Annotated in this window: 120 protein-coding genes (1 of these 120 running past the window's edge); 87 read left to right on the plus strand and 33 right to left on the minus strand. The window is 40.5% G+C overall.

What is annotated here, in order from left to right; translation table 11 throughout:
- The 29 genes from H0U71_05280 to rplQ all read left to right on the plus strand — a co-directional run.
- Positions 1 to 140, plus strand: a 140-nt coding sequence (locus H0U71_05280; protein MBA2654458.1) for an elongation factor Tu, incomplete at its 5' end; no start/stop codon positions are given.
- Positions 141 to 147: 7 nt separating this feature from the next.
- Complete coding sequence (gene rpsJ, locus H0U71_05285) at positions 148 to 459, plus strand: 30S ribosomal protein S10 (GenBank protein MBA2654459.1); 312 nt, start codon at positions 148 to 150, stop codon at positions 457 to 459.
- Positions 460 to 546: 87 nt separating this feature from the next.
- Positions 547 to 1,200: a 50S ribosomal protein L3 gene (gene rplC / locus H0U71_05290; protein MBA2654460.1), complete on the plus strand. Its 654-nt coding sequence runs from the start codon at positions 547 to 549 to the stop codon at positions 1,198 to 1,200.
- Positions 1,200 to 1,817 carry a 50S ribosomal protein L4 gene (gene rplD, locus H0U71_05295; GenBank protein MBA2654461.1) on the plus strand — a complete coding sequence of 206 codons (618 nt, stop codon included), beginning with the start codon at positions 1,200 to 1,202 and terminating at the stop codon, positions 1,815 to 1,817. Before rplC ends, rplD begins: the two co-directional genes overlap by 1 nt.
- Positions 1,814 to 2,110 (plus strand): 50S ribosomal protein L23, encoded by a 297-nt coding sequence (gene rplW / locus H0U71_05300; protein MBA2654462.1) that lies wholly within the window; start codon positions 1,814 to 1,816, stop codon positions 2,108 to 2,110. Before rplD ends, rplW begins: the two co-directional genes overlap by 4 nt.
- Positions 2,111 to 2,121: 11 nt before the next feature.
- Positions 2,122 to 2,946, plus strand: a complete 825-nt coding sequence (gene rplB, locus H0U71_05305) for a 50S ribosomal protein L2 (GenBank protein MBA2654463.1) — start codon at positions 2,122 to 2,124, stop codon at positions 2,944 to 2,946.
- 17 nt (positions 2,947 to 2,963) lie between these two features.
- Positions 2,964 to 3,251, plus strand: coding sequence for a 30S ribosomal protein S19 (gene rpsS / locus H0U71_05310; protein ID MBA2654464.1), 288 nt, complete (start codon positions 2,964 to 2,966; stop codon positions 3,249 to 3,251).
- 3 nt (positions 3,252 to 3,254) lie between these two features.
- Positions 3,255 to 3,590, plus strand: coding sequence for a 50S ribosomal protein L22 (gene rplV, locus H0U71_05315; GenBank protein MBA2654465.1), 336 nt, complete (start codon positions 3,255 to 3,257; stop codon positions 3,588 to 3,590).
- A gap of 14 nt (positions 3,591 to 3,604) precedes the next feature.
- Positions 3,605 to 4,273: a 30S ribosomal protein S3 gene (gene rpsC, locus H0U71_05320; protein ID MBA2654466.1), complete on the plus strand. Its 669-nt coding sequence runs from the start codon at positions 3,605 to 3,607 to the stop codon at positions 4,271 to 4,273.
- Between the two features lie 72 nt (positions 4,274 to 4,345).
- Positions 4,346 to 4,759, plus strand: coding sequence for a 50S ribosomal protein L16 (gene rplP / locus H0U71_05325; protein MBA2654467.1), 414 nt, complete (start codon positions 4,346 to 4,348; stop codon positions 4,757 to 4,759).
- Positions 4,759 to 4,950: a 50S ribosomal protein L29 gene (gene rpmC / locus H0U71_05330; GenBank protein MBA2654468.1), complete on the plus strand. Its 192-nt coding sequence runs from the start codon at positions 4,759 to 4,761 to the stop codon at positions 4,948 to 4,950. Before rplP ends, rpmC begins: the two co-directional genes overlap by 1 nt.
- Complete coding sequence (gene rpsQ, locus H0U71_05335) at positions 4,950 to 5,216, plus strand: 30S ribosomal protein S17 (protein ID MBA2654469.1); 267 nt, start codon at positions 4,950 to 4,952, stop codon at positions 5,214 to 5,216. The genes rpmC and rpsQ overlap by 1 nt, the downstream gene beginning before the upstream one ends.
- A gap of 96 nt (positions 5,217 to 5,312) precedes the next feature.
- The gene (rplN, locus tag H0U71_05340; protein ID MBA2654470.1) at positions 5,313 to 5,678 is read left to right on the plus strand and encodes a 50S ribosomal protein L14; all 366 of its coding nucleotides are present in this window, start codon (positions 5,313 to 5,315) and stop codon (positions 5,676 to 5,678) included.
- A gap of 19 nt (positions 5,679 to 5,697) precedes the next feature.
- Positions 5,698 to 6,012, plus strand: a complete 315-nt coding sequence (rplX, locus tag H0U71_05345) for a 50S ribosomal protein L24 (protein MBA2654471.1) — start codon at positions 5,698 to 5,700, stop codon at positions 6,010 to 6,012.
- A gap of 15 nt (positions 6,013 to 6,027) precedes the next feature.
- Complete coding sequence (rplE, locus tag H0U71_05350) at positions 6,028 to 6,564, plus strand: 50S ribosomal protein L5 (protein ID MBA2654472.1); 537 nt, start codon at positions 6,028 to 6,030, stop codon at positions 6,562 to 6,564.
- Between the two features lie 8 nt (positions 6,565 to 6,572).
- On the plus strand, positions 6,573 to 6,878 hold the full coding sequence (rpsN, locus tag H0U71_05355) for a 30S ribosomal protein S14 (protein MBA2654473.1): 306 nt from the start codon (positions 6,573 to 6,575) through the stop codon (positions 6,876 to 6,878).
- 93 nt (positions 6,879 to 6,971) lie between these two features.
- On the plus strand, positions 6,972 to 7,367 hold the full coding sequence (gene rpsH / locus H0U71_05360; GenBank protein ID MBA2654474.1) for a 30S ribosomal protein S8: 396 nt from the start codon (positions 6,972 to 6,974) through the stop codon (positions 7,365 to 7,367).
- A gap of 9 nt (positions 7,368 to 7,376) precedes the next feature.
- On the plus strand, positions 7,377 to 7,910 hold the full coding sequence (gene rplF, locus H0U71_05365) for a 50S ribosomal protein L6 (GenBank protein ID MBA2654475.1): 534 nt from the start codon (positions 7,377 to 7,379) through the stop codon (positions 7,908 to 7,910).
- The gene (gene rplR / locus H0U71_05370; protein MBA2654476.1) at positions 7,910 to 8,260 is read left to right on the plus strand and encodes a 50S ribosomal protein L18; all 351 of its coding nucleotides are present in this window, start codon (positions 7,910 to 7,912) and stop codon (positions 8,258 to 8,260) included. Before rplF ends, rplR begins: the two co-directional genes overlap by 1 nt.
- A 13-nt stretch (positions 8,261 to 8,273) precedes the next feature.
- Positions 8,274 to 8,777, plus strand: a complete 504-nt coding sequence (rpsE, locus tag H0U71_05375) for a 30S ribosomal protein S5 (protein ID MBA2654477.1) — start codon at positions 8,274 to 8,276, stop codon at positions 8,775 to 8,777.
- A gap of 3 nt (positions 8,778 to 8,780) precedes the next feature.
- Complete coding sequence (gene rpmD, locus H0U71_05380) at positions 8,781 to 8,969, plus strand: 50S ribosomal protein L30 (protein ID MBA2654478.1); 189 nt, start codon at positions 8,781 to 8,783, stop codon at positions 8,967 to 8,969.
- 2 nt (positions 8,970 to 8,971) lie between these two features.
- Positions 8,972 to 9,406, plus strand: coding sequence for a 50S ribosomal protein L15 (gene rplO, locus H0U71_05385; protein MBA2654479.1), 435 nt, complete (start codon positions 8,972 to 8,974; stop codon positions 9,404 to 9,406).
- Positions 9,406 to 10,734 (plus strand): preprotein translocase subunit SecY, encoded by a 1,329-nt coding sequence (gene secY / locus H0U71_05390; GenBank protein ID MBA2654480.1) that lies wholly within the window; start codon positions 9,406 to 9,408, stop codon positions 10,732 to 10,734. Before rplO ends, secY begins: the two co-directional genes overlap by 1 nt.
- Before the next feature lie 41 nt (positions 10,735 to 10,775).
- Complete coding sequence (rpmJ, locus tag H0U71_05395) at positions 10,776 to 10,889, plus strand: 50S ribosomal protein L36 (protein MBA2654481.1); 114 nt, start codon at positions 10,776 to 10,778, stop codon at positions 10,887 to 10,889.
- 122 nt (positions 10,890 to 11,011) lie between these two features.
- Positions 11,012 to 11,368, plus strand: a complete 357-nt coding sequence (rpsM, locus tag H0U71_05400; protein MBA2654482.1) for a 30S ribosomal protein S13 — start codon at positions 11,012 to 11,014, stop codon at positions 11,366 to 11,368.
- 23 nt (positions 11,369 to 11,391) lie between these two features.
- Entirely contained in the window at positions 11,392 to 11,769 is a 378-nt protein-coding gene (gene rpsK, locus H0U71_05405) for a 30S ribosomal protein S11 (protein ID MBA2654483.1), read from the plus strand.
- A 13-nt stretch (positions 11,770 to 11,782) separates the two neighbouring features.
- Entirely contained in the window at positions 11,783 to 12,403 is a 621-nt protein-coding gene (rpsD, locus tag H0U71_05410) for a 30S ribosomal protein S4 (protein ID MBA2654484.1), read from the plus strand.
- Between the two features lie 10 nt (positions 12,404 to 12,413).
- Positions 12,414 to 13,400: a DNA-directed RNA polymerase subunit alpha gene (gene rpoA / locus H0U71_05415; GenBank protein ID MBA2654485.1), complete on the plus strand. Its 987-nt coding sequence runs from the start codon at positions 12,414 to 12,416 to the stop codon at positions 13,398 to 13,400.
- Positions 13,401 to 13,408: 8 nt separating this feature from the next.
- A complete protein-coding gene (rplQ, locus tag H0U71_05420; GenBank protein MBA2654486.1) occupies positions 13,409 to 13,774 on the plus strand; it encodes a 50S ribosomal protein L17 in 366 nt (121 codons plus the stop codon).
- Between the two features lie 321 nt (positions 13,775 to 14,095).
- Here rplQ and H0U71_05425 read toward each other — a convergent pair whose 3' ends face one another.
- The 3 genes from H0U71_05425 to H0U71_05435 all read right to left on the minus strand — a co-directional run bounded on the left by H0U71_05425 (position 14,096) and on the right by H0U71_05435 (position 16,372).
- On the minus strand, positions 14,096 to 14,455 hold the full coding sequence (locus H0U71_05425) for a cupin domain-containing protein (GenBank protein MBA2654487.1): 360 nt from the start codon (positions 14,453 to 14,455) through the stop codon (positions 14,096 to 14,098).
- Positions 14,456 to 14,560: 105 nt separating this feature from the next.
- Positions 14,561 to 15,025 carry a single-stranded DNA-binding protein gene (gene ssb, locus H0U71_05430; GenBank protein ID MBA2654488.1) on the minus strand — a complete coding sequence of 155 codons (465 nt, stop codon included), beginning with the start codon at positions 15,023 to 15,025 and terminating at the stop codon, positions 14,561 to 14,563.
- Positions 15,026 to 15,199: 174 nt separating this feature from the next.
- On the minus strand, positions 15,200 to 16,372 hold the full coding sequence (locus H0U71_05435; protein ID MBA2654489.1) for an MFS transporter: 1,173 nt from the start codon (positions 16,370 to 16,372) through the stop codon (positions 15,200 to 15,202).
- Between the two features lie 184 nt (positions 16,373 to 16,556).
- Here H0U71_05435 and uvrA point away from each other — a divergent pair, with 184 nt between their 5' ends.
- A complete protein-coding gene (gene uvrA / locus H0U71_05440; GenBank protein ID MBA2654490.1) occupies positions 16,557 to 19,406 on the plus strand; it encodes an excinuclease ABC subunit UvrA in 2,850 nt (949 codons plus the stop codon).
- Positions 19,387 to 20,607 (plus strand): tyrosine transporter, encoded by a 1,221-nt coding sequence (locus H0U71_05445; GenBank protein MBA2654491.1) that lies wholly within the window; start codon positions 19,387 to 19,389, stop codon positions 20,605 to 20,607. The genes uvrA and H0U71_05445 overlap by 20 nt, the downstream gene beginning before the upstream one ends.
- Before the next feature lie 6 nt (positions 20,608 to 20,613).
- Here the strand turns inward: H0U71_05445 and H0U71_05450 are convergent, their stop codons facing one another.
- Positions 20,614 to 21,153: a peptide deformylase gene (locus tag H0U71_05450; protein ID MBA2654492.1), complete on the minus strand. Its 540-nt coding sequence runs from the start codon at positions 21,151 to 21,153 to the stop codon at positions 20,614 to 20,616.
- Between the two features lie 6 nt (positions 21,154 to 21,159).
- Positions 21,160 to 22,752, minus strand: a complete 1,593-nt coding sequence (locus H0U71_05455; GenBank protein ID MBA2654493.1) for a peptide chain release factor 3 — start codon at positions 22,750 to 22,752, stop codon at positions 21,160 to 21,162.
- Between the two features lie 223 nt (positions 22,753 to 22,975).
- Between H0U71_05455 and hemE the strand changes: the two genes are divergently transcribed.
- Genes hemE through H0U71_05475 form a run of 4 tightly spaced genes read left to right on the plus strand, consistent with a single transcriptional unit; the run spans position 22,976 to position 27,215 of the window.
- On the plus strand, positions 22,976 to 24,046 hold the full coding sequence (hemE, locus tag H0U71_05460; protein MBA2654494.1) for a uroporphyrinogen decarboxylase: 1,071 nt from the start codon (positions 22,976 to 22,978) through the stop codon (positions 24,044 to 24,046).
- 10 nt (positions 24,047 to 24,056) lie between these two features.
- A complete protein-coding gene (locus H0U71_05465) occupies positions 24,057 to 25,460 on the plus strand; it encodes a fused MFS/spermidine synthase (GenBank protein MBA2654495.1) in 1,404 nt (467 codons plus the stop codon).
- Positions 25,460 to 26,611, plus strand: coding sequence for an FAD-dependent oxidoreductase (locus tag H0U71_05470; GenBank protein MBA2654496.1), 1,152 nt, complete (start codon positions 25,460 to 25,462; stop codon positions 26,609 to 26,611). The genes H0U71_05465 and H0U71_05470 overlap by 1 nt, the downstream gene beginning before the upstream one ends.
- Positions 26,612 to 26,618: 7 nt before the next feature.
- Entirely contained in the window at positions 26,619 to 27,215 is a 597-nt protein-coding gene (locus H0U71_05475; protein ID MBA2654497.1) for an NAAT family transporter, read from the plus strand.
- 223 nt (positions 27,216 to 27,438) lie between these two features.
- Here H0U71_05475 and rocD read toward each other — a convergent pair whose 3' ends face one another.
- Entirely contained in the window at positions 27,439 to 28,650 is a 1,212-nt protein-coding gene (gene rocD / locus H0U71_05480) for an ornithine--oxo-acid transaminase (protein ID MBA2654498.1), read from the minus strand.
- Positions 28,631 to 29,536, minus strand: coding sequence for an arginase (locus H0U71_05485; GenBank protein MBA2654499.1), 906 nt, complete (start codon positions 29,534 to 29,536; stop codon positions 28,631 to 28,633). The genes rocD and H0U71_05485 overlap by 20 nt, the downstream gene beginning before the upstream one ends.
- Before the next feature lie 109 nt (positions 29,537 to 29,645).
- Between H0U71_05485 and pcnB the strand changes: the two genes are divergently transcribed.
- From pcnB to H0U71_05505, 4 genes are read left to right on the plus strand one after another with little or no spacing between them, the layout of a single operon-like run.
- Positions 29,646 to 31,016 carry a polynucleotide adenylyltransferase PcnB gene (gene pcnB / locus H0U71_05490; GenBank protein ID MBA2654500.1) on the plus strand — a complete coding sequence of 457 codons (1,371 nt, stop codon included), beginning with the start codon at positions 29,646 to 29,648 and terminating at the stop codon, positions 31,014 to 31,016.
- Entirely contained in the window at positions 30,985 to 31,485 is a 501-nt protein-coding gene (folK, locus tag H0U71_05495) for a 2-amino-4-hydroxy-6-hydroxymethyldihydropteridine diphosphokinase (protein ID MBA2654501.1), read from the plus strand. The genes pcnB and folK overlap by 32 nt, the downstream gene beginning before the upstream one ends.
- Complete coding sequence (coaD, locus tag H0U71_05500) at positions 31,478 to 31,966, plus strand: pantetheine-phosphate adenylyltransferase (GenBank protein MBA2654502.1); 489 nt, start codon at positions 31,478 to 31,480, stop codon at positions 31,964 to 31,966. Before folK ends, coaD begins: the two co-directional genes overlap by 8 nt.
- Positions 31,966 to 32,220, plus strand: coding sequence for a YfhL family 4Fe-4S dicluster ferredoxin (locus tag H0U71_05505; protein MBA2654503.1), 255 nt, complete (start codon positions 31,966 to 31,968; stop codon positions 32,218 to 32,220). The genes coaD and H0U71_05505 overlap by 1 nt, the downstream gene beginning before the upstream one ends.
- Positions 32,221 to 32,286: 66 nt before the next feature.
- On the opposite strand, the gene mutM is transcribed toward H0U71_05505, so the two are convergent.
- On the minus strand, positions 32,287 to 33,102 hold the full coding sequence (gene mutM, locus H0U71_05510; GenBank protein ID MBA2654504.1) for a bifunctional DNA-formamidopyrimidine glycosylase/DNA-(apurinic or apyrimidinic site) lyase: 816 nt from the start codon (positions 33,100 to 33,102) through the stop codon (positions 32,287 to 32,289).
- Between the two features lie 87 nt (positions 33,103 to 33,189).
- Here mutM and H0U71_05515 point away from each other — a divergent pair, with 87 nt between their 5' ends.
- Positions 33,190 to 34,374, plus strand: coding sequence for a fatty acid desaturase (locus H0U71_05515; protein MBA2654505.1), 1,185 nt, complete (start codon positions 33,190 to 33,192; stop codon positions 34,372 to 34,374).
- A 58-nt stretch (positions 34,375 to 34,432) separates the two neighbouring features.
- Here H0U71_05515 and rpmG read toward each other — a convergent pair whose 3' ends face one another.
- From rpmG to radC, 3 genes are all read right to left on the minus strand, one after another.
- Positions 34,433 to 34,618: a 50S ribosomal protein L33 gene (gene rpmG, locus H0U71_05520; protein MBA2654506.1), complete on the minus strand. Its 186-nt coding sequence runs from the start codon at positions 34,616 to 34,618 to the stop codon at positions 34,433 to 34,435.
- An 11-nt stretch (positions 34,619 to 34,629) separates the two neighbouring features.
- On the minus strand, positions 34,630 to 34,857 hold the full coding sequence (rpmB, locus tag H0U71_05525; GenBank protein ID MBA2654507.1) for a 50S ribosomal protein L28: 228 nt from the start codon (positions 34,855 to 34,857) through the stop codon (positions 34,630 to 34,632).
- A 114-nt stretch (positions 34,858 to 34,971) separates the two neighbouring features.
- Positions 34,972 to 35,646 (minus strand): DNA repair protein RadC, encoded by a 675-nt coding sequence (radC, locus tag H0U71_05530; protein ID MBA2654508.1) that lies wholly within the window; start codon positions 35,644 to 35,646, stop codon positions 34,972 to 34,974.
- A 153-nt stretch (positions 35,647 to 35,799) separates the two neighbouring features.
- On the opposite strand from radC, the gene dut reads away from it, so the two are divergent.
- The 3 genes from dut to xth are packed head-to-tail and all read left to right on the plus strand — an operon-like array spanning position 35,800 to position 38,466.
- Positions 35,800 to 36,258: a dUTP diphosphatase gene (gene dut, locus H0U71_05535; protein MBA2654509.1), complete on the plus strand. Its 459-nt coding sequence runs from the start codon at positions 35,800 to 35,802 to the stop codon at positions 36,256 to 36,258.
- 11 nt (positions 36,259 to 36,269) lie between these two features.
- Positions 36,270 to 37,664 carry a phosphomannomutase/phosphoglucomutase gene (locus tag H0U71_05540; GenBank protein ID MBA2654510.1) on the plus strand — a complete coding sequence of 465 codons (1,395 nt, stop codon included), beginning with the start codon at positions 36,270 to 36,272 and terminating at the stop codon, positions 37,662 to 37,664.
- 28 nt (positions 37,665 to 37,692) lie between these two features.
- Positions 37,693 to 38,466 carry an exodeoxyribonuclease III gene (gene xth / locus H0U71_05545; protein ID MBA2654511.1) on the plus strand — a complete coding sequence of 258 codons (774 nt, stop codon included), beginning with the start codon at positions 37,693 to 37,695 and terminating at the stop codon, positions 38,464 to 38,466.
- On the opposite strand, the gene deoC is transcribed toward xth, so the two are convergent.
- Together deoC and rph are read right to left on the minus strand one after the other, a co-directional pair.
- Positions 38,463 to 39,248: a deoxyribose-phosphate aldolase gene (deoC, locus tag H0U71_05550; GenBank protein ID MBA2654512.1), complete on the minus strand. Its 786-nt coding sequence runs from the start codon at positions 39,246 to 39,248 to the stop codon at positions 38,463 to 38,465. The two genes, xth and deoC, sit on opposite strands and share 4 nt — an antisense overlap.
- 14 nt (positions 39,249 to 39,262) lie before the next feature.
- Positions 39,263 to 39,979 (minus strand): ribonuclease PH, encoded by a 717-nt coding sequence (gene rph / locus H0U71_05555; GenBank protein MBA2654513.1) that lies wholly within the window; start codon positions 39,977 to 39,979, stop codon positions 39,263 to 39,265.
- A gap of 195 nt (positions 39,980 to 40,174) precedes the next feature.
- On the opposite strand from rph, the gene H0U71_05560 reads away from it, so the two are divergent.
- The 17 genes from H0U71_05560 to H0U71_05640 all read left to right on the plus strand — a co-directional run bounded on the left by H0U71_05560 (position 40,175) and on the right by H0U71_05640 (position 57,539).
- Positions 40,175 to 41,044: a YicC family protein gene (locus H0U71_05560; protein MBA2654514.1), complete on the plus strand. Its 870-nt coding sequence runs from the start codon at positions 40,175 to 40,177 to the stop codon at positions 41,042 to 41,044.
- Between the two features lie 19 nt (positions 41,045 to 41,063).
- Positions 41,064 to 41,678: a guanylate kinase gene (gene gmk / locus H0U71_05565; protein ID MBA2654515.1), complete on the plus strand. Its 615-nt coding sequence runs from the start codon at positions 41,064 to 41,066 to the stop codon at positions 41,676 to 41,678.
- A 39-nt stretch (positions 41,679 to 41,717) separates the two neighbouring features.
- Positions 41,718 to 41,927: a DNA-directed RNA polymerase subunit omega gene (gene rpoZ, locus H0U71_05570; GenBank protein MBA2654516.1), complete on the plus strand. Its 210-nt coding sequence runs from the start codon at positions 41,718 to 41,720 to the stop codon at positions 41,925 to 41,927.
- 88 nt (positions 41,928 to 42,015) lie between these two features.
- Positions 42,016 to 44,145, plus strand: coding sequence for a bifunctional GTP diphosphokinase/guanosine-3',5'-bis pyrophosphate 3'-pyrophosphohydrolase (spoT, locus tag H0U71_05575; GenBank protein MBA2654517.1), 2,130 nt, complete (start codon positions 42,016 to 42,018; stop codon positions 44,143 to 44,145).
- Positions 44,146 to 44,165: 20 nt separating this feature from the next.
- Complete coding sequence (locus tag H0U71_05580) at positions 44,166 to 44,549, plus strand: RidA family protein (protein ID MBA2654518.1); 384 nt, start codon at positions 44,166 to 44,168, stop codon at positions 44,547 to 44,549.
- Positions 44,545 to 46,641, plus strand: a complete 2,097-nt coding sequence (recG, locus tag H0U71_05585; GenBank protein MBA2654519.1) for an ATP-dependent DNA helicase RecG — start codon at positions 44,545 to 44,547, stop codon at positions 46,639 to 46,641. The genes H0U71_05580 and recG overlap by 5 nt, the downstream gene beginning before the upstream one ends.
- 129 nt (positions 46,642 to 46,770) lie before the next feature.
- Positions 46,771 to 48,498 carry a hypothetical protein gene (locus H0U71_05590; GenBank protein ID MBA2654520.1) on the plus strand — a complete coding sequence of 576 codons (1,728 nt, stop codon included), beginning with the start codon at positions 46,771 to 46,773 and terminating at the stop codon, positions 48,496 to 48,498.
- Positions 48,491 to 49,561 carry a hypothetical protein gene (locus H0U71_05595; protein MBA2654521.1) on the plus strand — a complete coding sequence of 357 codons (1,071 nt, stop codon included), beginning with the start codon at positions 48,491 to 48,493 and terminating at the stop codon, positions 49,559 to 49,561. The genes H0U71_05590 and H0U71_05595 overlap by 8 nt, the downstream gene beginning before the upstream one ends.
- A gap of 123 nt (positions 49,562 to 49,684) precedes the next feature.
- Entirely contained in the window at positions 49,685 to 50,266 is a 582-nt protein-coding gene (locus H0U71_05600; protein ID MBA2654522.1) for an outer membrane beta-barrel protein, read from the plus strand.
- 171 nt (positions 50,267 to 50,437) lie between these two features.
- A complete protein-coding gene (locus tag H0U71_05605) occupies positions 50,438 to 50,656 on the plus strand; it encodes a zinc-finger domain-containing protein (GenBank protein ID MBA2654523.1) in 219 nt (72 codons plus the stop codon).
- On the plus strand, positions 50,625 to 51,725 hold the full coding sequence (waaF, locus tag H0U71_05610; protein MBA2654524.1) for a lipopolysaccharide heptosyltransferase II: 1,101 nt from the start codon (positions 50,625 to 50,627) through the stop codon (positions 51,723 to 51,725). Before H0U71_05605 ends, waaF begins: the two co-directional genes overlap by 32 nt.
- Positions 51,703 to 52,725, plus strand: a complete 1,023-nt coding sequence (gene waaC, locus H0U71_05615) for a lipopolysaccharide heptosyltransferase I (GenBank protein ID MBA2654525.1) — start codon at positions 51,703 to 51,705, stop codon at positions 52,723 to 52,725. The genes waaF and waaC overlap by 23 nt, the downstream gene beginning before the upstream one ends.
- Positions 52,692 to 53,546, plus strand: a complete 855-nt coding sequence (locus tag H0U71_05620; protein MBA2654526.1) for a glycosyltransferase family 2 protein — start codon at positions 52,692 to 52,694, stop codon at positions 53,544 to 53,546. Before waaC ends, H0U71_05620 begins: the two co-directional genes overlap by 34 nt.
- A gap of 1 nt (position 53,547) precedes the next feature.
- Entirely contained in the window at positions 53,548 to 54,771 is a 1,224-nt protein-coding gene (locus H0U71_05625) for an O-antigen ligase family protein (GenBank protein ID MBA2654527.1), read from the plus strand.
- Positions 54,762 to 55,838, plus strand: a complete 1,077-nt coding sequence (locus H0U71_05630) for a glycosyltransferase family 4 protein (GenBank protein ID MBA2654528.1) — start codon at positions 54,762 to 54,764, stop codon at positions 55,836 to 55,838. The genes H0U71_05625 and H0U71_05630 overlap by 10 nt, the downstream gene beginning before the upstream one ends.
- A complete protein-coding gene (locus H0U71_05635; GenBank protein MBA2654529.1) occupies positions 55,835 to 56,770 on the plus strand; it encodes a hypothetical protein in 936 nt (311 codons plus the stop codon). Before H0U71_05630 ends, H0U71_05635 begins: the two co-directional genes overlap by 4 nt.
- Positions 56,760 to 57,539 carry a hypothetical protein gene (locus tag H0U71_05640; GenBank protein MBA2654530.1) on the plus strand — a complete coding sequence of 260 codons (780 nt, stop codon included), beginning with the start codon at positions 56,760 to 56,762 and terminating at the stop codon, positions 57,537 to 57,539. Before H0U71_05635 ends, H0U71_05640 begins: the two co-directional genes overlap by 11 nt.
- Here the strand turns inward: H0U71_05640 and H0U71_05645 are convergent.
- Positions 57,507 to 58,283: a glycosyltransferase family 2 protein gene (locus H0U71_05645; GenBank protein MBA2654531.1), complete on the minus strand. Its 777-nt coding sequence runs from the start codon at positions 58,281 to 58,283 to the stop codon at positions 57,507 to 57,509. The genes H0U71_05640 and H0U71_05645 overlap by 33 nt on opposite strands.
- Before the next feature lie 64 nt (positions 58,284 to 58,347).
- On the opposite strand from H0U71_05645, the gene hldE reads away from it, so the two are divergent.
- Both hldE and rfaD read left to right on the plus strand, forming a co-directional pair.
- The gene (gene hldE, locus H0U71_05650; protein MBA2654532.1) at positions 58,348 to 59,778 is read left to right on the plus strand and encodes a bifunctional D-glycero-beta-D-manno-heptose-7-phosphate kinase/D-glycero-beta-D-manno-heptose 1-phosphate adenylyltransferase HldE; all 1,431 of its coding nucleotides are present in this window, start codon (positions 58,348 to 58,350) and stop codon (positions 59,776 to 59,778) included.
- Positions 59,772 to 60,713 carry an ADP-glyceromanno-heptose 6-epimerase gene (gene rfaD, locus H0U71_05655; protein MBA2654533.1) on the plus strand — a complete coding sequence of 314 codons (942 nt, stop codon included), beginning with the start codon at positions 59,772 to 59,774 and terminating at the stop codon, positions 60,711 to 60,713. The genes hldE and rfaD overlap by 7 nt, the downstream gene beginning before the upstream one ends.
- Positions 60,714 to 60,716: 3 nt before the next feature.
- On the opposite strand, the gene H0U71_05660 is transcribed toward rfaD, so the two are convergent.
- The 3 genes from H0U71_05660 to H0U71_05670 are packed head-to-tail and all read right to left on the minus strand — an operon-like array spanning position 60,717 to position 62,748.
- Positions 60,717 to 61,904, minus strand: a complete 1,188-nt coding sequence (locus H0U71_05660; GenBank protein ID MBA2654534.1) for a hypothetical protein — start codon at positions 61,902 to 61,904, stop codon at positions 60,717 to 60,719.
- 15 nt (positions 61,905 to 61,919) lie between these two features.
- Entirely contained in the window at positions 61,920 to 62,303 is a 384-nt protein-coding gene (locus H0U71_05665) for a hypothetical protein (GenBank protein ID MBA2654535.1), read from the minus strand.
- A complete protein-coding gene (locus tag H0U71_05670) occupies positions 62,296 to 62,748 on the minus strand; it encodes a phosphoesterase (GenBank protein MBA2654536.1) in 453 nt (150 codons plus the stop codon). The genes H0U71_05665 and H0U71_05670 overlap by 8 nt, the downstream gene beginning before the upstream one ends.
- A 118-nt stretch (positions 62,749 to 62,866) precedes the next feature.
- Between H0U71_05670 and H0U71_05675 the strand changes: the two genes are divergently transcribed.
- On the plus strand, positions 62,867 to 63,313 hold the full coding sequence (locus H0U71_05675; GenBank protein MBA2654537.1) for a hypothetical protein: 447 nt from the start codon (positions 62,867 to 62,869) through the stop codon (positions 63,311 to 63,313).
- Entirely contained in the window at positions 63,310 to 65,727 is a 2,418-nt protein-coding gene (locus tag H0U71_05680) for a DotA/TraY family protein (GenBank protein MBA2654538.1), read from the plus strand. Before H0U71_05675 ends, H0U71_05680 begins: the two co-directional genes overlap by 4 nt.
- 73 nt (positions 65,728 to 65,800) lie before the next feature.
- Here H0U71_05680 and H0U71_05685 read toward each other — a convergent pair whose 3' ends face one another.
- From H0U71_05685 to dotD, 4 genes are read right to left on the minus strand one after another with little or no spacing between them, the layout of a single operon-like run.
- The gene (locus H0U71_05685) at positions 65,801 to 67,087 is read right to left on the minus strand and encodes a hypothetical protein (GenBank protein ID MBA2654539.1); all 1,287 of its coding nucleotides are present in this window, start codon (positions 67,085 to 67,087) and stop codon (positions 65,801 to 65,803) included.
- 59 nt (positions 67,088 to 67,146) lie between these two features.
- A complete protein-coding gene (gene dotB / locus H0U71_05690; GenBank protein ID MBA2654540.1) occupies positions 67,147 to 68,301 on the minus strand; it encodes a Dot/Icm type IV secretion system ATPase DotB in 1,155 nt (384 codons plus the stop codon).
- A gap of 8 nt (positions 68,302 to 68,309) precedes the next feature.
- Positions 68,310 to 69,176: a type IV secretory system conjugative DNA transfer family protein gene (locus tag H0U71_05695; protein MBA2654541.1), complete on the minus strand. Its 867-nt coding sequence runs from the start codon at positions 69,174 to 69,176 to the stop codon at positions 68,310 to 68,312.
- Between the two features lie 4 nt (positions 69,177 to 69,180).
- A complete protein-coding gene (dotD, locus tag H0U71_05700) occupies positions 69,181 to 69,681 on the minus strand; it encodes a type IVB secretion system lipoprotein DotD (GenBank protein ID MBA2654542.1) in 501 nt (166 codons plus the stop codon).
- Between the two features lie 160 nt (positions 69,682 to 69,841).
- Between dotD and H0U71_05705 the strand changes: the two genes are divergently transcribed.
- The 6 genes from H0U71_05705 to H0U71_05730 all read left to right on the plus strand — a co-directional run bounded on the left by H0U71_05705 (position 69,842) and on the right by H0U71_05730 (position 75,091).
- Positions 69,842 to 70,093: a phosphoesterase gene (locus H0U71_05705; protein ID MBA2654543.1), complete on the plus strand. Its 252-nt coding sequence runs from the start codon at positions 69,842 to 69,844 to the stop codon at positions 70,091 to 70,093.
- Position 70,094: 1 nt separating this feature from the next.
- Entirely contained in the window at positions 70,095 to 70,433 is a 339-nt protein-coding gene (locus H0U71_05710; protein MBA2654544.1) for a type IV secretion protein IcmS, read from the plus strand.
- A 202-nt stretch (positions 70,434 to 70,635) separates the two neighbouring features.
- Positions 70,636 to 70,917, plus strand: coding sequence for a hypothetical protein (locus H0U71_05715; protein ID MBA2654545.1), 282 nt, complete (start codon positions 70,636 to 70,638; stop codon positions 70,915 to 70,917).
- A 19-nt stretch (positions 70,918 to 70,936) separates the two neighbouring features.
- Positions 70,937 to 71,518 carry a Dot/Icm secretion system protein IcmQ gene (gene icmQ, locus H0U71_05720; protein MBA2654546.1) on the plus strand — a complete coding sequence of 194 codons (582 nt, stop codon included), beginning with the start codon at positions 70,937 to 70,939 and terminating at the stop codon, positions 71,516 to 71,518.
- A gap of 61 nt (positions 71,519 to 71,579) precedes the next feature.
- On the plus strand, positions 71,580 to 72,728 hold the full coding sequence (gene icmP / locus H0U71_05725) for a type IVB secretion system coupling complex protein DotM/IcmP (GenBank protein MBA2654547.1): 1,149 nt from the start codon (positions 71,580 to 71,582) through the stop codon (positions 72,726 to 72,728).
- A complete protein-coding gene (locus H0U71_05730; protein MBA2654548.1) occupies positions 72,728 to 75,091 on the plus strand; it encodes a TraM recognition domain-containing protein in 2,364 nt (787 codons plus the stop codon). The genes icmP and H0U71_05730 overlap by 1 nt, the downstream gene beginning before the upstream one ends.
- A gap of 21 nt (positions 75,092 to 75,112) precedes the next feature.
- Here H0U71_05730 and H0U71_05735 read toward each other — a convergent pair whose 3' ends face one another.
- The gene (locus tag H0U71_05735) at positions 75,113 to 76,426 is read right to left on the minus strand and encodes a cytochrome P450 (protein MBA2654549.1); all 1,314 of its coding nucleotides are present in this window, start codon (positions 76,424 to 76,426) and stop codon (positions 75,113 to 75,115) included.
- 197 nt (positions 76,427 to 76,623) lie between these two features.
- Between H0U71_05735 and H0U71_05740 the strand changes: the two genes are divergently transcribed.
- From H0U71_05740 to H0U71_05780, 9 genes are all read left to right on the plus strand, one after another.
- Positions 76,624 to 77,241, plus strand: a complete 618-nt coding sequence (locus H0U71_05740) for an OmpA family protein (GenBank protein MBA2654550.1) — start codon at positions 76,624 to 76,626, stop codon at positions 77,239 to 77,241.
- A 100-nt stretch (positions 77,242 to 77,341) separates the two neighbouring features.
- Positions 77,342 to 77,998, plus strand: a complete 657-nt coding sequence (locus H0U71_05745) for a type IVB secretion system apparatus protein IcmL/DotI (protein ID MBA2654551.1) — start codon at positions 77,342 to 77,344, stop codon at positions 77,996 to 77,998.
- Between the two features lie 24 nt (positions 77,999 to 78,022).
- Positions 78,023 to 79,141: a type IV secretion protein IcmK gene (locus H0U71_05750; protein MBA2654552.1), complete on the plus strand. Its 1,119-nt coding sequence runs from the start codon at positions 78,023 to 78,025 to the stop codon at positions 79,139 to 79,141.
- Positions 79,142 to 79,143: 2 nt separating this feature from the next.
- On the plus strand, positions 79,144 to 81,576 hold the full coding sequence (locus H0U71_05755) for a hypothetical protein (protein ID MBA2654553.1): 2,433 nt from the start codon (positions 79,144 to 79,146) through the stop codon (positions 81,574 to 81,576).
- Positions 81,577 to 81,730: 154 nt separating this feature from the next.
- Entirely contained in the window at positions 81,731 to 82,468 is a 738-nt protein-coding gene (locus tag H0U71_05760) for a hypothetical protein (protein ID MBA2654554.1), read from the plus strand.
- Positions 82,469 to 82,478: 10 nt separating this feature from the next.
- Positions 82,479 to 83,066, plus strand: coding sequence for a hypothetical protein (locus H0U71_05765; GenBank protein ID MBA2654555.1), 588 nt, complete (start codon positions 82,479 to 82,481; stop codon positions 83,064 to 83,066).
- 83 nt (positions 83,067 to 83,149) lie between these two features.
- Entirely contained in the window at positions 83,150 to 83,569 is a 420-nt protein-coding gene (locus tag H0U71_05770) for a type IV secretion protein IcmD (GenBank protein MBA2654556.1), read from the plus strand.
- 18 nt (positions 83,570 to 83,587) lie between these two features.
- Positions 83,588 to 84,205, plus strand: coding sequence for an HNH endonuclease (locus H0U71_05775; protein MBA2654557.1), 618 nt, complete (start codon positions 83,588 to 83,590; stop codon positions 84,203 to 84,205).
- 35 nt (positions 84,206 to 84,240) lie between these two features.
- Positions 84,241 to 87,261 carry a type IV secretion protein IcmB gene (locus tag H0U71_05780; GenBank protein MBA2654558.1) on the plus strand — a complete coding sequence of 1,007 codons (3,021 nt, stop codon included), beginning with the start codon at positions 84,241 to 84,243 and terminating at the stop codon, positions 87,259 to 87,261.
- Between the two features lie 32 nt (positions 87,262 to 87,293).
- On the opposite strand, the gene H0U71_05785 is transcribed toward H0U71_05780, so the two are convergent.
- The 6 genes from H0U71_05785 to fis all read right to left on the minus strand — a co-directional run bounded on the left by H0U71_05785 (position 87,294) and on the right by fis (position 96,709).
- Positions 87,294 to 89,069: a hypothetical protein gene (locus H0U71_05785; GenBank protein MBA2654559.1), complete on the minus strand. Its 1,776-nt coding sequence runs from the start codon at positions 89,067 to 89,069 to the stop codon at positions 87,294 to 87,296.
- Between the two features lie 194 nt (positions 89,070 to 89,263).
- Entirely contained in the window at positions 89,264 to 92,548 is a 3,285-nt protein-coding gene (gene tssM, locus H0U71_05790) for a type VI secretion system membrane subunit TssM (protein ID MBA2654560.1), read from the minus strand.
- Between the two features lie 22 nt (positions 92,549 to 92,570).
- Positions 92,571 to 93,482, minus strand: a complete 912-nt coding sequence (locus H0U71_05795) for a DotU family type IV/VI secretion system protein (protein ID MBA2654561.1) — start codon at positions 93,480 to 93,482, stop codon at positions 92,571 to 92,573.
- A 7-nt stretch (positions 93,483 to 93,489) separates the two neighbouring features.
- Complete coding sequence (purD, locus tag H0U71_05800) at positions 93,490 to 94,776, minus strand: phosphoribosylamine--glycine ligase (GenBank protein MBA2654562.1); 1,287 nt, start codon at positions 94,774 to 94,776, stop codon at positions 93,490 to 93,492.
- A gap of 74 nt (positions 94,777 to 94,850) precedes the next feature.
- Positions 94,851 to 96,419: a bifunctional phosphoribosylaminoimidazolecarboxamide formyltransferase/IMP cyclohydrolase gene (purH, locus tag H0U71_05805; protein MBA2654563.1), complete on the minus strand. Its 1,569-nt coding sequence runs from the start codon at positions 96,417 to 96,419 to the stop codon at positions 94,851 to 94,853.
- Entirely contained in the window at positions 96,419 to 96,709 is a 291-nt protein-coding gene (gene fis, locus H0U71_05810) for a DNA-binding transcriptional regulator Fis (GenBank protein ID MBA2654564.1), read from the minus strand. Before fis ends, purH begins: the two co-directional genes overlap by 1 nt.
- Before the next feature lie 117 nt (positions 96,710 to 96,826).
- On the opposite strand from fis, the gene H0U71_05815 reads away from it, so the two are divergent.
- Positions 96,827 to 97,849: a lysine-2,3-aminomutase-like protein gene (locus tag H0U71_05815; protein ID MBA2654565.1), complete on the plus strand. Its 1,023-nt coding sequence runs from the start codon at positions 96,827 to 96,829 to the stop codon at positions 97,847 to 97,849.
- A gap of 1 nt (position 97,850) precedes the next feature.
- Here H0U71_05815 and prmA read toward each other — a convergent pair whose 3' ends face one another.
- Genes prmA through aroQ form a run of 4 tightly spaced genes read right to left on the minus strand, consistent with a single transcriptional unit; the run spans position 97,851 to position 100,987 of the window.
- Positions 97,851 to 98,723, minus strand: a complete 873-nt coding sequence (gene prmA, locus H0U71_05820; GenBank protein ID MBA2654566.1) for a 50S ribosomal protein L11 methyltransferase — start codon at positions 98,721 to 98,723, stop codon at positions 97,851 to 97,853.
- Positions 98,724 to 100,070, minus strand: a complete 1,347-nt coding sequence (gene accC, locus H0U71_05825) for an acetyl-CoA carboxylase biotin carboxylase subunit (protein MBA2654567.1) — start codon at positions 100,068 to 100,070, stop codon at positions 98,724 to 98,726. It lies immediately after the preceding gene.
- A gap of 4 nt (positions 100,071 to 100,074) precedes the next feature.
- Positions 100,075 to 100,524, minus strand: a complete 450-nt coding sequence (locus H0U71_05830; protein MBA2654568.1) for an acetyl-CoA carboxylase biotin carboxyl carrier protein — start codon at positions 100,522 to 100,524, stop codon at positions 100,075 to 100,077.
- Between the two features lie 4 nt (positions 100,525 to 100,528).
- Positions 100,529 to 100,987 (minus strand): type II 3-dehydroquinate dehydratase, encoded by a 459-nt coding sequence (gene aroQ / locus H0U71_05835; GenBank protein MBA2654569.1) that lies wholly within the window; start codon positions 100,985 to 100,987, stop codon positions 100,529 to 100,531.
- A 194-nt stretch (positions 100,988 to 101,181) separates the two neighbouring features.
- On the opposite strand from aroQ, the gene H0U71_05840 reads away from it, so the two are divergent.
- Positions 101,182 to 102,186: a polyprenyl synthetase family protein gene (locus H0U71_05840; protein ID MBA2654570.1), complete on the plus strand. Its 1,005-nt coding sequence runs from the start codon at positions 101,182 to 101,184 to the stop codon at positions 102,184 to 102,186.
- A 131-nt stretch (positions 102,187 to 102,317) separates the two neighbouring features.
- Entirely contained in the window at positions 102,318 to 105,602 is a 3,285-nt protein-coding gene (locus H0U71_05845) for an ankyrin repeat domain-containing protein (GenBank protein ID MBA2654571.1), read from the plus strand.
- On the opposite strand, the gene H0U71_05850 is transcribed toward H0U71_05845, so the two are convergent.
- The gene (locus H0U71_05850; GenBank protein ID MBA2654572.1) at positions 105,586 to 107,805 is read right to left on the minus strand and encodes an F-box protein; all 2,220 of its coding nucleotides are present in this window, start codon (positions 107,803 to 107,805) and stop codon (positions 105,586 to 105,588) included. The genes H0U71_05845 and H0U71_05850 overlap by 17 nt on opposite strands.
- 231 nt (positions 107,806 to 108,036) lie before the next feature.
- Here H0U71_05850 and H0U71_05855 point away from each other — a divergent pair, with 231 nt between their 5' ends.
- The 5 genes from H0U71_05855 to H0U71_05875 all read left to right on the plus strand — a co-directional run.
- The gene (locus H0U71_05855) at positions 108,037 to 110,655 is read left to right on the plus strand and encodes a response regulator (GenBank protein MBA2654573.1); all 2,619 of its coding nucleotides are present in this window, start codon (positions 108,037 to 108,039) and stop codon (positions 110,653 to 110,655) included.
- The gene (locus tag H0U71_05860; protein ID MBA2654574.1) at positions 110,642 to 111,028 is read left to right on the plus strand and encodes a response regulator; all 387 of its coding nucleotides are present in this window, start codon (positions 110,642 to 110,644) and stop codon (positions 111,026 to 111,028) included. The genes H0U71_05855 and H0U71_05860 overlap by 14 nt, the downstream gene beginning before the upstream one ends.
- Positions 111,021 to 112,625, plus strand: coding sequence for a diguanylate cyclase (locus H0U71_05865; GenBank protein ID MBA2654575.1), 1,605 nt, complete (start codon positions 111,021 to 111,023; stop codon positions 112,623 to 112,625). The genes H0U71_05860 and H0U71_05865 overlap by 8 nt, the downstream gene beginning before the upstream one ends.
- 226 nt (positions 112,626 to 112,851) lie before the next feature.
- Positions 112,852 to 113,166 carry a HigA family addiction module antidote protein gene (locus H0U71_05870; GenBank protein MBA2654576.1) on the plus strand — a complete coding sequence of 105 codons (315 nt, stop codon included), beginning with the start codon at positions 112,852 to 112,854 and terminating at the stop codon, positions 113,164 to 113,166.
- Positions 113,167 to 113,559: 393 nt separating this feature from the next.
- On the plus strand, positions 113,560 to 115,343 hold the 5' portion of the coding sequence (locus H0U71_05875) for an amino acid adenylation domain-containing protein (protein MBA2654577.1). 4,432 nt of this gene lie beyond the right edge of the window; 1,784 of the gene's 6,216 nt are visible here — the first part of the coding sequence; its start codon is at positions 113,560 to 113,562; its stop codon lies beyond the right edge, outside the window.

A 115,343-nucleotide genomic window follows, 5' to 3' on the forward strand; every position in this document is an offset into this window, starting at 1 on the left:
AGATGGTGATGCCAGGAGACAATGTAACGGTAATCGTAACATTGTTGGCGCCAATAGCGATGGAAGATGGCTTACGTTTTGCAATTCGCGAAGGTGGTCGTACAGTGGGTGCTGGTGTAGTAACAAAGGTTGTTGAGTAATCCTATGATAAAGAACCAAAAAATTCGTATCCGTTTGAAAGCATTTGATCATAAACTGCTTGATAAAGCGGCTAAAGAAATTGTTGATACGGCAAAAAGAACAGGCGCAAGAGTCAATGGGCCTATCCCATTGCCAACTCGGCAGCAAGCATTTAGTGTTCTGATTTCTCCTCATAAGGATAAGGACGCACAGGATCAATTTGTAATTCGCACACATAAGCGAGTTCTGGATATTATCCAACCTACTGATAAAACAGTTGATGCATTGATGAAACTGGATTTATCAGCAGGGGTGGATGTTCAAATTAAGGTAGATTAATTGAACAATAGATAAAAGCCTTGATTGCTAGCAATCAAGAATCATGTTTAGTGAATCGAATAAGCGATATCTATAGAGGTTACAAAAATGCCAATTGGATTAGTCGGTCGGAAATGTGGGATGACACGACAGTTTACAGAAGATGGTAATTCTATCCCGGTTACGGTGATAGAGATTACTCCTAATCGTGTCGCTCAAATTAAAACAAGCGAAAATGATGGCTATCGTAGTTATCAAATTACTACAGGCGCAAAAAAACCTAGCCGAGTGACTAAGCCTTCGGCCGGTCATTTTGCAAAGGCTGGCGTAGACGCGGGCACAGGTTTGTGGGAATTTCGTTTAGAAGAAAGTGAGGGGGAAGATATCGCTGTGGGTTCAGAACTCAAAGTGGATATTTTTGAGCCTGGTCAAAAAATAGATGTGACAGGTATTTCTCGCGGAAAGGGTTTTGCAGGTGCGGTTAAAAGGCACAATTTTAGAACTCAAGATGCTACTCACGGTAATTCTCGATCACACCGTGCGCCAGGATCTATTGGTCAAAACCAATCGCCGGGTCGTGTATTCAAAGGTAAAAAGATGGCTGGGCATTTAGGTAATAAACGTTGCACTATGCAGAATCAAGAAGTAATTAGAATCGACGTTGAGCGCAATATACTGTTAGTAAAGGGAGCAGTTCCCGGAGCTCCAGGTAGTATGGTTATCATTCAACCTTCAGTAAAGACAAAGAGAGGGGGTGAATAATGGAGTTAGGAGTTCTGACCGCTGACGGTAAAGAAAGTAAAGTTACTGTTTCAGACGCAAATTTTGGGGTTGAATTTAACGAAGGGTTGGTGCACCAAGTAGTGACTGCTTATATGGCGGCGGCGCGTGCTGGCACAAGTGCACAAAAAAGTCGTTCAGATGTAAGGGGCGGTGGTAAAAAACCATGGCGTCAAAAAGGTACAGGTCGTGCCAGAGCAGGAACAATCCGTAGTCCAATATGGCGTTCAGGCGGGGTTACATTTGCTGCACGTCCAAGAAGCTATGCCCAAAAAGTGAATCGTAAAATGTATCGAGCGGCTTTTAAGGCAATATTGTCTGAGCTAGTACGTCAGGAACGGTTAACGGTGATTGACGAGATTAAAATTGCAAATCCAAAAACGAAAGAATTGGTTAACAAATTAAAACAACTTAACATCGAGACAAGTGTGTTAATTGTAACAGAAAAGATGGACGCCACTTTAGAATTAGCTGGCCGCAATATTCATACAATTGGGATTTGCCAATCAAGCGAGATCAATCCAGTTAGTTTGATACAGTTTGAACAAGTATTAATAACGGCTGAGGCGTTGAAAAATCTTGAGGAGAGATTGGTATGAACGAGCAAAGAATATTAAAAGTGTTACTTTCTCCCCATATTTCAGAGAAATCAACAATTGCTAATGAAAATAATCAGTACGTATTTAAAGTAATAAAAGACTCAACCAAGCCTGAAATCAAACAGGCAATTGAAAAATTATTCAATGTCAAAGTTGTGTCAGTCCAGGTAGTTAATTTAAAACCTAAGAAAGTGCAATTTAAGCGAATGGAAGGCACGCGCAAAGCTTGGAAAAAAGCCTATGTTCGATTGGCGGATGGTAGTCAAATTGACTTTACTGGTGGACAAGCATAGGAGAATATTTGATGGCAATTCAAAAACCAAATCCAACGTCCCCAGGTCGTCGGTCAGCAATTAAAATCGTAAACCCTGATTTATATAAGGGTAAGCCACATGATGCTTTGCTAACGCCAAAGATTAAAATTAATGGTCGTAATAATCAGGGGCGAATTACGGTTCGTCATCGTGGGGGCGGTCATAAGAAACAATATCGATTAGTCGATTTTAAAAGAAACAAAGATGGTATTGTTGGTAAAGTTGAGCGGATTGAATATGATCCAAATCGAAGTGCACATATTATATTAGTATTATACGCGGATGGCGAAAGACGTTATACTATTGCGCCTAAAGGGTTACAGGCGGGTTCGGAAATAATTTCTGGAGCAGACGCCCCGATAAAAGTAGGTAATTGTTTACCACTTCAAAATATCCCAGTGGGCTCAATGATCCACTGCATAGAATTAAGACCTAATAAAGGCGCTCAGTTAGCGCGAAGTGCGGGCGCTGCGGTTCAGTTGGTCGCAAGAGAAGGTGAATATTGTTTATTACGTTTGCGTTCAGGGGAATTACGAAAGGTTCTCTCAACATGTCGTGCGACAATTGGAGAGGTTTCAAACTCTGAGCACAATCTGCGTTCATTAGGAAAAGCGGGCGCTAGTCGCTGGAGAGGTCGAAGACCTACCGTGCGAGGGGTTGCCATGAATCCAATCGATCACCCACATGGTGGTGGTGAAGGGCGTACTTCTGGAGGGCGACATCCTGTTAGTCCAACAGGTGTACCTACCAAGGGTTACAAAACACGCAAAAATAAACGCACTAAAAAAATGATAGTTCGTGATCGTAGAAAATAGTATAGAGAGGTATTAAAGTGCCACGTTCAATTAAAAAAGGACCATTCGTGGACCACCACTTATTAAAAAAAGTGGACGAAGCTGTTGCAGTTAGTAGCAAAAAACCCATTAAGACGTGGTCTCGCAGGTCAATGATTATGCCTGAAATGTTAGGTTTAACGATTGCGGTTCATAATGGTAAAAATCATGTTCCCGTATTTATTACTGAAAATATGGTTGGCCATAAATTGGGCGAGTTTGCTTTAACCAGAACTTTTCGCTCTCATTCGGGCGATAGAAAAGCAGTGAAGAAAAAGGGGGAATAGTAAGTGTCTGAAGTCGCGGCAATATTAAAACATGCGAGAATTTCTCCACAAAAGGTAAGACTAGTTGCGGATCAAATCCGTGGCAAAAGTGTTGCCATGGCGAGTGATATTCTTACTTTTAGCAATAAAAAAGCAGCTGCTTTGATTAAGAAGGTTTTAGATTCTGCCATCGCAAACGCGGAGCACAATGAAGGTGCTGATATTGATGAACTAAAAGTGTCCAAAATATTCATCGATCAAGGGCCAACATTTAAGCGCTTGCACGCAAGAGCAAGAGGGCGCTCCGATCGCATTTTAAAGCGCACTTGTCACATCACTGTGATGGTATCAGATAATTAATCAGAGAGGACGGCATGGGTCAGAAAGTTAATCCAGTAGGTATACGATTAGGCATCATTAGAGAATCAAACTCAAAATGGTATGCTGATAAAGGCAACTATGCAAAGTACCTTAATGCAGATTTGAGAGTGCGAGCATTTTTAATAGACAAGCTTGCTAATGCTGCAATAAGTAAAATTGAGATAAAAAGGCCAGCTAAAAATGCCTTAATCACTATTGACGCTGCTCGTCCTGGCGCCATTATTGGTAAGAAAGGCAATGCAATTGATGAGCTTCGAGAAGATATCAAGAAGTTAATGGGCGGAGTACCTGTTCACATCAATATTGTTGAAATTAAGAAGCCTGAATTAGATGCCAGACTAGTTGCGGTGAGCGTTGCTCAGCAATTAGAGCGGCGTGTTATGTTTAGAAGAGCTATGAAAAGAGCTGTTCAGAATGCGATGCGCGCAGGGGCTCAAGGGATCAAAATAACGGTAAGCGGACGTCTGGGCGGTGCTGAAATAGCAAGAACAGAATGGTATCGAGAAGGTAGGGTGCCCTTACATACTTTTAGAGCGGATATTGATTATTCAACCGCTTCAGCCCATACCACCTATGGGGTAATTGGGGTTAAAGTATGGATTTTTAAAGGCGAAGTAATTGGTTCTGAAGCAGAGAACGAAGGTAGCAAAGAAACTGCTTAACTGTTTCTGGCTATATGTCAGAACGTGACTGACGCGGATACGGTAGCCGCAGAAAATTAGAGGAATTAGATAATGTTACAACCGAAACGTACTAAATTTCGTAAACAATTTAAAGGTCGAAATCGTGGCCTGGCAAATCGTGGCAGTAAAGTCAGTTTCGGCGAATTTGGCTTAAAAGTAGCTGAAAGAGGTCGAATCACGGCGCGTCAAATTGAAGCTGCAAGACGTACAATTTCAAGAGCGATTAAACGTGGTGGCAAAGTTTGGATTCGTGTATTCCCAGACAAACCAATAACACAAAAGCCATTAGAAGTTCGGCAGGGTAAAGGTAAAGGTAACGTTGAGTATTGGGTGGCACTTGTTCAGCCAGGCAAAGTCCTTATTGAAATTGAGGGCATATCTGAAGAAGTTGCTCGAGAGGCATTCACACTTGCTGCAGCTAAATTACCATTGCGTACAATTTTTGTTAAAAGAACGGTGATGTAATGAATTCAAATGAATTAAGAGAAAAATCTGTTGCAGATTTAAATAACGAGCTAACTGCATTGTTGCGTGAACAATTTAACTTAAGAATGCAAGGTGGGTTAGGCAAGGCGCCCAGGCCGCATTTGTTTAAAAAAGTGAGACGAACAATTGCACAAGTTAAAACGATTCTTAGAGAGAAGACGGAGCAATAATGGCTGAAGCAGAAAAATTAGCTCGCGCCCTGGTGGGTGTAGTAGTAAGTAACAAAATGACTAAAACAATTGTTGTCAAAGTCGAGCGTAAAATTAAACATCCTGTGTATGGTAAATATATTAAAAAGAGTAAAAATTATCATGTTCATGATGAAGAAAACCGCTGCTCAATTGGTGACACTGTTCAGATTATAGAGTGTCGACCTATGTCCAAAACTAAAAGTTGGATGCTCGAAAAGGTTATTGAACAAGTAGCCCAAATTTAGTGCTTAATTTGGTGAAAAATTTTGTCTGATAAAAAAGAAATGGTACAATCTAAAGTCTTTGCCTCGCGCGAAGATCGAATTGGAGGCTGGAATTAAATGATTCAAATGCGATCACGGCTTGATGTGGCGGATAATAGTGGCGCCCGTCAGGTTATGTGCATTAAAGTGCTAAAGGGCTCAAAAAGACGCTACGCAAATGTAGGGGATGTAATAAAAGTCAGCATAAAAGAAGCAATACCGCGCGGAAAGGTCAAAAAAGGTGATGTTATGTTTGCCGTTGTTGTTCGCACAAGAAAAGGTGTGCGAAGACAAGATGGCTCATTAATTCGTTTTGATGACAATGCAGTAGTACTGCTTAATAATCAACTTGAGCCAATTGGAACTCGTATTTTTGGTCCCGTTTCACGTGAATTGAGGGCGGAATTTATGAAGATAATATCATTGGCCCCAGAGGTTTTATAAGAGAGATTGTGTCATGTCGATGCGTAAAATTAAAAAAGACGATACCGTTATTGTTACCGCAGGTAAAAATAAAGGTATGAAAGGTAAAGTTTTAAAGGTACTAAAAGAAGCGGTGATTGTTGAAGGCGTGAATGTGATTAAAAAGCATATCAAGCCCAACCCGGCTAAAGGTGTGCAAGGTGGTATTAAAGAACAAGAAGCAGCAATACATTGCTCTAATGTAGCACTGATTAACCCCGCAACAAATCAACCTGAAAAAGTAGGTATTAGGTTTTTAGAAGATGGACGTAAAGTGCGTTATTTTAAATCTAGTAACGAAGTCATCGATATTTAACGGGGTAAGAGATAGATGGCCACATTTCAAAAATTATATCAGGATACAGTGCGTAATAAGCTAATGGAGCAATTTAGCTATAAAAGCATTATGCAAGTTCCTAAAGTGCAAAAAATTACCCTTAACATAGGGCTTGATGCAGCAGCTGACAAAAAAGTATTGGCAAACGCGATTTCAGATTTAACTTTGATTGCAGGTCAGAAAGCTGTCCCAACCATGGCTCGAAAATCTATTGCAGGTTTTAAGATTCGTGAAGGCTGGCCGATCGGTTGTAAGGTAACCTTGCGTGGTGAACGCATGTTTGAAATGCTTGAACGTTTGGTTTGCTACGTGTTCCCACGAATTCGCGATTTTCGTGGTTTTAGCCCTAAAGGTTTTGATGGTCAAGGTAATTATAACCTTGGAATTAAAGAACAGATTGTTTTTCCTGAAATAGATTATGACAAGATTGATGCTATTCGTGGATTAAATATCGCGATAACAACGAGTGCCAAGACAGATCAAGAGGCACGAGCATTGTTATCTGCATTTAAATTTCCGTTTAAGGAATGAGGTTATAAATGGCTAAAAGAAGTATGGTTGCCCGAGAACGTGTGCGTGAAAAAGAATCAGCTCGCGCATATAAACCTAGACAAATTTTAAAAGATATTATTAATAGTCACACTGCTTCTTATGAAGACAAATTAGAGGCTGTTAAGAAATTGAATAAGAGAACACGAGACGAAAGTCCTTCTCGTCACCAAAGACGGTGCGAGCAATGTGGTAGACCTCGTGCGGTCTATCGTAAGTTTGCTCTTTGTCGTATACATCTAAGAGAAGCTGCAATGCGCGGCGATGTTCCTGGTTTAGTTAAGGCCAGTTGGTAGTTTAATACCTTTTCCGCCAATTTCATTGATGAAAAACAATGGTATCAGGTGGAGTAGGTATTTCTAATTAAGTTTACTGAGGATTTAAAATCAATGAGTATCTCAGATCCAGTTGCAGATATGTTAACACGTATTAGAAATGCACAAGCTGTTGGTAAAAAACAGGTTAAAATGCCTTGTTCAAAACAAAAGATTGCTATTGTTGAAGTGCTGAAAAATGAAGGCTTTGTCAATAGTTTTGATGTGATTGAAGAAAATGGTAAAAGAACATTGGATGTTTCTTTGAAATATTATAATGGTAAGCCTGTTATCGATAAAATAAAGCGTGTAAGCCGTCCTGGATTACGTGTTTATGTGGGTAAAGCAGATCTTCCAAAGGTTATGAGTGGGTTAGGAGTGGCAATTATTTCAACTTCTAATGGCGTTATGAGTGATCGCGCTGCTCGAAAGGCAGGTCAGGGCGGTGAAGTTATATGTTATGTGAGTTAGGAGTTTGGGATGTCTAGAGTAGCGAAAAACCCCATTAAACTGCCATCGGGTGTATCAGTCACGTTTAATGGCAATAAAATAAATATTAAAGGCAGTAAGGGCAGCCTTGAGCGGAATATACACGAAGCCGTCTCAGTTAAACTTGAAGATGATACTATGTATTTCGAGCCTAAGTCTGACCTTGTAACCGCTAATGCTCTAGCGGGCACTACCCGAGCTGTTGTGAACAACATGGTTAAGGGTGTTAGTGAAGGTTTTGTCAAAGAATTGCAACTGGTGGGTGTGGGATATAAAGCGCAATCAAAAGGCAATATCTTAGGTTTAACATTAGGACATTCTCATCCAATTAATTATGATGTCCCTCAGGGCATAACTATTGAAACACCTACTCAAACAGAAATAGTTGTTAAAGGTGTTGATAAAGAATTGGTCGGCCAGGTATGCGCTGATATTATTGCTTATCGTAAACCCGAACCTTATAAAGGAAAGGGCGTGCGATATAAAGGTCAACAGATCATACTTAAAGAGGCTAAGAAGAAGTAATGGATAAGAAAGCTGCTAGATTAAGACGTGCCAAACGTACTCGTGCACGCATTCAACAACTTGATGTTAATCGATTATGCATACATCGAACGCCACGCCATATTTACGTGCAGGTCATTGCACCAAATGGTAAGGTTTTAGCTAGTGCATCTACTTTAGATAAATCTATCAAAGCAGATGTGACTTATGGTGGAAATGTCGCGGCTGCAAAACATATTGGCAAAATTATTGCTACACGCTGCCAAGAAGTGGGTGTCACAAAAGTCGCGTTTGATCGATCTGGATTTAAGTATCATGGTCGCATACAAGCACTTGCAGATGCTGCCCGTGAAAATGGTTTACCGATATAAAGGGTCTTAATAAATGGCAACTGAGAAAGAATTAGTCACGATAGAAAAAACGGATAAGTTAGTTTACGTAAACCGTACTTCTAAGGTCGTTAAAGGTGGTAGAAAATTTAGCTTTTCAGCAATCGTAGTTGTTGGCGATGGAAATGGTGAAATTGGTTATGGCAATGGTAAGGCTAATGAAGTCCCTGCCGCTATTCAAAAAGCAATGGAGAGCGCCCGCCGTAATCGTGTTCGTATTGCAATGAAGGGATCAACCTTACAGCATGAAATTATTGGCCGACATGGAGCGACCAAAGTTTTTATGAAACCTGCATCTGATGGTACTGGTATTATTGCGGGTAGTGCAATGCGTGCTGTGTTTGAAGTAATGGGTATTAAAAATATACTCTCTAAAGTTATCGGCTCTAGTAATCCAATGAATGTGGTTAGAGCAACCATAAATGGGCTGACCAGTATGGCTACGCCTGAAACAATTGCCGATAAACGTGGCAAAACGGTTGAAGAGATTGTGGAATAAGTCATGAGCAAAATAAACGAATTAAATGTAACATTGGTGCGCAGTCTTTCAAAATGCTTAGAAAAGCACAAGGCTTGTGTGAAGGGCTTAGGCATTAAGCGCATAAATAGACCGGTTACGGTTATGGATACTCCAGAAAACCGTGGCATGATCAACAAAGTAGCATATCTATTAAAAGTAGAGGAAAAATAGCCATGTACCTCAATACATTGCAGCCTACACCAGGCTCTAAGAAAAAAGCTGTTCGCGTGGGTCGTGGTATCGGAAGCGGTATCGGTAAAACATGTGGCCGAGGTCATAAAGGTCAACATTCACGTGCTGGCGGTTATAGAAAAGTAGGTTTTGAAGGTGGTCAGATGCCATTACAAAGACGACTGCCAAAGTTTGGTTTTAAGTCGCGGAAGTCATTTGTTACCGCTGAGGTAAGGCTTCATGAATTATCAAAAGTAAAGGTTGACGTTGTTGACTTAGCAGCACTTAAAGAAGCTAATGTCATAAATGAACATATCAGATATGTGAAAATTATTGCCAAAGGCGAATTTACTCAAAAAATCACTGTTTCAGGTTTAAGAGTTACCGCTGGTGCGAAGAAGCTAATTGAAGCTGCAGGTGGTAAGGTTGAAGCATAATGTCTAAAGGAAAAATCGGCTCAGCCTTATCGCAAGGTGGGTTAGTTGAATTAAAAAGAAGACTTTTCTTTGTAGTCCTAGGTATTATAATTTACCGAATTGGTGCACATATTCCTGTTCCTGGAATTGACCCTCACAAATTAGCAGAACTATTCGCGCGGCATACCGACGGAATATTGGGTCAACTCAATATGTTCTCCGGTGGAGCATTGCTCAAACTGACTGTTTTTGCCTTGGGTGTAATGCCATACATATCTTCGTCTATTATTATGCAACTTTTCTCAGTGATGTCTCCTAAGTTGGAGCAATTAAAAAAGGAAGGTGAAGCTGGGCGTCGAAAAATTACCCAATATACCCGCTATGGTACTCTCGGTTTATCATTGTTCCAGGCCATAGGTATTGCTAAGTGGTTAGCGAGTCAAGGTATCGTCATTAATCCTGACTTTAGTTTTTATTTTATAGCTACCGTTACGTTGGTTACGGGTACAATGTTTTTAATGTGGCTCGGTGAGCAGATGACTGAGCGTGGTATCGGGAATGGTATTTCACTGATAATTTTTGCTGGTATAGTTTCGCGTTTCCCTGAAGCTATTGCACAACTGATCAATCGAGTTAAACAGGGACAGATGCAAGTCATTTCCCTCATAGCTTTAGTTGCTATTGTTCTCGCAGTTACTGCATTTGTGGTCTTCATGGAAAGAGCTCAGCGCAAAATTCCAGTGAACTATGCAAAACGCCAGCAAGGTCGCAAAATTTATGCTGCCCAAAGCAGCCATTTGCCTCTGAAAATCAATATGGCTGGAGTTATTCCACCCATTTTTGCTTCTAGTTTAATTATGTTTCCTGCTACCATAGCCCAGTTTTTCAGTACTGTGAAACATATGGGATGGTTACGGGACCTTAGTTTGGCTTTGGCAGTAGGCCAGCCACTTTATTTAATGTGTTTTACAGCGGCGATAGTATTCTTTTCGTTTTTCTACACGGCCTTAGTGTTTAATCCTAAGGAAACTGCGGATAATTTGAAGAAATCAGGAGGATTCATTCCTGGTATTCGCCCTGGTGATCAAACAGCTAATTACATTGATAAAGTGATGACACGACTAACATTAATCGGGGCAATTTATTTATCCCTTGTTGCTTTATTGCCCGAGTTCTTAATAACAACTTGGCATGTGCCCTTCTATTTTGGCGGCACTTCCTTATTAATTATTGTGGTTGTCATTATGGACTTTATAGCCCAATTACAAGCTCATATGATGACTTATCAATATGAGTCAATAATGAAAAAAGCAAATCTCAAAGGTCGTAATTTGGGGCTTTTACGTTAGCGAATAATTCACGCTAAACAGTTATTAACCGGAGAATTAAAGTGAAAGTTAGAGTTTCAGTTAAAAGAATATGTAGAAATTGTAAAGTTATACGGCGTAACCGAATTGTTCGTGTCATCTGTAAAGATGCACGTCATAAGCAACGTCAAGGTTAAATTATTCGTTAAACTTCTTAGAGTGCGCGGTCAATGTTGATTTTTTCAGCCTAGAGCGTTATCCTAAGCAGCTTTTTTATAGACGGTTCTAAGTTTTTGTGCGGAGATTAAATTAAATGGCAATAGCTCGAATTGCAGGTGTTAACATTCCAGTTAATAAGAATGCAGATATCGCTTTAACCGCGATCTTTGGTATTGGTAGACAGACTGCTATAGCAATCTGCGAGAAGGTGGGCATTGACCCCCTTACTAAGGTGAAGAATTTGACAGAATCTGAGCTCGACACAATTCGTGCCGAAATCGGAACTTATACAATTGAAGGGGATCTTCGTCGCGAAATATCAATGAATATTAAACGACTAACAGATCTTGGCTGTTATCGTGGGATACGTCATCGTCGCGGTTTACCGTTACGTGGTCAACGCACTAGAACTAATGCGCGTACTCGTAAAGGTAAAGCGAAACCTGTACGTAAATAAAAGCACTTGGGAAAAATTGAAATATGAACAAGCGAAAAAGATCGAAATCACATGTGTCCCACGGGCAGGCACATATAACTTCAAAGTTTAATAATACAATCATTACCCTAACTGATGCTCAAGGCAATGTTATTGCTTGGTCAAGTGCAGGTAGTTGTGGATTTAAAGGATCACGGAAAGGCACTCCTTTTGCGGCTCAGGTAGCAGCTGAAAAAGCAGCCAAAAAGGCTAAAGAGATATGTGGTCTGACTTATATAGAAGTGTATGTTCAAGGTCCAGGTTCTGGTAGAGAAGCTGCTATTAGAACATTACGTACCTGTGATCTTATTGTAGAACAAATTGTTGACGTGACACCTATTCCCCACAATGGTTGTCGGCCGTCTAAAAAGCGTCGTGTGTAGGAGATTATTTTAAATGGCAAAATACGTAGGTCCTAAGTGGAAATTACAGCGTAGAGAAGGTACAAATCTATTCCTTAAAAGTGGTCTTCGCGAAGAAACAAAGGGCAAAAAATTAACCACTCCTCCAGGGCAACATGGGGCAAAACGTGGACGCTTGACGGATTATGGTAGTCAGCTTCGAATGAAGCAAATGATTCGTCGTTACTATGGCGTATTAGAAAAGCAATTTCGTGGTTGCTATCACAAAGCAGACCGGATGAGAGGCTCCACAGGTGAAAACCTATTAAAAATACTAGAATCTAGATTAGATAATGTTGTTTATCGAATGGGTTTTGCGTCAACACGTGCTGAAGCAAGACAGATAGTTAATCATAAAGCTATCATCGTAAACGACAAGGTTGTGAATATTCCTTCTTATTCTGTAAAACCTGGCGATGTTGTTGAAGTGAGAGAAAAAGCTAAGCAACAGCTGCGAATTTTAGCAGCGCTTGATTTAGCTAAACAGCGAGAGTCAGCAGAATGGTTAGAGGTAAACACAAAAGAATTAAGCGGCCAATTTAAGGCCTACCCCGAATTAACTGATTTGCCAACCGAATTCAAAGTTAATATGGTAGTAGAGCTTTACTCGAAGTAGAGGTAGTAATATGCAGGATATTTATACATCATTTTTGACGCCGCACACTATTAAAGTGCAGTCAATGAGTCCCACCCGTTCTGTTATAACACTCGAACCATTCGAACGTGGTTTTGGTAATACTCTCGGGTATATGATACGAAGAGTCGGATTATCATCAATGCCGGGTGCTGCAGCCACTGAGGTTCATATAGAAGGTGTGCTTCATGAATACAGTACGATTAAAGATGTTCGTGAAGATGTAGTTGATATTCTTCTGAATCTTAAAGGTATTGCTTTTAAATTACTGGGACGTGATGAGGTCACATTAATACTGCACAAAAAAGGCGCTGGCCCGGTTACTGCAGGCGATATTAAATTAGAGCACGATGTTGAAATAATGAATCCTGAGCATGAGATTGCTCATCTTACTAAAGATGGCGAATTGAAAATGACCTTAAAAGTTGTGACTGGCAGAGGCTATGTGCCTGCCAATCAGTCTCGGCAAGAAGGCAAACCAGTAGGTCGTTTACAATTGGACGCTTCTTTTAGTCCAATTAAGAAAATGGCGTACCAAGTTGAGAATGCGCGGGTTGAAAATCGCACAGACTTAGACAGATTGATTATTGAGCTCGAAACTAACGGCACATTGGATCCAGAAGAAGCCATTCGTCGTTGTGCAACTATATTGCAACATCAACTTGCTTCTTTTGTAGAGTTAAAGCATGAAGAGCAAAAGTCTGCTCATTCCGAAGAAGAAGAGATCAATCCAATTTTATTGCGTCCTGTGGATGATCTTGAATTAACGGTTCGTGCTGCAAACTGCCTCAAAGCAGAAAATATATATTATATTGGGGATTTGGTTCAGCGTACTGAAAATGATCTTTTAAAGACGCCAAATTTAGGTAAAAAATCATTGCTTGAAATCAAGAATGTCTTAGCTTCTCGTGGGCTAAGCTTGGGTATGAGATTAGATAACTGGCCTCCATCCAGTGTTCAAGATAAAGATAAAGAGTAGGAACAACAATGCGACATCGTAAAAGTGGTAGAAAACTTAATAGAAATAGTAGTCATCGTAAAGCAATGTATCAAAACATGGTTGTTTCATTGCTTACACACGAACTTATCAAAACCACGCTGCCAAAAGCTAAAGAACTGCGTCGTGTTGCTGAGCCAATTATCACCTTAGCAAAAGAAGATAGTGTTGCTACACGAAGGTTAGCGTTTAATCGACTTAGAAATAAAGAAATCATGGACAAACTCTTTACCAATCTTGGTCCACGTTTCAAGAATCGTCCAGGCGGGTATTTGCGTATTATTAAATGTGGCTTCCGCCCCAGTGATAAAGCGCCAATGGCGTTAGTGGAGCTAGTTGATCGTAATGTCGACTAAGTAGTCAAACCATTCTTCTGCCCTTCGGCACTTTATTTTCCTTTATCAATAAGACTTGAATCCAGGATTTCCTGGATTCGCTCTTATTGAGAATTCTAAAGTTATTCTTATTTGCTATCAAAAAAGGCTTCGATGTTATAGCGGTTTGGGTTTCCTTGATTTCACTTTGTTGCATCAAGGCTACATTTGGGGATGTGTTTCAATTAATCCTTTTTGGGGGCGGCATAATACGTTTTTGTATACTATGGTCTTACTTCTTGAACTCCATTGCTTTTAGCTAAATCAGTTACATAGATTGTTACAGGGTCGATCATTGCTACTTTAAATCCATGGCTGTTTATCTACCAGTAAATCACTATCTTTGCCGCCAGTCTGCTGTGTAGATTTGGGTTCAAGTAACATTACATGTACTTCTTCATCGGCGACAGGTTTGTGTTCGACACCTTTCGGTACGATATAAAATTCGCCTTCATTTAGAGTTATAGAGCTATCTCTAAATTCAATCCGTAACGTACCTTTCACGACCAAAAACAATTCATCTTCATTTTCATGGCTATGCCACATAAACTCGCCGTTAAACTTCGCAAGTTTAACGTACTGACCATTAAGTTCTCCAATAATCTTTGGAGCCCAGTAATCATTAAAAAGAGCAAATTTTTCTGATAAATTAACTTTTTCCATAAAAGCCTCTCTTATTGAGAATACAAACGACTAACTGTCATAAATAATAAAAAGCCCGCTACAATGCGGGCTTATAAGGAATAGAACTAACAATATTTTATTGTTTTAGAACGGAATATCGTCGTCAAAGTTATCATGTGTTGTGGATTCAGGGTGGGGGATATTAGAAGAGGCCGGTTCGAAATCATCATTAGTGGTGGGTGGATGATTTGCAGGGCTTCCAGTAGCTGAATTGCGACTATCTAATATATGCATTTCATTGGCTATAATCTCGGTAGTGTATCGTTCCACGCCATTTTTGTCAGTCCATTTACGGGTTCTCAATGTGCCTTCAACATAAATTTTGGAGCCCTTGCGTAGGTATTCACCTACAATTTCTGCTAGACGGTTGAAGAATACAACACGGTGCCATTCAGTTCTATCTTGCAATTCGCCGGATTGTTTATCGCGCCAGGTTTCACTTGTAGCTAAATTTACGTTTGCTACTGCGCTACCACTAGGGGTGTAACGAACTTCGGGGTCATTACCAAGATTTCCAATTAAGATGACTTTGTTGACACCTCTAGCCATTTGCTATCTCCTAATATACTTTGCGAATTGATGAACACTAACTTTAATTCAAATAACCAGATACTGACCTAAAACGTACTATTGAAGCGCAGAAAGAACCCGCATGCAAGTATTAAATAGCAGGGGATTGGTCAGTATTTAACCTTATGAAAGACATTCAGATATAGCCTTATTTTATGATTCGTTCTGCAAAACGCAATACCGTACTTTTGAAAACCCCAAAAAACATAACCATAAGCCACAAAGTACGCTGCAATAATAAAAAATAAAAGCATCGTTATAGTGGCTGCGAATTAATCCTGCGAAAACTCCCCCGATAAAAATACCCATAAATTGAAAGGTGGAGAATATACCCATAGCACTTCCTCTATGAAGCGGGGGCGCAATTTTTGAAACCAGGGAGGGTAATAACGCCTCCAATAAGGTGAAGCCAAAAAAGAAGCAAAATAAAGCCATAATCATGACATTTTTAATAGTTGGAAATCCGAAGAATAGAAATTCAGCAACGGCCAATGCTAACACTCCTAAAACTAAGGAATGTTTAATCAGATGTTTTTTTTCAGCAATAATTAGAATGGGAAGAGTGATAGCAAATCCAGCAAATAAGACGGGCAAATAAATTTTCCATTGGGCATTAGAAGTGATGCCCCATTGAGAAAAAAATAAAGGAATCGCGACAAAACTTGCGGTTAAAATGGCATGCAACACTAAGATGCTGATGTTAAAGAAAAGAAAGTCATCTTGTTTGAAGAGTGATTTTATAATTCGACTCAGAGGTTGCTTACTTTGTGTTGGCAGCGAAGTGGGGGGGAGAAAAACATATTGAATCAGAATTCCAAATAGCGCGAATAGCGCTGTTAACCAAAAAATACCTGATAAATGTACCCAACTATTAATAAGGGGACCCAAGACCATTGATAGAGCAAAAGAAATCCCAATGGTAATACCCATGAGAGCCATTGCCTTAGTGCGATTTTCCACGCTGGTGACATCAGCCGCATATGCCATGAGGGTGCTTCCAATAGCGCCGGAACCTTGTAGGGCACGTCCTAATATCAAAATATAAATATTATGTGTTAGGGCGGAAATGATACTTCCTAATGCTAAAATGAGCAGGCCAAAAGTGATAATGGGTTTGCGACCCCAGCGGTCAGAAAGCGTGCTTAAGGGAAATTGAAGTAGTGCTTGGGTCAGGCCATATATGCCAAGTGCAATCCCAATTAGAAAAGAACTACCTTGATTGAACTGCGGAGCATAGACAGTGAATACGGGGTAAATCATAAAAAGACCTAGCATTCGAAATGAAAGAATGGACGCCAGAGATACGATGGTGCGGCTTTTGCCCATAAATTACTCCGCATGGTGTGCCTTGTAGAGCCATCTTCATTTCGATGTTTCAGACAAAAGGCCTGTGGGTTTTTGCTAAATTTGGGGATATATGATAGCGTATTTGTTTTAGAATTAGAATACATTCTCATCCAGACTCGCTCTGGTTTTTTTGTTATAATTTTTTTATTTCAGTGAAAATTCTATGCAAAATATTTCAATCCGCGGTGCACGTACACATAATTTGAAAAATGTAGATGTTGATTTGCCTCGTAATCAATTAATTGTAATAACAGGTTTATCTGGATCTGGGAAGTCTTCGCTCGCGTTTGATACTCTCTATGCAGAGGGTCAGCGACGTTATGTAGAATCGCTTTCTGCTTATGCGAGACAATTTCTCTCAGTAATGGAGAAACCCGATGTTGATCTTATTGAAGGGCTATCACCTGCAATATCTATTGAACAAAAAGCAGCATCGCATAATCCCCGGTCAACAGTAGGCACGATCACTGAAATATACGACTATCTTAGACTTCTATATGCGAGGGTGGGTGAACCACGCTGTCCTTTGCATCACCTGCCATTACAAGCTCAAACCATTAGTCAGATGGTTGATACCGTTTTATCTCTTCCCGAAGGAACAAAATTAATGCTTTTGGCACCGATTGTTCATGAACGGAAAGGAGAACATCTCCAGGTCTTTGAACAACTTCGTAGGCAAGGATTCGTAAGAGCGAGGATTAACGGTAAAATAGAAGAATTAGAAAACCCACCCAAGCTCGAACTCCGTAAAAAACACACTATCGAAGTGGTGGTTGATCGCATTAAAGTTAGAGAAGATCTACGGCTTAGACTGACAGAATCATTTGAAACAACACTGTCACTTTCAGAGGGTCTGGCCAAAATTGCCTACCTTGAAGAGAAAGGACCTGAAACGGTTTTTTCGGCTAATTTTGCCTGTGCACAATGCGGATATAGTATTTCGGAATTGGAGCCAAGGTTGTTTTCATTCAATAATCCAGTGGGGGCTTGTCCTACTTGCAATGGGCTGGGTGTTAAACAATTTTTTGACGAACATAAAATTATCGTAGATGAAAGTTTGAGTTTGGCAGAAGGGGCAATTCGGGGCTGGGATAGACGCAATTTTTATTTTTTTCAAATCTTAAAATCGCTGGCGAAGCATTATCGATTTAGTATTGAAAATCCATTCCAAAAATTAAATTCTAAAATCAAAAATATTTTACTTTTTGGTAGCGGTGATGATGATATTGATTTCTATTTTGTAAATGAACGTGGCAAGGTAATTCATAAGGTACATCCTTTTGAAGGCGTTATTCCAAATATGGAACGTAGATATAGAGAAACTGAATCGGCATCTGTCCGCGAAGATCTAGGCCGTTATCTTACAACAAGTGCTTGTAATGATTGTGGGGGTACTCGGCTACGTTCAGAAGCAAGAAATGTTTTTATTGGTGACAAAAATTTGCCTGAAATTGCAGATATGGCGATTGAGGATTCCAGTCGTTTTTTTAAAAAAATGAAACTCCCAGGTTGGCGGGGCAAAATTGCCCAAAAGGTATTAAAAGAAATAGAAAGCAGACTTAACTTTCTGGTTAGCGTGGGCTTAGATTATCTCAGCCTTAGTCGTAGTGCTGAGTCATTGTCAGGAGGCGAGACGCAGCGTATTCGCTTAGCCAGTCAAATCGGCTCCGGCCTGGTAGGTGTCATGTATATTCTTGATGAGCCCTCAATAGGATTACATCAACGCGATAATGAACGGTTATTAGAGACGCTTGTGCGACTGCGTAACTTAGGTAATACCGTAATTGTGGTTGAACATGATGAAGATGCTATTCGAAATGCTGATTTTGTTATTGATATAGGTCCGGGTGCCGGAGTTCATGGGGGCACGATAGTGGCAATGGGTAAACCCGCCGATATTATATCTAATCCTGCATCGCTCACTGGCCAATATTTATCAGGAAAGAGAAAAATTGAACTGCCCTTACAACGGTTAACGTTTGATCGTAAGCGTGTGTTGCGATTAAAGGGAGTACGCTGTAACAATTTAAAAAATGTCGATGTTGATATTCCAGTTGGGCTTATGACCTGTATTACAGGTGTTTCAGGCTCAGGCAAATCAAGTTTGATTAATGATACTTTATATCCTCTCGCCGCTACTGAGTTGAATGGTGCCACTACACTTGAACCGGGGCCTTATACGAGTATTACGGGTCTTGGTTTTCTAGATAAGGTAGTGGATATTGATCAAAGCCCTATCGGTCGAACTCCTCGTTCAAATGCTGCAACCTATACAGGTTTATTCACCCCTATTCGCGAACTTTTCGCGGGTACACCAGAGTCAAGGTCCAGAGGCTATACCGTCGGACGATTCAGTTTCAATGTGAGTGGCGGACGGTGTGAGGCTTGTGAAGGTGAGGGGGTGATCAAAGTTGAGATGCATTTCTTGGCAGATATTTATGTAACCTGCGATGTATGCAAGAGTAAACGCTACAATCGTGAAACATTAGATATCCGCTACAAAGATAAAAATATTTATGATGTCCTTTCTATGACGGTAGAAGAAGCGCGTCTCTTTTTTGATGCAATTCCTCAGATCGCACGAAAACTACAAACCTTAATCGAAGTGGGTCTCAGTTATATAACACTGGGACAAAGTGCCACAACGTTATCTGGAGGTGAGGCTCAACGTGTGAAATTAGCGAAGGAGCTTTCTAAACGAGGGACAGGAAACACACTCTATATACTAGATGAGCCAACCACTGGTTTACATTTTCATGATATCAAGCAATTACTTGAGGTATTACATCGATTAAGAGACCAGGGAAATACCATCCTTGTGATTGAACATAATCTAGATGTGATTAAAACAGCAGATTGGATAATTGATTTAGGTCCTGAGGGTGGAACTAAAGGAGGTCTAATCATTGCTGAGGGGACGCCTGAAGAGGTGGTGAAAAACAAAAAATCATACACCGGACGTTATTTAAAACCCTTACTCACTCAGGGAGCTTATGAAACTATACCAGAATAAAACCTTTGGCAGCATTCTGTTAATTGCAGGGACGCAAATTGGTGCCGGTATGTTGGCATTACCCATTACTACTGCGAAGGGCGGAATATTCAACTCCACATTACTTTTCATTCTAGCCTTTAGTTATATGTTACTGACCTTGTTTCTATTATTGGAAGCAAACTTGTATGAACAAAGTTATGAAGCCAATATTATCTCAATGTCTAAAAAGCGTCTGGGAACTATAGGCCAATTCATTGCTTGGTTTTCTTTTTTGTTTTTACTTTATTCGGTCGCTGCCGCTTATATTTCAGCGGGTGGCTCGCTTCTTGCGCCCATTATTCAAGGCGCCATTCATCATGGCAATGATAATTGGGGTACTCTTTTATTTATCATAATTTTTGGGACGACGGTTTTTTTTGGAGCCTGGTTGATTGATTATATCAATCGAATTTTAATGATAGGATTGATAGCTTCTTATTTAACCCTGCTTTTTTTTGTTATTCCCCATGTTGATTTCACACAAATTTCCGCAGGAAATCCAAAATATTTACTGGCAGCCGTTCCAGTCGTCGTATTGTCTTTTACTTCTCATATCATTGTCCCAAGTTTAAGAGCCTATTTAAAAAACGATATAGTGCAATTAAAGAGAGCTTTAATTATCGGGAGTATTGTACCTTTAATTTTTTACATCATATGGGAAATGCTCATTTTAGGTGTAATGCCTCTTAAAGGTGAGTTTGGATTAGCGCAAATTGCAAGTGGTCCTCATCCTGTTGCGTCTCTTGCTGAAGCATTACATTCGCATCTGGGGTTAACGTGGATTGCAGTAGGGGTGGGTAGCTTTTCTTTTTTTGCCTTAGTCACTTCTTTTTTAGGGGTGATATTGGCGCTAATGGACTTTTTAGCTGATGGCTTTCAAATTAAAAAAACTTTAGTGGGAAGAGCGTTATTATTCATGATCACCATTATCCCACCCTTAATTTTTGCACTTTTCTATCCATCGGGATTTGTTCTAGCATTAAGTTACGCGGGAGTTTTTGTCGCTATACTTTACGGTATCTTGCCTGTAATGATGATTTGGAAAGCGAGGTATCAAGAAAAAATTAAAGCCCCCTTTCAAATGCCGGGCGGAAAAGTCACGTTAATTATTTCTTTAGTAGGGGCGGTTATTGTCATACTTTTTCAGATTGCAGCGTCCTTTGAGTGGCTTCCCAAATAGGAATCGCTAAGCCAATTTGTCTCCAGTCTGTTGCATCAGCGTTTGCATCTCATCTTCAAACCCGAAATAGCTAAGGTCATTAACTCTATTGACTAAAAGCTTGCCGTTGAGATGATCTATTTCGTGTTGCACGACTCTAGCATGAAAACCACTTACTTCCCGTTCGAAAAAATTGCCGTGTTGATCATAACCTTCATAATGTATTTGCTTAAATCGATGAGCAAGCCCTCGTAACCCCCGCATACTCAAACAACCTTCCCAATCGGGATAATGTTCATCGCTTACAGGAACAAAACGCGGATTAATTAAAACAGTTTCTGGAATAGAGGTGGCATGTGGATAACGAGTAGAGTGATCAAATCCGAATACAACCACTTGCAGAGCAACCCCAATTTGCGGTGCGGCGATTCCAACTCCGCCATTCGATTTCATGGTATCAAAAAGGTCTTGTATTAATTGATATAATTCTGGGGTACTAAAAGCCTCTACAGGTTTGGCTTGTCCTGCTAGTAATGGATTGCCCATACGTACAATTTTTTTAATCATAATTCTCTAAGTGTAATCAATATGTTCGCGTGTTGGGCGAAATTCAATTTCCGGCCATCGCTCCTGGGTTAAATTTAAATTGATGTTAGTGGGAGCGAGGTAGGTTAGGTTATTCCCCACATCCAACGCTAAATTGTGTCCTAAATGTTGTTTGAATTCTTCTAGTTTTTTCTTGTTGTCAGAGTGTATCCAACGTGCAGTAGTGATCGACACTTCTTCATACTTACATTCCACGTTGTATTCATTTTTCAAACGATAGGCAACTACATCAAATTGTAAGACGCCCACGGCACCTAATATTAATTCGTTGGAATTAAGGGGTCTAAAAAACTGAGTTGCACCCTCTTCAGATAATTGTAATAAACCTTTTTGAAGTGCTTTTAGTTTTAAGGGGTCTTGAAGGCGGACTCGACGGAATATTTCAGGTGCAAAATAAGGGATGCCAATAAATTGCAATTCTTCTCCCTGGCTAAACGTATCCCCTATTTGTATCGTGCCATGATTATGTAAACCAATAATATCGCCGGGGTATGCCTCTTCTATATGCTCTCGGTCGCCGGCCATAAATGTTAGTGCATTCTGAATTTGAATATCTCGTTTATTGCGCACGTGCCGAATTTTCATTCCCTTTTGGTATTTACCCGAACAGACACGTAAAAAAGCAATTCGATCTCGATGTGCAGGATCCATGTTTGCTTGTATTTTGAAAACAAAGCCGGTGAAATTTTTCTCGCTGGGGTCCACTGTGCGAGTGGTAGTGGGTCTTGGCTGCGTACTAGGCGCGTAGGAAACGAATGTATCCAATAATTCTTTTACGCCGAAATTATTCATTGCCGAACCAAAAAATACTGGAGTTAATGAACCCGCTAGATAGGAAGCCTGATCAAAGGAGTGACTTGCCCCTGCGACGAGATTGATTTCTTCTCTTAAATTTTTTGCATCATCTTCGAGGCGTTGATCTAATTCTGGATTCTGTAAACCACTAATAATTAAACCGGCTTGTGCTTTTGAATTTTGGCCATGCTCATAAAAATGAAATTCATTGCGAAGAAGATGGTAAACACCTTTGAAACTCTTACCCATTCCTAAAGGCCAGGTGATTGGAGTACATTTAATTTTCAGAACTGATTCAATTTCATCTAAAAGCTCTAATGGGTCGCGAGTTTCCCGATCCATTTTATTGATGAACGTTAAGATGGGGATATTTCTAAGTCGACATACTTCAAGTAATTTGATCGTACGAGGTTCGACGCCCTTAGCCGCATCAATGACCATTAAAGCTGAGTCTACTGCAGTTAAAGTACGATAGGTGTCTTCCGAAAAATCTTCATGGCCGGGTGTGTCGAGCAGATTAATTACACAATCCTGGTATGGGAACTGCATGACAGAGGTGGTAACAGAGATTCCTCGCTGCTTCTCTAATTCCATCCAATCCGAAGTTGCGTGCCGGGAAGCTTTTCGACCTTTAACCGTGCCTGCTAATTGAATTGCACCACCAAATAATAATAATTTTTCAGTAAGGGTGGTTTTCCCCGCATCAGGATGAGAAATGATAGCAAAAGTTCTGCGTCGATTAATTTCGTTGAGTAGCTCAGTCATAATATCGATAATAGATGGTTAATGAAGGGCTAATATACTAAAAATCTACAGGAAGGTCGCATAAAATTTTGGGAACTATTCATACTTATTTAGAAGTTAGCGAGAACGTGTGGATTTGCGCTGAATTTCAGCGAATAGGCTTGGCAGAATTAAAATAGTAATCAAATAACTGTGGCTTACTAAAATACCCCGTTTATAATGTTTCTCTTTTAAAGAGACGACAATGACAATAAAGAATACCGATCGATTTCTGCGTGCCTTGGCAAGAAAACCTGTAGATTGTACCCCTGTTTGGATCATGCGACAGGCGGGCCGATACTTGCCTGAATACCGGGAGATTCGCAGCAAAAACAAAGAATTTCTAACGCTGTGTAAAACCCCCGAGCTGGCCTGCGAGGTTACCCTACAGCCTCTCAAGCGTTTTGCTTTAGATGCCGCAATTATTTTTTCTGATATTCTTACTATTCCTGATGCGATGGGGCTGGGTCTTTATTTCGAGACCAATGAAGGTCCTCGCTTCCTCAAGCCCATAAGAGATGCTCAAAGTATTGCCCAGTTACCCATACCTGACATGGAAAATGAGCTGTTGTATGTGATGGATGCCATAAGACTTGTTAGAAAAGAGCTTGATGGAAAAATCCCTTTGATTGGCTTTACTGGTAGTCCGTGGACGTTAGCAACTTACATGGTAGAAGGCGGCAGTAGTAAAAATTTTCATCTGGTGAAACGTTTTTTATTTACCGAGCCTCAAGCATTTAAGCAGTTATTAGATAAATTGGTTACAGCGATTAGTCTGTATTTGAAAGCACAAGCTGCAGCCGGTGCCCAAGCGCTTATGATTTTTGATACGTGGGGAGGAATATTAACCCCTCACGATTATCAAAATTTTTCTCTGAACCCAATGTCGAATATCATTCACAATGTTAAAAAAGATTTCCCTGAAGTACCTATTATTCTTTTTACTAAAAATGGCGGTCAATGGTTATCGTCAATGGTGAAAAGTGGGGCTGATGCCCTCGGTCTTGATTGGACTATTGACATCGGTCATGCACGTGAACAAGTCGGAGACAAGGTTGCATTACAGGGCAATATGGATCCCTCTATTTTATATGCATCCCCTGAACGGATCCGAGAAGAAGTAAGAAAAATTTTACATAGTTACGGACATGGCTCGGGCCATATCTTTAATTTAGGCCACGGAATTCATCCCGAGATTCCGCCTGAAAATGTTGCGGTGCTAGTAGATGCCGTACATGAATTCAGCCAGCCCTTGCATCAAGTTAAAGCCCAGTAAGAATAAGTCAATGGAATCATCCAAGGTAGCTGCACTCAATCCCATTACCATCTTGGCTGTGATTTTAATTGAAGGTTTTGTAACAATTGCGGTGGAAATGTTAACCATACGGCAACTTATAACTGTTGTCGGTAACAGTGTGATTATTACAAGTCTGATTATTGGGATTTTTTTACTTTTTCTTGCGTTTGGCTATTACCAAGGTGGTAACCACCGAGAAAATTATTTGCAGGTACTCAGAAACAATTTTACTTGGTCGAGTTTGCTTCTGGGTGTAGGTTTATCGTATCCCTTCATTCAATATTTCTTCTTTTATGTTTTTCAGTCACTTTCTTCAAATGCCTTGTTTGGGTTAATGCTATATTTATTTTTAGTTACAGCACCCCTCGTTTATTTATTAGGTCAAACAGTGCCTATCACCACTAATCTTTTTCGCCACGATCATCATGTGGGATCTATCAGTGGCAAGGTACTGGGTCTTAGCACTGTAGGATCATTTTTAGGGTCAGTATTGACAACCATCGTGTTGATGAATTTTTTTGGGGTGGCATGGACTGTTTTTTTTAATTTTGCATTATTATATATTTTAATTCTGTTGCTCACCAATTTTAGAAATAATTACATACGACTCTTTATTATAACCATGTTAGGCATCTTTGTTTTCCTGTTAAATGTCAGCATTGAAAAAAGTATTTTTGTCAAAACCAATAACTATGGAGATTATCAGATAGTTCAAAATACTATGGTTTCTCCTTTAGGCGTAGGCAATATGCTGAATATCAATAATTCTCCCAGCTCTTTTTTAACCGCTGAAAAAAAAGGGTTCGAATATATTGAATACATAAAGAAAATATTATTTATTGATCTCAAGTTTGTAGATAAAGATATCTTGGTTCTAGGTGCTGGGGGATTCACACTTTCAGCTCAATCTACCTTTGGTAACCACTTTTTATATGTGGATATTGATGGGTCGCTTCCTGAGACCGTTAAGCAGGGCTTCAATGATCAAATAAATGGCACATTCATTGCTGAAGATGCGCGTAAATTTTTAAAACATTCTCCTAAAAAATTTGATGCTGTGGTGTCTGATGTTTACAGTAGTCACTACACCATCCCTTTCCATCTATTAACACAAGAGTACTTTCAAAGTATTCAGCAGATCCTAAATCCAAATGGCGTGGCCATTTTTAATATCATTGCAAATCCTATGTTATATGATAGTTACTCCAAACGTGTTGATAATACAATACGTTCAGTTTTCAAAAATTGTATGACCGTGCCTATTCCTTACCATAATGGTGCTGCTAACATTATTTATATTTGTTCTGCGAAATCTATTCCGGATAAAACGGTATATACAGATAATCGCAATCCTTCTATGATCGATATTTTTAATAAACAAATGAGGTCTTAATGAAAAAGCGGCCACTCATTATAATCGGTTCTGGTTTAGCGGGGTACATGCTCGCGAAAGAATTCCGCAAACTGGACCCCAATTATCCGATGATGATGATCACCTCAAATGATGGTGCATTTTATTCCAAGCCACTGTTATCTACTTCGTTTACGGCTAAAAGAACAGCCACAAAAATTGCCACGGCTGATGTTGCTGCAATGTCTGAGCAACTTAAAATGGATATTCAAACCGCAACAACGGTTACAAAAATTAATACGACAGAGAAAATAGTAGAAACGTTAAGCGGTTCTTTCCCTTATGAAAAATTAGTCTTAGCCACGGGCTCTGCAATCATTAACGCACCGGTGCTAGGTGATGCGGTTGATAGCATTTTATCTGTTAATGACTTAGAAGATTACGCGAGATTTTGTGAGTTTGTAGCCGACAAAAAAAAAATAGCTATCCTCGGCGCTGGATTAGTGGGGTGTGAATTTGCTAATGATTTAGCTAATACAGGTCATGAAGTGCATGTTATTGATCCAGCATATTACCCCCTGCAAAGATTACTGCCTGAAAAAGTAGGCAGGGTGCTAGAAAAGGCACTGTCAGCCAGAGGAGTGAATTGGCACCTTGGAAAATTGGTATCAGAAATCAATCATCATCAGGAAAGTTACCATTTAATGCTTTCCCACCAAGAATTGTTAGAAGTCGAGGTGGTTATGTCGGCTATCGGACTCAGGCCGAATGTAGGTTTAGCTGAAGCGGCTGAGATAAAAACTAATTATGGGATCTTAGTCGATCGTTATTTACAAACCAGCCACCCAGATATTTACGCGCTAGGAGATTGCGCCGAAGTAGGGGGATTAGTCTTATTCTTTGTAGCTCCATTATTACGTTGCGCATCCGCATTGGCTAACACATTAGCCAATAATCCTACGGAAGTAGTTTATCCCGTGATGCCTGTTGTTTTAAAAACGCCTTCTTGTCCAATTGTGATTGCTTCACCCCCCCGGAATTTACTTGGCGAATGGACCGTCGAAGGGGAAGATAACAATTTACGGGCACTCTATCATGACCATGAATCAAATATTGCTGGATTTGTATTGACCGGTAAGATGGTAGTGGAAAAGAACAAATGGGTGGAAGTAATGTCACCTTTATTAACTTAGGAATACGATGACTCTTTATACCGCTGCGCTCACATTAATTCTGGTAATGGACCCAGTGGGTAACATCCCTTTATTTATCACTACATTGAAAGGCATAGATCCCTTCAGACAGAAATTAATCATTTTGCGAGAAACGATTATCGCCTTCATTATCCTGACCATATTCTTATTCTTTGGAAGTAATATTCTACATGGTTTGAATATCACCGGCCCAGCGCTCTACATGGCCGGGGGGATTATCTTATTTCTCATTACCATACGAATGATTTTTCCTGTGGAAGAAAAAAGGAGGCTTGAGAAACATCATGGGGAGCCGTTTATTGTACCTCTCGCCATTCCTTTAACCGCGGGACCGTCTGCCTTAGCTACAGTGCTACTATTTGCCACTCAAGAGCCGGAAAAAATAGGACTCTGGTTTTTGGCCGTGAGTATAGCGTCTGCTATCTTTGTTATTATTATGCTGCTTTCTCCTTACTTACTCAGGATTTTAGGCCAAAGAGGACTGATTGCGATGGAGCGGTTAATGGGCATGCTCTTAACCACAGTTGCAGTGCAAATGTTTCTTCAGGGACTAAAATTGTATTTCCAGTCATTCGCTCAATAAATAGTTATCGATTAACAATAATATTTTCTTGATATTTGAAAAGAAAGCGGTACAATAGAGTCATGATAGTTAGTGAAGAGAACTGTCAGTTTTTTCGGAGTGTCCTCATTTGAATTGCCTCTCCCCTTAAAAGGAGGGGCATTTCTTTTTCTACCTTATCAATTCATGCTAGTGCAAAAACTGGTAACGGTCGCCAATTTTCTACATTGTTACGTGCGTAGCGTTAAAATTGTTGAAAGACTTTTGCAATGATCTCAAATGCATCATCAACTTCAGATTTTTTAATCACGAGGGGAGGGGCGAGTCGAATGACGGTGCCATGCGTTTCCTTGCTAAGTAAGCCTGCTTCCATTAAAGATAAACAGATTTGTCTGGCCGTTACTTTATCAGATTCGATTTCAATTCCAATGAATAGGCCTTTACCTCGAACTTCTTTAATGATTGGGTTAGAGATTGTTTGGAGTTTTTCGAGGAGGTAATTTCCCAGAATGGCTGAATTCTCAACAAGATTTTCCTCTTCGATTAATTTTAAGGCAGTGAGTCCTACCATTGCGGCAAGTTGATTGCCGCCAAAAGTACTGCCATGGTCGCCTGGGGTAAAAATATCCATCACTTCTTTGCGTGTTAAAAATAGAGACACAGGCAATAACCCACCTCCTAATGCCTTCCCTAGAATAATACCGTCGGGTCTAACTTCTTCATGCTGACTGGCTAATAATTTACCGGTTCGTCCTAAACCTGTTTGTATCTCGTCACAGATTAATAAGACATTATGCTGGTTACAGAGCTCTCTGCAGCGTCTTAAATAGCCTGATGAAGGAATGCGAATACCTGCTTCCCCTTGAATAGGCTCCAGTAAAAAAGCTGCAGTATTAGGGGTAATTGCTTCTTCAAGAGCGGTGGCATCATTGTAAGGGATAACGGTAAATCCGGGCGTAAAAGGACCAAAACCATAACGATATTGTGGCTCTGTGGAACAGCTAACAATCGTAGTGGTGCGACCATGAAAGTTGCCCTCACAAACAATAATTTCTGCTTTATTCTCAGGAATACCTTTGACTAAGTGGCCCCACTTGCGTGATGCCTTGATGGCTGTTTCTACACCTTCAGCTCCCGAATTCATAGGCAACGCTTTTTCACAGCCGGTCATTTCACAGGCTTGCTGTAAAAAAGCGCCTAAGGTCTCTGTGTAGAAAGCGCGAGAAACTACAGCCAGTTTTTGGGCTTGCGCTGTTAACGCTGCGACTAATTTCGGATGACAGTGTCCATGGCTTACCGCAGAATAGGCGCTCATCATGTCTATGTACCGTTTACCTTGTAGATCCCAAACATAAATGCCTGCGCCCTTACTTAATACCACAGGAAGAGGAAGATAATTGTGGGCGCCATATTCCCGCTCTAAGGAAATGACACCATTATTCGATACTACTGGCATTACTTTCTTCTCCACTGTTTTGGGTGAATTGTTTCAAAACGGCTACTACAATTTTTTCTGTTTTATGATCCTTATCCAGGGTCGGATTAAATTCCACAATTTCCGCTGCTATGAAACGAGGATCCTCTCCTAGATGTGCAAAAGCATTAATTAGCGCCTCTGAATCAAGGCCATTGGGTTCGGGAGTGCCGACTCCTGGCGCTTGTAAAGGATCAATAGCGTCAAGATCTAAACTGATTCCAAAAAAGTTGGCCTGGGTGGTGACTAAGGCTACGGCTTCTTTGAATATTTCTGCAAGGCCTCTTTCTTGTATTTCTTCCATGTAATATATGCGCACTTTTAATGCTTCAAGTAATTTTCTTTCCCCGGCTTCAAAACTTCGGGCGCCAATGACGCAAACATTTTGAGGTAGTAGTTTAGGGCTATCTGTTAGAATTTGAGTGAGAGAATGATGACCTTGGCCTAGCAACACAGCCAAAGGCATGCCATGGATATTGCCACTCGGCGTTGTTTCAAATGTATGGCTATCAAGATGAGCATCAATCCATATTAAGCCTAATGATTCTGGAGCAATAGCAGTGGCTACACCACTCCAAGTCCCAATAGCCGAGGTATGATCCCCCCCCAGCGTCACAAAAAAATCTCTTTGGTGCGCGAGATTAAGACTAATATGAGCTAGTTTGTCTGACATATCAGCGATAGCGGGTAAAGCATCCCTACCTGTTGACTGACCATTAGGTATTATGATTGCCTTCCAATTCAGATTTAAATCTGACAGATGGGAGGAATTATTCAATTGCGAGACTGCTTGGTCGCAGAGGGTATTGCCAGCGCCAATACCGCTAGCATAGCCAATTACTGAAACTGTATTTTGTGATGTTTTCATGCCTACTCCTTTTGCCATCTATACAATTATACCGTTTACATTCACAAAAGTGTTGATGACGTGTAAACTACTTCAAATTCGTTAATTTGTTGGCATTTATAAGCATAGAATGAGAAAAATAGTCACAATCTTTAAGCAACTGTTCAAAGGGTCGAGGCAAGTCAGCCACTTCAAAACTACACACACACCGATTATTATTAAAAGAGAAGATCATTGCATCTCGCGTAATCATATTAGTCAAGCGGCTATAAAGGTGTTATATCGCCTTCATAATTCAGGTTTTGCTGCTTACCTTGTGGGGGGGGGCGTTAGAGATTTACTTCTAGGGCATGATCCCAAAGATTTTGATGTAGTGACTGATGCTCATCCTGAACAAATCCAGCGACTTTTCAAAAATAGTTTTATTATTGGTAGACGTTTTAGATTGGTGCACGTGCGTTTTGGCAATGAAATAATTGAAGTCGCTACTTTCCGGGGGAGTACTGAAGATGCCAAAGGGCGGGTCCAGACTCAGCGCGGACTATTGTTAAGAGACAACGTCTATGGCACCCTTGAAGATGACGTATGGCGACGTGATTTTACTATAAATGCCCTTTATTATAATATCGCAGATTTTTCCGTGGTTGATTACACCGGTGGTATGAAGGATCTTGATCAAAAATCAATTCGAGTAATAGGTGATCCTACAGATAGATTTCATGAAGATCCTGCTCGGATGCTACGAGCCTTGCGCTTCGCCGCGAAATTAGACTTCGTTATTGAGCCTCGAACTGCCGGCCCTATCAAAAAGCACCGGGAACTACTCTCCCATGTCCCACCAGCTCGGCTTTTCGATAAGATTTTGAAAGTGTTCCATAGTGGAAAATCGTTTGCTACTTTCCAATTATTCCATGAATACAATATCGTTTCGGTCTTGTTTCCACAAATGGCTGCGGCATTAAAACAACCCGAGCCTTTATCATTCCTCATGACAGCTTTGAAAAATACAGATGAACGTGTCAATCAGGATAAAACAATTAACTCTGCATTTCTTTTAGCCGTATTATTGTGGCGTCCCTTATTGGCTCAAAAAGAAGTGTATAAACGTGATGAAGATACAAATGAATATCAGGCATTTAATATGGCCATGGCGGACGTGGTACAGGAACAATTAAAAATTATATCGATTCCTCGAAGGTTCACGACAGTTATGCGTGAAATCTGGAGTTTACAATATCACTTAGAAAATGCTCGAGTTCGACGAGTTCACAAGGTGTTTCATCATCCTCGCTTCAGAGCGGGGTATGATTTTTTTGGTTTAAGATATCAATCCGGTGAAGTAGTATTAAAAGAGTTATATGAATGGTGGACTGAGTTCCAGGAAGGAGATGAGGAAGCAAGATCTAAATTAATTTCCCACCGTTTTTCCAAGGCAAAACCCCGTAAGCGCAAAAAAAAGAGGCCAAGCAGTGAAAAAAGTTTACCTGGCACTGGGCAGTAATCTGGAGAACCCTTTCAATCAGGTTAAGACTGCCATTGAGGAGCTTGGTAAACATCCGCATCTCACCGTTATTAGGCACTCCAGTTTGTACCTCAATCCTCCGCTGGGGAAATTAGATCAACCCGAGTTTATCAATGCCGTGTTAGAGGCTGTGACCACTCTACCAGCGCATGATTTATTAGCATTATCATTGCTTCTTGAAGCCAACCATCAGCGCCATCGTGTCGAAAAAAATGGACCACGGACCCTTGATGTCGATATTTTACTCTACGGTAATGAAATAATTGATACTGACTCGTTGCAAATTCCTCACCCTCGATTGCACGAACGCAGCTTTGCTGTTTTGCCGCTAGCAGAAATTGCACCTGAACTAGTATTACCCTGCGGTACGTCAATTCAACATCTAGTGAAAAATTTTAATCCCCAATCTCTAATTAAATTGACGATGCTAGGAGAGAAGTGTGAGTAAGAAATCAGTCATTTATCCAGGAACTTTTGATCCCATCACCCTGGGCCATATGGATATAATTAAGAGGGTCAGCAAACTCTATGACAAGGTCATTGTAGCGGTGGCTTCTAACGCGCGGAAGAGGCCTGTGTTTACCTTAGAACAACGCATTGAATTAGCAGCCTTGGTTCTAAAGGAAGAGCCAAAGGTGGAAGTCTATGGTTTTGAAGGCCTATTGATACAATTTGCTGACCAAATGAAGGCTGATGTAATACTGAGGGGGCTACGAGCGGTATCCGATTTTGAATTTGAGTTTCAATTGGCAGGCATGAATCACAGAATGGCCCCTCACATTGAAACTTTATTTATGACACCCAGCGAGCAATTCACCTTTTTGTCGGCCACGATGGTGCGTGAAATAGCAGAGTTAGGTGGAGATGTAAGTGATTTTGTACACCCTGCTGTGAAGAAGGCATTGTCCGAACAATTTGGAGTAAAGTAATGGCCTTGATGATTACTGATGAATGCATTAATTGTGATGTATGTGAACCAGAATGTCCTAATGAGGCCATTTACCAGGGTGAGTTTTTCTATGAAATATACCCGGATAAATGCACTGAGTGCGTAGGTCATTTTGATGAGCCTCAATGTAGGCAAGTCTGTCCAGTTGATTGTATTCCGCTTCACCCCGATCATATTGAAACTCAGGAACAACTCCTCACCAAATATCATCAGTTAATAGCTTCTAAAGAATAAATATACCTGTTGCACTAAGTTAGCCTTGGCAAGAATCACATATATAGCCGAACAACTACGAATAAATTAAAGTGCCTGACAATAAGGGCAGTAAACGGTGGACCGATTTTGAATTACTATTTTTTTGAGGCACGTTCCGCATTGATTACAGGCCAAACCTTCCCTGCCATAAACGTTCAGTTTAAGTTTGAAATACCCTGGTTTTCCCGCACTATTTAGAAAATCCCTTAAGGTGGTCCCTCCTTGTTTGATAGCTGCTTTCAGCACCTTCTTAATTGAAACCACTAATTGTTCAAAATGTGTTAAATCAAGCGCTTGGGAAGGCTTAAGAGGATTGATCTTAGCCAAGAACAGTGCCTCAGCTGCATAAATATTGCCTACTCCAACAACGATGGTGCTATTCATTATGAACTGTTTTATGCCAATTTTTCTATTTTTGGCGCACTTGTACAGATAGGCAGCTGTAAAACCAGGTTCAAGCGGTTCCTTGCCTAAATGAGCGAGGAGAGGATGCCCCATGGGGTCATCGCGTGTCCAGAGTAAAGCGCCAAAACGACGGGGATCGGTAAATCTGAGGCAAAAATCATCAAATATGAAATCAAAATGATCATGTTTATTGGGGGGTGTTTGCTTGGGTAACAGCGATAAAGATCCTGACATACCGAAATGTAGAATAGCCGTACCTTTCTGGGTAAATAATAATAGATACTTGCCTCTCCTTTTTAGATCGTATATGGGTTGATTAATAAACTCTTCCGTGATTGCAGAGGGTATCACCCAGCGTAATGATTTTTGCCTTATGATAATACGACGAATACATTGGTTTTTTACACGAGGAACAATGCCTCGTAAAATAGTTTCTACTTCGGGTAATTCTGGCATGGCAGCCTCAGTTGACAATCAAAAAAGTAAGTATCGCTTCTTCCGGATACAAGTTACAATAGGGGTTTTGAATTCGAGGGGTTTAACGTGACGTTATTTGGTTTGATTCCTGCTTCTTTTTGGGTATACCTAGTTTACACCTTGATAGTTACGCACATCACTGTAATCAGTGTAACCATATTTTTACATCGCGGCCAAGCTCATCGCTCAATGGATCTGCATCCCCTAGTAAGCCACTTTTTTCGTTTTTGGCTATGGTTTACCACCGGCATTGTGACTAAAGAATGGGTTGCCATTCATAGAAAACATCACACAGAATGTGAAACCGAACAAGATCCGCATAGTCCCCAAGTATTAGGTTTGAAAAAAGTATTACTTGAGGGGGCGGAGCTTTATCAGGAAGAGGCTAAAAATCAGGAAACTTTAAATCGTTATGGAAAAAATACTCCTAACGATTGGATCGAGAAGCATCTTTACTCCCCTCCTAAATTAAGAAGCTTAGGTATTACCCTTCTGTTTATTCTTAATGTGGTACTTTTTGGCATCCCTGGAATAGCAATCTGGGCTATCCAGATGATGTGGATACCTTTTTTTGCTGCAGGGGTTGTAAATGGATTAGGCCATTTTTGGGGATATCGCAATTTTGAATGTCCTGATGCAGCGCGCAATATAAGCCCTATTGGCATCATTATGGGCGGTGAAGAATTACATAACAATCATCATACTTTTGCAGCTTCCGCAAAATTGTCAGTGCATTGGTGGGAGTTTGATATTGGCTGGTTCTATATTAGCATTCTAAAGTTCTTAAGATTGGCGAAAGTGCATCGATCGGTACCGAAATTACAAGTTAACCCCAATAAAATGACATTAGATTCTGATAGCTTAAGCGCGATTATTAGTAACCGTTTTCATGTAATGAACGATTATTGGCGGGAAGTTATTGTTCCCATTATGAAGGCTGAAAAAGAGTTTCTTTATACCCATGGCAAGCGTTTCACAAGGGATAGTGGCAAGCTCTTAGTGAGAGAAGAGAGCATAATAAAGCAAGCAGATCAAAATTTTTTACAAACAATGTTGAAAGGTCATAGTGTCTTTGAAACCGTTTACAATTTTCGATTGAAATTGCAAGAAATCTGGAGTACGACCAATATTAGTCAGCAGGAATTGCTGGATGTATTAAATCGGTGGTGTAAACAGGCGGAGTCAACAGGTATTGCAGCTTTGCAAGATTTTGCCAAACGATTGCGATACTATTCAATGCAAGGCACCTAGCTTAATATGCGCCCAATAAAAAACCCGTCTTTGACGGGTTTTTTATTGGGCAAAAAAATTACTTCATTTTTTCTTGCTGATATACAACATGTTTTCTAACTCTAGGATCGTATTTCTTGATCTTGAGTTTTTCTGCGCCTTTTCGGGCAGTAATTGTATAGAAATGTTTACTGGGCTCACCGCTTTCGAGAGTGGCAGTAGATACTAATTTAAATTTTTCGCGACCTTTACCTTTAGCAGCCATGTTCCTACCCTTTAGGATTGTGTTTCATTATGTAGAAGAAAATACTCAATACCCTTTTTATCGATAATACGCATAGCCTTAGTGGTGACGCGTAATCGAATAAATTTATCCAAACTTGGCACATAGAAACGATGTGACTGTAAGTTAGGTAAGAACCGACGTTTGGTTTTATTGTTCGCGTGAGAAACATTATTCCCACTCATAGGTCTTTTACCCGTAATAATGCATACTTTAGCCATTTGAAAATTCTCCAGAACAAAGAACGTGAGTTTATATCAAAACCACCAGGAAATTGCAAGTTTTCTTTCATATTTTACGGCATAACAATGGAAAAGGGGCGTGCCTAGCAGGGTTTATAGATGTCCTTCTTCAGCCAAAGATCTGCATTCCTTATTAGCCACAATGATATGATCAAGCACCCGAATATCTAAGCAGCGCAGTACGGGGATTAGATCTTGGGTGGCGCTGATATCATTTTGGCTGGGTTCCGTATTACCTGAAGGGTGATTATGCGCTAAAATTATGGCTCCTGCATTATATTCGAGTGCTTTTTGGGCAATTATTCTCGGGAAAACGGGGGCGCAGTTAATTGTGCCATAAAATAATTCCTTATAATGGATAATGGCGTGTTTGGTAGTTAAGAAAATGCAGGCAAACACTTCTTGTTTGTAGCCTGACATTTTAGCAATCAAATAGTTTTTAGCCTCGGCTGCACAAGTAAGGGGTTTATTATCTTGAATCTCCTCTTCAAAATAACGCCTGCCTAATTCTAGGGCCGCTTGAAGCATGCTGAATTTAGCCTTGCCGAGTCCACGAATTGCGCCAAACTGATGTTCGCTTGCTGTTAAAAGATTCGTCAGAGTATGGAATTCCCGTAGTAATTCTCTTGCCAAATCAATTGCTGTTTTCCCTTTCGCGCCTGTTTGCAAAAAAATAGCAATTAATTCTGCCTTGGAAAGGGTTGAGGCCCCCATGCGTAGGAGTTTTTCTCTTGGGCGCTCTAGTAAGGGCCAGTCAGTTATGGGCATTTTTATCATTCCCGTTCATTAGTAAGTTGTTATCTATTTTTCTTCGTTAGCAGCCTTGTGGCAATACCGATAAAATCTGTTTAGCGCTTACAAGGGGATGCCATTTAGTATTTGTATGTTAAAATGCCCACTTTATTTTCGAGATTAATGAAAATGTCAGTAAGAATTGAACTAAAAGTGCTGGATGAGAGATTGGGTAAAGAATTCCCCTTGCCACAATACGAAACAATGGGTTCAGCGGGGCTCGATCTTCGGGCTTGTCTCGATGAACCTCTGGTAGTTGAGCCTACTGAGGTTAAGCTAATTCCTACTGGAATTGCTATCCATATTAAGGATCATACTCTAGCGGCGACCATTCTTCCTCGCTCAGGATTAGGACATAAACATGGAATTGTGTTAGGTAATTTAGTCGGACTGATTGATTCCGATTACCAGGGTCCCATAATGGTTTCATGTTGGAACCGAGGCCAAAACAGCTACACCATTACTCCGGGAGAAAGAATTGCTCAGCTGGTGGTCGTGCCTGTTTTAAGAGCACAATTTGAGATTGTCGCCCAGTTTGGAGAAAGTGCGCGCGGGGAAGGCGGCTTTGGAAGCACGGGCAAACATTGAAGGTAGGTAGGATGAATCTTTTTAAAACTACTCACGACTTACCGGAAGTTATTTTTAGAGCTTATGATATTCGTGGGGTAGTGAATGAAACTCTCACAGCAGATGTTGTGTTCACGATTGCCAAATCCATCGCAGCGGAAGCACGTGAGCAAGGACAAAATAGTATTGTTGTTGGTCGAGATGGCAGATTGACTAGCCCTTTGTTCGGCCAAGCCGTTATCGCTGGTCTTTTAGAAAGTGGAATAGATGTCATAGACATTGGCCGCGTTCCTACACCGCTACTCTATTTTGCCACTCATTTTTTGTTGAGCACTTCAGGAATCATGGTAACGGGTAGTCATAATCCTGCTAATTATAATGGCCTAAAAGTCGTCATTGCCGGAAAGACCCTGGCAGATGAAGGAATTAAAAAATTATACCACCGCGCACTGCAAGATGACTTTGCCATCGGTCAGGGTCAGCTAACCAATGTAAACATAAATCAGGCTTATATTTCGCGGATTGTAAGTGATGTCCATCTCAGTAAACCATTAAAGATAGTCATTGATGCAGGCAATGGTATTACCGGGAAAATTGCACCTGATTTGTTTCGTCAAATGGGTTGTCAAGTAAGCGAGTTATTTTGTGAGATTGATGGCGATTTTCCAAATCATCATCCTGATCCAAGCCAAGAAAAAAATCTAGTTGACCTTATTAATAAAGTAAAAGAAGAGCAGGCAGATATTGGGTTAGCCTTTGATGGTGATGGCGATAGATTAGGTGTCATTACTAATAAAGGCGAAATTATTTGGCCTGATAGACAGATGATGTGTTTTGCAATCGAAATATTAGAGCGATGTAAAGGTGCAACTATTCTATTTGATGTTAAATGCTCAAAGTTTCTGAGCCAAGTGATCTCTGAAAAAGCAGGTATTCCCTTAATGTGGAAGACAGGACATTCTTACATCAAAAATAAAATGAAAGAAGTGGAAGGAGCATTGGGGGGGGAAATGAGCGGCCATATATTCTTCAAAGATAGATGGTATGGGTTTGATGATGCACTATATAGTGGCGCCCGCTTGCTAGAAATAATTTCCCAAGCTCCAGAAGATGTCGCTACATTTTTCGCGGCATTACCAAACAGCGTCAATACTCCTGAATTACAAATCCCCATTAGTGAAAATGAAAAGTTTTCTTTTATGGAGAAATTAGCAAAGGTTGCATTATTTCCCGATGCTACTATTAACAGTATTGATGGGCTACGCGTTGATTTCAGTTACGGATTCGGATTAATTCGACCTTCGAATACTACGCCCAATTTGGTATTGAGGTTTGAGGCCGATAGCGAAAAAAATTTAAAAGTAATCCAAAATGCATTTAAAGATTATCTATTAGCGGTCAATCCGGCGTTAGTTATTCCTTTTTAAACTCTTAGCTCTCCAATGGATTTGTAAAATGCGAGTTATTACAATAAATTTTAATGGTATTCGCTCCGCAGCAAAGAAAGGATTTTTCGATTGGGTAGTTACTCAAAATGCCGACATCATTTGTGTCCAAGAAACAAAGGCACAAATGGAGCATTTAGATCATTCTCTATATTGCCCCTTGCCTTACAGCTGCCATTTTGCCGATGCAGAAAAGAAAGGTTACAGCGGAGTGGGAATTTACTGTAAGAAAGAACCAGATAATCTTATTAGAGGTTTAGGCTGGGATTGTCCAGACCGCGAGGGACGTTACATACAAGCAGATTTTGGAGAGCTCAGTCTCGCCTCTTTATATATGCCCTCTGGCACGAGTGGTGAAGAAAGACAGACTGTAAAGTATGCTTTCTTAGATCGTTATCTTGAAGTGTTAAAACGGATTCGTCAGGAATCTCGCCACTATATTATTTGTGGAGACTGGAACATTGCCCATAAACAAATAGATTTAAAAAATTGGCGTCCAAATCAAAAACACTCGGGATTTTTACCTCAGGAACGAGCATGGCTTGATACTTTGTTTGATGAGGTAGGCATGATTGATGCTTTTAGAGTCATTAATCAAGAACCCCATCAATATACATGGTGGTCAAACTTTGCTAACGCCTGGCAAAATAATGTGGGTTGGCGAATTGATTACCAAATAATAAGTCCAAGTTTACAGGACAAGGTTAAATCAGTTTCAATTTATCGCGATCAAAAATTTTCTGATCATGCCCCGCTCATTATTGATTATGATTTCGAGCTCTAATTTTCAAGGTCAGACGCACTGATAAAAATATTATCGATGAGATGACTGGCCCCAATTCGAAAATGCGTTGGATCAAGCCACTCATCTCCCATTATTTTTTTTGCGAGTTTTACATAGGCTAAAGCTTGTTTTATTTCTTTTATACCTCCTGAAGCTTTAAAACCAGCAGCTCTTTTTTCTTGCGAATGAATGGCAAGAAGCATAACAGAGGCGCTTTCTAACGTCGCCCCATGCTTACTTTTTCCTGTAGAGGTCTTCAAGAAATTGGCGCCGCAATCAATCACTTCATTGCTAACTGTATAGATTTGGTCGCTGCTAGCAAATTCGCTGATTTCTAAAATGACCTTAAGTAATTTTTTACCACAGGTTTTTTTACATTGTTTTACAAACTCTAAAGCGTCTGTCTTACCGTCTTTAAAATAAGTAGAAAATGGAAAAACAACATCAATTTCTTTAGCGCCTGATTCAATAGCATTTTGGATTTGCTTTAAAACATCAGACAGTTTCTCATCACCCGTGGGGAAATTTGCAACCGCAGCAATATTAATTTTAGGTGCAAGTTCAGCAACGAGGGGTACAAACTTTGGATAAACGCAAATAGCCGCTACACATCCTAATGAAGAATCCGCTTTTTGACATAATTTTGCTATTGATTCTTCTGTCTCCTGAAGATTTAAATTGGTTAAATCAATTACAGAAAGCAGTAGTTTTAAATCTTGCAGAGTCCAAGGGCTTTCATCAGCAATATCATGGTAACCGGCTATTTTTGAATTCCAATCCATAGGGTAATCTCCTGCTATAATCCCAGCGCTTCCTTTTGTTTCTGAATAATTTCGGCTATGCCGTTTCTGGCTAAACTTAATAAAACTTCTAACTCATCATCTTTAAAGGGGCGGCCTTCTGCTGTGCCCTGAATTTCAATAAATTCACCTTGTTCGGTCATGACGACATTCATATCTGTTTCTGCTTTTGAGTCTTCAGCATAATCTAAATCAAGAACGCCTTCATTTTGGTAAATCCCAACAGAAATTGCTGCGACTAAGCTTTTAACCGGTTTTGAAGTGATAATTTTTTTAGTTTGCAAATGTTGTATCGCGTCCACTAAGGCTACGCAAGATCCAGAAATAGCAGCCGTTCGTGTGCCGCCATCCGCTTGTATCACATCACAATCGATGGTTATGGTGTAATCCCCCAGTGCTTTTAAATCTATAGCCGCACGCAAGGACCGTCCAATTAAGCGTTGTATTTCGATAGTTCTTCCGCCCTGTTTCCCTCTTGTTGCTTCACGGTCCACTCTTTGATGCGTGGCCCTCGGTAGCATTCCGTATTCAGCTGTAATCCATCCTTGTCCGGTATCTTTTAAAAATCGTGGAATGCCGGAAGCAACGGTGGCGGTGCAAATTACCTGCGTATTTCCAAATTCAACCAACACAGATCCTTCTGCATGTTTAGTGAAGTTTCGAGTGAATTTAATTGTTCTTAATTCTGTGGCTGCTCTCTGACTTGGACGCATCTATAGTTCTCTCCAAAGTGTTGGGATGAGGGATAATTTAGGGAAAAAAGGATTGAGTATAACAAAAAAATAAGGCAAACATAGTAAATTGCGCCTTTTTCCTGGGTAGAATTCATCACACCGTGGTTCCGTGATAAAGACCCTTTAAATAAGAGAAGCTAACAAGTATGATTACCAAAATGTCTAAGGATAATTATGATTTACAGCATGACCGCTTTTGGGCGTAGTCAAACAAAAAAAGAGTGGGGTGTGGCCTCCTGGGAAATTCGATCAATTAACCATCGCTATCTGGATTTCAATATCCGCTTACCTGACACGCTCCGTGACTTAGAACAACACATAAGGGAGATAGCGCAGGAGTATTTTCAGCGTGGAAAAATCGAATGTACCCTTCGTTTTATGCCTGGATCCAATTTAGGCGCTACCTTATCCGTTAATCGGGGTTTATTACATCAATTAATAATTTTAGCGAATGATATAAAAGCTGATTTGCCTGAAAAAATAATCTCATTAAATTTAATAGACCTTTTATCTTGGAATGGAGTAGTAGAAGAGGAAAGTTTTGATTTAGGATTAGTCAGAGATGACCTCTTGAATTTATTCAGGGAGGCGGCTCAAGACTTAAAAGAGGGTCGCAAAAGAGAGGGCGCGACATTAACCCTAGGTATTCAGGCAAAGTTGACTGAAATTATCAAGCAAGTGACTGAAATAAAAAGTTATTTACCTAAGATAATAGAGCGTCAACGCGAGAAAATAATCTACCGGTTGGAAGAAGCCAAGGTTGCTTTAGATCAACAACGATTAGAGCAGGAAATGATTTACTTTGTGCAAAAAATGGATGTGACAGAAGAAATTGAGCGTACGTTATCCCATATAAATGAGGTTCAACGTACTTTGGAAAAAGGGGATTCTGCAGGCAGACGCTTGGACTTCATGATGCAAGAGCTTAACCGGGAAGCAAATACACTTGCTTCAAAATCAGTTGAGCCCCAGGTAACCCATGCCGCCGTAGAAATGAAGGTCCTTATCGAACAAATTCGCGAACAGGTGCAAAATATTGAATAAAAAAACTATTAGACCCTATATCGGATCTTTATTTACCATAGCAGCCGCTTCAGGCTCGGGCAAAACCAGTTTGGTGAAAGGTTTGACGGAGACATTAAAAAGAATCCAGGTCTCCATTTCTCATACTACCCGTCCCGCTCGTGAAGGAGAAAATAATGGTGATCATTATTTCTTCGTTTCAAAGCAACAATTTCTCAATATGATTGGGATGAATGAGTTTCTAGAACATGCTGAAGTGTTTGGTCATTATTATGGAACTTCAAAAAGTTGGGTGGAGGAAACACTGGAGCAAGGGATTGATGTGATATTGGAAATTGATTGGCAAGGGGCATCACAAATACGTAAACAGTTCCCCTATAGCACCTCTATTTTTATTTTACCGCCTTCTATCCAAATTTTGAGAGAAAGGTTACTTAATCGTCGGCAGGACTCACTGGATATTATTGAGCAACGTCTTTCAGCCGCAAGTACGGAAATCTCCCATTGCAAAGAATTTGATTATCTTGTAATTAATGGTGATTTTGATCATGCATTGTCTGATTTAAGAGCCATAATCAAGTCGAAACGTCTGGAAAGTGGTATGCAACTGAAAAGACATAGCAAACTACTGGAAGATCTCGCACAAAATCAGTAAAATAGATCTCTTTGGATCATTTATTTGGGGTGAATTGGAATGGCTCGTATTACCGTCGAAGATTGTTTGAAAACTATCCATAATCGTTTTGAACTTGTTATTGTAGCTGCCAAGCGGGCTCGAGAATTAGAAATTGGTGGCGCTGACGCTACCGTTGCCTGGGAAAATGATAAGGCTACCGTGGTTGCGCTGCGAGAGATTGCCAAGGGTAAGATTACGAAAGAAATACTAGAAGAGTTCGATAAGTAATTCTCACTTCTTAAAGCCTCGAAATCTTGCTTTCTATACCTTAAGCTTTAGAGGCTAGCTAGGGTACCCCATCCAAGGCGGAGGAATCGTGCGGCTTTTTAAAAAATTACGTCGCAAGTTAAATTATCTCTCTGAGAAGCAAATCGAAGAGATTTATCACGCCTATCTAACAGCAGCAATGGCGCATGAAGGCCAGAAACGTTTTACTGGCGATCCCTATATCACCCATCCGGTCTCTGTGGCTTGTATATTAGCCGATATTAAAATGGATAAACAAAGCATTATGGCTGCTTTGTTACATGATGTTATCGAAGATACAGAAATCGACAAAGCAACTTTGGCTGAAGAATTTGGTCAGCAAGTCGCTGAATTAGTAGATGGAGTGAGTAAGCTTACTCAAATTGAATTTAGAAGTCGGGCAGAAGCCCAAGCTGAGAATTTTCGTAAGATGGTCCTAGCGATGGCAAAAGACATCCGTGTCATCATCGTTAAACTGGCCGATCGTCTCCATAATATGCGTACCTTAGAACCTTTACGGGCTACTAAAAGAAGACGTATTGCTCAAGAGACACTGGATATTTTTGCTCCCATTGCAAATCGTTTGGGTATGCATAGCTTTTATGTGGAACTCGAAGAGCTCGGTTTTGAGGCCTTATACCCCCACCGGCATGCGGTTTTAAAAGAAGCAGTACGAAAAGCCCGCGGGAATCGTAAAGAAATTTTAAGCGTTATTTTCGAATCGCTTAAAAACGAAATAGGCATACATCATCTTCCCTATTGTGAAGTCATCGGCCGGGAAAAACATCTCTACAGCATTTATAAAAAAATGCGCAATAAACATCTTTCTTTCAATGAGATTATGGATGTATATGCCTTTCGTATCATTGTCGATAGTATTGATAATAGTTACAGAGTGTTGGGTGTCGTCCACGGTCTTTATAAGCCTTTAACAGAACGCTTTAAGGATTATATTGCTATTCCCAAAGCAAATTATTATCAATCTCTTCATACTACTTTATTTGGACCCTATGGTGTGCCAATTGAAATTCAAATACGCACACAAGAAATGGATGAGATGGCTAATTTTGGTATTGCTGCGCATTGGCTATATAAAACGGGCGAAAAATATTTCAGTAATACGCAGGCAAGAGCGCAGAAATGGGTTAAAAACCTTCTTGAAATGCAACAAAGCACAGGTTCCTCTTTAGAATTTATTGAAAATGTAAAAGTGGATCTATTCCCGGATGAAGTTTACGTTTTTACTCCACACGGCGATATCATGGAGCTTCCTAACGGATCCACCCCCGTGGATTATGCCTATACAGTGCATACTGACATTGGAAATTCCTGTGTTGCAGCCAAAATTGATCGCCAATTAGCGCCTCTTTCAACGCTTCTTTCCAATGGTCAAACGGTAGAAATCATCACCTCACATAATGCTAGGCCCAATCCAGCCTGGATAGATTTTGTCGTAACGGGAAAAGCCAGAAGTAGTATTAGACATTTTTTGAAAATTCAACAACGCGTTGAATCTATGGCCCTTGGAAAGCAGTTATTAAATAAAGCGTTGGCAGGGATGTCATTATCCATCAAAAAAATACCAAACGAAATTTGGATGACTTTCTTAAACGAAACCGCATTAACTTCTGTAGATGATTTACTAGAAGAATTGGGATTAGGCAATCGTGTTCCCTTGCTGGTAGCACATCGATTAGCGGGATCTATTTCTAATCATACCGAAGGTAGTACGTTTACTGAGGCACTGCCGGCTAAGCCTTTATTTATTAAGGGAACGGAAGGCATGGTTATGAACTTTGCAACCTGTTGTCTTCCAATACCCGGCGATCCTATCGTCGGTTTATTCCAGGCGGGTAAAGGAATTATTGTCCATACAGAACAATGTAAGCGTATTGCTAATTTGAGAAGCCAACCTGAAAAATGCATGCTGGTCCGATGGTCTGCTGAGATTAAGAGTGAATTTCCCGTAATTGTAGAAGTTGAAGTCCATAATAAACGAGGTTCATTAGCGGCGATGGCGATGTCAATTTCAGATGCAGAAGCAAATATTGATGACATAAGAATTACGGAACGAGATGGTCATCACTATCTTGTTACTTTTAAATTAATGGTTCAAAATCGAGTCCATCTTGCACATGTGATACGTTTACTCAGAAAGGTAAAACAGGTAGTGCATATTCGGAGAGGGAAATCACCTTAGATCTTTTTGTGGAGAATTAAATGAAGCAAATTATACGGACACATCTTGCGCCTAAAGTTATAGGGACTTATTCCCAGGCAGTTAAAGCAGGCAACACAGTTTATATTTCTGGCCAAATTCCTTTGGTTACGGAGACAATGGAGCTTATTTCCACTGATATCCGCGATCAAATTAAACAAGTTTTTGAAAACCTCTCGCAAATTACAGAAGCTGCTGGAGGTAATTTAAGTGAAATAGTTCGCCTAACTATTTATCTTACTGATATCACTCATTTCCAAAGTGTTAATGAAATTATGTCAGAGTATTTTGAGGAACCTTACCCTGCGCGAGTATTAATTGGTGTGGCTGCATTACCAAAGCAATCACAGGTAGAAGTTGACGCCATAATGGTTTTGAGTGATTAATCAAGATCGGCCTTCTCTAAATAGCCTTCATTGTATTGAACTCAAAGGGGTCGGGCCTAAAATTGCTGAGCATTTAAAACGTCTCGGCATTGTTACGGTTCAAGATTTACTTTTTCATTTACCACTTCGATACGAAGATAGGACCCACTTTAAACCTCTTGCTCATTTAAAGCCCGGTGATCATGTTCAAGTGGAAGGAACAATAGCTCATGTGGTCATTAAAGAGGGGCGGCGAAAAAGCCTGGTAGTAAGAATAGAGGAAGAATCAGCCTATCTTTTATTACGGTTTTTTCATTTTAATACAGCCCAATATAATTTGATAAATAGACCAGGTCAGCGTGTTCATTGTTATGGCGAAGTAAAATGGAACGCGCAGGGCTATGAAATGATTCATCCTGAATATTATTTTGTAAAAGAAGATCAACCGCTTACTACTAGTAATACTCTTACTGCAATTTATCCAACAACTGAAGGCCTTCATCAATACAGCTTGCGTCGTTTGACAGATCAAGCATTGTTGTTGCTTGAGAAGGGTGGAGAATTGAGTGAGCATCTTCCAGTGGCTATTTTGGAAGAGTTAGCATTGCCTGGATTAACTAAAGCGGTTCACACAATACATAGACCGCCTTCGGATACCCCTCAAGAAACGCTGCATCAAGGTTTGCATCCCGCCCAGCAAAGGTTGGTTTTTGAAGAGCTTCTAGCGCATCAATTAAGTTTAGCCAGAATTAGAATGCGCACGCGAAGCTTACAGGCACCGAAAATTACTACGCAATCTACCTTGCCCGACCAATTTTTGATGCAACTACCTTTCCAGTTAACCCATGCTCAAAAAAGAGTCATCCACGAAATAGTTCAAGATCTGCAAAGTGGTTCACCCATGTTGCGTTTAGTGCAAGGAGACGTAGGATCAGGTAAAACGGTAGTCGCTGCAGCGGGGGCGTTATATTTAATTAGCGCTGGTTTTCAAGTCGCGATAATGGCCCCTACTGAATTATTAGCTGAACAGCATTACAAGAATTTTTTATCGTGGTTCAATCCTCTTGAAATTAATGTTGCCTGGTTGACCAGCGCAATTAAAGGGAAAAAAAGGGATGAAATCGCGGAAAATTTACTGGGCGGTCAACTACAAATAGTGATTGGCACGCATGCATTATTTCAAAAAGAAATCCTTTTTAAGAACTTGGGGCTCATCATTATTGATGAGCAGCACCGATTTGGTGTGCATCAGCGTTTAGCGCTTTTAAATAAGGGAATGTGGGGGGATTATCATCCTCATCAGTTGATTATGTCTGCGACACCTATTCCCCGAACCTTGGCTATGACAGCGTATGCCGACCTAGACTGCTCTACAATTGATGAGTTACCTCCAGGAAGAACGCCTATTAAAACAGTCGTATTACCAAATTCCAAACGTCAAGAGCTCATTCATAGAATAAAGGATAATTGTCTCGCTGGGGCTCAAGCCTATTGGGTTTGTACATTGATTGAGGAATCAGAAATTCTAGAATGCCAAGCGGCTGAAGAAATCACAAAAGAATTAACTGCTTGCTTGCCCGAACTTCGAATTGGGCTGGTTCATGGGCGAATGAAGTCAAAGGAAAAAGAGCAGATTATGTTTGCCTTTAACAATAGGACGATTGATCTATTGGTGGCAACTACCGTAATAGAAGTAGGAGTAGATGTACCTAACGCAAGTTTAATGGTTATCGAAAATGCAGAGCGCCTAGGTCTTGCGCAACTTCACCAATTGAGGGGGCGTGTTGGAAGGGGCTCTATTGAAAGTCATTGTGTTTTGCTGTATCAACCGCCGTTGTCTCGTCTTGCCAGTGAGCGGTTATCAGTACTGCGTAGTTATAGTGATGGGTTTATTATTGCGCAGAAAGATCTGGAGCTTCGGGGGCCTGGCGAAGTATTAGGAACCCGCCAAACTGGGTTGATTCAATTTAAAATTGCAGATTTAACACGAGATCAACATTTATTACAGAATGTGCAGAGAGTATCTGAGGTTTTGCTGCATCAATTTCCTGAAAATGCGGACTTAATTGTTCAACGCTGGTTGGCAGACAATCACCTGTTGAGTGAAGTTTAAGTAAAGAAGGCGCTGCAGATTGTTACAAACCCTTTATTTTACAAGAGGTACATGCTTGTGTAAAATAAGCTAATCATTATCTAGCTGCATTATTCATATTTTTGCCACTCACATGATAAAAGGACTGTCGTGCTTTCACAGTGGATAAAAAGCCTCAAAATTATTTCCTGGTTAAAATCAGCGTTGGTTTTTATTAATAATCAATTCTACCATTGGTTTAGTCCTATCCCACGTTATGAGCAAGAGCTCACCACTTTATTAACTCCACGGGCCGAAGCATTTAGCTTATACAAACAATTTATAGAAGGCGATGCGCAGCAAAAACAATGTGCTTTAAGCACCTTAACTAAAGCAGCGTTGGACAAAAAATCCCCTAAAGGTGTTTGGGCCAGTAAAATTTTGAGTTATATATACAGTAAAGGATTTGACGATCAATACATCTCTATTTTGCCACAAAAGGTTCTTGCTGACCAATATGTGCAACAATCAGCGCAAAGCATTCAAACCTTTGAGAATCGGTTGCGTAAAATAGTGACGAAACTAAATACAGTATGGTTTTTCAAAAAGAAAGCATTGGCATTAGTCGAGTGGATCACTACTAAAGATAAAGAGTCTGGGATAACGAATGCAAAGGTTAAAGGCCAGGCTCAAACCTCTTATTCAGGAATTATGGCAAATAATAATTCCCCTATTCTCAAAAAACCGATGCATGTTCTAAATACTACTTTTAGTGCGCATGTTCCCCCTCCCTTAGATAAAAATAAGCGTAATACCGAAACCAAGTTGCAACAAGCAATGATTTGGTTTAATGAAGATATGTTTAATGAAGATATTAAGAAAATCTCTCTGATAGAAGAAATATTTAAAGAAGTGACTGCAAAAAAAAATAATAATACCCTATCTCAAGCACAGCTAGCTCTGTATGAACAATTATCATTAAAGTTGGCAAAGTATTATGAGAAGCTTTTTTTAAAAACTCCTTCTTCTTATAATTTCAATTTGGATGCAGAGGCCAAATCATATCTAGAAAATGCTCTATTCTATTTTCGGCAAATTTCAAGCTGTCACGAAAATTATGCTATAATTCAATTCAAAATAGTTCACTATTATAAATATTTTTTATCTGATTCGGCACAAGAAAAAGTTGCGCTCGAAGCTTTATGTGACATCGGTGATAGCGATAGCGCATATAAACTCGTGATGAATGATTTTAATAAATTTTGGTATCATTATGTCAATCAAAAATTATCCGCCGAAGAAAAAGAGATTGTAAGGAATTATGAATCGGATCCAAATCATCGTAGTTTTCTTGATCAAGTAAAAATATCGCCGCGGCAAGATTTTGGTTCACTTCAACTCACAGCGTTAGCTATCTTAAAAAAATTAGTGGCTGAGCTTAAAGATTTTAGTCACAACCTGCCCGCATCATCAAGTTTAAGAAGTGATGTAGAAGAGTTAATGGCGAGTGTTATTAGTTTTGAAAAAACACCAGCTTATAGTCCTACGATGGGTGCTGATATTAAAAATGCTTTAAATTTAATGAGAACATTCAATCCCCAAATGAAGCAAAATCTTGAGGCTTTTTGGGCGAGTAAAGTATCAGAATTTAGCGTGACTAAACCAGAAGACTTGGTGGCAACAAGTAAAGTTTCATTAGCAGGATATTTAAATTTTATTGAAGTGATTAAAAATCATTCAGGTGTAAATGCTAATGATTATTTCAAAATTTTCAAACAAGCTTACTTCGAGCTTCTTGCAAAAGTATGTAAAGAAACTATGTCAAAGGAAATGGAAAATAGTGGACTTACAGAGGTGAATCAATCTTTGAATGAGAGAGGAGTAGACATTCATGCCTAATGAAGTAAGTGACTATTTTCAACACTTGTTAAGTGATACCGACGTAAAGAAAGGAAAGATGCACCAAATTAAGATCACCAGATCGATGGATCCTCTGCCTGTCGCGAAGGTGCAGAACAAAGTTTTTCTGACACAACTTAGTAAATTTATTGTTGAAAACCAATCTTTATATAAGAAAAACTCACCCTTGTTATATCAAGAAGATATTAATTTTTCTATTAAAATACTTCGGCTTGCATATGATAATTTCACTGCCGGATTGGAATCCGAGCATCAGCTTTATTTGCATTGTTTGGAGGTCAAAAGATTATTTTCAGCGGGATTATATATTTTTCATTATGGTTTTGGAGGTGAGTACTCTCGAATTCTGGATCAAGTAAAACCTCTCGGATTAAATAAAGTTTCATGCTTGGATATGTGTTTAAATGAGTTATTAGAAGCAAATGCGAAGAAGGTTATTAAAGAACAACGTCAATCAGTAAAAGTTGAGTTTCTTAGAAGCTTGGAGCCCCCTTCGCCGATAGCTGAGGTAATAGAGTTGGTAGAAAATATTTTACGCACTATTGATCCCTCCCAAATGAATGCCCTCTCTGAAATTAATCAAGAAAAAATAGAGACTTTAAAAAAACTTATTAAGGAAGGCAACATCCAGTATGCCGAGCAATTAAAAATAAGTCCAGCTGACAAAATTTTAGAAAAAAAACTGCAAGCATCACAAGAAGAGCACCTTCTTAATGAGGTAATAGAAAAAGCGCTAAAACATTTCTCAAATCGCCTGACAGAGACTATTTCAGAGATTAATAGCCACCAAAAAACGATGGAAGAGACGATTAAAATCTTAGTGGAAGCTTTGATGAAGCATGAGCTTGCTGCTGCCAGTCCGCAAAATTCTCCATTTAACAACAGGTCTAACAAAGGTAGAAGTTCTGCATCGTTACTGCTTAGTGTTAAACCTGTAGTGACAGCCTCTTCACCAAACCCTAAAAAAACAAAGGCTTTGCTTGTCGCAACTCAGAGCGAGGATAACTCCCCCTCCTATTTAACAATGACTAAAAACAATTAATAATGGATGAAAAATAGCCATAGTAATTTTTATTGTCAGTCATGTTTTTAGTCAGTACACTCCAGTTCGTCATCACGGACCGCGCTTACAGGAGTTAGGAAAAACAAATAATAAGAGGTTTCTATGAAGAAAAAATTTTTATTAACGAGTATTCTTGCTCTTCTGATCAGCCAAGCTGCTTTCTCTAATGGCCGCCCCTTTTATGTCGGAGCTCAGCTCGGGGGGTGCGATCTTCACTATGATCGGTCTGAATTAAGCCAAGATGCTATAGCCGTTGATGATAGGGGCTTTGCAGGGCGTCTTCTCGCAGGTTTTAATATAAATCAAAATCTTGCGCTAGAAATGGGCTACACAAAGTACTCCAATCCAGAGTTTTCATACTTAGGTAATGTCAAAAGCAACTTTAGCCAAGAATCTTTAGATTTTTTAGGTAAATTTTCCTTACCTATCTCCTGCAATCTAAGCGTTTATGCTACAGCCGGTATGGCCTTTGTGCAAAGAGATGACGCCGAAGTGGTTTCTCGCAATGTAACCATAAAAATCAACGAAGCCGATGATCATCTGCGGCCAATGCTAGGTCTAGGGGTGAGTTATGGATTTAATTCTCGAGTCTCTGGCGAAATTGGCTATTTTCGAACCTTTGGTACAGATGATTTAGAAGATGCAGATTTTTATGGAGCAGGTTTTACCTTCAGAATTGGGTAATCTCAACCTTTGCTAATTCTTGAATTCATTTATTAACAGCCGTCCTCTCACGCCCTGGGTTGTGGGGGGACAGTTGTTTCAAAGTATCAGAGTGGAGAGTTTGCTTGCGAAGCACCACTAGCTTTGGTAACGTTTAGCAGGATCCCAAGTTTATTGTTCTAGGAGCAATTTATGGCCTGTAATAAAAAACAAGCATGTACAGCTGTTCACTATGAAGTAACGCAAAACGATTTACCTCTGTCTTGCCCCATGCCAAGTATGCGTCTTTGGGACGCGCATCCTAGAGTATTTTTACCTATTGCCGAAACCGGTCACGCAGTTTGTCCTTACTGCAGCACAGAATATTTTTTAAAAGATTATGAAAAACGTAGAAAAATGGTCGAAGCTTAGTTTTTTGCAAAAGGAAGAAAATTCCTCCTTATCTCCTAAAGCGATCCTCATTATTGGACCGGCCTGGATAGGGGATATGGTAATGGCTCAAACTCTCTTCAAAGTATTAAAGTATCGCTATCCCCATATTTCGATTGATGTTTTAGCCCCTTCCTGGACGGTGCCCTTAGTCCAGCGTATGCCGGAAGTGCGTGAAAGTATTCTTTTTCCGTTTGGTCATGGAGAACTGCATCTCTTCAAACGGTATAAGTTTGCCCGTACCCTTCGCAATAAAAATTATGATCAAGCAATTATACTGCCAGGTTCTTTCAAAGCAGCTTTAATACCGTTCTGGGCTCAAATTCCGCTTCGAACAGGGTGGTTGGGAGAGTGGCGTACCCCGTTAATCAATGATGTTCGACTCAATAGGGATAAACCACCGCTATTGATTCAACAGTTTTCTTCGCTTGCCTATAATAAAAAAGAAAAATTTACTTTGTCCCTCGACGATTACTACCCAAAATTGGAAGTTAATGAACAGCGACAAAAGGACTTAGTAGAATCTTTACAATTGTCTACGAGTTCGCCTGTTTTAGCGCTTTCACCGGGGGCCGAATACGGTCCAGCCAAGCGTTGGCCAATAGAGTCGTTCTCACAAGTGGCAAATGAAATGATTTCTTGCGGCTGGCAAGTATGGATTTTTGGTTCAAAAAAGGAATCCCCACTGGCTCAGTCCATCATGCAAGCTACCCAAGGCAAATGTGTCGATCTCACAGGAAAAACCACTTTAATTGAAGCAGTAGATTTGATGTCTATAGCGCAAGCTGCTATTACTAATGACTCAGGTTTGATGCATATCGCAGCTGCTCTGGATCTCCCTTTAATTGTCTTGTATGGTTCTTCCTCTCCTAGATTCACTCCTCCGCTTTCAAAACACGTAAAAGTAATTAATTTAGAATTAGGATGTAGCCCTTGTTTTAAACGAACATGTCCCTTGGGACATTTTGATTGTATGAAAAAAATATCGCCTGAATTAGTACTTTCTAACCTCAAAAGCTTAGTTGCATATGACTCGCATATTGATAGTTAAAACTTCGTCGATGGGCGATATTATTCATACACTACCCGCGTTGACGGATGCGGCTAGGTCACTTAAAGACATCACTTTCGATTGGGTCGTTGAAGAAGCTTTTGTCGAAATTCCAAAATGGCATCCCTTAGTTGAAAATATTATTCAGGTTCCATTACGCAGATTCAAAAAACAAAAATTGCACATGATTCATAACGGTGAAGTAGCACTTTTTTTCAAACAATTACGTGAACGACAGTATGATAGGGTCATAGATGCTCAAGGCCTTATCAAAAGCGCATTAATTACCCGATTTTCGCGTGGACTGCGTTGTGGCCTGGATCGGAAATCAGCTTGGGAACCTTTAGCAAGTCTTGCATATCAAAAAAGACTCCATGTAGATGCTTCACAGCATGCCATTACGCGCATGAGGCAAATTTTTAGCCAGGCATTAGATTATCCATTAGTTGACTCCTCTCCCGATTATGGAATAAAAATAAAGACTAACTATTCAACCAAGAATGCGCGGTATTTATTGTTTATTCATGGCACCACTTGGGAAACCAAAGAATGGCCGGAGAGCTATTGGATCGCATTAGCCAAAATAGCAAACGACAAAAATTATGAAGTATTATTGCCCTGGGGGAATATTAAGGAACAAGAGCGCGCACAACGTATTGCTAAAGCCTCTAATAACGTGAGAGTACTCGAGAAATCCTCTCTCACAGAGATTGCGGGTATCCTTCTTTCAGCTGCAGGGACGGTCAGTGTGGATACCGGACTGGGTCATTTAGCGGCGGCATTGAATGTGCCTACGGTATCAATATATGGTCCTACAGACCCCAAAGAAACAGGAGCACTAGGTGCTAATCAAAAACACCTCACGGTTAATTTCAAATGCTCGCCCTGCTGGAGTGAGCGATGTAAGTTTAAAGAGGTGTCATCTGTCGCTCCAGCTTGTTTTGCTTCAATTCCCCCGGAAATGGTATGGAATCAACTAACAAAGGTTATTCACGATTGAAAAAATCGGTTTTCACATCAGTCATTATTACTACCTATAATTGGCCCAGTGCATTAGACAAGGTGCTATGCGCATTGAAGGAGCAAACTGATGCTCAGTTTGAAATAATCGTTGCAGATGATGGTTCCTCAAACGAAACTGCGCGTTGCGTAGACGAAGCCAAGCGTGACCATCCTATCCATATTGAACACATCTGGCAGCCGGATACAGGATTCCAAGCAGCTAAGATACGGAATAAAGCTGTTTCTAAGGCAAGGGGAGACTATCTCGTTTTCATAGACGGTGACTGCATACCATTACATAATTTTATCCAAAGACACCGCCTGTTAGCCGAACAAAATTGGTTTGTAGCGGGTAATCGTACCCTTTTAAGTGAACAATTCACTCATCGTTATCTGTTAAATGATAATCTAGCTTTGCCAACCTCGCTGTATCAATGGTTTCTACTCTGGAAAGATCAGTATTGCAATCGGCTACAACCATTGTTATTTTTCCCTTTGCTTCCCCGTAAATTTCAAGCGAAAAAATGGCAGGGTGCTAAAACATGTAATCTAGGGGTGTGGCGAAAAGATTTTTTAACTGTAAATGGTTTTGACGAATCATATCAAGGCTGGGGCTACGAAGATTCCGATTTAGTGATTCGATTAATTAAATCTGGAGTAGGGCGAAAAGACGGGCGCTTTGCAGTACCGGTAGTGCATCTTTGGCACAAAGAGCAGGGTCGCGCTCACGCAGCAGAAAATTTAATTCGCTGTGAACAACGTCTCACGGACAACGTAATAAAAGCAAATATTGGGGTAACTCAATACCTGGAGAATTAGAGTGTCTATTTTAATCCATCCTACTACTAGTTTAGAAGTGCCAAAGACTGCAACTCTCTCGAGAGTGGTAATTTTATTTGGATTAATGGCTCTCATGCTTTGTGTGCCTCTTCTTAATAAGTGTTTTTGGGCAGCTATATTACTTATTTTAGCTTCGAATTCTTGGTATAAAGATTGGAAAGTTCTGTTGCAGAAAGAAGTTTTCGTCGTCGCTTTAGTGTTAATTTTATTATTTACTCTAGGGATAACCTACAGTCACGCGAGTTGGAATTATGCCTTTCGCTCGTGGGATAAATATCTAAAGATTTTTTATTTATTATTCTTTTTGCCTCTGTTCATTCAAAAAAAGGCACGTACTCAAGCTATTTATTGCTTAATTATTAGTGTCATGGTCAGTGAGATATTTACTTATTTACACTTTTTCAATCTCCTCGATTTAGGATTTCCTACCAGTAAACATTGGCTTTTTGTACAAGATATTGATGCTGGGTTTGTAGTCTCTTTCACCGCCTTCGTCTTAGTCAATTTAGCGGTCGACAACAAACGATGGCGTGCAATTTTTCTAATATGTTTTCTGATTTGCAGCATTGATGTGTTGATACTTAATCAAGAAAGAACTGGTTACTTAATATACCTAGCACTCGCTGCGTTATTTTTCTTACAACGATTTCGTTGGAAAGGAGTGTTGGCTGCTATTATTTTACTGCCCTTGTTTTTTGCTAGCCTCTATATAAGCTCGGATCAATTTAACAATCGCACAAATCAGGTCGTCAGTAATATTCTGGATTATCAAAAAGGCAATCAAAACACCTCCATCGGACTGAGGCTTTCTTTTGCCCAATACAGTTTTAGCGTGATTAAGCATCATTTATTAATTGGATCTGGTACAGGGAGTTTTGAGGAAATATATCGCACTCTCAATGGTCCTAAAATAAACAATGAAACCTGGCCGGCTCATCCCCATAATGAATACATCTCAATATTATTCCAGTTAGGAGTGGTGGGTTTGAGCATTTTTTTATACTGGATTTACCTGCAAATTCGCTTCAGTTTTTCACTTCCACAAGAAGAAAAATTTCTGATGCAAGGGCTAGTGCTCGCATTTGTTTTATTAGGTTTTTGTAATGCTTCTTTATTGGTCAATCCAGCCGGTGCTTGTTATGTTTCATTTTTAGCCATTTTTATGGCCGCCAAATATGAGGGTAAGGGCATTAAATGCGAGTAGCAATTATTCACCATCAATTCAAGCTTAAAGGCGGGATGGAAACTTATCTTTTAAACTTAATAAAAGGTTTTAACGATCAACAAGATCAAGTTTCCATCTATGTTTATAAGCGTAATAAAATACAAGAAGAACCTATCTGTAATGTCAAGAAAACTAATTTATTTTGGTTGCCACGAACATTACGTAAATATTGGTTTGGTTCACATATACATAAACAAAAAAGAATGCAATTTCATGATTTAAGAGTGAGTTTAATGCGATCGTTCCATCAAGAAATAATAGTGTGTGGGGGGACTCATCAAGGATTTGTTTTTAATACTCAAAAAAAAATCACTCTGTCAGATAGATTAGAAATTGCCTGCGAAAAAAAAAGTTACGCTACTTCATTAATAGTTCTAGCCCATTCTGATCAACTAAAAAAAGAATTGATTGAACTTTACAGCGTTCCAGCATACAAAATTTTGATGGTTCATCCGCCAATCAACACTGAAAAATTCCATCAAGGCTTCCGTGACCAGAAAAAGCGGCTGCGTAAAAAATTTAATATCCATCCAGAAAAAAAGATAATTTTATTTCCTTCTACAGGGCATAGACGAAAAGGATTTTTCTCACTGATCGCTGCATTCAAACAACTCCCTGAAGCAGAATTTGAGCTTGTCATTGCGGGGAATAAGCCACACAAAAATTCCTGCGCCAATATCAACTACGTTGGCTTTGCCGAAGATATGGCGTCACTTTATAGTGCGTGTGATGTTACAATACTTCCCTCCCTCTATGAGCCATTTGGTCTAGCCGTTCCGGAATCATTACAGTGCGGTACTCCCGTAATTATTTCGAAGTTTGTTGGCGCAAAAGACCTTATAACAGAAGATGAAGGTATCATTTTGGCAGATATTACCCCTGCAACTATTGCCAATGCCATTTTGGAAGCGACGAGTAAGCAATACAATATAACTCCTCATTTCGCTGAGCGAAATGGCCTCGCCATCGAGACCCATATCCAAAAACTAAAGCAAACTTTTCGTGACCATTCCATGAAGACTGCCGACCGAAAGGAAGCGACATGAAGAAGAAAAAACGTGTTGATAAATTATTTGAGGGTTCGATTGATAAAAATGCATCGATAGCCTTCATATGTTCTTTCTGCTTAGGCGATACCTTGATGAGTTTGGTGACCGCGAATAATTTTGTGCGCAATGGCTATACAATTGAAGTCTTTGGGGATTATGCGTATGCCCTCAGAGATTGGTTCCCACAATTTAAAATATCACCGCTTATTTCAGTGGACCAACAACAGATACTACAAGAATATAAATATGTACTTCATATGTACGAATCCCCCCTTTCCAAGTCGGTATCTGAGTGGCATCCCGGTTCACTCACTTTGTCAGACTCGATCTATTATCTGGCTGATATGACAATGACTGATATTCAAGTAACGCTGTGTAGAGAAGAATTTAACCTAAAAGATTTGCAACGTGTTAATAACATACAAGCATTGCCCGATTTGATACACCGAGCGAATCCGTCACGTTTAATATTCCATCCCACCAGTTCTTTGCTTCGTAAAAATTGGCCAGCAAGAAAGTTTTTGAATTTAGCAAAACAATGTCAGAAAGAAGGATTTGAAAATTATTTTATTGTTTCACCTAAAGAAAGAAGTGATTGGTTGTGGTTAGAACAAGAAGGAATATATCTGCCTACCTTTGAATCATTAAGTGAAGTGGCGAAGTTTATTTTTGAGTCTGGTTATTTTATTGGTAATGATTCAGGTATAGGTCATTTAGCATCAAACCTAGGTATCCCCACCGTGTCTATTATTTTACGAAAAGGGGTGGCTAAACAGTGGCGTCCAACCTGGGCACCCGGGAAAGTAGTATTATCGCCTAACTGGTTAAATCCAAGACCCATAAAAGAAAAGCTATGGAAAATGTTTACGCGTGTTGATACTGTAAAGAAGGCTTTTGATGGCTTAAGACGAGAAATGGATGTTAGTTAGCATGCGGGGCAGGGTAAAAAAAATAATTGCCAATACTTCACATTATGTGTACCAAAAAAACTTCTATTCTGAATTTATGGGTGACCAAAATTTTTATACACAGCAGTTACAAATAGTATTGCCTCAACTAAATTTAGATCTGGCTAAGGTGGCTCTTTTTTTTAAAAATAGCCGTGGCGATACTTCCACTGTGGCACTTGTGCAGATGGGCCACGATTCCTATGTCATAAAACGTTATAACATTAAAAATTTTTTTCATGGGTTAAAAATACAGTTTCGCCGAAGTCATGGTTATCGTTCGTTTTGCTACGCTCATTTTTTGAAAAATAAAAATGTGCTAACTATTAAGCCGGTGGCTGTTATGCAGAAAAAATGGGGAATATTTAAATTCGAATCCTATTTTATTAGTCGATATGAAGAAGGTATGCGTGGCTGTCAATATTTCAACGATGCGTCTGGATGTCAAACAACTTGGACTGAAACGATTGATGCAATAGTGGAATTAATTAAAACGATGCATGCTAACTCAATCTATCATGGTGATTTCCATTTCGGCAACATGGTGATCAACAACAATAAGCCGATACTGTTAGACTTTGATCGTATTAAAATAGTGAAAAACCGCAATAGATTTGCCAAATTACATAGAAAAGATTTGAATAATTTTCTGCGTTATTTAATAAGAAACCCACTCGCTAATATGGCATTTCAAAGTCATGTAGGGTGGCAAGATTATTTAGGAGCTCTTGCTGTTATCCGCCGAGGATAACTCATCATGTAACAACATTATCTTCAGATAACGGTAGTAACATCCTTCAGCATTGGAAATTGCCAACATAAATCCTTTGCGGCCATCGAGAAAACCTAGCCTTAAAAAATAACCTCTAAAAAACGTCCACCCGCCACGCACAATGGCTTTGAGAAGCCCGCTTCTTTTGCCTTCTGCAAATTTATAGGTCGCACTCAAGGTAGAGTAGTCATTAATTTTATGGAGAACTTCTTCAAAGTTGGAGAATGAATTATGTAAAAGGGGGCCTTGCAACTTCCCAACGGTTCCATCAACAATAAGCGCTTCGTGTACCGGCAATTCTTTAAATATAGCTTTGTCTTTTTTGAAAAGACGCACACAGCTATCCTTTCTCCAATCACCAAAAGCCATGAATTGATTGCAATATTTAGATTTTCTAGGAATGCGGTAGGCAGAATGAAGCGACTCATTTTTTATTAGTGTGGTAATTTCTTGGCGCAAGGCACTACTTACAATTTCATCGGCATCGATTGCTAATACCCACGCAGAGGTACATTTTTGCAACGCTCTATTTTTTTGAATACCAAAACCTGGCCAATCAACTTGGTGTACATTGTCGGTGTATTGTTGACAAAGGCTCACGGTTTCATCCGTACTCCCGGAGTCTAGAACTATAATTTCATTTGCAAATTTCACTGAATCTAAACAGCTGAGAATATTATCTGCTTCATTTTTAGTGATAATTATAACGCTTAGTGAACTCATAAAGGTTGCCAAACCCGCCATTTACTGTAATCTTAATCCCCAAAAATAACATCGCGGGAAACAAATGACAATAAAGATTCCTAAGTACGAAGACATCACTATTTTAGTGGTGGGCGATATCATGTTGGATAGATATTGGCATGGAGCTACAAACCGTATTTCCCCGGAAGCTCCGGTACCCGTTGTGCATGTGCAAAATATCGAGGAAAGACCCGGTGGAGCAGCAAATGTCGCTTTAAATTTAAAAAGCCTGGGTTGCAAAGTTAAATTACTGGGCATCATAGGTAATGACTCTGCGGGGAATTCTCTGGAGGTAGCTTTATCGAATGCAGGCATTGATTGCCATTTACAGCGTGTCCCAGAGCTACCTACGATCACCAAACTCCGCGTTATTGGTCGCAATCAACAGCTCATCCGATTAGATTTCGAGCAAGAGTTTCATTATGTTGAAAAAGATAGTTTAAACAAAGCATTTCAAGGCTTCCTTGCAGAAGTAGATGCGGTTATTTTTTCAGATTACGGTAAGGGAACGTTAGTCGCTGTGGCCAATATGATTCAAGCAGCGCGCAGAGCAAAGAAATTTATCTTCGTCGACCCCAAGAGCACCGATTTCACTTGCTACCAAAATGCCACCCTCATTACGCCTAATTTAAAGGAATTCCAGCAAGTTGTGGGCCATTGTCACTCCGAAGCAGAGATAGTAAAAAAAGCTCAACTACTCATTAACCAGCATAATCTTGAAGGGCTGTTAGTCACTCGAGGAGAGGACGGCATGTCTCTGATATTAAAGGATGCCCTGCCTGTTCATTTACGAGCTCATGCCAGAGAAGTCTATGACGTCAGTGGCGCAGGAGACACTGTTATTTCGGTGCTTGCCGCAAGTATAGCGTCGGGGTGCGACTTTGAAACATCGAGTATTCTTGCAAACCTAGCAGCAGGTATTGTGGTTAAAAAATTGGGCGTGGCCACGGTATCAATCCCAGAGCTGCGTAGAACATTACAACGTAAACATGGTAGCGATTCAGGAATTCTGCATGAAGATGATCTGATTATTGCTATCGAGGATGCTCGAGCACATGGTGAAAAAATTGTCATGACCAATGGCTGTTTTGATGTGTTGCATGCAGGGCATATTACTTATTTAGAAGAAGCACGTAGTTTGGGTAATAGACTAATTGTGGCTATTAACGATGATAACTCTGTTAAACAATTAAAAGGCAATAATAGACCGATTAATACGCTGCAAGATCGCATGATATTAATATCGGCCCTACGTTGTGTCGACTGGGTGGTTTCGTTCTCTGAAGATACGCCGGAAAGACTCATTACGCGTGTGTTACCCGATATATTAGTCAAGGGAGGTGATTACAGTATCCCTGATATAGCAGGTAGTAAACAGGTGCTAGAAAATGGTGGCGAAGTGAAAATTTTAAGTTTTGTTGAAGGTTACTCATCAACTGCTACCATAAAACGTATGGAGGAATCGATATGCTAGTAGTGACGGGAGGCGCAGGTTTTATTGGCAGTAATTTGGTGAAAAGTCTTAATAAGCGCGGTTATAGTGATGTGTTAGTGGTTGATGACTTGACTGATGGAATCAAATTCAAAAATCTCGTCGATTGTGAAATTACAGATTATCTAGATAAAGATAACTTTCTTACTAAATTACAAAATCAAAATTTTATTTCTAACATCGAAGCTATCTTTCATCAGGGGGCCTGTTCAACGACGACAGAATGGAACGGTCGTTTCATGATGGAAAACAACTATGAATATTCTAAAACACTTCTTCATGCCTGTTTGGATGCCAAAATCCCTTTAATTTATGCTTCAAGTGCCGCTGTATACGGTTTAACAAAAACATTTAAAGAGTTGCCTGAATATGAATCGCCACTCAATGTGTATGGCTATTCCAAACTTCAGTTTGATCGTTATGTGCGTCGCTTTTTAAATCAAGGTAATAGCCAGATAGTTGGCTTGCGCTATTTCAATGTTTTTGGTGCAGGAGAGGATCACAAAGGCAGCATGGCGAGTGTCATCTTTCATTTTTATCATCAGCTTAAATCGAGCGGTACCCTAAAATTATTTGAAGGCTGTGAAGGTTATGAGAATGGCGAGCAGCGTAGAGATTTTTTGTATGTTGATGATGTTACAACCGCCAACCTATGGTTTCTAGATAATGAGCAGGCAAGTGGTATTTTCAATTTAGGAACAGGTACAAGTAGAAGTTTCAATGATGTAGCAAATGCTGTGCTCGATTATTTTGGAAAAGGTAACATTGAATACATACCTTTTCCGAATCATTTGAAGGGACATTATCAAAGTTTTACCGAAGCCGATATTAGTTTGTTACGTCAAGCAGGTTACCAACATCCTTTCTCAAGTCTGGAATCGGCAGTTAAAAATTATCTGCTGCAGCTAGATCGCTAGCCGTTAAGGATTTCTGCTTTTTTCTTCAGCTTTCGCTCTTTCTTTCGCTTGATTGAGGCGGTCTGCTTGAACCTTCTGCTGATCCGCGGGTACTTGACCGGTGCTTTGGGTCGAAGTCCCTTGGTCGGCATTAGTTTTCATAAGCTGATTGATATTATCTTGAACTTGTTTTTCGGAGATTGCTAACAATTGTTTTGAAGCTTGAATATTGCTCAATTGGTTAATGGTCATTAATGCAATCATCCGCTCATTATCTTGATGCAGCCTATGTACTTGAGCTTGTAATTCTGCTAACACGAATAACATTTCTCGCTGCACATTGGTTTCAGAAGCGGTGGACATTTGTGTATACCAAGTGGGAGAGGAGGCTCGCCAGGTGGCATTATAATTTTCAATTTGAGCAACGCTGGGATTCGCAACACCCAAACCGGTATCCCCTGCTTGTATTGTGCTGATAGGTAACCTTCGTTGATACATCCAATATAAATTATTAAGTATCACCGATTGTTGTGCTAATACTTGTCGTCGTTGAACTTGGAATGACTGGTAATTGGCCGAGTTTTGAATATCTAATTTTTGTTTCGAACTGAGTTGTGATTCCGGAAAACTATTAAGATTAAAAGTGGAAACCGGAGTGGCATACCCTGACATAAAATGAATAAAATTCAATGCGATGTTTTGTGAATTTTGGTCACTATAAGAGAGGGGACCAATTAAAGAGGTAAAGTTGAAATTTTCATTACCTTGAATGAGTGCTTTTTGCATATTGGACTGTACGGAGGAGGAGTAAAAAGGAACGGGTATTCCTCCCAGGGTGATACTAGGCACCACGGTATCACTTGCTTGAATGGCAGCCAGCTTAGTTAAATTTAATCCTAGGTTTTGGGTTTGAGGATCTAAACCCGCTAATATATCTTGATCATTCAATGCCTTCACATTTGTCACAACCGTCGGAATTGCGGTTTTATGTAACGTATTATTTGTGACTACTTCGTTGCCTATATTTGAAGGAGTTTGAAAAATATAGGTAGCAGCGGTATTTACCATACCGTCAAGACTCGCTCGAATTGCATTCAGTGCCTTGATAATATCACCCGGGCTTTGAGCATTAGCGGACTGATAAGAGAGGCTAAAGACAGCGATTACAAAAACAGCGATGCTTTGTTTCAAATAAGAAAATGTTATTTTCATGCGAAAGTTCCTGGCTTAATAATATTTAATTCCACCTTGATTTTGTGGCGCTGGATTAGGCGTCTGCGATATAGGTGGTGGGGGTGGGGTAACTATCGCTGGGGGGGGCGGTGATACTCTAGGCGCAGGTGTTGTATTGACACCTCCTCCCTGACTTCCTCCCGTAGATCCAGCTGCACCACTATTTAATTCTTGACTGACAAAATTGGAATAAACTTGAAACATTTTTGTTATTTGATTCCCTTCTTCCTTGTTGATAACTGATTGAACGCAACTTGCTTTTGAGTTACCCGTATTAGAGGAGCCTCCTCTCAAGCAGTCTTGCACATCGGTATAAACATCGGCATACGAGGGCATAACTATCATCATTAATAATATGGCAATTAACTTCTTAGCCATGCTCATCACCCTCCAAAGCTTTAAGCACAAGTGAAAAACGTTCTGGTGAAAAAACTCTTCCCAATAATCTTAGTCTTTCAAAGACAATATTTCTTCGCAAGAATAAGCCGGGAACATCATCAGTGATTTGACTGGTTTCTTCTGCATGCATCAATAATTTTGATGCAGCGCCTGGATAAGCTATATCCATGCACTGTAGTAAGCGTAATGCGCGTCCTGCTTTAATAAAGGTGGCGACTTGAATGAAAGGATCTTCTTGCTGCAGGTCAATGTTACCAATATCTTCTAAGGTCTCACCCAATTTTGCCATGGCAGCTTCTAAGGCGGGGTCACCATCGAGTGTCCAATTTTCTACACCTTCCATGAAACTGATGACACGATAGATCATCGGGTCTTTGTATTCAAACCAGAATTGGTGGACGGCTTCATTACTTAGATCAGGCATATTAAAATCATCTAAGAAAAAAAATTAGTATACTAGAATATCTAAAAAAATGACAATACGTACCCTCCCTAGTATCATGGAGGATTGTATATCTTTTTGCGTTAAGTGAGGGATTCTAATGAAGGTGACTAAAAGGGTCGGTCGCGTAGTAAAGCCTTTTGTAAACTTTCCAAGATGGATGGGTTTCGGTCAATTGTGGGCGAATTATGAGGCTATCGTCAAGACGATAAAAGATATGCGAATTCATCGCCCGCCCGTCCGCACTGAAACTTTTGAAGAAGCAAAAGCTCGACTCCATCTTACTGATGAAGATATTCAACAACGAAAAAGAAATTGTCTCATCCTTAGTATTATCTATTTCACCGCCACGCTCATATTTTTCATTTACTCCCTATATATGATTATTCATGGGCATTTAGGAATGATCCTAGGATTGCTCATTACTGCCTTAATGGCGGCTTTTACCTATCGCGAACATTTTTGGTATTTCCAATTAAAGACCAGGACGCTCGGCAATTCGTTTAAGGATTGGTTACATTTTCTCTTTCGAGGTAAGCGTAAATGAAGGCAATTAAAACTACCCTTCTCTCTTTAGCATTAATTTTATTTTCAAGTGCCGCATTCAGCCAATCAACCTCAGATATTGGTGGTTCGATAGTAAATGCCTTTTCAGGAAATTCGTTATCCCAAGCTTTCGCGGGTATTGGTGGGGGGGCAGGCTCTCAACTAGGTATTCCCACTAATCCCTCATTTACTCCATCGTACACTGATTTATCGGTAAATTACTTAGGACAGATTTTTGGCACAGTGGGCACGGTGCTTCATGGAACCAGCGGCCAGATGTTAGGTCAACTCTTTAAAGTTTTTAATATCGGTATTTTAGTTTTAGCGGGCATCTTTTTAATTTACACCATTATCATGACAGTGCTAAACACCGCTCATGAAGGTGAATTTATGGGCCGCAAATGGAATTCGGCGTGGATAGCTATACGAACGGTTTTTGGCTTGGGTCTTTTAGTGCCTTCAAGCACCACAGGTTATTCAGCAATCCAAGTAATTGTGATGTGGGTCGTGATACAAGGGGCTGGGTTTGCAAACATGGCCTGGTACAGCGCGCTGGGTTATTTAGTGCAAGGCGGGCAAGTGTATACCCCTCCCGCAACCGATACATCGAAGATGGTTGATCTCGTAGGCACGGTGTTGGAAATGCAAGTTTGTATGTACGATGCCGAAAAAGTGATGAAAAAAAATCAACAGAATTTGAAAGCGGCGCAGCAGTCGCAGCAAGCCAGTAGCCCAAATACCAATACCGCTGCTCCCATTCTCCCGCAACAAAATTTTATTCAAAATTTTAAACCCTATTTCGCTGTTAAAATTGACGGAGGAGTCGCTAATAGTTATGTGAGATTCCCGGGAAATGAATATCAATCAGATGGAGATCAAGATAATGCGTGTGGTCAAATAAGTTTTGGCACCGTAGAAGTTAAGAACGCCGATGCCCAGGCAGATGCTAAAGCCTCAACTTTAAAGGCCGCCATCCAGCAAATTATGCTGGATACTGACTCCTATGCTAAGCAAATTGTGAATCCAAGTAATGATCAGGGCAATAGTGATAATTTTCCCTCCCAAGTAGAAAGTGCAATAGTGGGAGGGGCTGCTGATTGGGTAAATATTACCCTGCCCATTCGAGCGGGAGCGCCTTCATACACTTCACAAATGATGGTTGACTACGGTCAGGCTGCGGTACAACAAGGTTGGATCATGGCGGGACGCTATTATTTTGCTCTTGGCAATGTGCAGCGCAAAGTGACTGCTGCCACCAGTGTAGCGGTGACCATTGATCAACAGCCCGCGGGATTCCCAGCCTCCCCCGATTATATTTCGTTTGCTAAATCTCCGGGGCCTGAGGTAACCAATATGGGTGCCCTTAGAGGTTTTAGCCCTGAGGTTGATAAACCACATTTAGCAAGCATAATGGGCCACAGCGGGGTGGGTATTTATGTGAGTGCAGCTCGAGCTGCCGCGAGTCAAGTAGATCAGTCAAGCAAAGTTAATTTAAATATTGGAGGTGGAGGAATTTTAGGCTTTATGTTGGAGCCCATCAGTTCAACATTGCATGAGGTCTTAAATCTATTGGGAGGCTCTACGGGTGACCCAATTCTGATCCTTCAAAGAATCGGCACACTTTTTATCGCGTTAGCGATGATCATGTGGTTATCGGGAACTGTAGGGCTATTTGCACTGGGGGTGGGGTCTTCTGCAATGTCAAGTATGCAACCCTTGGGTTACGGGGTTGAGGATGCCATTTTGGCTTTTGTGCCTACCTTCACCGCCTTTATTTTAATATTTTATGTATTAGGAGCGACCTTTGCGTACTACGTCCCCTTAATACCGTTTATCATTTTTGTTTTTTCCGCGGTCGGGTGGCTTATTGCTGTGATTGAAGCCATGGTCGCTGCCCCGCTCGTCGCCTTAGGAATTACCCATCCCGAAGGCCATGACCTGCTCGGTAAAAGTGAACAAGCCATCATGCTGTTACTCAGTGTTTTTCTAAGACCGGTATTAATGGTAATTGGCTTAGTAGCAGGGATGATTTTATCTAGAGTCGTGCTACGATTCTTAAATTCAGGCTTCTTTGGCATTGTATTCGACATTGGTGATTTTAACCTATTTGCGTTTGTCTCCATCTTAGTAGTGTACTGTATGTTATTGGTCGCCGTAGTGAATCAATCTTTTTCTCTCATCTATGTCATCCCTGATCGAGTAATGCGTTGGCTCGGTGTGTCTGAACAAAGCACCGGTGCTCAAGAAGCATTGCAAAGCGCTAAGGGTGGATTTGAGCAGATGACCGGCGGTATGGAAAGATTAGGCGGGGGTGTTTCTAGCGGTTCAGCGGGTACAGCTGAAAAAGCAATGAAACGACGTAGAGATGCCAAATCGCTTAACGATAAACAAACCTCAGCCACAGGGGAAAAGTAATTGCGAGGAGAAATTCCCCTGCGTCGTCCTCAAAGAGGGCGGCGTTGCCATGCATCTACTTTTAATTTTTGCCCTATGCAGAAGTCGTAAGTGCTTTTCCCCAGTTTACTAAGCTAATTAAAATAATTATTAAGGGAGGCAAAAAACATAATACTGCCAAATAGCTCCATGGCCTCACATTCATCCCAAAATAGGCGCAAAGCAAAGTAACCGTTGCTAGCGGAATAATTTTAATAAACCTAAAACTTGAACGTATCTTGATCGGTTTATTCGTTGGAAGGGTGGCCCTTAAAAAATAAGTCAAATTGCGTTTATCTGCGATTAAGGCAATAACAACTACATTGCAAATGATTGCGACCACCAGCGGCACAAGATTTGATACAGCAGATATATTTTCCATCATCCAAATGAATAACCACCCGACTATATTTAATAAAAAAGAATAAATAATAATTTGACGTAACGATTTATTTTGAGAAATAAAAGCGATATATCCGCCACTTACAAAACTTAGACCTAGCCACCAAAAAGTTAGCAAAATTTTAAAATGAGCGGGTAATGAATGAGGGGTGCCGACTTGCCACTCCGTGGTTGAAGGGGTTGGAAGCATCAAAATAATGACACTTAGCAGCGAATAAAGCAGGCTAATCGATAAGACAATTCCTAATAAAATTATGGCTAGGGGCACTTTCTGATACATTAAGAAATGGATAAATTTTATCGATAAGGGATGAGAACAAATGATAAATAACAGGCCACTCGCTAGCATCAAATTAAAACTAGTACCTGATACTAATGTAAAATGAAACGATTGTTGTAACAGTAGAATAAAGCTCACCGCCATAATTGCTAATGAAAATACCAGTACCGCAAATGAAATAGAGCGCATATAACTGTCGACAGCCACACCAATCGAATCTAAGTGGCTATTTTTAAAAAAGGGCTGGTAGGCAGTGCTGAGCAGCCCTGACTGTTGCTTATAATAAGTAAAAAACCCTAGCGTTAGCGCGAACAAAAGCATAAATCCCCACGGAAATAAGCCCGCACTCAGACTGAAATGAATAGCATTGAAATTATTGCCCATCACCTTAGCAAAACTCCAAAGTGCTAAATTCAAAATGAGCTGACAGAGAAATAATGAAAGCAGCCATTTTAAATTTACGGGAATTATTTTTTCACCTAAATGAAGTTTAGACTTAGAGGTAAATAGGAGGCAGACGAGAATGATTAAACAGGCCCAATGACTCATGGCAATATTTTGCAGTTCATCAAAAAAAAAGAAATACAGCAGGGTAGTTAATAGGCAAAAAGGAACCACAAAGAAAAAGAGTAAATCGTAGCGTGCTTTGATTATTTTCATGATAACACTTGTTTATTATTTGCTAAGGTTGCCGGTACATCCAGCACTACAGCTACAGCTTAAACGCCAGCATCCCTATCTGCACTGCGGTGTCCTGCTGAAAGCACGTTGAATGTCCGCTCTGAAATTCGCCCTTCCTTAAAAGCCCGTTCAGCATCCACTATCATAGGTTGGCCGCGCTCTTTTACCAGTCGGCGAGTCATTGCAGTAGCTTGCTCTGGATTGACGCTCAGCAGTTTGTCACGTACCTCTTCATCGAAAACCAAGAATTCTCGCAATGCCATCCGTTTGCCATCTACTGTGGGTGCAAGTTGCTGCCAGATGATTAATCGAATCGTTTCGATAATATCGATACTTCTTCCATTCCGTTCTTCTTGAGGGAAGGTGCCGACAAGGCGGCGAATGGTTTCTGCGACACCGTTGGCATGCAGGGTGGTATAGACGGGATGTCCTGTGAGCGCTGCTTCAAGAACCGCGCTCATTGTTTCGATATCGCGTGCTTCTCCTACTAAAATCAAGCGGGGAGTCCGTCTTAACGCATTACGTACACCGGCCGCAAATGAAGGAAGGTTACGCGGAATTTCGGATTGTGCAACGATGGAAGTGGGTTTTTCAATCGCGTCAAAAACAAATTCAATAGGTGATTCGTAGGTAAGAATTTTACGATGGCTAAGGTTATCTTCTGCAATACTTCGGATAATGGCGGCTAGTAGAGTGCTTTTCCCCGATCCGGTCGCTCCTGTTACATAGACTACCCCGTCTCTAGGTGCTATGGCATCGATAATGCTTTGAGGCAGACCTAGCTCTGACAATTTTGGCGGTTCATTCGGAATAGTTCTCAGCGTAACTTGAATTCCAGCATGACCTTCTACCTGGCAGCCGGTTCCATTGACCCTAAACCGAAACCTGTCTGCACGTGTTGGACGTATCTCAAAATGAGTATCAACATCGGAACCACTTAATAGTTGCGTAGTACCATTGGGCCCATACATGAAATTGAGCAAGTCGCCTACTTCAGTATTGGTGAGTTTACGATGAGTGATTTTATGAAGCCGACCGTAAATTTCAACTAATACTGGCTCATTAGTCTGGAAGATAACATCAGAGGCATTACGTTTAACGCAATACTCTAATAGAGGTTCCAAATGTGAAGCAGTGAACCGATTGGGTTCATTTGGATAAGTCTGCTCTTTAAACTCATTATCGACATTCATTTACTGCTCTAAGGTGTATTTCTAATAATTGTAGCGCATCTTTGGGGCGGTTTGTCTCGCACCGGACAACATACCTCTCCTGGCCCTGTTTTAGCCACGACGGGCTTCCAAGTATCGGGGTTAGGATTGAGTTTTGAGGTGGAGGATATGGTGAGTATTCTATCGTTAATGCGAATTTCATCACCATTACCAGTCACGCCCAATTCCGTCTTAGAAACATAGGGTGGTGTTACCATATTTTGCGCGAGGAGTTTTCGATAAAGAACCATGCCGCTATAATCTCGTTTTAATCGGGATAGATTTTCGGCGAAAATTTGATTCGCCTGCTCAATTCCTTGTTGCCAGCCTATATTTACATAGCAATTCCACACTGCACCTTCGTCGGTGTTTTTAGGTAATAGGGTGACGTCAGGGGGTTCAGGTTGGCAGAATTTCATCCATATATATTCTCGCCAGTTTGGGGGAGCAGTGACAAAGCAGGGTGGGCGGACCAGCCTATAAATTTGATCTGCAGCGCGAATAACTTCACAGGAGTCTTGCGTTAATTCTTGTCGCCCTTCTTCTAATACAGGGGGTTTGATATCGTCTTTCAACATTAGCGCTCTAAAGTTGTAAATGTTATCCAACTGGGTTTGTTGCCGTCTTAATACACAGTTTATCTGTTCTGAGCGCCAGGCTAAACCACCTTGAGCGCCAACGAGGGTGGCGGTTTCAGTCAGGAATTTTAATCTAAGGGGGGCAATGTTGCCAATAGCGCGAGGATTATTAAGCGCCGCGATATGAATGAGTTCTCTAGGCTGACCTTTTCTGCAATTTTGGCAGCCGGCAATCAATCCTAATAGTATAAAAATGATTAGGGTTATATTTTTTTTCATCTTTTTATGGATTATACCTAAGTTCTATTACTCGACTATTCGGATAAACCACGATACAGGCTTTCTTATGAATCTGTAAACTAATGTTGCGTAGTATATCTGCAAATGCAGTATTCTTTGCAGTTATTGACACAATCACCGGAATTGCAGGAGGTCTACCCAAGACTCTTACGCAATAATGGGTTGCATCTGCAATACGACGTAGTAATGGTTCCACTGGACCTATCCAATCAACCGATGCTAAACAAGCCAATCCAAATCGAGGGGCATCAATTGGCGGAGGTAATCTCACGCAAGGATGGGCCGCTTTTTCAATTTCTGCTAAGGAGTCCAATGATCTACTCACCGATACCGCTGCCTCTGCTAATTTAATTTCAGCATCATCGGCATTTAACTGGTAAGGGAGGGTGGGGACAGCGTTATTAGTAGCAACTACATATTTTCGTGTGGTACATCCCACAAGGAGAAAAGTAATAATAAGTACGATAAGTAGTTTTTTGTTCATATTGTCCTTACCGGCGGGGGGGTGTCTATTCCATAGGCTATTGAACCAAGAAGGGTAGGCTGTGTCAAGGAGCGCTCGAAGTCCTCAGAGTAGACTTTATCCATGAATAAGCTAAACTTTTAGTATCTTTTAGTGTGAGAGGAATGCAATGGCAACTAGAATGCCTTCTCCGGATGCGAGTTGGCGCGATTCAGCCCGTTTTCCGAAATTTTTCATCTTTGACTCCAGGGCGGTATTTCCGTTATTGCTTTGGATGTTACATATGCGCTTATGGACATTCATTCTCGCCATGATTGCAATGGCATTTTTCAGCTTGCTGCTTAGATTTGGTTTTACCGTCTCTATCTTCCTGAGGTGGCTGAGAGCAACCATAGCAGGGCGTCGTAAAACCGCTATACCTTGGTGGGCTTAATATGGATTTAACGAAACAATTATGTGCAGTAGCCAAAAAGCTCAATGCGAATTTTACTTTCAATGACAGGCCTATGACCTATCAGGAAGTGTTCACTGAGACAGGGTTACTACCTGCAATCGCGCGCCGGGCTGACCAGCTATGCTCGTTATGCCTGGGATATGGTATTGGTATATCATTTGATGAAGCTGAAAAATCCGTGTTAGGAGTTAAGGTGACTTTTGACGATATTACGCCCAATATTCTTCGCTTACTCTGTATAGCCGATGTCATCTCGGAGTTGATGTTTTCGGCCCCAAGCCGTGACCGTACGCCGTTAGATGAATTAATGTATGATTAAACTACCGGGTTTTGGTAGTCAATTATATCTTTTTGTAAAGCTTGTTTTTAAGAAATTATTTACTTATAACTCTTATATGAGGATTTTTTCTTTTAAGAGTTTGTTAAGGCAACCACGATAGAATGGAAGCTAGTCAAAAAGGGATTTAGCCGATAGTTAGGATTTACACAAAAACATATAACTATAAAGTATAGGTACTAATATGAGCGCTTTCTTTCAAAAACCTAATGATATGGGTGGTTCCCTATCCGAAAATCACATTCGACAAAGATTGAGTGAGATATTGGATGGTGGTAAAGATCTCAGCATGGCTTTAGAGAAAGCCAAAAAGCCATTACTGCCTTTTTTAAGCACTAAAGATCAAGCTTCTAGAGATAATTTTAATTTGATTACCCACAACATCTCAATTTTTACTAAGGGACTTCACGAGCTTGATAATCTGTTAGAACATCCAGAATTTTCCTCGGAGATGCATACCCCTTAACAATTAAGGCTACGTATTAATGGCCAGTCGTGAGCATTATAAGGAAATTACCGATAAATTAATTGAATTACTTCAAGATCTATTGGCAAGTGGCAATTGGGAAGCTAGCCTTTTTTTAAGAACCGCCCATAAAAAATATCAAGATCTGCTGGATCAAGCTTTGGCTCTATCGCAGCAGATTGAATCTAATCATATCAAATACAAAGATGAGGAATATCAGCTCAAGATTAAGCAGGGCTTTATTTCCGTTTATGTATCTATCTATCAGTCTGACCCTTTTAATATGATGAAATGGGAAACAACTTTAAAAAGTATTAAAGAATACAGTATTAATAGGCCTATCTACCGTACTCAAGAGCACATCGAAGAAATGCTACGCTCCAAAAATTCCCCCAATGAAGGCTATGTGTCGATTTTAATACAGCCCTCGGATATTATTCGGCCCTACACAGGTAAAATTATCGAAGATAGATGGGGCCATGAATTACTCACCTTGCGTGAGAATAGTCTTGTGTCTCACAATATTCTTGAATTTGTGCATCATGGCCGTAGATTTTTGTTCAAAAAGGGAAAATTATTATTAAAATCAGATAGTAGATGATATCTGTACTATAATATTTAAATACCAATTAGTTTCCTGATCACGAATAAAGGGTAAAAAAATGCCAGCACCTCAACAGCAACAAGGTGGAGGGGGAGGTTCAGATAACTCCCTTGATTTTTTATGGATGATTGTTCTCATTGTAGGAGGGCTTGCCTTAACCTGGTTTTTTGGTCGTGAGTATATTGTGGCTGGAGTGCTAAAAGCCCGTCTTTACGAAATCTATTTGATAGAATATGTGTTACGAAGTTACGCCTTTGTGGCCGGTTACTTACATCTCCCGCTACCTAATGTGGGTGTATTAAATAATGATTTAGCTGTAATAAATTCTAAACCCGTGGGGATGTCTCTGCAGCAATTGATGGATTTAAGTAACAATGTGGGCCGATTTTTAATGATACCCGCCGCCTTTGTCATTACCATCATGGCCATCATTACCTACTTTGTTAATATCACTGAGCGATTCAAGCATGTTTATAGCATGGATACCTTGCGTAAGTCCGAATACCACATTTGGCCCCAAATAACTCCAGTAATGCGAGCTGATCTTGTTAAGAAAGATTTAGATGAAGGCCCGTGGGCCACTTCACTTACCCCAATGCTATTCGCAAAAAAGAATAAATTGTTAATCGAGCATAAAGAGAATGGCAAAACCACTGTTACTCTCAATGAAGGTGCTGCTTATCGAGTGATGTCGCTGCAAGTGGGCCAGTTCTGGCGTGATATAGACTCCTTCCCTCTGCACATCCAGGCGTTATATGCCATTTTCTTAGCACGAGCGAATCAAGACAGAAAAGTAGCTGATAAACTACTGGCTCAAATAGGCGCTTCTGCTACTTCGGACAGACTCAATTTTGCCGGTGTGGCTGAAACGGTTGCCAAACATAAGAATTCTAAGTTCGCAAAATATGTGGAAAAAAGACACTCCTATATGTTACCCCTCATGGCCACATTATTAGAGCTAGCAAGAACAGACGGGGTGTTAGCAACGGCAGAGTTTTTGTGGCTTAAGCCTATTGATCGGCCTTTATGGTATATGTTGAATTCGGTGGGTAGGCAAACTGCTTTTCCTGAAGTGTCAGGTGCCTATGCCCATTGGTTAGCAGAGAAAAAATTTGGTAGACCGTTGCGGGTCCCCATGATTGATGAAGCTGTTAAAGCATTAGACTGGGCGATTAAAGAAGTGAAATACGAACCGGAAGATGAGTGATGAAAACTGTACAGCGCGGCTTAGAGAAACGCCAGGAGCAAAATCCTCAACAATTAATCCGTGATACGAGGACTTTCGGGCAGCGTGTTGGCGATTTTTTCAAAAACTCAACCTCTGTAGCCGTTACACTTATTATGATGGCAGTGGCGATCTTTTTTGTTCCAGGTCTGACTGATTTGATGCTACTGTTTGCTGTTATTACCTTCCTTATTGCCGTTACAAGAAAAACAACCTTACCTTTTCGTTTACCCTTAAGTTCTGGTCGCAAAGATTACAATGATACCCCTCCAGGAAGTGACAAACCTCGCAAAGGTCGCGGCATTTATTATTTTGGTAATGAACGGTCCTCTAACTTAGAATTGTGGTTTTCGAATGAAGATATGCGTACCCACGTTTTAATCTTCGGGTCTACCGGTAGTGGTAAAACAGAAGCATTAGTTTCACTCTGCTATAACTCACTCCTCCAAAGCAGTGGCTTTATCTATATTGACGGTAAAGGGGATAATGCATTATTTGCAAAAATATTCTCTATGGTGCGTTCTATGGGTCGCGAAGATGATTTGCTATTGATCAACTTTATGACAGGGGCGCGCGATATTATTGGTCCACAAAAAGCACGACTCTCTAATACTATGAATCCCTTTTCTATTGGCTCCTCAAGTATGTTGTCTCAATTAGTGGTGAGCTTAATGCCAGACTCTGGTCAATCTTCTGACGGGGACATGTGGAAGGGCCGTGCAATTGTATTCGTTGAAGCCATTATGAAGGTGCTTGTGGCAATGCGGGACGCGGGTTATATCTTGCTGGATGCGAATACTATCCGAAATTATTTTCAGTTAGATCGGATAGAAGCCATGGTCCTCGAAAAAGTGTTTATCCGTGATGGACAAGAGCCGGTGAGTTTAGAGGGAATGTCCCCGGGCATTCTCGAACCTATTACAAACTATCTGATTAACTTGCCTGGCTATAATAAAGAACGAAAAGGAAAACAAGTTTCTCAGGTTTTAGAACAGCATGGGTTTATTACCATGCAGTTGACTCGGGTATTCGGTTCATTGGCAGATACCTATGGCCACATTATTCGTACTAATTTGGCAGAGGTAGATCTTAAAGACGTCGTGTTGAACCGGCGTATTATGGTGGTGTTATTACCTGCCTTAGAAAAATCCCCCGATGAATTATCCAACTTGGGTAAAGTAATTATTGCTTCGCTTAAAGCGATGATGGCAGCGGGTTTAGGGGATGAAGTCGAAGGTAAATACCATGAATTGATTCAGCGCAAGCCGACCAATGCCGCAACTCCATTTTTATGCGTGTTAGATGAGTATGGTTATTATGCTGTGAAAGGCTTTGCTGTAGTTCCAGCACAGGCCCGTTCCTTGGGATTCTCAGTAATTTTTGCAGGACAAGATTTACCGGCATTTGAAAAAGCTTCAAAAGAGGAAGCGGCTTCCATTGGGGCCAATACAAATATTAAAATTTGTATGAAACTAGAAGATCCGATGCAAACATGGGAATTCTTCCAAAAAACTGCTGGGGAAGCCTATGTTACCCACGTAAGTGGTTTCCAATCTGAAGCCCGAGGATTATTAAATAGTTATTTAGATAATCGGGGTGCGCAATTAGAGAAACGTTCGCGCATTGATTTAATGGATTTGAAAGATCAACGCGAAGGTGAGGCACATATTTTTTTCAAGTCCTCTATTATTCGCGCCAAAATGTTTTACGCTAATCCTAAACCTGTTAAGGCAATGAGGTTAAATCAATTCTTAAAGGTAGATGGACCGTTGGATTCTTTATTGGATAGTTTTGATAAAAATATTAGGAGCTTTGAGCATAGAATTCATAATGGGGGTTACTTTACTGACACCACTCCTCTCTATGACGATTTAGAAAAAATAGCAGATGCAATCAACGCCAATGAAAATGTGCCTCCCATTGAAAAAGCGGTCTCCGCGCTGCTGGCATATCATGAACGTGATGTCGCTCCTGTCAAAGAAGAGATTATTTCGCTGCCTGAGAATGAATTGAACATTTTCACACCGCTAAGGGTAAATGAATATTTATTGCCGCTTCTCCTCAATAATGAAGATCGGTTTAAAGCTTCTATTTTAAACCCCGGTACCACAAAGGATCAGATAGGGTATGTTGAGCGGTTGCTAGGGAAATCCGAACAATATGCTAATAATGTGGCTTCTGAAATAGTTAAAGATATGCAGTCTGCTACGCATTATCCCCCTGTGGTGGATTTAAGGCCGACAGGGGACGAAATTGCAGAAGTTATCAATCAGCTAGTAGGTACAATTAGCCTTAAAAAGCAAGAGGCCGCGACTGCAAGTGATGCCACTTCTTCCGATGAATAATAGTCACGCAATTCTTTCTAATTAATTCAATTTTAAAAAAATATCTTGACTGGGTTTTAAGGTAACTAAAAGAGCGGGTTTAACCTGATAGTCTGCTTGAGGAAGATGTGGCACAAATCGTTGTAACAGCATTATTAAAATTATCTTCATATTAAGCAGCGCAAATTGCCGTCCAATACAAAATCGGGGCCCAAAGCCGAATGGAATATAGGCGCACTTAGGTCGTGATTTAACTGCTTCACTGGAAAAACGTTCCGGATAAAAGATATTGGGTTGACTCCAATAGGCGGGATGTCTATGAATGAAATAGGGAACGATGTTTACAATGGAATTCTCTGCAATGGTGTAGTTTGATAATTGATCATTATTTATAGCGCGCCGCGTAAAAATCCAAATCGGTGGATAAAGTCTTAGTGATTCTGAAATCACCATTTCCAAATAAGCAAACTTATCGAGCGACTCTGCAGTAGGAAGGTTAAGGCCCAGATTGCGTTTGATTTCTGTTTGGACTTTAGCCAAGACGTAGGGGTTCTTTATCAAATTATATAATGTCCAGCTAAGAGCATTTCCCGTAGTTTCATGCCCTGCTACGAAAAAATTATTTACCTCTCCCAAAATAGCCTCGTCGGTGAGGAGGAACTCACCTGCTGAATTTTTGTGGAGTAAACTCTGAAGCAAAGGTTTATGTGCTGTAACAAGTGAATTTTTTATATGAGTCAAAATAAAATCATTAAACTCTTTTTTTACTGACTGAAAGCGTAAATTTTTTAATGTGGGTAACCATTTCCAGAGAGTACTGCTTCGCACTGCATAATCATTTAATATATGAATTTTGCGAACGAGTTCGAGAGAATGTTCTGAAATATTTATTCCCAAAAGCGCCTCTGAAGAGATATTCATTGCTAGTGACATCATCTCTTGTGAAATATTAATGGAAGCTCCTTTTTTTAACTGCAACTTCTCTAACATTGCCTGGGTATATTTGTGGATGAGGGGGACGCATTCAGTGATTGGTTTGCCATGGAACTGAGGTTGGAATTGTTTGTGCCGTTGGACCCATTCTTTTCCTGAAGCGGTAAGGAGACCTTTGCCCATAATTCTTTGGATTTTTTCGTAGCCAGTTCCTTTCTTGGTGTAGTTGTCTTTATTACCCAAGAGCACATGATGGATAGCTTCTGGGTCATTAACGATATAATTGGTCCTGAGCATTGGCAGACGCACAATGTCCTCATTTCTTAATAAGTATTCCAAAAAGGATAAGGGGTCAGGGGTCGTTTTAATAAGTCTCTTTAAAAAGGGTTTATATAATGCAGGCTTTGGCGATATTTTTTGCATATGACACACTTAATAAATAAAATTGCTTTCTATTTTAAAGCTTTAATATAAAATCCTTAACTATATCATAATTATAAAAAATGGCCTTGGCTCTGAACAAAAACTTAGCTCCACCGCCGTCGTCCCGCGACTGATCGTGGGACGACGGCGGTGGGCAACTTATTTTGGTAATCAAGGTTAAGCATAGGGATAAATGAATGCATCAAAAATTGTGGTCAGTTCTTTGTGGTCTATTTTTGACGGTGCTATTAGCAAGCTGTAGTTATTGTCGCACTAATCCTTGTAATCCTTGTTTAATTGGCGAGCCAATTCCCCCTAATTGTCCAAACCCCTTAGTATGTACCCTACAAATTTGTAAAGAGCCCATTATCTGTACTATTCCGGAGCGTAATCGGCGCATCGCCTACCTCACCCAGCATGGTGTGAAAATCATACACGTAGGAGAAACAATCACCGTCGTGTTGCCTTCTGATAAAGTGTTTTATCCTGACTCTGCTAATTTAAATCCGTGTTTTATCCCAATTTTAAAAGTGGCGAGTGATTTCATTTTTTGTTATGAAAAAATGACGGTAAGAATAGCGGCCTATTCAGACTGCAGATGTGATCCTTTTCGTAATACTGTTTTAACTCAAGCACAAGCTCAAACGATTGCAAAAACATTCTGGTGCAACGGTATTGATGCTCGCTTATTATATGCTGTAGGCTATGGATCAGATTTTCCAATTGCTTCTAATGCAAATTGCATGGGGCAATCTCAAAACAGACGCATTGAAATTTGTTTTCGATTTATTCCTCCCTACTCTCCAAGTTGTTGAGTAGGCTTAGATAATGGACAGATACTTTAACTTGTAAGAATTAGATTCAATAGATATAGTGCTTTTATGAAGAAATAAGAACAAAGGGAGGAGGAGAGCGATGCCTGATTCGGCGTTAGAAGTCGTACAAATGCGCAAAAATTTCTATCGTGACAGTTATCGACGCGTAGTGACTGCGCTCTTATTTATGATTCTTGTTAGCCTAATACTTTCCGCTATTATTTATTATCTAGCAACCCATCGACCTGAACCAAAATATTTTGCAACGAGTGCAGATGGACGTATTACGCCTATTTATCCTCTAACAGCCCCCATGGTTTCTGATTCAGCTTTATTACAATGGGCCAATCAAGCAGCCGTGGCAGCATACACTTACAATTTTGCGACTTACCGAAAAGAACTCCAGGATGCCTCAGAATTCTTTACCCCTGAAGGTTGGAATGATTTTGAAACGGCCCTGCAAAGTTCGCGTAACTTAGAAACCGTCATCAATAAAAAACTTGTTGTTACTGCGGTAGCAACGGGCGCGCCGGTCATTCTAGATCGGGGCGTATTAAATAATCATTATTCATGGAAGGTGCAAATGCCGTTATTAGTCACCTATGAGAGTGCGAGCACCACTATTCAACAGCCTATTCTTGTGACGATGTTGATCACTCGAGTTTCAGCTTTGAATGTTCCTAAAGGCATTGCTATAGCATCCTTTGTCGCTTCTGAAACTTCAGGGGGACAAAATCTTGTGCCAACTCAAACATAATCCACAACAGCTGTGAATGAGTCTATGAAGAAATTCACTCGTATCGTGATATATATTAGTGTATTGCTTTATACTATCGGTTCCTATGGACAGTCTCAGGGTAACGATTTTCAACAGCAATTGCAGCGATTGCAGACAGCCGTCACCCAAGCTAAGCAGACAAGTACTCCCGCTGGCGCCACGCCTGCCTTTAATCCTAATCCTACGACAGATACTACGGGCATCACATCGCCCCCCATAACACCTCCATTAAATCTACCGCCACAAACAAATGTGACGACTACCACGACGACGACCGGTCCCGCGTTACCTCCTGGAGTGCCTGCTCCACCCGGTGCTGGCGTAATTAATGCCCCAGAAAACGAAGCAAATAACCTGCGTGATCAGGCATTTAGTGAAACAACGGATAATCTTTTACCGCTCACTCCGGATCAAATTCGTACGTTACATAGTTTATTTAGTAATACGCAACGAGCAGTGGGGGAAACACCGGGGATACCACCGCGGCCTACCTCTTCTTCTAAGATTGTGAATTTAGCTTGTGGAGCTACTCCCCCTATTATTCGTTTAACGGCGGGATTTGTTTCGTCCTTAGTATTTTTAGATGCATCTGGAGCACCTTGGCCTATAGATTCCTATGATTTAGGAGATCCACGTTCTTACAATATTCAATGGGACAGAAAGAGTAATATGTTACTCGTTCAAGCTATAACAGAATACAAAAGTGGCAATCTTGCAGTAATGTTGCGCGGATTTGGAACTCCCGTAATGTTGACTTTGTTGCCTGGGCAACGTGCTGTTGATTACCGAGTAGACTTAAGAATTCCCTCACTTGGCCCCAATGCGGCGCCTTCTTCTATGCCTGAAGTATTGCCGGGAGCGTCGAATCCAATTTTATTAGATGTTTTAAATGGAATCCCCCCTGTAGGTAGCCGGGCGCTACAAATTCCTGGCAGAGATTGTTCAGTATGGTTACTTGCTGGAAAAATTTATCTAAGGACACGTCTTACCGTCCTCTCACCTGCATGGATTTCTACCTTATCAAGTGCAGATGGGATGCACGCATATGAAATGTTACCTACACCGGTAATTTTAGCGTCTGAGAATGGCAAAATGGTCAAGCTGACAATTCAGGGACTTTGATAATGGCAAGATTTAAATTCGGTAAGAGGGATTCTTCAACAAGCGCCAAGCGCCGGGCTGTAATTTTCTTTTTATCTGTAATTGTCATCGTGGTGGTATTGATAGGTTATCTCGTTTACAAAAGACATTCAGGGGGGGTGCCTACCGTGGTTGGATTAACCGGAGCCCCCGGTGTGCAATCTATTCCTGGGGTAGGTACCACCTCAACAGAATATGTGAAACTTCAAGAGCAACAAAACATTTCTCAGGCTCAAATTGCAGAAGAAAAGGGCACCAGTGCAGTTCCTACTATTACACGAACCAGCTATTTTGGGCCAAGCGAGTTTCAAGCCGGAGTAACCCGACCGGAGTGTAGCCCCGATGCCTTACGTCGGGCGAGGGCAGCAGGTGTTACGGCGGATGAATTAAGATGCAAGGGCTGTTCCTTGGCAGCATTGAAGGCAGCTGGCTATACTGCGGGAGAGCTTGCAAACGCAGGCTTTAACCCTACTGATCTTAAAAATGCTGGCTATACCGCAGCTGACTTAAGAGCAGCAGGTTTTACGCCCGCTGAATTAAAGAAGGCAGGGTTTAATGCGGGTCAATTAGCCGCAGCGGGATATAGCCCGAGCGCTTTGGCGCAAGCGGGGTTTACACCCGCTGAGCTACGTAATGCAGGATTTAACCCAAATGCCTTAGCTGCTGCGGGTATCGGAGGGCAAGCCTACTCTAATTTACCTAAAGATTGTAGCATTGACGCCTTAAGAAGAGCTCATGCGCAAGGTATTCCCGCCTCTGCCCTCAAAAAACTGGGTTGTGGCGCTGCCGCGTTACGGGCCGCGGGTTACACAGCAGGAGACTTGCATAACGCAGGTTTTACTCCAGAAGAATTAAGAGCGGCCGGTTATAGTCCCGCTGATTTAAGAGCGGGAGGTCTCACTGCCGGTCAGCTGCGTCGGGCTGGATTAAATGCCAATGATCTGAAAAATGCCGGGTACAGTCCTGCTGATTTAAGAAATGCGGGTTTTGGGGCAGGCGCATTGCGCAATGCAGGCTTTAGCCCAGATGATCTAAAAAAAGCAGGATACACCAATGGGGATTTATTGCGAGGAGGGTTTAATCCTGCGGATTTATTAGCGCCTTCTGCTGGTTTACCCCCGAATTGTAGCGTGGAAGCGTTGCGTCAGGCGAGGGCACAAGGAGTGACTGCAGCGCAATTACGCGGCAGAGGATGTAGTGCTGCTGCCTTATTAGCAGCTGGATATACGCCAGCAGAGCTGAAGGCAGCGGGATATGGAGATGATGATTTACGCAATGCAGGATTAACCCCTGCTCAAATTGCCGATTCCAATGCTCAAATAGCGAATCAGTGTAGTATGGACGCCTTAAGAAAGGCGCGAGCAGAAGGGGTTCCCGCTGCTGACCTGCTGCGACGAGGATGCAGTCAGGATGCACTATTAGCCGCAGGCTATACGCCCGCCGATTTACGAGGCGCTGGCATCGGGGGACCATCTCCCGTTGGGTTAACAGGGGCCGCTACAATTCCCTCCGTAGGCAATTCTGAAATTCAGTTGGCTCAATTGCAGGCAAATCAAGAACAACAATTAAACGATCAACAAAAAACGCAAAGAATGGCCCAGGTACAATCCTCGATGGTGTCTCAGGCAAATTCCTTGTTCACTAATTGGACGCCCCCCGCTCCGCAGATGTATGTGGCCGGTGACCCGCCTAAAGAAGTAGCGGCTACGGCTACGACGACCACCACATCTGCCGGTACTATTGTAAAAACGGCCACCACTTCCCCTGTCGCTATTGGAGGCCCTACATTGGAATGTGCCTACGTAAAAGGGGGGGATATTATGATGGCCGTCCTAACAAGTACGGTGAATAGTGATGAGAATAGTCCTGTTATTGCTCAAATTGTTTCGGGAAAACTACGGGGTGGAAAATTAATTGGTCAATTTACTCTCCTCAAAAAGAAAGTCTTAATCACATTTAATAAATTGAATATGCCAGGAAAACCGGGAAGCCTAGGAATTAATGCGGTAGCCATTGATCCGGAAACTGCTCACACGGCCTTGGCGGATTGCGTAAACAATCATTATTGGTTACGTTATGGAACATTATTTGCTTCCTCTTTTTTAAGCGGCCTTGCAGATGCTATTTCCCAGCAGGGATCTCAAACTTCTACTGGTGCAGGCGGTATTTTGGTTACCCATGACCCCTTGAGTACTGGGCAAACAGTGGCAGTGGCCTTAGGGGCTGTAGGTAGTCAGTATGCAAGTGTGCTCGGAAGTAATTTTACACGTCCACCCACGGTCTATGTATATGCAGGTAACAGCATCGGGATTCTATTTATGCAGGATCTCACAGGGTTTCCTTCAGACTGTTGCCCTGATGTTGATAAAACCTGTAATAATCTGGGTGCCGGAGCTGGTTGTATTACCCGCTATTAATCCTCGAAACACTTCCCTGTAGCCACGCTGGTCTAACTCCCTTAGGAGTAGATAAACGTTATAGATATAAAAGGTTGCAGAATGAAGATGCTATACTCTAAAAATACATGAATTAAAAAAATAAAAATATCTCATCGAATGAGGAAGATGAAAGATGGCTGATGACAAAAAAAACCCTGATGAGTATGAATACCCATCAGATGAATATTATAAAGGGGGGGAATATATTCCTCCTGCTGATGAATCGACGGATCCTTTAGACCCAGGGTCAAGACCGCGCTCTTTTTTATCAAGAAGAATGTTGGTGCTGCTGGGTCTATTTTTAGCCATTGGCTTGGTATATTTAGTGCTTATGTTTACCAATGCCCGTAAAAATGCTGATTTAGCCCAGCCTACTCCCACTACTGACGTAGCTGTGGCAAATATACCGCCTACAGGAGTTCCTCAACCTGTGCAACAAGTTCCTGCGCCAGCTCCCGCCGATAATTCAGCATTGTTAAACGGAGCCCAACAAAATCAGATTACCCAACAGAATATGGCAACCCTTCAAACACAGTTGCAGCAGTTGCAAGCCCAAGTAGGTGAGGTGACTACTTCCATTGCAGCATTGAATAATCGCATTCAAGTGGTCGCTAATGAAATAAAGGCAATTGCTGTTGACCGTGGAATGGCCGGAAGGGGATATCCAGTAGGCTCTCCAGGCACGATTTATCAGCTGAAAGCATTAGTGCCTGGGCGGGCTTGGCTGCAATCGGGAGATGGCAGCACTACGACAGTGAGTATTGGCGATCGATTGCCAGGATATGGCATTATTCAAATGATCAATGTGGATCAGGGGATTGTAACCACCAGTTCAGGCGCCTTGATTCAATATGGTAAGCGTGACAGCTAGTGAGTAAGGTATGAAAGAATTTAAATGGTTGATAATTTGCGTCGGTCTACTTGGCATGAGTAATGCCTTTGCCGGCCCGAGCGAGGATATCGCTGGGATGATGCAAACATTTCAAAGTAATTTAGGTCCGGTGTATATCTTTGTAGTGGCTATTTCTTATGTAATGGGGATTTGGTTTGTAGCCGATTCTATTTTCAGGCTAAAAAAATATGGTCAAGCACGGACCATGATGAGTACTAATACCAGTTTAGCCAAACCTATCATTTTAATGGGTTTAGGATTAGCACTCATTTATTTCCCTCAGTTTGTAAATACCTCCATCCAATCTCTATGGGTATACGGTTCCTCTAGTAGTGTTCTGAAATATCCAGCTGAACCCACCACCTGGGATGCTTTTATACATCCATTAATTGATACAATTAGGTTGTTTGGTCTCATTGCTGTCGTTCGTGGTATTGTGATCTTGACGCGTTTGGCGGGTGAAAGTTCCCAACCGGGGAGTATGGGAAAAGGAGTTATGCATATTATCGCGGGTACCTTAGCAATAAATATCGTAGGAACAATTGATGTGATTAAAGCAACTTTCGGATTTACTTAGAAATTTTTATTGAATGTACTATTATTAACAATTAATTATAGAATAAACTACTGAGGTTTATTCTTGAGTTTTTGGAGGTTACTGTGACTAAAGCGCATTTTAATAGCAAATGCTTCCCTTATCTTAAAGGGATGTTCAAACTGAGTATGATTATTGGCTTATTCTATTCCGGGATAGCCTTAGGCCAAAGCGCGGATAGCGGTATTGGGGGTATTGCGGCCAATATTACCAGCCAGTTCTCTAAGATAGGGCAGCTAATCCTTGCGATCGCCTTTCTGGGTGGTATTGGTTTTATTATGGCGGCCATTTTTAAATTCAAACAACATAAAGATAATCCTACCCAAATTCCTTTAGGGACGCCTATTGCGATGCTAGTGATTGGCGCATTTTTGGTGTTTATGCCTAGCTTAATTGCTCCAGCAGGCGCTACCATTTTTAAAGGCAGTGCCACAGCAGGGGGCTTCACCGGTGCCGGCGCCTCAGCAATTCCTGGCGCGTCTTAAAGACGTCAGGATTGAATAATGCTTTATCATAATCTTACCTTGTCAGCGCGGCCAGGTAATTGGAGATTATTTTCAGCAAGGAAGGCAGACCCCGCCTTCCTTAAATTTAGTGAGCGCATCTTTTTGCGCGATAACTACACTTGCCAATTTTGTGGATTTCAAGCTAGGCAATTTCAGGAAGTAGTTAATTTAGACAGGAACTTCTATAACACAAAGTTTAGCAATATGGTGACTTCGTGTTGTTTTTGCGCCCAATGCTTCTTTTTAGAAGCAGTAGGACGCAGTGATTATGGAGGGGGGAGATTAATCTTCTTACCTGAAATAGCGCAGGCAGATTTGAATGGATTATGTCATGTTTTATTTTGTGCAATTGCGAATGCTTCAAGCTATCGTACGGATGCACAAAGTATTTATCGAAATTTAAAATTTAGATCTCAACTAGTAGAACAGGAATTAGGAGAAGGAATGAGTAATCCCCGTTTATTCGGGCAGATACTCATTGAAACTGATACAAGGGCGATGGATAGAGTCAATGATGAAATTTTTTCAAAACTTAGACTACTACCTTCAAGGACAAAATTTAATGTGCAAATAGAAACGTGGGCCGAAGCTGCGCTTGAGGAATTGTCTACCTAAGCCAGAGTCAACGTTATTTAGCGTGAGATAGATGTATGGCAAATTGGGCTGAGACATTATTAAATGGCGTCGACACTTTTTTTGCTTGGTTAAGTTCGTCCCTTAAGCAAACCACAGAATCGTATTGTGATATTGAAACTGCAGATAGCCCGACTGATCTTGTTGATCATGATGGTTCTCTCGTGTCGGTATTGCGTATCAGTGGGGTTAAAGCGTTAGTGGGTTCCGAAGAATTTAATCGAATGCAATTAAATCTTCAAACTAGCCTGCAAACCACAATGTCCCGCCTCGGACAATCAATCCAAGTTTATTTCACTTACAATAAAGATGCTGTGGCTGAGGAAATAAAAGAAATTTTACGTCCCGCTAGAGAAACTTCTGTACGACTTGATTTAGACCTAATGGATTTATTTGATGAGAGGTCGAGTTATTTAACCCGATATTGTGCGCATGAAGAAGCCTATCTCGTCTTAAGGACTAAACCTTCCTCACTTACGCGAGAACAAAAAAAACGGGCAATCAAAGACAAAAGAACATTAATAAAAGAAAAGAAAATCCCTGCTTTTTATCAATCTCAAAACGTTATTGCTGCCATTCCCGATTTACGTGAATCGCATGATTCATTTGTAAGATCTACGGTAAATGACCTTAATACAGTGGGCATAGTGGCGGAGCTGCTTGAAGTGCATGAGGCGGTTTATGCAATGCGTCTCAGCGTAGATCCAGATTTCACTGATCGGCAGTGGCGACCTTCCTTGCCGGGTGACAAAATCACCATAAAACAACCACGAAATCTTAGCGGTGAAATCTCCGATATTTTATGGCCTCCTTTGGGACGACAAATTTTACCCCGAGATGCTGAAAACATGGATCTGCGTACTGTGCGAATTGGGGATCGTATATATAGCTCAGTCTTCATTGACCTCTTTCCTAAAGAAGTTCAACAGTTTAATGCCCTCTTTATACGCACCTTGCCTACCCATATTCCCTGGCGTATTTCATTCTTAATGGAGGGAGGTGGATTGGGCTCTTTAAGACTACGCTCCGCTATTTCTTCTGTCTTAAGTTGGACTTCAGCTGAAAACCGATTATTTAATGATGCAGTGAACTTATTGCGCTATTTAAATCTCAGTACCGATGATGCCATCGTGAGGTTGAAAGTATCTGCTTCTACGTGGGCGCCGGTAGGGGACATTCGCTTACTAAGATCTAGAACCGCACAATTAGCTAAAGCGATTGAAGGCTGGGGATCTTGTAATGTTTCTGAAGTCGCGGGGGATGCTTTTGCTGGGGCCGTTTCCAGTATGCTGGGAGTATCGAGTGTCAGTGTCGCTAATCCTTCAGTAGCGCCAATATCAGATGTGCTGTATATGTTACCACTTTTTAGACCTTCCTCTCCCTGGGCACGCGGCGCAATTCTTTTTAGATCTCCCGATGGCAAGCCATGGCCTTACCAACCGGGTTCAACGGAACAAACTACCTGGATTGACCTTATGTTTGCAAGGCCAGGGTCAGGTAAATCGGTATTATCGAATGCTATCAATCTTGCGCTATGTTTGTCCGCAGGCATCTCTCGATTGCCGCGAATTTCTGTGGTGGATATTGGCCCTTCGAGTAGCGGCCTTATTTCACTCTTAAAAGAAGCATTACCACAAGAGCAAAGACATTATGTTTCCTACCATCGCTTAAGAATGACGCCTGATTTTGCAATTAATCCATTTGATACTCAATTGGGGTGTCGTTTCCCTACGCCTCAAGAAAGAAGTTTTCTGGTGAATTTCGTGACGTTACTCTCCACCCCAGTGGGCGCAACGCGGCCCTATGATGGCATTACTGATATGGCAGGCATGATTGTCGATGAACTCTATAAAAACCTCGTCGATGATGCTAACCCTAACCTATATACGCCTAGTGTCGAAGAAATCATTGATGGCATTTTAGAAGAAATTGGATTTGTGCGTGACACCCATACTACATGGTGGGAGGTGACGGATGCACTTTTTGTTGCGGGTTTTATCCATGAGGCGATGTTAGCACAGCGTCATGCCATGCCCGTTTTAGCAGATGCGGCCTCAATTTGCCGGACGCCTGCCGTCGAAGATCTCTATGGAAAGGTAACAGCTCCTACAGGTGAGCCATTGATCAATGCATTTTCACGCATGATTTCAAGTGCAGTGAGAGAGTATCCGATTATTTCTCAAACGACTAAATTTGATATTGGTGATGCTCGTATTGTCTCGCTCGACTTAGACGAAGTAGCGAAAAGTGGAGGCGATGCAGCTAATCGTCAAACATCGGTGATGTATATGTTGGCGCGTTATGTATTGGGGCGTAATTTCTTTTTAACGGAAGAAAATGTGTCTGACATGTCAGAAGCATATCGACATTACCATGAGCAACGTATTTCAGAAATACGAGAAGATCCTAAACGCATTGTATTTGATGAATTCCATCGTACTGCAAAAGTGCAAGCAATGCGCGATCAGGTCGTTCAAGATATGCGAGAGGGGCGAAAGTGGGGTGTTCAAATCGCACTAGTTTCTCAATCCCTTGATGATTTTGATGATGTTATGATTGAATTTGCCACTTCGATTTTCATTATGGATGCAGGCCCAGAACAAGCCATTCAAAAAACCGCAAAAGTGTTTGGTTTATCTTCTACAGCGATTCATGCCCTTCGCACTCGTGTTCATGGCCCGCGAGAAGGCGGCGCAACTTTTCTGGCGCAATTTGCCACTAAAGAGGGAATGAATACACAGTTGCTAACTAATACACTGGGGCCTATAGAATTATGGGCTTTAAGTACTACGGCAGTCGATGTAAATATTCGAAATAAACTTTATCGAAAGTTAGGGCCGCGTGAGGCGCGTCGATTATTGGGTAATCTTTTTCCAAGCGGCAGTGCTGCCAAGTTGGTAGAAAATCGGCTATCTGAAATGCGTGATAAGCAGATGGTGATTGATGATCAAATCAGGCTGAGCATAGTGGATACTATCGTTAAGGATATTTTAGACGCGTATAGCGCCAATCCTGATGTAAAGGTGTTGGCAAAGTAAAGCCAAGGCCTTGCGGCCTTGGCTGGTGAATATTATATCTTATAAACTGTTTCTTCTCTCTCTTCTTCTTCTCTCTGTTCCCCTAACGTTTCTGGTACTGGAGTTGATTCCGGTTGGCCAAGTTCATTACTATGGGTATTATTATTTTCCTTGAGCGGAACGTCACTTACCGAGGTCTCTGGTTCAGGAGTGTCCCCAGGGGCATCATCATTTCCCGGCTGGAGTGTTTCAGTGAGAGGTGCTACAGGATTATTTGAGTTCTCAACAAATGCAGCCCATTTAGTCGTAACGTCTTGCTGTTTACCATTCAATGGCTCAAATGAGATACTGGAATTTGAATGATGGCTAGAATTCGAATGATGGGAAGCATTATCCTTCTCCTCCTCCTCATGATAGTTACCATCCGTAGGTAGATTTCCTCCGGCAGGGTTTTTCTCAATTTCTAGGATAGAATTATTTTCATTTTCACTTTTATCCTCATCACTCTCCTCATAATGGTAACCCTCATGAGGCTGCGCATCCACACAATTGAATATTTGAAATACAGCTTGCTCTATCGAATTCCTATTTGTGTAGGCATCCTGTAAAAGTTTAAGCAGTTTATAATGTTGTGGTTTATCTCTGAGATTTGCCATGAGAACAAACTCATGATGGGTTCTAAGCACCTCGTTAGCTGTGAGGGTTTCAGCGACAAGAGCAGCTCTCTTTGAATAAGGGGTTTTTGCTAGTGTTGTGAGCAGGGCCTTGATGAGCTCGCTGCGGTCTTTAAACTTCGCATCATGCTGAAGATTTTCCTGTAATTGAACAATCTGGTTGATGATATTTTGTTCCATTTCATCCATTCTCATAGCAAAAGCAAGATAGAATGCCTGCTCTAAATCTTTGGGATCGAAGAGAGCACAAGGAGAATGCGATTCCCGTAGTGTGTTCACGAACTTGAAGAGGCGTTCTGTAGTGAGTACTGAATTTTTTATCTCCTTAAAGCAACTTTGGAAATGATGTTGTATTAAAAGAGCTAAAGCAAATTTAGGAGCGTAATTTATTCCTTCTGCATCTTGAATGATGATGGGGTTGTTTTGGTCAAGATGATCAGTAATGGTTTGGAAAATATGTATGTCAGTAGAGGTTACTACAATTTTTTCTTCAGTATCGTCTTCATACACATCAAAATAGAATATATTTACATCAGCTGGAGTGCCGAAAACCGCTTTATCTAATATTGATTTTTTAACACGTGACTGAACAGAATTCTCGTTTTCCACGGCACCTGCATGGCGATAGATTGCAAAGTTTTCATCGCTGTCTTGTTGGCCAAGAATTATTAGGGTAATGGGCTTCCCTTCATGTAGATTCGCTACACGCTTTAGCATTTTTTGAGTGTGTTGTTTAGCGCGAATATATACTATTTCTTGTCCTGATTCTGTTTGTAAGAAGGGTAATTCTTCTTCTGAAGGATTAACGACAGTAAAGGCGGATGGAGTCATATAAATAGGTGTTTGAGAAATAGGATTAAGGCCGTCTACATGGGTGGCACTTGTATAGAATGGTGTTTTATTAATGAATTTAATAACTCTAGGACCCTGCAAGGAAGGTACGGTGATAGGAGTGTTAAAATCTACAGTAAGCGGCAGTGCTAATGAAGGCGCTAAGGTTGTTAGATCTTGCTCCTGGTTAGCATTTACACCGAAGCCTATCTTTCTTGCTAAGTTATCGATAGTTGCCTGTAGATTTTTAAATAGGTTCATTGTGGTAGTTAATGTCTCTTGGGTAACTACTTGCTTCTCATTTTTATGCCACATGCTACTCATATTATTATCCTTAATCGTTATAAATTGCTCATCTCTTCAGTTCCAGACAATCCATACTGTTGGATCTGGAGAAGAGGAGGAATTTTAAGATTGATCCATGTATCTTGCAATGAGTTGGCTGTTAAATCGAGAATCACTTACATTTTGTTTCCAATACGTACATTGCAAAATGTCAAATAGTGGTAATGAGTTGCTTACAATATATTGGGACATCTAAAAGCGTTCAGAATACCCGGAAGAAATGGGTTAACAATTCCATTCGTGTAAAGTTCATAATGAACACTGCTGCTGTTTAAGATAAACGTTAATCGAAAATGTTTAGGACTATTTGTGCCTTCCAGACGAGATTTGTCTAGAATTTTGAACCAGGACCATGCCCCTGTTTCAGTCACGACAGTTTTTTTGCCTTGGTCATTGGTAAATGAAATTTCAGTATGTGTGGGTGTTGGACCTGGCCATACCAGGGATAAGATTTGTTCATTATCCTTTTGAAATAATACCGTTTGGCCTTCTAAATCTAAACTAAAACTTTGTACGCTGGGGTCAAGCTCCACTGGCACTAAAGAAAAATTAATAGACGGAATTCTGGAATCCTCGGGAAAAAACATCTTTTGAATCAGCGCAGCTCTGATGAACATTTCGAGGGTTGCTTGAGGAATATTAATTCTTTGTCCGTCAATATTTTTCCATTCCCAGTAGAGCCGACTGTTATCAACAAAAGGTTGCAGATAATTTTTATAAAACATATCCATTGTGCCACCGTTGCCAAAAAAATTAGCAAAGTCATTTAATGACACATCCGTTGTGGCGTCTTTGAAAAGAGGGTAACGTTTATCGAGTAATGCCTCGTATTGCGGATAAATAGTCGCGATCCAAATTCGATTAAGATAATTTTGTGTATTTTTTAGAATTAAGCGCCAACTTTCTGCAGCAATTGTCGTATGCCAGGTTCGAAGCGGATCAGGTAACATTCTAGATTGTTGTAGTAGCGTGGTAACTACATCCATGGTGGGATTTTCCATCCTACCTCTAGCAGCTTCATAGGAAGCCTTATCGAGATCCTCTGCTTGTACAATCTTATTGAGATAGGCTTTGACAGCCACTAGCGACCCTTGATTAGTGTTCTTCAAGAGGTCAGCAGAAAGGTTATTGAGTGAAAGAAAACGGGTGCTCACTTGCTGAGTAAATTCAACAGAGTCTGAAATAGGTTGAGTGTTGTTTTTGATAGTATTCATTAATTGGATGAGCGGCGATTCGGGACTATTTAATAAGTCTACTAAAGCCACGATTTGACCTAGATTTTGAAACTCTTCAACTTTAACCTTCGCTAAGATGTCTGACCAGGTGACTGCATATTCATTTAAATAAATTGCTTTTACTTCACTGGAAAGTTGATTAAGCATTATTTCTGAAAAAGAAGGTTGAGGCCTTTTCCCTAACACCCAGTCACCATTAGTAATTTCCTGGCAAGTATTGATAATTTGAGTGTAATAAACATCCTTGAAATTTAATATATTAAAAATTCCAGGGACTTCATGCGGGAGGTTGTTTAAAACATTTGATCCGAGTTCTGGCATAAGTTTAACGGGAGAGCGCTGATACTTATTCTGTAATATGGTTAATACTAATCTTGAAGTAGGCATGTTATTTAAAAGGGCGCGTTTGCGTTCGATGAGCTGCGAGTTTAACGGTACGTTGTTAAAAGGTTGTGTGAAAAAGGCCTGCAGGTGTTGATTAAATTTATCCTGCGTATCTCTGTCAATATTTAATTGATGCCAATAATTTTCAAACCAATCTTTAAAGGATTTTTGATTCAAGTACTTATGATTGCCCAACATCAAATAAACTTTTAAGGCTGAATAAAGCTGATTTGTGTCGCCATCTTTTATATTTTGTAGCTGAATTTCTAAGGTGCGTTGCAGATAGCTGAGAAATTGAGTGGCTAACAGAGTCGAGTAAATTTCTTCTGCATTCTTTTTTAACTTACTCGCTTGTTGTAAGCCAACATGGGTATACCACGAGGCTGCCTGTTGATTATTTAATTGGGTGATAATAATGTGTAATAAATTTAATTTTTGAAAAAGAGGATCTAGATCACTTTGAGGTGCAAGATTATTTAGGGCATGAATGGCATTTTGCGTGTCAGCGATCACTTTCTGGTTATATTGATAACTTTTGTAAAAAAACCCTAGACAAGTGGCAGTGATAATCACTATTAACAAGCTGGCGATTAAATGCACGCGATGATCTTTGTTGCTTAACGTATAAAATTTAGTCTCAGGGAAGATAATTCGTTTGAAAATTTCGTTGATAAAAAAGCCTTTGGAGGGAGTGCTGCGATGAGAATTTTTGGTGTGATGAATATCAAAAGCACGTTCCAGGGTTTTTGTTAAATTATCAAACGGCATATCTTTTTGGAAAGTACTAGTAAAGAAAACGCCTCTCAAATTAAGATGAGTATTGGGTAATATCACATTGAGCAATTTAGCCAAAGGATTTTTCAAGAATTCCATTTGAAGCGGAAAGTTTTTTATTTTAGCGATTTTATCCGGATGGTTTTCACGGTGTAATCTCCAAATAATTTTTTCATTAAGCCGTGTTAAAAGAGCGTTGAATTCATCATGAAAGAGTTGTGGTAGAGATTGAGTGTGCGAAGTTAAGGGAAAGCTTAGGCCAAATATTTGATTACGTTCGTCCTGTCCTAGATCTTCAAAAAACTCCGTAAAGCCTTCAATGGTGTCACAGCGCGTTATAATTAAATAGATAGGGAAATCCATAAAACTCGCCAGTAGCGTATCTATAATCTGGCGTAGCTTTTGTAATTGCGTTTGTTCGCGTGTATTTACCGTTAACTCTTGCAAATTGACCATTAAAATTAAACCATTAATTGGTTTAAATGAACGGTATTTTTTTAAAAGTTTAAAAAATCCTTGAAATAATTTTTCGATATCAAAGGGTTCATTTGTGTCCCGTAGATACTTTCCTCCCACATCGATAAACACGGCTTCTTCAGATAGCCACCAATTAAACGATTTCGTAGGAGTAATCATCATGGGAGGGAGATTATCTAAACCCTTAATGCCTAGCTCTGCTTTATGCAGAAGGGTGCTCTTGCCTGCATTCGTAGGCCCTAGCACAAGATACCATGGTTTTTTATAACGAAAGAGGAAGGATTGGATAAGGTTTCGATGCAAGTGTTTGAACACATCTTTTAATGTTTGGTGTAATTTTTCTAGCTCATTGTTGATCTCTGAAGGGGCAATGCTACTGTGAGTAAATATTTTAGAGCAGCGCTTATACTCAATTGCAAAAAAAAATATCCCCGTCACAAACGTCGCTGCGAGTTGATGAAAGAAAGTGCCTAAGGGAATTATCCCGCCGATGGCCAAATACGGGCCTACAATCCAGATGAGGATCAAACTAATTGAAAAATGCAGTAAAAATTTTTTATTTTGGGCAACTGTTAATACTTGACTCATATTATTCTCAATGTTTTTCCGTTTAGCGGTGCTGTTGCCCTAAAGTATTATTCCGGTGCGAGACTGGCGCTTTCGTTTGTAAGTTGGACAAGAGTTCGGCAATGGGAGATGCCGTTTCAATCAATTTGAGATAAAAAAAAGTAAACATAATGAGTAATGACACTATCATGATGGCACTTATGATCCACGTAGGAGGTAAGAGATGAAAATAATGTTTTTTTCGTAGTAAATGATAGCTGGGGGTTTCAAATGAAATTAATAAACTTCTCGAAAACTCTTCGCGATATTGAGTGATCACAAAATATAAATTATCTGTGATATTGCGTAATTCCAAATGCCCTCTTTCAATTGTTCGATATTTGCCCTCATAGCCTAAACGAAGAGAGACAAAAATTAATTCTAATAAATCGAGATGACCAGAAGCATCTTGAAGGCTGCGATCCAGAATTAAAAAGAAGCGATCGTCTTCCCATGGATCTTTGTGGAAGGTGTCGACTAAATTATATTTTTTCCATTCCATCCCAGGCCATAGTGTTATCGCAATGAGCTCATCTACGAGGGCGCAAATAACGAAGCGAGCTGCGAGGATCAGTTGTGAACGATAGCCTAAAGTTTGTGCTTTATTTTCAAACGCTTTTATTTCATGACACAAATTTTGGTGAAGAATAGTCACCTCTGGGGGAATAGTGATTTGTCTTAATTTAGTGACTAATGTGAGAATAGGGTCTGCTGCATTAATCAATTTGTTGATGCCGATAGTGCTGCTAAATGCTTTAGAACGATAATAAGTCGGCATTGTAAGAGGGATTAAAGCGGCTTGCTCTGAAGAAATTTGAGCAGAAGGAAGCGGATCGTAGGGACGGCTGTTCTCCTCTAACTCCACAATAGAATTGGCCCAGTTTTCGATGTTCATTTCACTATGTTCTCGTTCCATCGATTACTTAGTCCCTTGCCTTGAGTGCGCGATGACCAATGTCGGTCCGATAATAAATATTCTCCCATTCAATCGGAGCGGCTATTTTGTAAGCTCTTTTTTGCGCTTCGCCAATCGTTTCACCTAAAGCGGTAACACACAACACGCGACCACCCGAAGTGACCACTTGCCCATTTCGAATGGCAGTTCCTGCATGAAAAATTTTACAATTCGAATTCGTTTCATTGCTTAGTCCATAAATGGTATCACCTTTACGGTATTGATCTGGGTACCCACCTGCGGTCAAGACTACTCCTAGAGCAGGGCGCGTATCCCATTCCAATTCTACCTGATCTAATTTTTTCTCCATTGCACTCATACATAATTCTACAAGATCGGATTTTAACCGCATCATGATCGGCTGTGTCTCAGGATCTCCAAGACGACAATTATACTCTAAAAGATTGAGGGTGCCGTCCTTAGCAATCATTATTCCGGCATACAGAAAACCCACATAGGGATTGCCCATTTTTTTCATACCATTCAGAGTGGGGAACATGATTTCTTTTAAAATACGCTCCTGAACGTTTGCATCAATATTGTGAGCCGGTGAATAGGCGCCCATTCCGCCGGTGTTGGGTCCTCTATCACCATTGTCACGTGTTTTATGATCTTGAGAACTTGCCAAGGGTAAAATATGATCGCCGTCTATGATGGCGATAAAGCTGGCTTCCTCACCCTCTAAAAATTCTTCTACAATTATACAATCTCCTGCATGGCCAAACATGTTTCCTATTAAAATGTCTTCGGCCGCAGTAATGGCTTCTTGTTTATTGCGCGCAATAACGACACCTTTACCCGCAGCAAGGCCATCTGCTTTAATGACGATGCGCTCATATTCCAAGTTTTTTATATATTCAACTGCTTCATCAATATCCGTAAACGCAGCATATTTAGCAGTAGGAATTTTAAAACGCCGCATAAATAGTTTACTGAAATGTTTTGAAGATTCTAATTGTGCAGCTGTTTTGGTGGGTCCGAAGCATCGTAACTTTTCTTTTTTAAAGAGGTCTACAATTCCAAGCGCTAAAGGCGCCTCAGGGCCGACAATGGTGAGATCAATAGCATTCTTTTTTGCGAACTCTAATAGATGCGGAAGATCAGTGCTACTGATGGGAATATTTAGTGTTTTATTCTCAGAGGCAGTTCCCGCATTGCCTGGTGCAACATACACTTTTTCTACTTGAGCAGATTGTGCTGCTTTCCACGCTAATGCATGTTCTCGTCCACCGCTTCCAATAATCAGTATATTCATTCTTCTGCTCACACCTGGGGAAACAAAAATTATAACATGTCGCTTGAGAAGGTCATCTCTTTTAAGACGTGGGCCTAATGACGGAAATGACGGATGTGGGTGAATATCATCGCGAGATTATGTTCATCTGCTGCAGCAATGACCTCTTTATCTCGTAAAGAGCCTCCGGGTTGGATAATAGCGGTAATTTCTTGAGCAAAAGCCTCATCAACACTATCGCGAAAGGGAATGAATGCGTCAGAGGCCATTACTGAGCCTGCAATGTCTAGCTCGGCTGCTTCAGCTTTAAGCGCTGCAATTTTAGCGCTAAAGATCCGGCTCATTTGACCGGGGCCAATACCTATCGTCACTTTATCTTTCACGTAGACAATGGCATTTGATTTGATAAAACGTACTACTTGCCAAGCGAAGCGCAAATCCTCCATTTCTTTAGCGCGCGGTTGTCGTTTACTCACGACTTCAAATGACACGGGTGTAGGAAGGTTATCCCGGTCTTGAATAAGTATGCCTCCATTGACACTTTTATAATCCCACGTTTTTTGAGCGCAATTGTCGATCTTGCCAACCACTAGAATGCGTAAATTCGGTTTTTGCTTGGCAATCTCTCGGGCATCATCGGTGAGTTCAGGCGTAATAATCACCTCAACAAATTGATACGCCAAAATAGTTTCAATGGTGACCGCTTGAAGCGGCGAATTGAAGGCGATAATGCCGCCATAGGCTGAAGTTGGATCAGATTGGTATGCTTTTTGATAAGCTTCTAATTGCGTATCGCCCAATGCGACCGCGCAGGGATTCGCGTGCTTTACGATCACACAACCTATTTGTTGGAATTGTTTAACGCATTCCAAGGCAGCATCTGAATCTGCGATATTATTATAGGAAAGCGGCTTCCCCGTGACTTGAATGGCGTTGCCCATATTAGGTTCGGTGAGCTCAGATTTGAGCGTGTAGAAAGCAGCATGTTGGTGAGGGTTTTCGCCGTACCGTAAATCCATTTTTTTATTAAGTTGTTGAGTGTAGGTTTGAGGAAAATTTACCGGTGAGTCCGTATCGTCTAATGCAGAGAAATAATTACTAATGACGGCATCGTACTCTGCCACATGGGCAAACACTTTTTTGGCTAAGGCCAAACGGGTAGAACGGGTAGTGCTTCCGTTCTGAGTGATTTCAGAGATGATTAAATCATAGTCGGCCTTAGACACCACGGCAGTCGTATATTCAAAATTTTTTGCTGCTGCACGTAATAGTGAAGGTCCACCAATATCAATATTCTCAATAGCCTGTTTCAGATCGCAATCATTTTTGGAAATTACTTCTTGGAAGGGATATAAATTTACCACCACCAAGCCAATGGCGGGAGCCCCGAGTGCTTGTAGATGGGTCTGATCTTGACTGCCTCGGGCAAGAATGCTCCCGAAGATCTTGGGGTGTAACGTTTTGACGCGCCCATCCATCATTTCTTCAACACCGGTGAAATCGGAGATATCAATTACTGGAATCTGGCTTTGTTTTAAAAATTTAGCAGTACCGCCAGTAGAAAGAAGTGTAATATTTGCTGAGGTTAAAGCTTTAGCGAAGTCGATAATGCCATCTTTGTCCGAAACACTAATAAGGGCGTGTGTTATATTTTTTTGTGACATTAGCAGTCTAGATTATATTGCTTTAGTTTTTTTCGTAGCGTTCCCCTGCTGAGTCCCAGGAGTTTAGCTGCCTTACTTTGATTATTCTTGGTCAGCTTCATGACGACTTCAAGAAGAGGGGCTTCTATTTCTTCTAAAACGAGTTCATATAAATTCACGGGACTTTGGTCTTCCAAATGAAACAAATAATTCTCAAGCGCTTTCTTTACCGATTGTCGTAAGGGCGGGCTCGCAGAGGAAGAGGCAACTTCTCCATTGAATTCAAGAACTGCTAAGTTGCTGCTGTTCATGGTCTTTCCTTATTGATCTTGATTGAAGAATGGGGTAGATAGTGTGTGCAAACAGCGAAGCATTATAGCATTGCGAATTGGCATCTCAAGTGGTATTTGTAGTATTTAAGAGAACAAATGAAAACATTAGTAGAGCTTACAAATCAAAACTTAATTTCTGAGCAAGACTTGCCCCTTCTGGCACAAGTAGCTGAAAAGTTTGATGTACGAATCACTTCAGTCGTGGCTGAATTACTCGCGAATGATTCGGGTGGCCATATTGCTAAGCAATTCATTCCCCAAGTTGAGGAGTTGCAAATAAATCCTCAAGAGCTAGTGGACCCCATTGGTGATAACAAGTATGAGAAAGTTAAAGGCGTCATCCATCGGTATCCCGATCGTTGTTTATTGAAAGTAGTCAGCGTTTGTCCTGTTAATTGTCGTTTCTGTTTCCGCAGAGAAATGATGGGAGCTGTGCAAAAATCATTAACTCAGGCAGAGCTTGGGCTGGCATATGATTATATAAGAAGCCAACCTCAACTGTGGGAAGTTATTCTAACAGGGGGCGATCCCCTGATTCTAAAGCCATCTAGTATTGCTAAAATTTTTGCCTCCCTAGATAGCATTTCACATCTTGATGTTGTTCGCATTCATACTAGGGTGCCGGTGGTGGATCCGGCGCGTATTAATAGCAAATTGATAGAAGCATTGAAGATATCTAAAGCGGTATATGTGATTTTACATGCCAACCATCCTGCTGAATTCACGCCTAATTCGATTGCAGCGTGCGCTCGTTTAGTGGATGCAGGTATTCCCATGCTAAGTCAAACTGTCCTCCTCAAAGGCGTCAATGATGATGAGAAAACCCTGGCTTCCTTGATGAAAACGTTCGTTCGGCACCGTATCAAGCCTTACTATTTGCATCATCTGGATCTAGCAAAAGGGACTGGCCATTTTCGTGTTTCTATAGCAAGGGGGCAGGCGTTAGTGAAATCCTTACAAGGAACGATATCCGGCTTATGCCAGCCAAATTATATGTTAGAAATTCCCGGTGGAGCTGGAAAAATGCCTATAGGACCCTCCTATATAAAAAGAGAAGGAGATAAATGGGTGGTTGAAGATTATTTGGAGCAACTCCACGATTATTCAGAGTTGGAATGAGTTAATTTTTAGCGCCTTCTATCCTCATCCATTCAGCCTCTTGCTCTATGCCTACTATTGTAAACCAGGCTTGATAAGCTTCTATGATCGAGGCAGTTTGCTCTTCTAATATACCGGAAAGAACGATCCGTCCTTGAGGCGCTAATAGAGTGGCAAATGTCTCTGCAAGATCGATGAGTGGGTTGGCTAATATATTGGCGATGAGTATATTGGCTTGAGCGAGGAGATGAAATTCTTTAGGGAGCAGGGCAACAATTTGTTCGTTGGAGATGCCGTTTTGTTTGGCATTCTCGTTAGTAGCAATAATTGCTTGGGGATCATGATCTATGGCATAAACTTTTTTTGCGCCCAATTTTATCGCAGCAATCGCCAAAATTCCTGAGCCACAACCATAATCAATGATGATTTCTTGATCGAATATGTTCTTATCTAACCACTGTAGGCAAAGGGCTGTAGTGGGATGTTTGCCCGTGCCAAAAGCAAGGCCTGGATCCAAAATAACTTGGTGGGGAGAAAAAGATTCGGATTGGTAGCTGGGTAATATCCATAATCGCTTACCAAATTGCATGGGTTTGAAATCTTGCATCCATGCGCGTTCCCATTCTTGATCCTCTAATACATGTATCTCAGGCTTTAGTGCGGGATATTTTGAGGTCAGTGTTAAAAGGATATAATGCTCTGACACATCCGGTTCGAATAACCCAGTAATAATAATATCATCCCAGATTGGGTTCAGCTCGGGAGATGGCTCGTAGAGTGGTTGATCTCCCGCATCTTGTAAGGTGACCGCTAAGGCGCCAATATCAGTCAACAAGGTGGAGAGATCTTCTGCAATATCAGATAACGTTTGGACTTTAACCTGGAGCCACGTCATTTACTTTGCTATGCCCAATTTTTTTTCCAGGTAATGGATAGTATTGCAGCCTTTTTTAAATTCTGGGTCCCTCAGGACTTCTTGATGTAATGGAATATTTGTTTTAATTCCCTCAATAACCATTTCATCGAGTGCATTCAGCATTCTTGCGATGGCCCCATTTCTTGAGTCACCAAAACTAATAATTTTTCCTATCATAGAATCATAATTAGGAGGGACTTTATATCCATTATAAATATGGGTATCTACTCTAATTCCGGGACCTCCAGGCGCATGATAAAGCGTAATAGTGCCTGGAGAGGGTAAGAAGGATTTAGGATCTTCGGCGTTTATCCGGCACTCTATCGCATGGCCTTTGAAGGTAATATCTTCTTGTGTATAGCTAAGATTATTCCCCGCTGCAATGCGCAGTTGCTCCTTTACTATGTCCACCCCGGTAATCATCTCTGAAACAGGATGTTCAACTTGAATACGTGTATTCATTTCGATGAAGTAAAACTCATTGTCCTGATAAAGAAATTCAAATGTGCCGGCGCCGCGATATTTAAGTGTTCGACAAGCAGCTACGCATCTTTCTCCAATCATAAGTCTTTGCTCATCACTAATACCTGGCGCAGGCGCTTCTTCTATCACTTTTTGATGCCGCCGCTGAGTGGAGCAATCTCGCTCACCTAAATGGATAGCGTTGCCTTTACCATCGCCTAATACTTGTATCTCAATGTGACGTGGATATTCTAAGAATTTTTCCATATACACTTGGCTATTTCCAAAAGCAGCTTCTGCCTCTGTGCGAGTCATTGCAATGGCGTTAATTAAGTCTTGCTCTTGGCGAACTACACGCATGCCGCGTCCACCACCGCCCCCGGCGGCTTTAATGATAACGGGATAGCCGATTTGTTGTCCCATCTCGAGGTTGGCTGTTTCATCTAAGGTGAGTGCACCATTTGATCCTGGAACGCAGGGTATGCCTGCTTCACGCATGGCCCTAATAGCTGAAACTTTATCCCCCATAATGCGAATTGTTTCAGGGGTGGGTCCTATGAATATAAAACCACTTTCCTCAGCAGCTTCGGCAAAGTCAGCATTCTCAGCTAAAAATCCATATCCCGGATGAATAGCGTCTGCTTGGGTGATTTCCGCGGCACTTATCACCGCTGGGATATTGAGGTAACTTTCGGTCGAATTTGAAGGCCCTATGCACACCGCTTCATCGGCGAGACGCACATGCTTCAAATTTTCATCTGCTTTGGAATAAATGGCCACAGTGGAAATGCCTAGCTCCTTACAAGCCCGCAGAATGCGAAGAGCAATCTCACCTCGATTGGCGATAAGTACTTTCTTTAACATGGTGTTACTCTTCGATAATAAATAGAGGTTGATCGTATTCGACAGGTTGCTTGTTATTGACTAAGCGTGCACTAATGACACCCGATTTATCGGCTTCTATTTGATTGAACATTTTCATGGCTTCAATTAAGCAGAGTACCGCACCTGCTTCAACGCGCGACCCGATTTCAACAAAAGGTTTTGCGCCGGGGGTAGGAGCTAAGTACACCGTTCCGACCATAGGTGACTTTACGCTGTGACCTTTAATTTCTTCTGGCTCTTTTTTATCATGTGAAGCGGTGCCAAAATTGCTATGAGGCGCTTCTACATGGTGGTGTACTGAAGGTTGCATTGGGGGCTGGTTGGCACTATAGCGACTCACACGAATTGACGTTGTTTCATCTTTAACTTCAATTTCGCCGATGTTTGAATCTTTCAACAGTTCGATCAATTTTTTTACGGTTCTTATGTCCATTGATTTATTTTTGCTCCTTTTCTGATAAATAGTTATGAATGGCGTCGATGGCTAAAACGTAGCCATAATTTCCCAATCCAGAGATCACCCCAGCAGCAATATCGGAGAAAAAAGAATGTTGCCGGAAGGGTTCGCGTTGAAAAATATTGCTCAAGTGTACTTCAATAAAAGGAAGGTCAACGGCGAGCAGGGCATCTCGAAGAGCGATACTTGTATGCGTAAAAGCGGCAGGATTAAATATAAGAAAGTCTGGGCAACCGTCCTCGCTTCCCGCTTCATGAATCTTTTCAATAAGCTGGTTTTCAGCATTACTTTGGTAACATATAATAGTATGGCCTAATTTGTCGCCATGCTGTATAAGTTGTTGATTAATCTCTTCTAACGTTGCTGTGCCATAGTGGTTAGGCTCGCGTCTACCGAGTAGATTGAGATTGGGTCCATGTAATATAAGTATCTTAGCCATAGGGGCTGCATTATGAACTAGCTGACTCGTTTTGTCTAGTTATGGATAGTTTAAAACTTTTTGCCACCATTTCCTGCATTTTTGAGTAATAAACCCCAGCAAAGAGCGAGTTCGTTTCATTCCTTACTTCTTGACAGCTTAGAAACTAGGCCCTAGCATCGACAGATTAAAAAATAATTTTGGATTCAATTGAAATGCTTTCCCAATCCACTGAAATTGGTCAACCTTGCCTTTCTATCGAAGAGATTAAGGCACTTGTCAAAAATGAATTCAATGCTGTTGATAATCTTATTTCCCATCATCTTTATTCAAATATTCCGCTTATCGAAAGTATCAGTCAACACATAATAATGAGTGGCGGCAAACGCTTGCGGCCTTTGATTGTACTTTTAGTTGCTAAAGCCTTCAATTATGAAGGTGAAGATCATATAGCACTTGCTGCGGTGGTGGAATTCATTCATACCGCCACCTTGTTACATGATGACGTAGTGGATAACTCGACACTGAGGCGTGGCCAACAGACAGCTAATACGATCTGGGGAAACTCAGCCAGTATTTTAGTCGGGGATTTTTTATACTCCCGAACGTTCCAAATTTTAACCCGCTTAAAAAATATTTCCGTGATGGACACGCTTGCCCAAACCACCAATGCTATCGCTGAGGGGGAAGTGGCTCAACTGATTCGTCGGAATGATCCCGATACCGATGAAAGCCATTATATGAGTGTAATCTGTAATAAAACCGCCCGATTATTTCAAGCCGCTGCCGAAGTAGCTGCGATGATCTGTCATCGATCCCCTTTGGATCAAGCTCAAATGGCACGCTACGGTAACCATTTAGGTATGGCCTTCCAGTTAGTCGATGATGCATTGGATTACATGGGAGAGAGTGAGGCCTTAGGCAAGAATATAGGCGATGATTTAGCTGAAGGAAAACCCACGCTACCCCTTATCCATGCCATGGCTAATACTTCTTCCGCTAAATCTAACATTATAAAAGAATCCATCCGTGTGGGTGGACTTACCAACCTTGCAGTTATAATGGAAGCTATTCATGAAGCCCAGTCACTCGACTATACGTTTGCAAAAGCAGAGCAACAAACCGCTTTAGCGCTTGATTGTTTATCCATACTGCCTGATTCTCCTTACCGTAATGGCCTTGAAGCCATAGCAAAATTTGCGTTGCAACGTAAGTATTGATTCCCCCGCGGCAATCACGCTAAATTTTTACCCTAGCATTATGCTGTTTCGGTTTAGCGGATGACGCAACATATTTATAACGATACGGACATTATAAAATCAGCAATTAATAATTTTTAAGGATATTTATTATGCTTGCAAAGATAAGTCTTTCTCGTCCTAAGAAAGTAATTCAATATTTTTCATTAGTTGATTTTGTATCTAAAGGTAACGACCCCTTTAGCGAAACAAAAGAATCCCGCATGCATTTTCCTTCTACCTTGCACGAAGCTGCATTTAATGGTGATACACCCTTTTTTCTTAACTTGGATTTATCTCAAGTTGAGATTATAAGAGACCCCAAAGGTTTTACGCCCTTACATTATGCTGCCATTATGGGACATGGCGATGTTGTAAAGCTCCTGCGGCCTCACAATCTTTTCAAGGATCCAGATGGACGCATTGCTTTTTTACTAGCAGCGCGATATGGGCACGCATCACTGATAGATATGCTGATTAATATTAATTCAAATTTAATCTTCACAAAGAATGATAATAAGGATAGTGCACTTCATTTAGCCTGTATTTATGGTCATATCCAAATCATTCAAATTTTGCTTTCTCAGCCCTACAAAGAAGCCATTAAAAAATTAATTCTTTCAGTGAACAAGCAAGGCCATAACTGCTTACACCTTGCATTTGGAAGAACTCCTCCTTTTATTTTAAGAACGTTACTAAGCTATGTCGCAAAAAACCGAGTGGAATATCGCAATAAGCATCGCGACATCGTATGGATTCAAATCCAAAAAATGCGACTAACTGTGCTTGATCTAGCACCTTCAGAACTTGATGATAAATTATTTAAAGCGATCTATTACTCGATAGCGTATCAATTACATTTACAGGAAATAGATCTAAGCTTTAGTCAACTCACTCATGCAAGTACCCGTACTTTAATATCTTTATCTCGACAAAGCAGTTTGAAGAAACTCAACTTAAGTGGTAATCGCTTGGGGAGTCGCACACTAGTCTCATCAGCGGTGATGCAATTAGCGCAAGCATTGGAAGATAATCACCATTTAGAAAGCCTCTCTTTAATGGCATGTGGACTAGATGATCATGATGCTTATGCGTTAGGTGAAATGCTTCAGAAAAACCGAATTTTACGCGAACTGAATATTAAAAAAAATCCGGCAATAACGCAGAATGGCTGGGCAGTGTTAAGTCAATTTCGCCAAGTCATGCATGATTTCAAAAATAAATTGCAAGTCATAGACTTAAGTAACTCCAGGTTGACTTCATCAAGCGGTGATCTGTTAGTTTCTTTTATAGAAAGAAATCCTTATTTAATTGAATTAAATTTAAGGACAAACCCCCTCGGTAATCGGACACTGTTACCTTCTGCTATTCAGATACTTGCTCACGCTTTAGAGCGAAATAATCATCTGGAACGCTTAATCTTAGTTGCATGCAATTTAGATGATAAGGACGTATATGCGCTAGGGACAATGCTCCGAAATAATAAAACGCTGCGTCATCTTGATTTGCGAAAAAATCCTAAAATCAGTGGAGCAAGTTTAAGAGCACTTCTGCCCATACTAGAACGCGTTCCTCACGGTTTACAAGTACTTTACGTAGATGAACAAAGCGATTTGACATTAGTCCCCGCCTTAAATGACGCTCTCGTCCCTATTCTGGAAGAAGTCATCCCACAGGAAAATATTTTTATAAAACCGATATTAGAATTGGGACAATACCTCGCCAAAAATTTTGATGTTGAAGAAATTGATGACGAAACCAAGGAGCATTTAATCTCTTTGATGCATACTAATCAACCCTTAAAAGAACAAGATGCACTTAATTTATTATTTGCTTCAATCGTAGAATTAGAAGAGGAATACAGTGAGTTAAATTCACCTTTGAAAAGTGAGGAGGCTTTGTTAAAAGCAAAAGCCGCTCTCGAGTGGTTAGCGCAGTATGAGACTTATGCCCAACTGCGCAATTTTAATCTCCTTCCAGAAACTGTTGATATTCCCATACAGTACAAAGTCAATAGAGAGCAGATTTTTGCAGCAACCTTACAACGCAAATTAAGTATGTACTGGGTAACAGTGAATTGTTTAGAAACACAATTACTCGAGATCTCTCATAATGAAGTCGCTAAGACATTAAAGAATTTACATCTCATTGGAGGACTGCTTGCGTTAATACCTGGCGTCGCAGCTAGCCATCATTTAACACACGGTATACTGGGTGTTCTCGAAAAAATACATGAATCTTTGAAAGAATTAGTAGAGTCGTTGCATTTTGTTGAATTTATGGCTGAATTGCCCGGCATCCATTCTCTTTTTCATCATTTAGCAGAAAAGTTGACCTCTCTAAAAAGTATTTCACAAGAACAAATGCTGAAAAATATCCTGCATACCTTCCAAGATTTTGATGACTGTAACGAAGAGTGTTTGAGGATAGCAAAAGCGTTCTGTCATCGTTATGATCTTTTTGACAAGTTCGACAGCTTAGAAGATATAACAAAGCTCGCCGAATATACGGCAAACATGATTTTGGATTTTTGGAAAATAGGTTTTGGTCCTCGCGCCCATCATTTAGAGGACTATCATACAAAAACACAAGAAATTTTAGATTGGTTATTTTTTGGTAGTGTACTTTATTATAAAGATCAGAAATCACCTACCTTGATATTCCAAGGTAAGGACATCAGCGTTACAGATTTCTACTTAATGCTGGGACTTGAGTTTAGCATACAAAATGATCGAAAAGAGAATCGGGTTCTTCAGTGTGACTTGAGTATACGAGATCCCGAGCATGATATTACTGTAAAAACCAATAGCATTATATTAGGCTGCCGAAAAGGTTCGAAGCAAGAAGCGCTCGCATTGAAGGATTATTTGAAATTGTTGCAAGAGGTAAGGGTTGCAGGCGATAGACCATCATCAACCGTTCGATTTCTTTTAAGGAACCCTGAGGAAAAAATCAATATTGATAGTATTGAGGCGTTTGAATTTACTTATATGACTAAAAGCCAGCGGTTAATTTATCTTGAAGAAAAGGTGGGGAGACAAGAACAGTTAATAAATCAACAAAAAGGTTCCATTGATTACTTAAATAAACGAAATGATATGATAACCAATGAAAAAAAGGCTCTAGAGGAAACTGTTAAAGATCAGGGAATAACTATTGATAAACAAGCTGATGAAATTAGTGATATTAAAAAATTAGTTTCTGTGCTTGGAAAAAGAATAAAATCACTTGAAAGAAGCTCTCAAGCAGCGGGACCGACAGATTCTACACAAAACAATCCGATGCCCAACAGTGCATTGATTAACCAACACGGTCTTCATAGAGCTCCCCGTAATTCACAAAATAATAATCTCACTCTTGAACAGGAAGAACATGACCAACTTAAATTGAGGAATTAGGCCCACCTTCTACTTCAGGAGTACTCAACTCATTTTTATGACTTTCGTTTTGATGATTTTTTCTATTGGGTTTATCAACTACGGTTTTATAAACCGTAGGTTTAAATTGACGATTTGATGGAATTGTTAGGTGATTTTCTATCCCAGAATTCTTGGGAAAATACCGATAGGGATTTAAAATCGCCGGAGGAACATGCCTTGGGCGAAAGGGTTCCGGCTTGGAAGAAAACAAATTGATAATTCTTGAAAAGAGAGTTGCGCTGACCAGGCTACTGCTAAGGCCGGAAAAGATAGATATTGCGGCGATAGTTGAAAGACTTAAGTTTAACGCATTTGCTGCAGTTAAAGAAGCAACTATAAAGCCCACGCCACATAATGAACCAATTCCTGAGGCAAGCAAAACCACACCAATAATGCCGAGGACTGTTGCAAAAATTATGCTTCCCCAGGGCCAATCCGGTAGATGGAACCGTCTCCTCCTAGGAATAAATTTTGGTTGGTTGATCCTCTGAGGTGAGATACCTCTGTAGGACTCCCTGGCAGGGGATACTGGAATCGTTCTAGGCGTGCTGATTAAGGTAAAAAAAAGGGCACTATTACTGTTAGGAACATTTTTTGGTTGATTTAATGGAGACCCAAGCTTTGCTCTAATTTGAGCCGTTAATTTTTCTATCTCAGTAATTTCAGGGAATGGGTGCCACTTTCTTTCTATTTTCCCTAAGATATCATCATCCCATTTAGCAGTTACAGTTTTGTTTTGAAGTAAAAGTAATGCAACGCTAGAGTGAAAGAAAGCAAGTTCTAAAAATTGTTGTCTATTCATTTTTTGCAGAAGGATGGGTTGTTTTGCCATTGCCTTCGCAAGTGCTAATCCAGTGAATGTTAATGCTTCTGCTAATGCATCCTCTGGTGTAATAAGAGAGGCTGAAAGATCATACAGTATTACTTCTTCAGAAAAAGTGAAATGTAAAAGAAATTTGCTCATATTCTTGACTTTGAATGACCAAAAGACTTCATTTCTTAAAGTAGCACCCACATCTTCGGGAAGAGGAATTTTGGCCATTATTTGAGTGCATTCATCTTCATTTAATTTTTGAAGCAACGCAGGATGATTCAAGATAAAAAAAGCTGCATGTTTTGCTTGAGTCAAAAGCGTGAGAAATTGTCCATTGAGTCTGCTTAAAAATAAGGGATTATTCTCAACAAGGAAATAAAGCAAGTTACGAGTGGGATCTCTTGATAGACCACAAAAAATTTTTGCTATATCTTCATTACTCAATCTATTAATTAAAGTTGGATGTTTTAGAATGCATTCAGCTGTTGTGTCTGACAGTGAAGCACATTGGACTAAATCCTGTTCCGTAAACCTATCTAAAAGAAAGGATAATGTAGGTTCTTGTATAATCTGATCTATTATATCGGAGCCGCTATAAGCTGATGCTGTAATGACTGCTTTGGGTGTAAGCAACGCATTCTTTTTATCTTTGCTAGTTCCTATAAAAATTCCTATTTGATCAAGTCTGAAACTAGACGTAAGGAATTTCATAACAAATGCATAATCTGTGGAAAGCCTATCCAAGGTGTTAATCTTATACAAAATAGGAAAAATTTTTGGGATGTTGTTAATAATGTCATCCGATTTCGTAGTATCCATATAAGAATCCACAAAACCTTGCCGAATTTCCGTTGGCAATATTTGAGTGATCTCTATAGCCTGGAGCAGCGTTTGTGTAATGTCACTCAGTTTAAAGCTTCCAAAGAAAGCTTTCCTAATTTCTTTATAGTGTTCTGGATCATAGAGGTGATTTCCTGCTAAAATTTCATCTCTTACCTTATAAAAAACCGGTTCAAATTTAGGAAAGTAAACCTTAGATTCTGGAAAGACTTCATTAAAATAAGTTTCGTAACTGCTTTCGTCGGGTTTTAAAAATAAATATCGCCATAAATCACCCTTCGTATACCGATTAATAAAGTGTTGCCAGAGAGTAGGTCTTGTCAACTGATGCCATTTTTTGGAAACCTGAGTGGCTTGAGTCAAATTTTTTAACGTCAGGTCCTTCAAAATCTGTAGAGCGATTTCATCGGGGAGAGCTACATCTGGAATGAAAGTGGTGTTTTCTATGTTTTGAGGAGAGCGATGATGGGGCGTTTGATCATTCCGTGGAGCTATAGAGGTTTCTTTGAGATCCCTGTTTTCTTGCACAGCCCTTTATCCTCCGGTAAATAAAACTTAGAGATTATATCATGATAGGTAGTAGTTGTTCTTGAAAAATTAGGGTGCTCAGACGAAAGGGCCGGAGATTAATAAATTACCCTCCCCCTTACCCTTTTAACTAAAATAAATCTCAAAATAGCCTACATTTAAAAGGAGGGTATTTCCATTGGAGGACCCCTATTTCAAAACATAAGGATGGCTAAGGGAGTAAAGTAAGCTATGGTCCTTAACCTCGATTGGTTGCAGCTAGGGCCCATTCCGCCCAATGCAATTCACGGTAGCTATAATATTGGCTTAGTGGTGTTATCTTATTTGATCGCAGTGCTTGCTTCGTATGTGACATTAGATTTAGCGGCCAGAATTCGGTCCGAAAAAGTGGCTCGTGTCAAATTTCTCTGGTTGTTAGGCGGCGCTTTTGCCATGGGGGCAGGTATTTGGTCTATGCATTTTATTGGCATGCTCGCTTTTAGTATGCCTATGCCCATGCAATATGAAATCACATGGACAATGTCATCCTTAATGGTGGCTATATTAGCCTCAGCCTTTGCATTATTTTTGTTGCGCAAAAAAGACCGTAGAGTTTCATCCATGGTGGTGGGCGGGGTCTTTTTGGGCTTAGGTATAGTCACTATGCATTACATGGGCATGGAAGGAATGACTCAACATGTGAATATTCGTTATTTACCCGGATTATTTTTGCTTTCAATTTTGATTGCAATACTGGCGTCGGAAGCAGCGCTTTGGCTTTCTTTGCAAACCAATTTAGGCCCCTTACGTCAAATACAATTAAAAATAGTAAGCGCTCTGATAATGGGCGCTGCGATTTGTGGCATGCATTATACGGGTATGGCCGCTGCAATTTTCACGCCGCTGGCACATGCGTCGCAGGGTAAAAGCATAGAACCTTCTCTGTTAGCATTCTATGTTGCAGGTATCACGGCCGTGATTATTACGATCGCATTACTGCTTTCAACATATCGACAATCAACAGTAGATACCATACAAAATGAAAGAAATTTTCTAAATGCCATGCTTGATAATCTGGAAGATGGAATTATCGCTACCGATGCTAACGGCAAAATTACGATGGTAAATCGCACATTACAAAAAAAATTAAAATTGTCTCAAGAATTATTTAAAAATTTGTCCGATTATTTCCATCCTTCTAAAGATGATGCAATTGAGAATTCGCAAGAAGCTAGTCCCTTCATTCGAGCTTTGCAGGGAGAGAAGGTCAGTGCAGTGGAATTAACGATGGGATTAGACAGTAGTGATAGAGATAATATAGTGATGAACAGCCAACCTATTATTGATGCGCAGGGAGAAAAGTTGGGCTCTGTTATAGTCATTCACAATATTACTGATCGTATTCGAGTGGAAAAATTAAAAAATGAATTTGTATCAACGGTAAGTCACGAATTGAGAACGCCTTTGACTTCGATACGTGGTTCATTGGGCCTCGCTATTGGTGGTGCAACGGGTGAGCTTAATAAAAAAACAAAGGACATGTTAGAGATCGCTTATAATAATTGCCAACGTCTCATACGATTAATAAATGATATTTTAGACATCGAAAAAATAGAAGCCGGAAAAATGGAATTTGACCTTCATCCGCTGCCAATTGCCACTGTAGTTGAAAATGCTATTTTAGCAAATCAAGCCTTCGGCCAAAAATTCAATATTAAAATTCAATTAGAAGGAGAAATACCCGATGTTACCATTAACGTTGATGGTGACCGACTAGAACAAGTTATGACTAACTTGATTTCTAACGCCGTGAAATTTTCTCCTGTCGGAGGCGTAGTTACTGTTCGAGTAATGGTGATTGATAAATGGGTAAAAGTTTGTGTAGAAGACAAAGGCAAGGGAATTTCTGAAGAATTTCAGACGCTTATTTTTCAAAAATTTGCACAAGCAGACTCTTCAGCTATTCGCCATAAAGGCGGCACGGGTTTAGGTTTGAGTATTAGCAAAACTATCATTGAAAAGCTGGGGGGTAAACTGAGTTTCACCACGCGAGAGAATGAGGGCTCTATCTTTTATTTTCAACTCCCTATCTGGCACGAAATAGTCATTTCGAGTGCTGAAAAAAAGAGCCCTGCAATATTACTCTGTGAAGATGATAAAGATATTATTCAATTGCTAACCAAGATTCTAACGAAAAATAATTTTGAGGTGGATGTCGCTGTTACCATTGTTCAGGCAAAACAATTATTAAAGACGAAACATTATCATGCCATGACGCTTGATTTAGTGCTGCCAGATGGCGACGGCATCCCTTGGATGCAAGAATTACGTAAAGACCCTCGATATTCGGAACTCCCCATTATCCTGATATCAGGAAAAGTGGGTGCTAAAGAGGACCTGTTAAATGGTCATGCTTTTAGTATTATCAATTGGGTAAATAATACTTTTGATGAAACCCAACTAATAAATGCCATTAAACAAATAAAAAAGAAATTAATTGGGGCAAAACCCTCGATTTTACATATTGAAGATGATCAAGACTTATTGAAAATTGTCGCTAATATGTTGCAAGAAGATGCTACTCTTGAATCAGCACATAACCTGCATGAAGCGCAAAGTTTATTATCGCAACAAAAATTTGATCTAGTATTGCTGGATTTAATATTGCCTGATGGTTCAGGTATTGAATTATTGCCTCAGTTATGCAGCCTGCACATTCCTGTAATTGTTTTTACTGCTTTTGAATTGCCGAGAGATTATGTGCGCTATGTTAGTGCCGCGCTAATAAAGTCGCGCATTACGGACAAAGAATTGCTTACTGTCATAAAAGAAGCTATCAATAAGCTGGGAGAGGAAAATGAAGGAACTTAAAAAAATTCTTTATGTTGAAGATGAAGAAGATATTCGCACCATTGCGCAAGTCGCTCTTGAAGATCTTGGAAAATTCACGGTAAAAATTTGCAGTTCTGGTCAAGAAGCAATAGAAGAGGCCGAAGCGTTTTCCCCAGATCTATTGCTGTTGGATGTGATGATGCCCGGCATGGACGGCCCTGCAACTCTGCAAGCGTTGAGGAGCAAACCCGCGCTTGCTACCACGCCGGCAATTTTTATGACAGCCAAAGCTCAAAATAATGAAATTATGGAATATCGTAAGATGGGTGTCCTTGATGTCATTATAAAGCCTTTTGATCCGATGAAGCTTGCGAGTGACTTAAAAGAATGCTGGAAAAAACACCGTGGCTAAAGATGCGAGAGCAAAATTACAGCAATTATTTGCCGATTATGCAAGAAATCTGCCGCATAAAATTGCTGAGATTGATACATTATGGCAGCAAGTAAAACAGCACTGGGATCCTGAAAGTTGGGATCAGCTGCACCGTTTAGCGCATACACTTACTGGCACTGCGGGAACTTACGGCTATCAACAGATAAGTGATACTGCGCGAACTCTCGTTTCAGTGATTAAAGAATATTTCGATAAAGTCCCCAATCACAAAAAAATTGCTGAAATTGAGGAAATAATAGAAAAATTAAAACAATGCGCAGTTGATCTTACACCGTTAAAAGTCCAGTCAGATCTTTTTTTAAAGTTTACTGAAAATAACTTGCTTGAAAATCGTTTGGTTTATTTTTTAGGAAGAGATAAAAATCTTACTCAACAATTAAATCATCTTCGTCATTTCGATTATGTAGTGAGTCTATTTCCCGATACTAGCACTTTGCAAAAAGCTTTACATCAAAACAAGCCTGCCACGATTATTGTTGATGTCAGCACATTGACTGAAGCTGAAAAAACTGAGGTCGTACAGTTTTCTAACAAACTTCTCGGCATCCCTATTATTGTTATTTCAGAAGAAAATAGTTTGCAAGATCATTTAGAAGCGGCGCGTATGGGTAGTCGTTTTTTTCTTACAAAACCACTCGAAATTAACCAGGTAGTAGATAAGCTTAACCAAATTTTGGATCCAATTATTAATCCTTATAGAATCTTGATCGTAGAGGATGCATTAGGTATTGCAGAATATTTCGCCACGATTTTGCAAGAGGCTGGAATGATTTCCTCGGTGATCACAGACCCTCTTAATATTAATGAGTCATTAATTGCGTTTAAACCAGAACTCATTCTTATGGATCTCTATATGCCGGGAATATCCGGTTTAGAGTTAGCTGCTGTTCTACGTCATCAACCATCGTATGCCAGCATACCAATTGTTTTCTTGTCTTCTGAGGATGATAAAACCAAACAGCTAGAAGCAATGAGTTTAGGAGGCGATGATTTTATTACCAAACCTGTGGTGCCAGAGTATTTGATTTGGTCAGTTAGAAATAGAGCAGAACGTTATCGCGTCCTGCGAACGTTGATGTTAAAAGATAGTTTAACGGGGCTCTTTAATCATACTAATATATTGAAACAGTTAGAAATGGAGTTATTGCGAGCTCAAAGACAAAAACAAATTTGCAGTTTTGTCATGCTTGATATCGATCATTTCAAACAGATAAATGATACCTACGGTCATTTAGTGGGAGATCGGGTGTTAAAGACGTTGTCTTTGACATTACAGCAGCGTTTACGCAGAACTGATATCATCGGTCGTTATGGCGGGGAGGAATTCGCCTTGGTACTTCCGGGCACCCCCTATGAAGATGCGCTAAAGATATGTGAAAATTTAAAAGAAAAATTTATAGAGCTGCAACGGGGGATAGAAAAGCAACAATTCCTAGTTACTTTCAGTGGAGGGATAGCGACGGCACCCCCTCATAAAACTACACTCGAGCTGATTGAGCGAGCGGATGAAGCGTTGTATAAAGCAAAACATGCTGGGCGTAATCGAGTGCTGTGATTAAGAATAAGGCTCAGCGCATATAAACCCTGCGCTACCGATAGTCTTCTTAACCAAAGTGTTACTTGTAACCCTAAACGTTACGCGTTATAGTTTCTTATGTATAAGGATTCTTGCCAAACTTGTCTAACGGGCAATAGCTCTGATGTGAGGCAGCCATCTAAAGTTCGATGGCACAAATGCTTAGGCATTGATTACCTAGATTATTTTATAGGAGGCATCCATTATGCATAACCCATCACATCCAGGCAAATTTATACGAGAAGTCTGGTTAAAACCGCTGGGCCTAACGGTTACACAAGCGGCGCATAATTTAGGTGTAGCGCGCAAAACATTATCGGCATTATTAAATGGCCATGCAGGGATCAGCCCGGAGATGGCTCTGCGGCTAGGCAAAGCCTTTAATACCTCACCAGAAAGTTGGTTGGTTCAGCAAATGCAGTATGATTTGTGGAAAGTCAAGCAAAAAAATCAGAGCTTAAAAGATGTGCGTGTTTTATCAAAAAATAAACAAAATGTGGATAATCCCATTCATCTTTAGCGCTCTGATGGGACAAAATGGCTTCAAGCATCTTTAAAGATTAGAATTATATTAATTACTTATTTAAAAGAATTATGTATATTTGTTCAGCCATGAGTACAATGCATGCAAAAAAAAGTAAGGGCGCCTCAAGTCCTAGCGAAATCAAGGATGCAAATTGCTCGTTTCCTAAGTTAGAAGATATGAATTCAGATCCCAAAATGGATAAATGTATTTTTAATAACCAAATGCCTTGATGGACCATGGAAAGGTATATCGCTTAAACTTCTTACCCAACGGATGCAGTGCCCAATTGATATTATGATCTTCTAGGGCAACAGGTTTCGTTTTAGAGCTAAGATTAAAAGTCAACAAGAGTGTAACTATCAACCTACAAAAGTTCAGAGGTTTTTCATGAAACTTTCCTCCCAAGTTGTAACTCAAGCAGCCCCCATAACAATTACCGTGGATCTAAAAAATCATATCACCACGACAGTGGATATTGAATTTTTAGTGAATCAACTTCGTATGGATATTATTAAAGCACTAGAGAGCGGAAACGATTTCGTTCGTACTTACACTTTTGGTAAGGTCGTGAAACCTACCTTGATAATTTCATCTACTTTTTCTGCTAATAGCGTTATTGCTCCATTAACGCATTTGTTGAAAGAATTTTCAGATGCTGATGCAGTCGTCACGTATCAGGATTTCACTGAACAATTATTGAATCCAAGCAGCCAGTTCCACAATAATAAACGCGGAATTAATGTTTTGCTATTTCGTTTTGGAGACCTTTGTAATTCGAACGATGGAATTGAGGCTTTTCAGAAAAATTTAGATAACTTAACGAAGCAAATTACCCAATATAATTCAACTACTGAAGCACCTTTAATACTCTGTTCCTGTGCGCAGCAAACTGTTTCAAAATGGCAAGCGATCGAAGAGGCTTTTCTAGAAAATATAATTGAAAAACGTATGGCTTATGTAATAAGAGATAGGGATATCCAATCCTATTACCCTATACCTGACCCTCACAATGAATACGGCGAAAAAGAAGCACATTTGCCTTATACCGTTGAGTATTTTAATGTACTCGGAATAATGATAGCCAGAATGTATTACTCTTTAAGTACCAGCCCTAAAAAAGTCATTGTTTTAGATTGTGATGACACTTTGTGGAAAGGAAAAGTAGGCGATGATGGTGTGCAAGGGATTGTTATTGATGAACAAAGAAAAATTTTCCAGAAATTTCTAGTAGAAAAATTCGAACAAGGATTTTTGTTATGTTTATGTAGTAGAAATGTTGAAGACGATGTGTGGGCAGTTTTTGATCAAAGAAGCGACATGATATTACAAAGAAACCATATAGCAGATTGGCGTATTAATTGGGAAGAAAAATCCAAAAATGTCACAGCTCTGTCGCGTTCATTAAATTTGGCGCTTGATAGTTTTATTTTTTTTGATGATGACCCTGCTCAGATTGGGGAAGTTCAAATTGGATGTCCAGAAGTGCTATGCCTTCAAATTCCTAAACAAGATGAGCTGATATCTACTTTTATTCATTCTGTTTGGGGATTAGAAGGTTTTGGTAAGCATTTCAATGGTATTAATGATACTCGCACTAAGCACTATCAAAATAATGCAATGCGGAATACTTTAAAACAGAAAGCAACAACATTTGATGAATATTTAAATCAACTCAAGCTGCAAACGAATATTCGCTCAATTGAAGAATCAGATTATCCACGTGTGACTGAGTTGATGCAACGCTCAAATCAATTCAATTTCAACAAATGGTCTCCTGAGGAATGTACTGAAGTACGCTTGCGAAATTTAATTAATACTCAAGGCTATAAATGCCTGGTCGTCGATGTAAATGATACCTATGACAATTATGGGTTGGTAGGCTTGATGCTGTATCATTATAGTAATGGCTTTTTGCTTGTTGAAGCGTTTGTTATTAGTTGTCGCGCTTTGGGGAAAGGGGTTGAACATGAAATGTTGAAAGAGTTCAGCAAAATTCTGGTCACCTCCAACCAAAAACAAGTTTATATATTATTTAAAGCTACACAGAAAAATGCCCCTGCTTCCAAATTTCTAACAGAAATTGGTTTTAAACTAGAGAAAAGTGAAGGGAATGAAACCATTCACTCAATACCTATCGAAGTTGCTGCAACAGCAAGTCCACGTTGGGAAAA

Source organism: Gammaproteobacteria bacterium (genome assembly GCA_013697705.1).
In the GTDB taxonomy this organism is placed as follows: Bacteria; Pseudomonadota; Gammaproteobacteria; order UBA6002; family UBA6002; genus UBA6002.

Coding starts and splice junctions, on each gene's coding strand:
- H0U71_05645 (MBA2654531.1), bottom strand. CDS start 58,283: ATGAGTTCACTAAGCGTTATAATTATCACTAAAAATGAAGCAGATAAT.
- uvrA (MBA2654490.1), top strand. CDS start 16,557: ATGCAAAATATTTCAATCCGCGGTGCACGTACACATAATTTGAAAAAT.
- rpsK (MBA2654483.1), top strand. CDS start 11,392: ATGAACAAGCGAAAAAGATCGAAATCACATGTGTCCCACGGGCAGGCA.
- hldE (MBA2654532.1), top strand. CDS start 58,348: ATGACAATAAAGATTCCTAAGTACGAAGACATCACTATTTTAGTGGTG.
- H0U71_05425 (MBA2654487.1), bottom strand. CDS start 14,455: ATGGAAAAAGTTAATTTATCAGAAAAATTTGCTCTTTTTAATGATTAC.
- rplW (MBA2654462.1), top strand. CDS start 1,814: ATGAACGAGCAAAGAATATTAAAAGTGTTACTTTCTCCCCATATTTCA.
- H0U71_05870 (MBA2654576.1), top strand. CDS start 112,852: ATGCATAACCCATCACATCCAGGCAAATTTATACGAGAAGTCTGGTTA.
- H0U71_05450 (MBA2654492.1), bottom strand. CDS start 21,153: ATGATTAAAAAAATTGTACGTATGGGCAATCCATTACTAGCAGGACAA.
- rpmB (MBA2654507.1), bottom strand. CDS start 34,857: ATGGCTAAAGTATGCATTATTACGGGTAAAAGACCTATGAGTGGGAAT.
- H0U71_05445 (MBA2654491.1), top strand. CDS start 19,387: ATGAAACTATACCAGAATAAAACCTTTGGCAGCATTCTGTTAATTGCA.
- rplQ (MBA2654486.1), top strand. CDS start 13,409: ATGCGACATCGTAAAAGTGGTAGAAAACTTAATAGAAATAGTAGTCAT.
- H0U71_05435 (MBA2654489.1), bottom strand. CDS start 16,372: ATGGGCAAAAGCCGCACCATCGTATCTCTGGCGTCCATTCTTTCATTT.
- H0U71_05760 (MBA2654554.1), top strand. CDS start 81,731: ATGGCTGATGACAAAAAAAACCCTGATGAGTATGAATACCCATCAGAT.
- H0U71_05695 (MBA2654541.1), bottom strand. CDS start 69,176: ATGAAAAAAAATATAACCCTAATCATTTTTATACTATTAGGATTGATT.
- H0U71_05745 (MBA2654551.1), top strand. CDS start 77,342: ATGCCTGATTCGGCGTTAGAAGTCGTACAAATGCGCAAAAATTTCTAT.
- H0U71_05795 (MBA2654561.1), bottom strand. CDS start 93,482: ATGGAACGAGAACATAGTGAAATGAACATCGAAAACTGGGCCAATTCT.
- radC (MBA2654508.1), bottom strand. CDS start 35,646: ATGCCCATAACTGACTGGCCCTTACTAGAGCGCCCAAGAGAAAAACTC.
- H0U71_05485 (MBA2654499.1), bottom strand. CDS start 29,536: ATGAAAACATCACAAAATACAGTTTCAGTAATTGGCTATGCTAGCGGT.
- rpsC (MBA2654466.1), top strand. CDS start 3,605: ATGGGTCAGAAAGTTAATCCAGTAGGTATACGATTAGGCATCATTAGA.
- rpsN (MBA2654473.1), top strand. CDS start 6,573: ATGGCTAAAAGAAGTATGGTTGCCCGAGAACGTGTGCGTGAAAAAGAA.
- rplP (MBA2654467.1), top strand. CDS start 4,346: ATGTTACAACCGAAACGTACTAAATTTCGTAAACAATTTAAAGGTCGA.
- ssb (MBA2654488.1), bottom strand. CDS start 15,025: ATGGCTAGAGGTGTCAACAAAGTCATCTTAATTGGAAATCTTGGTAAT.
- H0U71_05710 (MBA2654544.1), top strand. CDS start 70,095: ATGGATTTAACGAAACAATTATGTGCAGTAGCCAAAAAGCTCAATGCG.
- H0U71_05680 (MBA2654538.1), top strand. CDS start 63,310: ATGAAGGCAATTAAAACTACCCTTCTCTCTTTAGCATTAATTTTATTT.
- H0U71_05780 (MBA2654558.1), top strand. CDS start 84,241: ATGGCAAATTGGGCTGAGACATTATTAAATGGCGTCGACACTTTTTTT.
- H0U71_05605 (MBA2654523.1), top strand. CDS start 50,438: ATGGCCTGTAATAAAAAACAAGCATGTACAGCTGTTCACTATGAAGTA.
- H0U71_05505 (MBA2654503.1), top strand. CDS start 31,966: ATGGCCTTGATGATTACTGATGAATGCATTAATTGTGATGTATGTGAA.
- rfaD (MBA2654533.1), top strand. CDS start 59,772: ATGCTAGTAGTGACGGGAGGCGCAGGTTTTATTGGCAGTAATTTGGTG.
- rpsH (MBA2654474.1), top strand. CDS start 6,972: ATGAGTATCTCAGATCCAGTTGCAGATATGTTAACACGTATTAGAAAT.
- dotB (MBA2654540.1), bottom strand. CDS start 68,301: ATGAATGTCGATAATGAGTTTAAAGAGCAGACTTATCCAAATGAACCC.
- hemE (MBA2654494.1), top strand. CDS start 22,976: ATGACAATAAAGAATACCGATCGATTTCTGCGTGCCTTGGCAAGAAAA.
- icmQ (MBA2654546.1), top strand. CDS start 70,937: ATGGCCAGTCGTGAGCATTATAAGGAAATTACCGATAAATTAATTGAA.
- rplX (MBA2654471.1), top strand. CDS start 5,698: ATGCGTAAAATTAAAAAAGACGATACCGTTATTGTTACCGCAGGTAAA.
- H0U71_05830 (MBA2654568.1), bottom strand. CDS start 100,524: ATGGACATAAGAACCGTAAAAAAATTGATCGAACTGTTGAAAGATTCA.
- rplO (MBA2654479.1), top strand. CDS start 8,972: ATGTACCTCAATACATTGCAGCCTACACCAGGCTCTAAGAAAAAAGCT.
- rpoZ (MBA2654516.1), top strand. CDS start 41,718: ATGGCTCGTATTACCGTCGAAGATTGTTTGAAAACTATCCATAATCGT.
- xth (MBA2654511.1), top strand. CDS start 37,693: ATGCGAGTTATTACAATAAATTTTAATGGTATTCGCTCCGCAGCAAAG.
- H0U71_05860 (MBA2654574.1), top strand. CDS start 110,642: ATGAAGGAACTTAAAAAAATTCTTTATGTTGAAGATGAAGAAGATATT.
- H0U71_05470 (MBA2654496.1), top strand. CDS start 25,460: ATGAAAAAGCGGCCACTCATTATAATCGGTTCTGGTTTAGCGGGGTAC.
- H0U71_05815 (MBA2654565.1), top strand. CDS start 96,827: ATGAAAACATTAGTAGAGCTTACAAATCAAAACTTAATTTCTGAGCAA.
- pcnB (MBA2654500.1), top strand. CDS start 29,646: ATGAGAAAAATAGTCACAATCTTTAAGCAACTGTTCAAAGGGTCGAGG.
- H0U71_05755 (MBA2654553.1), top strand. CDS start 79,144: ATGGCAAGATTTAAATTCGGTAAGAGGGATTCTTCAACAAGCGCCAAG.
- dotD (MBA2654542.1), bottom strand. CDS start 69,681: ATGAACAAAAAACTACTTATCGTACTTATTATTACTTTTCTCCTTGTG.
- aroQ (MBA2654569.1), bottom strand. CDS start 100,987: ATGGCTAAGATACTTATATTACATGGACCCAATCTCAATCTACTCGGT.
- rph (MBA2654513.1), bottom strand. CDS start 39,979: ATGCGTCCAAGTCAGAGAGCAGCCACAGAATTAAGAACAATTAAATTC.
- H0U71_05640 (MBA2654530.1), top strand. CDS start 56,760: ATGTTAGTTAGCATGCGGGGCAGGGTAAAAAAAATAATTGCCAATACT.
- purD (MBA2654562.1), bottom strand. CDS start 94,776: ATGAATATACTGATTATTGGAAGCGGTGGACGAGAACATGCATTAGCG.
- rpoA (MBA2654485.1), top strand. CDS start 12,414: ATGCAGGATATTTATACATCATTTTTGACGCCGCACACTATTAAAGTG.
- rplR (MBA2654476.1), top strand. CDS start 7,910: ATGGATAAGAAAGCTGCTAGATTAAGACGTGCCAAACGTACTCGTGCA.
- rpmG (MBA2654506.1), bottom strand. CDS start 34,618: ATGGCTGCTAAAGGTAAAGGTCGCGAAAAATTTAAATTAGTATCTACT.
- waaC (MBA2654525.1), top strand. CDS start 51,703: ATGACTCGCATATTGATAGTTAAAACTTCGTCGATGGGCGATATTATT.
- rocD (MBA2654498.1), bottom strand. CDS start 28,650: ATGCCAGTAGTATCGAATAATGGTGTCATTTCCTTAGAGCGGGAATAT.
- H0U71_05840 (MBA2654570.1), top strand. CDS start 101,182: ATGCTTTCCCAATCCACTGAAATTGGTCAACCTTGCCTTTCTATCGAA.
- H0U71_05675 (MBA2654537.1), top strand. CDS start 62,867: ATGAAGGTGACTAAAAGGGTCGGTCGCGTAGTAAAGCCTTTTGTAAAC.
- dut (MBA2654509.1), top strand. CDS start 35,800: ATGTCAGTAAGAATTGAACTAAAAGTGCTGGATGAGAGATTGGGTAAA.
- H0U71_05660 (MBA2654534.1), bottom strand. CDS start 61,904: ATGAAAATAACATTTTCTTATTTGAAACAAAGCATCGCTGTTTTTGTA.
- H0U71_05730 (MBA2654548.1), top strand. CDS start 72,728: ATGAAAACTGTACAGCGCGGCTTAGAGAAACGCCAGGAGCAAAATCCT.
- H0U71_05600 (MBA2654522.1), top strand. CDS start 49,685: ATGAAGAAAAAATTTTTATTAACGAGTATTCTTGCTCTTCTGATCAGC.
- rpsQ (MBA2654469.1), top strand. CDS start 4,950: ATGGCTGAAGCAGAAAAATTAGCTCGCGCCCTGGTGGGTGTAGTAGTA.
- H0U71_05475 (MBA2654497.1), top strand. CDS start 26,619: ATGACTCTTTATACCGCTGCGCTCACATTAATTCTGGTAATGGACCCA.
- H0U71_05775 (MBA2654557.1), top strand. CDS start 83,588: ATGCTTTATCATAATCTTACCTTGTCAGCGCGGCCAGGTAATTGGAGA.
- rplE (MBA2654472.1), top strand. CDS start 6,028: ATGGCCACATTTCAAAAATTATATCAGGATACAGTGCGTAATAAGCTA.
- mutM (MBA2654504.1), bottom strand. CDS start 33,102: ATGCCAGAATTACCCGAAGTAGAAACTATTTTACGAGGCATTGTTCCT.
- tssM (MBA2654560.1), bottom strand. CDS start 92,548: ATGAGTCAAGTATTAACAGTTGCCCAAAATAAAAAATTTTTACTGCAT.
- H0U71_05540 (MBA2654510.1), top strand. CDS start 36,270: ATGAATCTTTTTAAAACTACTCACGACTTACCGGAAGTTATTTTTAGA.
- rpmC (MBA2654468.1), top strand. CDS start 4,759: ATGAATTCAAATGAATTAAGAGAAAAATCTGTTGCAGATTTAAATAAC.
- secY (MBA2654480.1), top strand. CDS start 9,406: ATGTCTAAAGGAAAAATCGGCTCAGCCTTATCGCAAGGTGGGTTAGTT.
- accC (MBA2654567.1), bottom strand. CDS start 100,070: ATGTTAAAGAAAGTACTTATCGCCAATCGAGGTGAGATTGCTCTTCGC.
- prmA (MBA2654566.1), bottom strand. CDS start 98,723: ATGACGTGGCTCCAGGTTAAAGTCCAAACGTTATCTGATATTGCAGAA.
- H0U71_05845 (MBA2654571.1), top strand. CDS start 102,318: ATGCTTGCAAAGATAAGTCTTTCTCGTCCTAAGAAAGTAATTCAATAT.
- H0U71_05765 (MBA2654555.1), top strand. CDS start 82,479: ATGAAAGAATTTAAATGGTTGATAATTTGCGTCGGTCTACTTGGCATG.
- rplN (MBA2654470.1), top strand. CDS start 5,313: ATGATTCAAATGCGATCACGGCTTGATGTGGCGGATAATAGTGGCGCC.
- H0U71_05735 (MBA2654549.1), bottom strand. CDS start 76,426: ATGCAAAAAATATCGCCAAAGCCTGCATTATATAAACCCTTTTTAAAG.
- H0U71_05455 (MBA2654493.1), bottom strand. CDS start 22,752: ATGACTGAGCTACTCAACGAAATTAATCGACGCAGAACTTTTGCTATC.
- rpmD (MBA2654478.1), top strand. CDS start 8,781: ATGAGCAAAATAAACGAATTAAATGTAACATTGGTGCGCAGTCTTTCA.
- H0U71_05620 (MBA2654526.1), top strand. CDS start 52,692: ATGGAATCAACTAACAAAGGTTATTCACGATTGAAAAAATCGGTTTTC.
- H0U71_05670 (MBA2654536.1), bottom strand. CDS start 62,748: ATGCCTGATCTAAGTAATGAAGCCGTCCACCAATTCTGGTTTGAATAC.
- H0U71_05740 (MBA2654550.1), top strand. CDS start 76,624: ATGCATCAAAAATTGTGGTCAGTTCTTTGTGGTCTATTTTTGACGGTG.
- rplB (MBA2654463.1), top strand. CDS start 2,122: ATGGCAATTCAAAAACCAAATCCAACGTCCCCAGGTCGTCGGTCAGCA.
- H0U71_05685 (MBA2654539.1), bottom strand. CDS start 67,087: ATGAAAATAATCAAAGCACGCTACGATTTACTCTTTTTCTTTGTGGTT.
- rplF (MBA2654475.1), top strand. CDS start 7,377: ATGTCTAGAGTAGCGAAAAACCCCATTAAACTGCCATCGGGTGTATCA.
- purH (MBA2654563.1), bottom strand. CDS start 96,419: ATGTCACAAAAAAATATAACACACGCCCTTATTAGTGTTTCGGACAAA.
- H0U71_05715 (MBA2654545.1), top strand. CDS start 70,636: ATGAGCGCTTTCTTTCAAAAACCTAATGATATGGGTGGTTCCCTATCC.
- waaF (MBA2654524.1), top strand. CDS start 50,625: ATGAAAAACGTAGAAAAATGGTCGAAGCTTAGTTTTTTGCAAAAGGAA.
- H0U71_05630 (MBA2654528.1), top strand. CDS start 54,762: ATGCGAGTAGCAATTATTCACCATCAATTCAAGCTTAAAGGCGGGATG.
- rplC (MBA2654460.1), top strand. CDS start 547: ATGCCAATTGGATTAGTCGGTCGGAAATGTGGGATGACACGACAGTTT.
- H0U71_05465 (MBA2654495.1), top strand. CDS start 24,057: ATGGAATCATCCAAGGTAGCTGCACTCAATCCCATTACCATCTTGGCT.
- fis (MBA2654564.1), bottom strand. CDS start 96,709: ATGAACAGCAGCAACTTAGCAGTTCTTGAATTCAATGGAGAAGTTGCC.
- H0U71_05705 (MBA2654543.1), top strand. CDS start 69,842: ATGCCTTCTCCGGATGCGAGTTGGCGCGATTCAGCCCGTTTTCCGAAA.
- H0U71_05785 (MBA2654559.1), bottom strand. CDS start 89,069: ATGAGTAGCATGTGGCATAAAAATGAGAAGCAAGTAGTTACCCAAGAG.
- deoC (MBA2654512.1), bottom strand. CDS start 39,248: ATGGATTGGAATTCAAAAATAGCCGGTTACCATGATATTGCTGATGAA.
- H0U71_05595 (MBA2654521.1), top strand. CDS start 48,491: ATGCCTAATGAAGTAAGTGACTATTTTCAACACTTGTTAAGTGATACC.
- H0U71_05750 (MBA2654552.1), top strand. CDS start 78,023: ATGAAGAAATTCACTCGTATCGTGATATATATTAGTGTATTGCTTTAT.
- H0U71_05560 (MBA2654514.1), top strand. CDS start 40,175: ATGATTTACAGCATGACCGCTTTTGGGCGTAGTCAAACAAAAAAAGAG.
- H0U71_05665 (MBA2654535.1), bottom strand. CDS start 62,303: ATGGCTAAGAAGTTAATTGCCATATTATTAATGATGATAGTTATGCCC.
- H0U71_05580 (MBA2654518.1), top strand. CDS start 44,166: ATGAAGCAAATTATACGGACACATCTTGCGCCTAAAGTTATAGGGACT.
- H0U71_05635 (MBA2654529.1), top strand. CDS start 55,835: ATGAAGAAGAAAAAACGTGTTGATAAATTATTTGAGGGTTCGATTGAT.
- rplD (MBA2654461.1), top strand. CDS start 1,200: ATGGAGTTAGGAGTTCTGACCGCTGACGGTAAAGAAAGTAAAGTTACT.
- rpsE (MBA2654477.1), top strand. CDS start 8,274: ATGGCAACTGAGAAAGAATTAGTCACGATAGAAAAAACGGATAAGTTA.
- rpsD (MBA2654484.1), top strand. CDS start 11,783: ATGGCAAAATACGTAGGTCCTAAGTGGAAATTACAGCGTAGAGAAGGT.
- icmP (MBA2654547.1), top strand. CDS start 71,580: ATGCCAGCACCTCAACAGCAACAAGGTGGAGGGGGAGGTTCAGATAAC.
- H0U71_05855 (MBA2654573.1), top strand. CDS start 108,037: ATGGTCCTTAACCTCGATTGGTTGCAGCTAGGGCCCATTCCGCCCAAT.